This is a genomic window from Polaromonas sp. P3_A5 (assembly GCF_056403055.1).
In genome coordinates this window covers 1-113,494 of record NZ_JBFUGF010000003.1, presented here as the reverse complement: position 1 = coordinate 113,494, position 113,494 = coordinate 1, and the positions used below count along the sequence as shown (strand labels likewise).

At 63.0% G+C, this 113,494-nt stretch carries 101 protein-coding genes, 1 pseudogene and 1 riboswitch (1 of these 103 cut by a window edge); of the genes and pseudogenes, 69 read left to right on the top strand and 33 right to left on the bottom strand.

The features are described 5' to 3' along the window. On the top strand, nt 1-202 hold the 3' portion of the coding sequence (locus tag AC1DU8_RS20015) for a glycosyltransferase family 2 protein (protein WP_457281763.1). It extends 833 nt beyond the left edge of the window; the window shows 202 of its 1,035 coding nt (coding positions 834-1,035); its start codon lies off the left edge, out of view; the stop codon is at nt 200-202. A gap of 50 nt (nt 203-252) precedes the next feature. Here AC1DU8_RS20015 and recQ read toward each other — a convergent pair whose 3' ends face one another. Both recQ and AC1DU8_RS20005 read right to left on the bottom strand, forming a co-directional pair. After that, a complete protein-coding gene (gene recQ / locus AC1DU8_RS20010; protein WP_477666991.1) occupies nt 253-2,145 on the bottom strand; it encodes a DNA helicase RecQ in 1,893 nt (630 codons plus the stop codon). Between the two features lie 117 nt (nt 2,146-2,262). Next, the gene (locus AC1DU8_RS20005; RefSeq protein ID WP_477727178.1) at nt 2,263-2,655 is read right to left on the bottom strand and encodes a rhodanese-like domain-containing protein; all 393 of its coding nucleotides are present in this window, start codon (nt 2,653-2,655) and stop codon (nt 2,263-2,265) included. A gap of 205 nt (nt 2,656-2,860) precedes the next feature. On the opposite strand from AC1DU8_RS20005, the gene AC1DU8_RS20000 reads away from it, so the two are divergent. Both AC1DU8_RS20000 and AC1DU8_RS19995 read left to right on the top strand, forming a co-directional pair. Beyond that, complete coding sequence (locus tag AC1DU8_RS20000) at nt 2,861-3,907, top strand: homocysteine S-methyltransferase family protein (protein WP_457281760.1); 1,047 nt, start codon at nt 2,861-2,863, stop codon at nt 3,905-3,907. A 245-nt stretch (nt 3,908-4,152) separates the two neighbouring features. After that, on the top strand, nt 4,153-5,136 hold the full coding sequence (locus AC1DU8_RS19995) for a Bug family tripartite tricarboxylate transporter substrate binding protein (protein ID WP_457281759.1): 984 nt from the start codon (nt 4,153-4,155) through the stop codon (nt 5,134-5,136). 61 nt (nt 5,137-5,197) lie between these two features. On the opposite strand, the gene AC1DU8_RS19990 is transcribed toward AC1DU8_RS19995, so the two are convergent. Next, a complete protein-coding gene (locus AC1DU8_RS19990; protein ID WP_457281758.1) occupies nt 5,198-5,806 on the bottom strand; it encodes a Crp/Fnr family transcriptional regulator in 609 nt (202 codons plus the stop codon). 93 nt (nt 5,807-5,899) lie between these two features. Next, nucleotides 5,900-5,996: riboswitch (S-adenosyl-L-homocysteine riboswitch) on the top strand. Between the two features lie 15 nt (nt 5,997-6,011). Here AC1DU8_RS19990 and metH point away from each other — a divergent pair. The 6 genes from metH to AC1DU8_RS19960 all read left to right on the top strand — a co-directional run bounded on the left by metH (nt 6,012) and on the right by AC1DU8_RS19960 (nt 25,093). Next, nucleotides 6,012-8,831, top strand: coding sequence for a methionine synthase (metH, locus tag AC1DU8_RS19985; RefSeq protein ID WP_477689679.1), 2,820 nt, complete (start codon nt 6,012-6,014; stop codon nt 8,829-8,831). Between the two features lie 213 nt (nt 8,832-9,044). Beyond that, on the top strand, nt 9,045-9,845 hold the full coding sequence (locus AC1DU8_RS19980; protein ID WP_457281755.1) for a glycine zipper 2TM domain-containing protein: 801 nt from the start codon (nt 9,045-9,047) through the stop codon (nt 9,843-9,845). 175 nt (nt 9,846-10,020) lie between these two features. Next, nucleotides 10,021-11,232, top strand: coding sequence for a M23 family metallopeptidase (locus tag AC1DU8_RS19975; RefSeq protein ID WP_477689678.1), 1,212 nt, complete (start codon nt 10,021-10,023; stop codon nt 11,230-11,232). A 67-nt stretch (nt 11,233-11,299) separates the two neighbouring features. Beyond that, entirely contained in the window at nt 11,300-12,625 is a 1,326-nt protein-coding gene (locus AC1DU8_RS19970; protein WP_477689677.1) for a DUF308 domain-containing protein, read from the top strand. A gap of 628 nt (nt 12,626-13,253) precedes the next feature. Further along, the gene (locus tag AC1DU8_RS19965; RefSeq protein WP_477701551.1) at nt 13,254-20,957 is read left to right on the top strand and encodes a beta strand repeat-containing protein; all 7,704 of its coding nucleotides are present in this window, start codon (nt 13,254-13,256) and stop codon (nt 20,955-20,957) included. Beyond that, on the top strand, nt 20,954-25,093 hold the full coding sequence (locus tag AC1DU8_RS19960; protein WP_477727177.1) for an OmpA family protein: 4,140 nt from the start codon (nt 20,954-20,956) through the stop codon (nt 25,091-25,093). Before AC1DU8_RS19965 ends, AC1DU8_RS19960 begins: the two co-directional genes overlap by 4 nt. A gap of 43 nt (nt 25,094-25,136) precedes the next feature. Here AC1DU8_RS19960 and AC1DU8_RS19955 read toward each other — a convergent pair whose 3' ends face one another. Then, the gene (locus tag AC1DU8_RS19955; protein WP_477689674.1) at nt 25,137-26,681 is read right to left on the bottom strand and encodes a YifB family Mg chelatase-like AAA ATPase; all 1,545 of its coding nucleotides are present in this window, start codon (nt 26,679-26,681) and stop codon (nt 25,137-25,139) included. A gap of 581 nt (nt 26,682-27,262) precedes the next feature. Here AC1DU8_RS19955 and glnK point away from each other — a divergent pair. The 8 genes from glnK to AC1DU8_RS19915 all read left to right on the top strand — a co-directional run bounded on the left by glnK (nt 27,263) and on the right by AC1DU8_RS19915 (nt 34,634). Then, nucleotides 27,263-27,601 carry a P-II family nitrogen regulator gene (gene glnK, locus AC1DU8_RS19950; protein ID WP_077591625.1) on the top strand — a complete coding sequence of 113 codons (339 nt, stop codon included), beginning with the start codon at nt 27,263-27,265 and terminating at the stop codon, nt 27,599-27,601. Nucleotides 27,602-27,633: 32 nt separating this feature from the next. Then, complete coding sequence (locus AC1DU8_RS19945; RefSeq protein WP_457281749.1) at nt 27,634-29,172, top strand: ammonium transporter; 1,539 nt, start codon at nt 27,634-27,636, stop codon at nt 29,170-29,172. Between the two features lie 225 nt (nt 29,173-29,397). Further along, nucleotides 29,398-30,324 (top strand): SMP-30/gluconolactonase/LRE family protein, encoded by a 927-nt coding sequence (locus tag AC1DU8_RS19940; protein WP_457281748.1) that lies wholly within the window; start codon nt 29,398-29,400, stop codon nt 30,322-30,324. Between the two features lie 81 nt (nt 30,325-30,405). Further along, nucleotides 30,406-31,527, top strand: coding sequence for a glycolate oxidase subunit GlcE (glcE, locus tag AC1DU8_RS19935; RefSeq protein WP_457281747.1), 1,122 nt, complete (start codon nt 30,406-30,408; stop codon nt 31,525-31,527). A 3-nt stretch (nt 31,528-31,530) separates the two neighbouring features. Beyond that, nucleotides 31,531-32,307, top strand: a complete 777-nt coding sequence (locus AC1DU8_RS19930) for a YoaK family protein (RefSeq protein ID WP_457281746.1) — start codon at nt 31,531-31,533, stop codon at nt 32,305-32,307. An 18-nt stretch (nt 32,308-32,325) separates the two neighbouring features. Beyond that, on the top strand, nt 32,326-33,552 hold the full coding sequence (gene glcF, locus AC1DU8_RS19925; protein ID WP_477667568.1) for a glycolate oxidase subunit GlcF: 1,227 nt from the start codon (nt 32,326-32,328) through the stop codon (nt 33,550-33,552). A 195-nt stretch (nt 33,553-33,747) separates the two neighbouring features. Further along, on the top strand, nt 33,748-34,122 hold the full coding sequence (locus AC1DU8_RS19920) for a VOC family protein (RefSeq protein ID WP_477667567.1): 375 nt from the start codon (nt 33,748-33,750) through the stop codon (nt 34,120-34,122). A 5-nt stretch (nt 34,123-34,127) separates the two neighbouring features. Beyond that, nucleotides 34,128-34,634, top strand: a complete 507-nt coding sequence (locus AC1DU8_RS19915; protein WP_457281743.1) for an EVE domain-containing protein — start codon at nt 34,128-34,130, stop codon at nt 34,632-34,634. Here the strand turns inward: AC1DU8_RS19915 and AC1DU8_RS19910 are convergent, their stop codons facing one another. The 4 genes from AC1DU8_RS19910 to AC1DU8_RS19895 form a co-directional block, all read right to left on the bottom strand. After that, a complete protein-coding gene (locus AC1DU8_RS19910) occupies nt 34,635-35,168 on the bottom strand; it encodes an N-acetyltransferase family protein (RefSeq protein WP_477727176.1) in 534 nt (177 codons plus the stop codon). It abuts the gene before it with no gap. A 5-nt stretch (nt 35,169-35,173) separates the two neighbouring features. Next, nucleotides 35,174-35,758 (bottom strand): helix-turn-helix domain-containing protein, encoded by a 585-nt coding sequence (locus AC1DU8_RS19905; protein WP_477667566.1) that lies wholly within the window; start codon nt 35,756-35,758, stop codon nt 35,174-35,176. A gap of 80 nt (nt 35,759-35,838) precedes the next feature. Then, nucleotides 35,839-36,531 (bottom strand): penicillin-insensitive murein endopeptidase, encoded by a 693-nt coding sequence (locus tag AC1DU8_RS19900; protein WP_477667565.1) that lies wholly within the window; start codon nt 36,529-36,531, stop codon nt 35,839-35,841. A gap of 10 nt (nt 36,532-36,541) precedes the next feature. Next, nucleotides 36,542-37,018, bottom strand: a complete 477-nt coding sequence (locus AC1DU8_RS19895; protein WP_477667564.1) for a hypothetical protein — start codon at nt 37,016-37,018, stop codon at nt 36,542-36,544. Nucleotides 37,019-37,073: 55 nt separating this feature from the next. On the opposite strand from AC1DU8_RS19895, the gene AC1DU8_RS19890 reads away from it, so the two are divergent. After that, a complete protein-coding gene (locus AC1DU8_RS19890; protein ID WP_457281738.1) occupies nt 37,074-37,766 on the top strand; it encodes a helix-turn-helix transcriptional regulator in 693 nt (230 codons plus the stop codon). Between the two features lie 17 nt (nt 37,767-37,783). Here the strand turns inward: AC1DU8_RS19890 and AC1DU8_RS19885 are convergent, their stop codons facing one another. From AC1DU8_RS19885 to lplT, 3 genes are read right to left on the bottom strand one after another with little or no spacing between them, the layout of a single operon-like run. Beyond that, nucleotides 37,784-38,278: a glutathione peroxidase gene (locus AC1DU8_RS19885; protein ID WP_457281737.1), complete on the bottom strand. Its 495-nt coding sequence runs from the start codon at nt 38,276-38,278 to the stop codon at nt 37,784-37,786. A 47-nt stretch (nt 38,279-38,325) separates the two neighbouring features. Then, on the bottom strand, nt 38,326-39,246 hold the full coding sequence (locus AC1DU8_RS19880) for a DMT family transporter (RefSeq protein ID WP_477667563.1): 921 nt from the start codon (nt 39,244-39,246) through the stop codon (nt 38,326-38,328). A gap of 14 nt (nt 39,247-39,260) precedes the next feature. Then, nucleotides 39,261-40,541 (bottom strand): lysophospholipid transporter LplT, encoded by a 1,281-nt coding sequence (gene lplT / locus AC1DU8_RS19875; protein WP_457281735.1) that lies wholly within the window; start codon nt 40,539-40,541, stop codon nt 39,261-39,263. Nucleotides 40,542-40,730: 189 nt separating this feature from the next. Between lplT and alr the strand changes: the two genes are divergently transcribed. From alr to AC1DU8_RS19860, 3 genes are read left to right on the top strand one after another with little or no spacing between them, the layout of a single operon-like run. Continuing rightward, the gene (gene alr, locus AC1DU8_RS19870; protein ID WP_457281734.1) at nt 40,731-41,825 is read left to right on the top strand and encodes an alanine racemase; all 1,095 of its coding nucleotides are present in this window, start codon (nt 40,731-40,733) and stop codon (nt 41,823-41,825) included. Nucleotides 41,826-41,864: 39 nt separating this feature from the next. Then, nucleotides 41,865-42,326, top strand: a complete 462-nt coding sequence (locus AC1DU8_RS19865) for an RDD family protein (protein ID WP_457281733.1) — start codon at nt 41,865-41,867, stop codon at nt 42,324-42,326. A 50-nt stretch (nt 42,327-42,376) separates the two neighbouring features. Next, the gene (locus AC1DU8_RS19860; protein ID WP_477667562.1) at nt 42,377-42,844 is read left to right on the top strand and encodes an N-acetyltransferase family protein; all 468 of its coding nucleotides are present in this window, start codon (nt 42,377-42,379) and stop codon (nt 42,842-42,844) included. 18 nt (nt 42,845-42,862) lie between these two features. On the opposite strand, the gene AC1DU8_RS19855 is transcribed toward AC1DU8_RS19860, so the two are convergent. From AC1DU8_RS19855 to AC1DU8_RS19840, 4 genes are all read right to left on the bottom strand, one after another. Next, complete coding sequence (locus AC1DU8_RS19855; protein ID WP_457281731.1) at nt 42,863-43,756, bottom strand: NAD(P)-dependent oxidoreductase; 894 nt, start codon at nt 43,754-43,756, stop codon at nt 42,863-42,865. Between the two features lie 46 nt (nt 43,757-43,802). Continuing rightward, the gene (locus AC1DU8_RS19850) at nt 43,803-44,777 is read right to left on the bottom strand and encodes a 2-dehydropantoate 2-reductase (RefSeq protein ID WP_457281730.1); all 975 of its coding nucleotides are present in this window, start codon (nt 44,775-44,777) and stop codon (nt 43,803-43,805) included. A 122-nt stretch (nt 44,778-44,899) separates the two neighbouring features. Beyond that, on the bottom strand, nt 44,900-45,886 hold the full coding sequence (locus tag AC1DU8_RS19845; protein WP_457281729.1) for a Bug family tripartite tricarboxylate transporter substrate binding protein: 987 nt from the start codon (nt 45,884-45,886) through the stop codon (nt 44,900-44,902). 92 nt (nt 45,887-45,978) lie between these two features. Beyond that, nucleotides 45,979-46,386 (bottom strand): 5-carboxymethyl-2-hydroxymuconate isomerase, encoded by a 408-nt coding sequence (locus AC1DU8_RS19840; protein WP_457281728.1) that lies wholly within the window; start codon nt 46,384-46,386, stop codon nt 45,979-45,981. Between the two features lie 108 nt (nt 46,387-46,494). Between AC1DU8_RS19840 and radA the strand changes: the two genes are divergently transcribed. From radA to waaF, 7 genes are all read left to right on the top strand, one after another. Beyond that, nucleotides 46,495-47,874 (top strand): DNA repair protein RadA, encoded by a 1,380-nt coding sequence (radA, locus tag AC1DU8_RS19835; protein ID WP_457281727.1) that lies wholly within the window; start codon nt 46,495-46,497, stop codon nt 47,872-47,874. Nucleotides 47,875-47,894: 20 nt separating this feature from the next. Beyond that, on the top strand, nt 47,895-48,683 hold the full coding sequence (locus AC1DU8_RS19830) for a metallophosphoesterase family protein (protein ID WP_477667560.1): 789 nt from the start codon (nt 47,895-47,897) through the stop codon (nt 48,681-48,683). A gap of 169 nt (nt 48,684-48,852) precedes the next feature. Further along, a complete protein-coding gene (locus tag AC1DU8_RS19825) occupies nt 48,853-49,287 on the top strand; it encodes a glycerate kinase (RefSeq protein WP_477667559.1) in 435 nt (144 codons plus the stop codon). Nucleotides 49,288-49,398: 111 nt separating this feature from the next. Then, nucleotides 49,399-50,337: a branched-chain amino acid transaminase gene (locus tag AC1DU8_RS19820; RefSeq protein ID WP_477667558.1), complete on the top strand. Its 939-nt coding sequence runs from the start codon at nt 49,399-49,401 to the stop codon at nt 50,335-50,337. A 22-nt stretch (nt 50,338-50,359) separates the two neighbouring features. Beyond that, nucleotides 50,360-50,587 carry a zinc-finger domain-containing protein gene (locus AC1DU8_RS19815; RefSeq protein WP_477667557.1) on the top strand — a complete coding sequence of 76 codons (228 nt, stop codon included), beginning with the start codon at nt 50,360-50,362 and terminating at the stop codon, nt 50,585-50,587. 21 nt (nt 50,588-50,608) lie between these two features. Then, a complete protein-coding gene (locus AC1DU8_RS19810) occupies nt 50,609-50,995 on the top strand; it encodes a hypothetical protein (RefSeq protein WP_457281722.1) in 387 nt (128 codons plus the stop codon). Continuing rightward, complete coding sequence (waaF, locus tag AC1DU8_RS19805) at nt 50,985-52,043, top strand: lipopolysaccharide heptosyltransferase II (protein ID WP_457281721.1); 1,059 nt, start codon at nt 50,985-50,987, stop codon at nt 52,041-52,043. Before AC1DU8_RS19810 ends, waaF begins: the two co-directional genes overlap by 11 nt. Before the next feature lie 5 nt (nt 52,044-52,048). Here waaF and AC1DU8_RS19800 read toward each other — a convergent pair whose 3' ends face one another. The 4 genes from AC1DU8_RS19800 to AC1DU8_RS19785 all read right to left on the bottom strand — a co-directional run bounded on the left by AC1DU8_RS19800 (nt 52,049) and on the right by AC1DU8_RS19785 (nt 56,681). Further along, on the bottom strand, nt 52,049-52,672 hold the full coding sequence (locus AC1DU8_RS19800) for a carboxymuconolactone decarboxylase family protein (RefSeq protein ID WP_457281720.1): 624 nt from the start codon (nt 52,670-52,672) through the stop codon (nt 52,049-52,051). Nucleotides 52,673-52,983: 311 nt separating this feature from the next. Further along, a complete protein-coding gene (locus AC1DU8_RS19795; protein ID WP_457281719.1) occupies nt 52,984-54,207 on the bottom strand; it encodes an ATP-binding protein in 1,224 nt (407 codons plus the stop codon). 158 nt (nt 54,208-54,365) lie between these two features. After that, complete coding sequence (locus AC1DU8_RS19790; protein WP_457281718.1) at nt 54,366-55,082, bottom strand: response regulator; 717 nt, start codon at nt 55,080-55,082, stop codon at nt 54,366-54,368. Nucleotides 55,083-55,274: 192 nt separating this feature from the next. Next, nucleotides 55,275-56,681 (bottom strand): AmpG family muropeptide MFS transporter, encoded by a 1,407-nt coding sequence (locus AC1DU8_RS19785; RefSeq protein WP_477667556.1) that lies wholly within the window; start codon nt 56,679-56,681, stop codon nt 55,275-55,277. Between the two features lie 31 nt (nt 56,682-56,712). Between AC1DU8_RS19785 and AC1DU8_RS19780 the strand changes: the two genes are divergently transcribed. From AC1DU8_RS19780 to AC1DU8_RS19760, 5 genes and pseudogenes are all read left to right on the top strand, one after another. Further along, the gene (locus AC1DU8_RS19780; RefSeq protein ID WP_457281716.1) at nt 56,713-57,555 is read left to right on the top strand and encodes a M48 family metallopeptidase; all 843 of its coding nucleotides are present in this window, start codon (nt 56,713-56,715) and stop codon (nt 57,553-57,555) included. 20 nt (nt 57,556-57,575) lie between these two features. Next, nucleotides 57,576-58,734 (top strand): annotated as a pseudogene (locus AC1DU8_RS19775) (HPP family protein). Nucleotides 58,735-59,054: 320 nt separating this feature from the next. Next, complete coding sequence (locus AC1DU8_RS19770) at nt 59,055-59,423, top strand: Hpt domain-containing protein (protein WP_477667555.1); 369 nt, start codon at nt 59,055-59,057, stop codon at nt 59,421-59,423. 30 nt (nt 59,424-59,453) lie between these two features. Further along, the gene (locus AC1DU8_RS19765) at nt 59,454-62,354 is read left to right on the top strand and encodes a PAS domain S-box protein (protein WP_457281713.1); all 2,901 of its coding nucleotides are present in this window, start codon (nt 59,454-59,456) and stop codon (nt 62,352-62,354) included. A 2-nt stretch (nt 62,355-62,356) separates the two neighbouring features. Continuing rightward, nucleotides 62,357-62,740, top strand: a complete 384-nt coding sequence (locus AC1DU8_RS19760) for a response regulator (RefSeq protein WP_457281712.1) — start codon at nt 62,357-62,359, stop codon at nt 62,738-62,740. A gap of 324 nt (nt 62,741-63,064) precedes the next feature. Here AC1DU8_RS19760 and AC1DU8_RS19755 read toward each other — a convergent pair whose 3' ends face one another. Then, entirely contained in the window at nt 63,065-63,931 is an 867-nt protein-coding gene (locus AC1DU8_RS19755) for an exodeoxyribonuclease III (RefSeq protein WP_457281711.1), read from the bottom strand. Between the two features lie 11 nt (nt 63,932-63,942). On the opposite strand from AC1DU8_RS19755, the gene pyrE reads away from it, so the two are divergent. Next, nucleotides 63,943-64,692 carry an orotate phosphoribosyltransferase gene (gene pyrE / locus AC1DU8_RS19750; RefSeq protein WP_477689668.1) on the top strand — a complete coding sequence of 250 codons (750 nt, stop codon included), beginning with the start codon at nt 63,943-63,945 and terminating at the stop codon, nt 64,690-64,692. A gap of 9 nt (nt 64,693-64,701) precedes the next feature. After that, a complete protein-coding gene (locus AC1DU8_RS19745; RefSeq protein WP_457281709.1) occupies nt 64,702-65,370 on the top strand; it encodes a DUF4124 domain-containing protein in 669 nt (222 codons plus the stop codon). Nucleotides 65,371-65,409: 39 nt separating this feature from the next. On the opposite strand, the gene gatB is transcribed toward AC1DU8_RS19745, so the two are convergent. Genes gatB through gatC form a run of 3 tightly spaced genes read right to left on the bottom strand, consistent with a single transcriptional unit; the run spans nt 65,410 to nt 68,733 of the window. Beyond that, complete coding sequence (gatB, locus tag AC1DU8_RS19740) at nt 65,410-66,909, bottom strand: Asp-tRNA(Asn)/Glu-tRNA(Gln) amidotransferase subunit GatB (RefSeq protein WP_477727175.1); 1,500 nt, start codon at nt 66,907-66,909, stop codon at nt 65,410-65,412. A 1-nt stretch (nt 66,910) separates the two neighbouring features. Then, on the bottom strand, nt 66,911-68,425 hold the full coding sequence (gene gatA, locus AC1DU8_RS19735; RefSeq protein ID WP_457281708.1) for an Asp-tRNA(Asn)/Glu-tRNA(Gln) amidotransferase subunit GatA: 1,515 nt from the start codon (nt 68,423-68,425) through the stop codon (nt 66,911-66,913). Between the two features lie 8 nt (nt 68,426-68,433). Continuing rightward, complete coding sequence (gene gatC, locus AC1DU8_RS19730; protein ID WP_457281707.1) at nt 68,434-68,733, bottom strand: Asp-tRNA(Asn)/Glu-tRNA(Gln) amidotransferase subunit GatC; 300 nt, start codon at nt 68,731-68,733, stop codon at nt 68,434-68,436. A gap of 282 nt (nt 68,734-69,015) precedes the next feature. On the opposite strand from gatC, the gene AC1DU8_RS19725 reads away from it, so the two are divergent. From AC1DU8_RS19725 to mrdA, 4 genes are all read left to right on the top strand, one after another. Continuing rightward, the gene (locus AC1DU8_RS19725; protein ID WP_457281706.1) at nt 69,016-70,059 is read left to right on the top strand and encodes a rod shape-determining protein; all 1,044 of its coding nucleotides are present in this window, start codon (nt 69,016-69,018) and stop codon (nt 70,057-70,059) included. A 58-nt stretch (nt 70,060-70,117) separates the two neighbouring features. Then, entirely contained in the window at nt 70,118-71,038 is a 921-nt protein-coding gene (gene mreC / locus AC1DU8_RS19720; RefSeq protein WP_457281705.1) for a rod shape-determining protein MreC, read from the top strand. Continuing rightward, nucleotides 71,035-71,553: a rod shape-determining protein MreD gene (mreD, locus tag AC1DU8_RS19715; protein WP_457281704.1), complete on the top strand. Its 519-nt coding sequence runs from the start codon at nt 71,035-71,037 to the stop codon at nt 71,551-71,553. The genes mreC and mreD overlap by 4 nt, the downstream gene beginning before the upstream one ends. Nucleotides 71,554-71,805: 252 nt before the next feature. Further along, a complete protein-coding gene (mrdA, locus tag AC1DU8_RS19710; RefSeq protein WP_457281703.1) occupies nt 71,806-73,884 on the top strand; it encodes a penicillin-binding protein 2 in 2,079 nt (692 codons plus the stop codon). A 168-nt stretch (nt 73,885-74,052) separates the two neighbouring features. Here mrdA and AC1DU8_RS19705 read toward each other — a convergent pair whose 3' ends face one another. Continuing rightward, nucleotides 74,053-74,811: a sulfite exporter TauE/SafE family protein gene (locus AC1DU8_RS19705; protein WP_457281702.1), complete on the bottom strand. Its 759-nt coding sequence runs from the start codon at nt 74,809-74,811 to the stop codon at nt 74,053-74,055. A gap of 515 nt (nt 74,812-75,326) precedes the next feature. Here AC1DU8_RS19705 and AC1DU8_RS19700 point away from each other — a divergent pair. Both AC1DU8_RS19700 and AC1DU8_RS19695 read left to right on the top strand, forming a co-directional pair. Continuing rightward, nucleotides 75,327-76,781 carry an ammonium transporter gene (locus AC1DU8_RS19700; RefSeq protein WP_477727174.1) on the top strand — a complete coding sequence of 485 codons (1,455 nt, stop codon included), beginning with the start codon at nt 75,327-75,329 and terminating at the stop codon, nt 76,779-76,781. A gap of 39 nt (nt 76,782-76,820) precedes the next feature. Next, complete coding sequence (locus AC1DU8_RS19695; protein ID WP_457281700.1) at nt 76,821-77,282, top strand: hypothetical protein; 462 nt, start codon at nt 76,821-76,823, stop codon at nt 77,280-77,282. 160 nt (nt 77,283-77,442) lie between these two features. On the opposite strand, the gene AC1DU8_RS19690 is transcribed toward AC1DU8_RS19695, so the two are convergent. Beyond that, a complete protein-coding gene (locus AC1DU8_RS19690) occupies nt 77,443-77,835 on the bottom strand; it encodes a hypothetical protein (protein ID WP_477667553.1) in 393 nt (130 codons plus the stop codon). A gap of 232 nt (nt 77,836-78,067) precedes the next feature. On the opposite strand from AC1DU8_RS19690, the gene AC1DU8_RS19685 reads away from it, so the two are divergent. From AC1DU8_RS19685 to AC1DU8_RS19650, 8 genes are all read left to right on the top strand, one after another. Further along, nucleotides 78,068-78,853 carry a phosphate/phosphite/phosphonate ABC transporter substrate-binding protein gene (locus AC1DU8_RS19685; RefSeq protein ID WP_477667552.1) on the top strand — a complete coding sequence of 262 codons (786 nt, stop codon included), beginning with the start codon at nt 78,068-78,070 and terminating at the stop codon, nt 78,851-78,853. Nucleotides 78,854-79,173: 320 nt separating this feature from the next. Further along, nucleotides 79,174-79,947, top strand: a complete 774-nt coding sequence (locus AC1DU8_RS19680) for a crotonase/enoyl-CoA hydratase family protein (protein ID WP_477689667.1) — start codon at nt 79,174-79,176, stop codon at nt 79,945-79,947. 103 nt (nt 79,948-80,050) lie between these two features. Continuing rightward, the gene (locus AC1DU8_RS19675; protein ID WP_477727173.1) at nt 80,051-81,907 is read left to right on the top strand and encodes a feruloyl-CoA synthase; all 1,857 of its coding nucleotides are present in this window, start codon (nt 80,051-80,053) and stop codon (nt 81,905-81,907) included. A gap of 19 nt (nt 81,908-81,926) precedes the next feature. Then, on the top strand, nt 81,927-83,186 hold the full coding sequence (locus AC1DU8_RS19670) for a thiolase family protein (RefSeq protein WP_457281695.1): 1,260 nt from the start codon (nt 81,927-81,929) through the stop codon (nt 83,184-83,186). A 77-nt stretch (nt 83,187-83,263) separates the two neighbouring features. Further along, nucleotides 83,264-84,049 (top strand): SDR family NAD(P)-dependent oxidoreductase, encoded by a 786-nt coding sequence (locus AC1DU8_RS19665; protein ID WP_477727172.1) that lies wholly within the window; start codon nt 83,264-83,266, stop codon nt 84,047-84,049. Between the two features lie 5 nt (nt 84,050-84,054). After that, nucleotides 84,055-84,474 carry an acyl-CoA thioesterase gene (locus AC1DU8_RS19660; protein WP_457281693.1) on the top strand — a complete coding sequence of 140 codons (420 nt, stop codon included), beginning with the start codon at nt 84,055-84,057 and terminating at the stop codon, nt 84,472-84,474. Nucleotides 84,475-84,567: 93 nt separating this feature from the next. Next, nucleotides 84,568-85,560 carry a Bug family tripartite tricarboxylate transporter substrate binding protein gene (locus AC1DU8_RS19655; RefSeq protein WP_477667551.1) on the top strand — a complete coding sequence of 331 codons (993 nt, stop codon included), beginning with the start codon at nt 84,568-84,570 and terminating at the stop codon, nt 85,558-85,560. Between the two features lie 142 nt (nt 85,561-85,702). Next, nucleotides 85,703-86,161 (top strand): MarR family winged helix-turn-helix transcriptional regulator, encoded by a 459-nt coding sequence (locus AC1DU8_RS19650; RefSeq protein ID WP_457281691.1) that lies wholly within the window; start codon nt 85,703-85,705, stop codon nt 86,159-86,161. A 60-nt stretch (nt 86,162-86,221) separates the two neighbouring features. Here AC1DU8_RS19650 and AC1DU8_RS19645 read toward each other — a convergent pair whose 3' ends face one another. Then, on the bottom strand, nt 86,222-87,955 hold the full coding sequence (locus AC1DU8_RS19645) for a GMC family oxidoreductase (RefSeq protein WP_477727171.1): 1,734 nt from the start codon (nt 87,953-87,955) through the stop codon (nt 86,222-86,224). A 361-nt stretch (nt 87,956-88,316) separates the two neighbouring features. Here AC1DU8_RS19645 and AC1DU8_RS19640 point away from each other — a divergent pair, with 361 nt between their 5' ends. From AC1DU8_RS19640 to creD, 6 genes are all read left to right on the top strand, one after another. Further along, complete coding sequence (locus AC1DU8_RS19640; RefSeq protein WP_457281689.1) at nt 88,317-89,447, top strand: MlaE family ABC transporter permease; 1,131 nt, start codon at nt 88,317-88,319, stop codon at nt 89,445-89,447. Nucleotides 89,448-89,610: 163 nt separating this feature from the next. Continuing rightward, on the top strand, nt 89,611-90,399 hold the full coding sequence (locus AC1DU8_RS19635; protein ID WP_457281688.1) for an ABC transporter ATP-binding protein: 789 nt from the start codon (nt 89,611-89,613) through the stop codon (nt 90,397-90,399). A 12-nt stretch (nt 90,400-90,411) separates the two neighbouring features. Further along, nucleotides 90,412-91,344: an MlaD family protein gene (locus AC1DU8_RS19630; RefSeq protein ID WP_457281687.1), complete on the top strand. Its 933-nt coding sequence runs from the start codon at nt 90,412-90,414 to the stop codon at nt 91,342-91,344. After that, nucleotides 91,341-92,054 (top strand): ABC-type transport auxiliary lipoprotein family protein, encoded by a 714-nt coding sequence (locus AC1DU8_RS19625; RefSeq protein ID WP_477689663.1) that lies wholly within the window; start codon nt 91,341-91,343, stop codon nt 92,052-92,054. The genes AC1DU8_RS19630 and AC1DU8_RS19625 overlap by 4 nt, the downstream gene beginning before the upstream one ends. Before the next feature lie 13 nt (nt 92,055-92,067). Next, the gene (locus AC1DU8_RS19620) at nt 92,068-92,628 is read left to right on the top strand and encodes a Crp/Fnr family transcriptional regulator (protein WP_477689662.1); all 561 of its coding nucleotides are present in this window, start codon (nt 92,068-92,070) and stop codon (nt 92,626-92,628) included. A gap of 397 nt (nt 92,629-93,025) precedes the next feature. Continuing rightward, on the top strand, nt 93,026-94,402 hold the full coding sequence (creD, locus tag AC1DU8_RS19615) for a cell envelope integrity protein CreD (RefSeq protein ID WP_477667550.1): 1,377 nt from the start codon (nt 93,026-93,028) through the stop codon (nt 94,400-94,402). Between the two features lie 14 nt (nt 94,403-94,416). On the opposite strand, the gene creC is transcribed toward creD, so the two are convergent. From creC to AC1DU8_RS19595, 4 genes are all read right to left on the bottom strand, one after another. Further along, nucleotides 94,417-95,814 carry a two-component system sensor histidine kinase CreC gene (gene creC / locus AC1DU8_RS19610; protein ID WP_477689793.1) on the bottom strand — a complete coding sequence of 466 codons (1,398 nt, stop codon included), beginning with the start codon at nt 95,812-95,814 and terminating at the stop codon, nt 94,417-94,419. 1 nt (nt 95,815) lies between these two features. Further along, nucleotides 95,816-96,517 carry a two-component system response regulator CreB gene (gene creB / locus AC1DU8_RS19605; RefSeq protein ID WP_477687780.1) on the bottom strand — a complete coding sequence of 234 codons (702 nt, stop codon included), beginning with the start codon at nt 96,515-96,517 and terminating at the stop codon, nt 95,816-95,818. Nucleotides 96,518-96,534: 17 nt separating this feature from the next. Beyond that, nucleotides 96,535-97,167: a MarC family protein gene (locus tag AC1DU8_RS19600; RefSeq protein ID WP_457281681.1), complete on the bottom strand. Its 633-nt coding sequence runs from the start codon at nt 97,165-97,167 to the stop codon at nt 96,535-96,537. A 152-nt stretch (nt 97,168-97,319) separates the two neighbouring features. Continuing rightward, nucleotides 97,320-98,066, bottom strand: coding sequence for an SDR family oxidoreductase (locus tag AC1DU8_RS19595; protein ID WP_457281680.1), 747 nt, complete (start codon nt 98,064-98,066; stop codon nt 97,320-97,322). A 94-nt stretch (nt 98,067-98,160) separates the two neighbouring features. Between AC1DU8_RS19595 and AC1DU8_RS19590 the strand changes: the two genes are divergently transcribed. The 4 genes from AC1DU8_RS19590 to AC1DU8_RS19575 all read left to right on the top strand — a co-directional run bounded on the left by AC1DU8_RS19590 (nt 98,161) and on the right by AC1DU8_RS19575 (nt 101,330). After that, nucleotides 98,161-98,769 (top strand): DsbA family protein, encoded by a 609-nt coding sequence (locus AC1DU8_RS19590; protein ID WP_477727170.1) that lies wholly within the window; start codon nt 98,161-98,163, stop codon nt 98,767-98,769. Nucleotides 98,770-98,841: 72 nt separating this feature from the next. Further along, nucleotides 98,842-99,531, top strand: a complete 690-nt coding sequence (locus AC1DU8_RS19585) for a dienelactone hydrolase family protein (RefSeq protein ID WP_457281678.1) — start codon at nt 98,842-98,844, stop codon at nt 99,529-99,531. A gap of 68 nt (nt 99,532-99,599) precedes the next feature. Continuing rightward, a complete protein-coding gene (locus AC1DU8_RS19580; protein WP_477727218.1) occupies nt 99,600-100,532 on the top strand; it encodes an amidohydrolase family protein in 933 nt (310 codons plus the stop codon). A gap of 135 nt (nt 100,533-100,667) precedes the next feature. After that, a complete protein-coding gene (locus AC1DU8_RS19575) occupies nt 100,668-101,330 on the top strand; it encodes a glutathione S-transferase family protein (protein WP_477667548.1) in 663 nt (220 codons plus the stop codon). A gap of 4 nt (nt 101,331-101,334) precedes the next feature. On the opposite strand, the gene AC1DU8_RS19570 is transcribed toward AC1DU8_RS19575, so the two are convergent. The 3 genes from AC1DU8_RS19570 to hemB all read right to left on the bottom strand — a co-directional run bounded on the left by AC1DU8_RS19570 (nt 101,335) and on the right by hemB (nt 104,311). Continuing rightward, a complete protein-coding gene (locus tag AC1DU8_RS19570; protein WP_457281676.1) occupies nt 101,335-101,895 on the bottom strand; it encodes a DUF1003 domain-containing protein in 561 nt (186 codons plus the stop codon). Between the two features lie 169 nt (nt 101,896-102,064). Continuing rightward, nucleotides 102,065-103,180 carry a magnesium transporter CorA family protein gene (locus AC1DU8_RS19565; protein ID WP_457281675.1) on the bottom strand — a complete coding sequence of 372 codons (1,116 nt, stop codon included), beginning with the start codon at nt 103,178-103,180 and terminating at the stop codon, nt 102,065-102,067. Between the two features lie 114 nt (nt 103,181-103,294). Next, complete coding sequence (hemB, locus tag AC1DU8_RS19560; RefSeq protein WP_457281674.1) at nt 103,295-104,311, bottom strand: porphobilinogen synthase; 1,017 nt, start codon at nt 104,309-104,311, stop codon at nt 103,295-103,297. A gap of 454 nt (nt 104,312-104,765) precedes the next feature. Between hemB and AC1DU8_RS19555 the strand changes: the two genes are divergently transcribed. From AC1DU8_RS19555 to AC1DU8_RS19510, 10 genes are all read left to right on the top strand, one after another. Continuing rightward, on the top strand, nt 104,766-105,194 hold the full coding sequence (locus AC1DU8_RS19555; RefSeq protein WP_457281673.1) for a CopD family protein: 429 nt from the start codon (nt 104,766-104,768) through the stop codon (nt 105,192-105,194). Between the two features lie 137 nt (nt 105,195-105,331). Continuing rightward, the gene (locus tag AC1DU8_RS19550) at nt 105,332-106,459 is read left to right on the top strand and encodes a VanZ family protein (RefSeq protein ID WP_477689661.1); all 1,128 of its coding nucleotides are present in this window, start codon (nt 105,332-105,334) and stop codon (nt 106,457-106,459) included. A 161-nt stretch (nt 106,460-106,620) separates the two neighbouring features. Further along, nucleotides 106,621-106,893 (top strand): DUF2798 domain-containing protein, encoded by a 273-nt coding sequence (locus AC1DU8_RS19545; RefSeq protein ID WP_477689660.1) that lies wholly within the window; start codon nt 106,621-106,623, stop codon nt 106,891-106,893. Nucleotides 106,894-106,946: 53 nt separating this feature from the next. Then, a complete protein-coding gene (locus AC1DU8_RS19540) occupies nt 106,947-107,285 on the top strand; it encodes a (2Fe-2S) ferredoxin domain-containing protein (RefSeq protein ID WP_457281670.1) in 339 nt (112 codons plus the stop codon). A gap of 114 nt (nt 107,286-107,399) precedes the next feature. Then, nucleotides 107,400-108,041, top strand: a complete 642-nt coding sequence (locus AC1DU8_RS19535; RefSeq protein WP_477689659.1) for an alpha/beta hydrolase — start codon at nt 107,400-107,402, stop codon at nt 108,039-108,041. 62 nt (nt 108,042-108,103) lie between these two features. Next, nucleotides 108,104-109,321: a D-alanyl-D-alanine carboxypeptidase family protein gene (locus AC1DU8_RS19530; protein ID WP_477667544.1), complete on the top strand. Its 1,218-nt coding sequence runs from the start codon at nt 108,104-108,106 to the stop codon at nt 109,319-109,321. Between the two features lie 379 nt (nt 109,322-109,700). Further along, the gene (rpsL, locus tag AC1DU8_RS19525) at nt 109,701-110,078 is read left to right on the top strand and encodes a 30S ribosomal protein S12 (RefSeq protein WP_092130055.1); all 378 of its coding nucleotides are present in this window, start codon (nt 109,701-109,703) and stop codon (nt 110,076-110,078) included. Between the two features lie 226 nt (nt 110,079-110,304). Next, nucleotides 110,305-110,778, top strand: a complete 474-nt coding sequence (rpsG, locus tag AC1DU8_RS19520) for a 30S ribosomal protein S7 (RefSeq protein ID WP_011481226.1) — start codon at nt 110,305-110,307, stop codon at nt 110,776-110,778. 222 nt (nt 110,779-111,000) lie between these two features. Continuing rightward, nucleotides 111,001-113,103 (top strand): elongation factor G, encoded by a 2,103-nt coding sequence (fusA, locus tag AC1DU8_RS19515; RefSeq protein ID WP_457281667.1) that lies wholly within the window; start codon nt 111,001-111,003, stop codon nt 113,101-113,103. Nucleotides 113,104-113,249: 146 nt separating this feature from the next. After that, the coding region (locus AC1DU8_RS19510) for a GTP-binding protein (RefSeq protein ID WP_477650650.1) at nt 113,250-113,494 on the top strand (245 nt) is incomplete at its 3' end.

The window sequence follows — 113,494 nt, the reverse complement described above, 5'->3', positions numbered from 1 at the left end:
CATCGGAGCCTTCTCCGGCATTGCAGCAGCACCCGTCCTGTTGATGGCATGGCGAAAACGCAGCGCCACCAAAGCCGTGTTCTCGGTCGTGTCGTGGTGCTTTAACGCCGCTGGCCTGGTACGCGGGTTGTTGACACCGCAGCGCCCTGCGCGGGCTGCCATAGACAGCGTCGAAATCCGCAATACGTCTGGCGCAACTTAAGCGGCCGGGCTGCCGGCGCCGCACGGGAATCGGCCATCGGAAGCGAGGGCCTAATCCGCCCCGGCGCAGACGCGCAGCACTTCGGCCCCGTAGGCCTCGAGTTTTTTGACGCCGATACCACTGATGCCTTCGAGATCGGCAATGCCTTGCGGCGCGCGTTCCGCAATGGCACGCAAGGTTGCATCATGAAAGATCACGAAGGCCGGCAGGTTGTGTTCGCGGGCGACTTCGGCGCGCCAGGCTTTCAGGCGGGCCAGGCGCTCCAGTGCACCGGCATTGAGCGAGGCTTCGGCCATGCCTTTGGCGGAGGTTTTGGTGCCTTTTTTGGAACTGCCTTTGCGCCGTTCACCGGCGCCGGCCGACTGCTCGCGCAGCATCACGCTGACTTCGCCTTTGAGCACCTGGCGTGCATCAGGCAACAGCTGCAACGTGTTGAACGCATCGGGGTCGACCCGCACCATGCCCTTGGCGATCAATTGGCGTAACACGCCACGCCACTGCACTTCGGACAGGTCGGCGCCAATGCCGAAGGTGCTGAGCTTGTCGTGGCCGTACTGCAATACTTTTTCGGTCGCCTTGCCGCGCAGGATGTCCATCAGGTGGCCTGCACCAAAGCTGATGCCGCTGGCCTGCTGCACGCGGTAAATGCAACTGAGCATCTTGCGTGCGGCTTCGGTCGCGTCCCATACCACCGGCGGCTGCAGGCAGTTGTCGCAGTTACCGCAAGGCTGACTGTCTTCGCCGAAGTAATGCAGCAGGCTGACACGCCGGCAACGCGTGTCTTCAGCCAGCGTCAACAAGGCATCGAGCTTGCCGCGCATGACCTGCTTGAACTCTTCGCTGGCGGCTTCGCTGGTGTCTATCATGCGGCGCTGGTTCACCACGTCCTGCAGGCCGTACGTCATCCAGGCGTTGGCGGGGAGGCCGTCGCGGCCGGCACGGCCTGTTTCCTGGTAATAGCCTTCGATGTTTTTCGGCATGTCCAGGTGCGCGACAAAACGCACGTCAGGTTTGTCGATGCCCATGCCGAAGGCAATCGTTGCGACCATCACTGTGCCTTCCTCGCGCAGGAAGCGGTCTTGCCGCTGCTGGCGCAGGGCACTGTCCAGGCCCGCGTGGTAGGCCATGGCCTTGAGGCCGGCATCCTGCAGGGCTTCGGCAATTTCCTCCACGCGTTTGCGTGACTGGCAATACACAATGCCGGCTTCTCCGGCGTGTTCGCTTTCAATGAATCGCAGCAGCTGGCGTGTGGCGTCGGTTTTTTCGACGATGGTGTAGCGGATGTTCGGCCGGTCAAAGCTGCTGACGAATGCGCGTGCGTCTTCCAGCTTGAGCCGCTCGATCATGTCCTGCCGTGTCAGCGCATCCGCGGTCGCCGTCAGCGCGATACGCGGCACGTTCGGGAAGGTTTCGTGCAGCAGGCTCAAGGACCGGTATTCGGGCCGGAAGTCGTGGCCCCACTGGCTCACGCAATGCGCTTCGTCAATCGCAAACAGGCTGAGCAGGCCGCGTTCATGCAGCGAGCCGAGCAGTCCCTTCATGCGCGGGGTGTTGATGCGCTCGGGTGCGGCATAAAGCAGCGTCAGCTCGTTGCGCAGCAATTGCTTTTCAAGCTGGCTGCTTTCTTCAAAGCTTTGTGTCGAGTTTAAAAATGCGGCGGACACGCCGGCCTCATGCAGGGCGCCCACCTGGTCATGCATCAGCGCAATCAGCGGCGAGATCACCACCGTGACCCCGTGGCCGGCGTTTTGCCGCACGATGGCCGGGATCTGGTAGCACAGTGATTTGCCTCCGCCGGTGGGCATCAGTACCAGGGCATCGCCGCCGCGAACTACATGGTCCACGATGGCCTCCTGCGGGCCGCGGAAGCTGTCGTAGCCAAAAACCCGGCTGAGCACGTCCAGGGGTGTCGGCAAAGGCGCAGAAATGGGCAGTGAAGACAAGGTGTTAAGCCGGAAAGTCGGTGTGGTGAAAATGAGTGCTATGAAAATAGGAGCTGCTTGCGCAAGATCCATAAGGGCTGGAGGCCTGTTTGATACATAAATAGCGGGGAAAACCGGCTACATCTGCTCCCAGGGCAGGCCGTCAAAGCGCCAGCCGGAAAGGGTGGAGCGCTGGAACTGTTCGTCGAGCTCACCTTCAAAGCCGTGCACCACATGCTGCACATCAGAAAAGCCGGCTGCTTCCAGGGCCTTGCCGGCGTCCAGCGTGCGCTTGCCGGAGCGGCAGATCAGCAGCACCGGCTGCGCCTTGCCGGCAGCTTCGCGCGTCACGGCGTCGGCGAACTTTTGCGGGTCTGGCTGCAGGTCGGGGTATTCGTACCACGGCACGTTGACCACGCCTGGGGGGCGGCCGACGTACAGCGACTCGATCTCCATGCGCACGTCCACAAACAGCGCGTCAGGGTGTGCCTGCAGCCAGGTCCAGGCTTCTTTGGGTTGAAAGTTTTTCATAGTCGGGGCTGATAGTCTAAGCCCCCACGGTCGCTCACTTCGTGTGGCTCCCTGCCCCCGAGGGGGCCGCCCGCCTGTGGCCCGGCAAAGCCGGTTCCACGGCTTATGCTGGCTTGGAGCCTTATCGAACGCAGAATGCCCGGCTGAAAACAGGGGCGCTATCCGCGGGTCCGCTGGAAATGACGCAGCGCCTTAAAATCGGGGCATGAAGCCAATCATCTATACCCGCGGCCAACAACTGCCGGCCATCCTGGAACAGCGTATCGCCATCCTCGACGGTGCGATGGGCACCATGATCCAGCGCTTCAAGCTCAACGAGGCCCAGTACCGCGGCGAACGCTTCAAGGACTTCCACAAGGACGTGAAGGGCAACAACGAGTTGTTGAGCCTGACGCGCCCCGACGTGATCCAGGACATCCATGAGGGCTACCTGGCTGCGGGCGCCGACATGATTGAAACCAATACCTTCGGCGCGACTACCGTGGCGCAGGCCGACTACGACATGGCCGACCTGGCCGTCGAGATGAATTACGAGTCGGCCCGCATCGCCCGTGCCGCGTGCGACAAGTTTTCAACACCCGACAAGCCGCGTTTTGTCGTCGGCGCCCTCGGCCCCACGCCCAAGACGGCCAGCATCAGCCCCGACGTGAACGACCCGGGCGCGCGCAACACCAGTTTCGAGGAGCTGCGCAAGGCGTATTACGAACAGACGGAGGCGCTGGTCAAGGGCGGCAGCGACGTGCTGCTGGTCGAGACCATCTTCGACACGCTCAATGCCAAGGCGGCGCTGTTTGCCATTGACGAATACTTCGACAACTCCGGCGAGCGCCTGCCCCTGATCATCAGCGGCACCGTGACCGACGCTTCGGGCCGCATCCTGAGCGGGCAAACCGTGACGGCCTTCTGGCACAGTGTGCGCCATGCCGCACCACTGGCAGTCGGCCTCAACTGCGCACTGGGCGCCACCCTGATGCGCCCCTACATCCAGGAGCTGGCCCGCGTGGCCGGCGACACCTTCATCAGCTGCTACCCCAATGCCGGCCTGCCCAACCCCATGAGCGATACCGGCTTTGACGAAACGCCCGACGTGACGTCCCGCCTGCTGCGCGAGTTTGCCGAGGAAGGCCTTGTCAACATCGTGGGCGGCTGCTGCGGCACCACGCCGGATCACATAGGTGCCATCGCCCATGCGGTTGCGCCGGTTGCCAGCCGCTCCTTGCAGCGCGGTGCCTTCTACAAAGAGGCCGCCTGAGGCCAGCGCTGCCCCGCATCACTTCCGGGTGATGCCCGTCGGGTGGCCGAAAAAGCCGGTTCTCTGATGCGTGTGTACTTAATAAGTATACATATGAGATGACGTGCCCGGCGATGTCCCGAAAAGTCATATTTCGCGGCTATAGTCAGGCCCCTTTGCCGAACCCTGTTTTCATTCTCCGGCGCTGCGCCCTGCAGCGTTGATGGTTCGGCAAAACAACGCAACACAACACAACCAAGGAAATCATGAAGGTGGGTTTATTCATCAAGGCCGCAGCGGCATTCACGTTGGCGATGACGGCTTTCGCAGGCCATGCACAACTGTCGCCCCAAAAACCGGTGACGATCGTCGTGCCCTATCCAGCCGGCGGCCCGCTGGACAACGCTGCGCGCATCCTGGCCGAGAAGCTGCGTCCCCTGCTCAAAACCGAAGTCACGGTTGACAACCGGCCGGGGTCCGGCGGAAACGTGGGTGCGGCCCTCGTCGCCAAGGCACCTGCAGACGGCCATACGCTGGTGATGGGGGCGGTGGCCACCCATGCCATCAACCCATGGCTCTACCCAAACATGCCCTACGACGCATTGAAGGACTTCACGCCCATCACGTTGGTGGCGCGGGTGCCGAACGTGCTGGTCATGAATGCCGAGACGGCCAGGCGGCTGAAAATCAAGGACACCAAGGACCTGATTGCCTACGCACGCAAGAATCCCGGCCGGCTGAACTATGCCTCCGGCGGCAATGGAAGCGCCGGCCACCTCGCGGGCGAGCTGTTTAAAAGCCTGGCCAAGATCAGCGTGGTGCACCTGCCTTCCAGCGGCTCGGCCCAGGCGCAGGCTGGCCTGCTGTCCGGCCAGACCGACCTGATGTTCGACAACCTGGCCTCTGCCAGCGCCAACATCAAGTCGGGCAAGCTGGTCGCTTTTGGCGTGACCACCATCAACCGCTCCAGCAGCTTCACGGAAATTCCGACCATCAATGACGTGTTGCCCGGCTTTCACATCAGCACCTGGTTCGGCATCTTTGGCCCGGCCAACCTCCCCAAAGCCACGGCAGACCAGCTGCAGAGGGCATTCGCCGACGCGCTCAACACGCCCGATACCGCAGAAAAGTTTGCACGCATGAGCGCGACCCCCAGCCCCATGAGCTCTGCCGACTTTGCCTACATGGTGATGAAAGAGCACGCCGATTATGGACGCCTGATCAAGGTCGCCAAAATCAAGCTCGACTAAATCGAAAGGGCGGAAAGGGCGGCTAGCCTGGCGCCTTCCCCGCTTTTCTGCCAGACGGAAATCAGCCCGGCATCAGCCGGTCGATTTCCTGCTGCATGGCTTGTACCAGCTGGCTGTACATCTTGAGTTTTTCGCTGGTGTCGCGCAGCCGTTCGGCGATGCGCAGCGAAACGGCAAACATCAGTTTGGCCGCAGTCACCGGTTGCTCTTCCCCCATTTTTTCAAGCGCTGCGCGCGACAGCACGGCGCAGCTCACGTCGCTGCTGGCAGTGCATGACGCCAGCCGCGCCTGGCCGTCGACCAGGCCCATTTCGCCGATCAGGCTGCCGGGGCCCAGCACCGTGATGGTGACCGGCGTGCGGCGGCTGACCACAATGCTTTCGACAGTGACTTCGCCTTCGAGCAGCAGCACCATATAACCGGTATCGCTCTTGTCGCCTTCGCGGATGAAGGTCGTTCCCTCGGAAATCCTGCGCGGCGTCATGTAGCTGACGACAGTGAAAGCCTCTTCGGGCGTGAGCTGCATCAGGGCGGTTGGTGCAATCAGCAGCCTGGCGGCAAGCTCGGCCGTGCTGGAGCCCTCAATGGCCCGCATGCGGTCTTTGGGACGCATGGACTCGGGCGCATCGGGCGTTCCCCGCTGTTTTCTGCCGAACAGGTTTTCAAACATGGTGGCTCCGGCTATCCCCTGGACTTTTGTTGGTATCTCTTGCCATTGGTGCAAGGATATGGCGCGGGCGGCGTTCAGCCCTTAAAATGATGGTAACCCAAGGAGCGTTGCAGCGAACACAAGCGTTCGTCAGGCTTGGGTTACAGGCGGCGGCTTCCGGCGGCCCCTGCGGCAACGACGCTCACCTTTGCCTCAAGGTGAGTCCGTGTCTGAAACTGAATCTTTGCCCAATGTTCCCCCCATGAAGCTGTCCGGCCTGGAGCCGGTCGCCATCGGCGCGGGCACGCTGTTTGTCAATATTGGCGAACGCACCAACGTCACCGGCTCCAAGGCCTTCGCCCGCATGATCCTCAACGGTGAATACGAGCAGGCGCTGGCCGTGGCCCGCCAGCAGGTCGAAAACGGCGCCCAGATCATCGATATCAACATGGACGAGGCCATGCTGGACAGCCAGGCCGCCATGGTGCGCTTCCTGAACCTGATCGCCAGTGAGCCCGACATCGCGCGTGTGCCCATCATGATCGACAGCTCCAAGTGGAGCGTCATCGAAGCCGGCCTGCGCTGCATCCAGGGCAAGGGAATCGTCAACTCGATCTCGATGAAAGAGGGTCTGGAGCCCTTCAGGCAGCAGGCCAAGCTGCTCAAGCGCTACGGCGCGGCAGCGGTGGTGATGGCTTTTGATGAAAAAGGCCAGGCCGACACCTATGAGCGCAAAGTCGAAATCTGCGAGCGCGCCTACCGCGTGCTGGTCGACGAGCTGGACTTTCCGCCCGAAGACATCATCTTCGACCCGAACATTTTCGCGATCGCCACCGGCATCGAAGAGCACAACAACTACGCGGTCGATTTCATCAACGCCACGCGCTGGATCAAGCAGAACCTGCCGGGCGCCAAGGTCTCTGGCGGCGTGTCCAACGTGTCCTTCAGCTTTCGCGGCAACGACCCGGTGCGTGAAGCCATCCACACCGTGTTCCTGTACCACGCGATCCAGGCGGGCATGGACATGGGCATCGTCAACGCCGGCATGGTCGGCGTGTACGACGACCTGGACCCTGTGCTGCGCGAGCGCGTCGAAGACGTGGTGCTCAACCGCACACCGGTCTACAAGCCGGGCGAGCCTGAGCTCACGCCCAGCGAACGCCTGATTGAAGTGGCCGAGACTGCCAGGAGCGGCGCCAAGGACGACAGCAAGAAGAATGAATGGCGTGCCCTGCCGGTGCGCCAGCGCCTGTCGCATGCGCTGGTCCACGGCATGAACGAGCACATCGTGACTGACACCGAAGAGGTCTACCAGGAGATCCTTGCGGAGGGCGGCCGGCCGCTGCACGTCATCGAAGGCCCGCTGATGGACGGCATGAACATCGTCGGTGACCTGTTCGGCCAGGGCAAGATGTTTTTGCCCCAGGTCGTCAAAAGCGCCCGTGTGATGAAGCAGGCCGTGGCGCACCTGCTGCCCTACATCGAAGCCGAAAAGCTGCTGCTCGAAGCCGCCGGCGGTGACGTCAAGACCAAAGGCAAGATCATCATCGCCACGGTCAAGGGTGATGTGCACGACATTGGCAAGAACATCGTGACGGTGGTCTTGCAGTGCAACAACTTTGAAGTCGTCAACATGGGCGTGATGGTGCCCTGCCATGAAATATTGGCGCGCGCCAAGGTTGAAGGCGCCGACATCGTCGGGCTGTCGGGTCTCATCACCCCCAGCCTGGAAGAAATGCAGTATGTGGCCGCCGAGATGCAAAAGGACGATCATTTCCGCATCAAGAAGATTCCGCTGCTGATAGGCGGCGCCACCACCAGCCGCGTGCACACGGCCGTCAAGATCTCCCCGCACTACGAAGGCCCGGTGGTGTATGTGCCCGATGCGTCACGAAGCGTGAGCGTGGCGCAAAGCCTGCTGTCCGACCAGGCCGCCAGATACATCGAAGAGCTGTATACCGACTACGACAAGGTGCGCACCCAGCACGCCAACAAAAAGCAGGTACCGATGTGGCCGCTGGCCAAGGCCCGCGCCAATCCCACGTCAATGGACTGGGCCCACTACACACCGCCCGTGCCCAAGTTCATTGGCCGCCGCGTGTTCAAGAACTTCGACCTGTCGGAGCTGGCCCAGTACATCGACTGGGGTCCTTTCTTCCAGACCTGGGACCTGGCCGGAGCCTTCCCGGCCATTTTGAAAGACGAGGTGGTGGGCACCGAGGCTGTGCGCGTGTACGCCGACGCGCAGCGCATGCTCAAGCGCCTGATCGAAGGCCGCTGGCTCACCGCCAACGGCGTGATGGCGCTGTACCCCGCCAACAGCGTGGGCGACGACATCGAGATCTACACCGACGAGTCGCGCAGCGAAGTGGCCATGACCTGGTACGGCCTGCGCCAGCAAACCGAAAAAACCGCAATTGACGGCGTGATGCGCCCCAGCCGTTGCCTGGCTGATTTTGTCGCACCCAAGGTACTTGCTCCTGAATTGATAGCTGCTCGCGCTGAATATGCGGGCGCTGCGGGCAAAAACATCTCAAAAATTCCGGACTACATCGGTCTTTTTGCCGTCACGGCAGGCATTGGCGCCGAGAAAAAGGAAAAGTACTTCCTGGATGACCACGACGATTATTCGTCCATCATGCTCAAGGCGCTGGCTGACCGCCTGGCCGAAGCGTTTGCCGAAAGCCTGCACCAGCGCGTACGCAAGGATTTGTGGGGCTATGTGCCGGCCGAGTCACTGGACAGCGAAGCCTTGATCGCCGAAAAATACCAGGGCATACGCCCGGCGCCAGGTTATCCGGCCTGCCCGGACCACAGCGTCAAGAAAGAAATGTTCGAGTTGCTCAAGGCCGAAGAGGTCGGCATGGCGCTGACCGAAAGCCTGGCCATGACACCGGCGGCCAGTGTGAGCGGCTTTTATCTGAGCCACCCGCAAAGCGCCTACTTCAACGTCGGCAAGATCGGCGACGACCAGCTGCAGGACCTGGCCAAGCGGCGCGGCCTGAAGGCCGGCGAGTTGCAGCGCCTGCTGGCACCGAATCTCTGAAAAGCCGTTCACGGTGCGGTGCAAACCGTGAACAGTTTTCAGGGCTGCCGTTGCAATTCGCGTTTACGGCGACTTTGCCGGAAAATAACCTGCGTTTACATAAATACACAGCCGCCTGCCAAAGCGTGTTTACCTTCGCGGCATGGGAAACGTTGAACAACCATAGATGAACTCCCGCCACGGGACCGATTGATTTCACCAGAGGGAATTGCCATGAACACATCCACCGAAACTCTTCAGCCGGGCCAGCAGGCCCCGTCGGCCAGCAAGCCCTTGTGGGCCGCCGTCGGCATACTGGGAGTGGCCGTTCTGGCCATGGGCGGCACCATGATTTACCAGATGCGCAACCCGGTCACGGCGACGCCGGTGGCACTCGCAGCACCGCAAGCCGCGCCGCTAGTGGCGCCGCCCATGGCCGCGGCCAGCAATGCGGCGGACGACATGGCTGAAAAGCCGGTTGCCGCACCCGCCAAGCCCGCGCCCGTGCCGACCAAGAAAGTGGTCAAGCCGACACCAAAACCGGCACCCGCCCCGAGTTATGCGGGCATTTCGCCCGCGCCGGCCCCTTACCCTGCACCGGTCGCCGTAGCGCCGGCGCCTGTGTGCCATGTGTGCGGCGCGGTGGAATCGGTGACGCCGGTTGAGCGCTCCACCAAGCCGGCCGGCCCTGGCGTAGGTGCTGTGGCGGGTGGCGTGCTGGGCGCCGTGCTCGGTAACCAGGTCGGCCATGGCGGTGGGCGTACGGCAGCCACCATCCTGGGTGCGGTGGGTGGCGGTTTCGCCGGCAACGCCATCGAAGGGCATGTTCGCAAGGAAACGGTTTACCAGGTCGGCGTGCGCATGGAAGACGGTTCTCACCGCCTGGTAGAAGTTGCCCAAGCTCCCAGTGTTGGCAGCCGCGTGACGGTGGAAGGGGCGACCTTGCGGACCCAGGACGGCGCCAGTTACGGCCCCAAACCGCCGCCGGCCCCCGTGGTCACGCAGCAGCAGTCTCCCGGCTACAGCAACCGCTGATCTAGTCAGAGACCGGAAGGCGCAAGCTTTAGTGCGCCTGCTTGTGTGGGCGCTTGCCCCGTTGAGTCTCCCTTCTGATGCCGCGCGGGATTCCTTCGCGCGGCACGCTCCCTTTTATGCTTCGACGGTGCGATGCTTGGCGCTATGATGGCCCCGCCATCACAAGGAGGATCGCATGCGTCGTTTTTTTGTGGCCGTGCTGGTACTTGCCGGAAGTCTGCACGCCTTTGCGGCAGGACCCAAACCCGGACTGAACAACCTGGAATTTGCCGGTGCGCACGACCAGAACACGCCCGTACTGCTGAGCGCTGCCTCACGCCCCGTGCCTTTTCGCGGCGCTGATGGGCGTGTGCACATCGACTACGAGCTGCAGGTCACCAATGCGCGGGCCGCGCCGGTCAAGCTGGTATCGCTGGAGGTATTGGATGCCGCTTCCGGCAAGGTGTTGACCACCGTCGCCGGGGCGGATGTTGCGGGCAGTTTTTCGTTGCTGGACGGCGCGGGCGGTGACAGCATCGGCGCGGCACAGGCCGGTTTGTTCTGGATTGACGTAGTGCTGGAGGCCGGCCAGGCTCTCCCCAAAGCCCTGTCGCATCGCGTGGTGACCTCCGCACCTGAAGTCAGGCTCACGGCCGCCGTCAAACCTGCGAGTGAAGGCCTTGTCCAGACGTCGCAAACCGGTGGCACCGTGTCTGTCAGCACTCGGCCCGCGCCGTTGATCGGCCCTCCGCTTGAGGGCTCCGGCTGGGTTGCGTTCAATGGCTGCTGCAGGGAGGTTCCGCACCGGCGTGCCGGCATCCCGGTGAACGGCGTTCTCTACGTCAGCCAGCGGTTTGCAATCGACTGGATCAAGATAGACGCGAACTCGCAGCAAAGCAACGGCGACAGCAACAAGAACGAAAACTGGCCGACCTATGGGCAAAAAGCGATTGCCGTAGCGGATGCCAAAGTGGTTTCCGTGCTCGACGGGCTGCCTGAGCGGGTGCCTAACGCCTTGCCGCCCGACACGACCATGCAAAACGTGACGGGCAACCATGTGATCCTGGACCTGGGACGTGGCTACTACGCGTTTTATGCACATCTGCAGCCGGGCTCGCTGAAGGTGGGTGTCGGCGACCGCGTCAAGCGCGGCCAGGTGCTGGCGCTGCTGGGAAATTCCGGCAACACCACTGCACCGCACCTGCATTTCCATGTGTCGGACGGCATCGGCCCCTTGTCATCGCAAGGGGTGCCCTACGTGATCGACGCGTTTACGGCCAGGGGGGTTGCTACGGACGTGACCGATCAGGGCAAAGTGGTGTGGACGGCATTGCCGCAGCAGCAGGCCATTCAGCGCGCCACCCTGCCCATGAATGGCTACGTGGTTGATTTCCCCTCTTTGAAGTGAAGCTTGGGCGCTGCGAGCTACGCATTCCCTTGACGCGTGGCACGGCCCCGGCGGCCACCGTACCAACATGTTCAGACTTGCACTAACCCTTTTTGGCGGCGATGCGCTCGTGAAGCGCTGGAAGATCTTTCTGGTGGCGGGCCTGCTCGCGGTGTTGCTGGGTGTCGTGGTGCTGATAGACCTGGTCGATGGTGTGACCGACATGGCCGGCTGGGTGTTCGGCGCCGTGTTGCTGTTGCAAGGGCTGGTGGAACTGGTGATAGGCACCACACACACACGTGCGCGGCGGCGCTTTGAAATGTTGCGCGGCGCGGCCATGGTGGTGTTTGCCTGTCTGCTGCTGGACTTCCCCTGGGACAATTCGATTGCTGCAGCCGTTCTTTTCGCCGCCGCATTTACCTTCAATGGACTGGTCCGCATTGCGTCAAGTCTTTTGATCCGGTATCCGAACTGGCGCATCTCCAACATCATCGGTTGGGGTTATCTGGTCATGGCGATATTGCTGGTGACCGACTGGCCCCTGCCTTCCGCGATGAACGTGTCTTTTTGCACCGGCCTTGCACTGATGGCGGGCGGCTACGTCGTGATGCGCGGCGCCTGGCGCCTGCAACGCTTGCCGCCGGGGTCACGGCTTGCGGCCATCGAGCTCTATAAAAGGAAAAGGGAGATGGGTGCCAGTACGCCGCTATCCCCCCCGCACGCAGGTGCCAGCATGTCCGGCGAACAGATGGTGATTCACATCTGGACCGCCGTGGATCAAAGCGAAGAACGCATCCGGCTTCCGCTGGTCGACCGGTACATCGCGGCCCTCTCCCGCAAGGGCAGCGTTACTACCGGCCATGTCGCGCTGGAGTGCGGGCCGCAGCTGTATATCAGCCACCATCCACGCGTGCGCCTGACCATCACGCAGCGCAACATTGTCGACCAGGTGCGCGCCACACAAAGCAACGACCATCCAGGCATGTGGCTTCCTTCTTATGAGCAGGAAGCCGGTGCGACGCGCCCTTCAACCTTTCGCATCCGCTTTCGCCTGTTTAACCGCGGCCACCTGCAGTCATTCTGGGAAGCGTACCGTCAGGACGACACCTATAACCTGACGCATCGCAACTGCTCGGTGGTCGTGACCGAGGCTATCGACGCCGCGATGGAAGGTGTATTTGCCGACAAACCTTTCTGGCGAACCCTGCTGCGCCTGGCCTTTCACCCAGACATGTGGCTGGCCGGAAGCGTTCGGGTGCGTGCCGAATCGATCGCGTGGACACCCGGGTTGGCGCTGGATTATGCCGGCGCGATCCGGCGCATCACCCACCCGCATCAGGACTTGAGGGTGCACCTTGCGCGCTGGTGGAAGACGCGCCGGCCCCAACGTCAGCGCGCAAAAAAAATCCCTTGAAAGCTCAGCGAGAAGGTTGACCTGCGCTGTGTGAAGGTCGGACTCCCGAAGTCCGGATTTAGTGGCCGTTCCAGGGTCCGGCGACACCCATCCAAAAGGAAAAAGCATCAGGGCTGACGAACCTCAAAGGCGCAGCCCTTGCTGCAGGCAACCTGTCTGCGTTCGACAGCCGGTGCATGTACGGCGCGTGTCGCACTGGTGCTATTGGCCATTCCCGCTTGCGGGAGCTGCATGGGCCGTAGATACCGCCCTCTGTCCGTTGTGAGGGATTCCGTTCACAAAGCCGCAGTCATGCCTGGCTCAACAGCGGTTTCTTCGGGTATTTCCGCCTGCTGCCAAAAATGTCCACTTGGTTTGCATCGGCACAACGAAAAATTACATAAGGAAACATATACAACTAATAGGGTTGTTAAAAAGTTCCACTTCTGTCACATCAGACTAACAAAGTAGTAAATTTAGTATTAGAAAAATCGCAACATAGTTAATCTTCGTACTGTTTGTTACCAGTATGTTGTCTGACATGAGACATGCCGAGTGAACGCTGTACGTCCTCTGCCAGCGTTGACTCGGTGCTCCTGCGGACTGCCTACCGGCACGGTTCCCAAGCATTCAAAGAGTCGAACTGCCTATGTTGTCCTCGAAATTTCTGGCGAAAGCCTCTGCCGGCTCCTTGCTTCGTGCTGCGGCTCTCGGATTGGCCATTGGATTGATGCCCGTTGCGGCCCAAGCCTTGACGGCTTCGGTGACCGCGATCATTCCGGCGCAAGGGATGTATCCCGGCGAGACGGCAACCTTGCGGATTACCTTGTCCAACAGCGATCCGGTGCCCGCCACCAACGTGGACTTCAGCAACAGCCTGCCTGGCCTTCTGCCCAACGGCCTCAGCGTTGCGTCTGCGGCCATAAATGGTTGCGGTGGGGCTTTGACCGCCAACCCGGGAACTCAGGCGCTTGCCCTGGCTGGCGGCACCATACCTGCCGCCGCCGGCGGGATTGACGGCCAGTGTGTCATCGATATTCCGGTGACGGTCGGCACCTCGACCGGCAACGCAACCTCCTATGCGTATCAAATCCTCAATGGCGCGGTCACCAGTACCGGCGGAAGCAACGTTGGAGACGTGTCGCAGACCTTTACGGTGCGGGCGCTGCAGCAACCGCAAATTTCGAAGGCATTCACCAGCTCGACGCTGGTACTGGGAGGCGCTTCGACACCTCTGACCATCACGCTGGTCAACCCGAACCCGGTGGCAATTTCCGGGTTCAGCATCACCGATAACTTTCCCCAGCTCGGTGGCAGCGCCATCATGAAGGTCGCGGCAACGCCCGGCGCGAATGCAACCTGCACCAGCGGTCCGGTACCGGCCTTCAATCCCGCACCGGCAGCGGGCGCAACCAGTGTGACCGGCACCGGAGATCTGCCGGCAAACGGGAGTTGCACCTTCGTTGTGAATGTGGAGGCGAACCAGACCAACGGCCAGTTCTCGACCGGTGCCCAGAACAACATCATCAACCGGAGCACCGACTTCACCAATGTGCTTGGACTGCCCGCCCAGGCCAATGCGCAGGCCAGCGTGACGGTCCGGTCTCCGCTCGGTGTGTCCAAGGGCTTTACGCCCAGCACCTCCCTTTCAAGCGGTGCCACGGGCTTTCTTACCCTCACCTTGAGCAATAGCGGCAATACGCCACTGACTGTCACCACCTTTGATGACACGCCGATCGACGGGATTGGTGGCGTCGACCCGACAAAAGGGTTAAACGTCACATCGGCGGTGACCAGCTGTGCGGGCGGCGCCGCTGCCGCGATCAACAGCAACAAAGGCGTCAGGCTGACCGGCGGGACCATTCCCGCCAATGGCAGCTGCACGGTGACAGTGAACTTCACCGCAGCTGTTCAGGTGAACGGCGTGCCGGTGACCTACACCAACAGCATCCCCCAAGGCGCCGTGGATGTGGGCGATCCCGCCATCAAGAGCCAGGCGGTATCGGCCACCATCCTGGTTGCCGACGACCTCCGTGTTCTCAAATCGGTACAACCCACGACACCTGTGGCGCCGGGCAACCCGATCCAGTACCAGATCACCGTGCAAAACTTCGGCGCTGGTGCGATCAATACCGTATCGGTGACGGACAACTTCACCAACGGCCAGACATTCCTCACCGGCACGATCAACGGCTTGAATTACACGCCGACTGTCAGCGCGGGCTGCGGCAACGTCAACTCTGCGAGCGCACTGGGCAGCAATGCGCCGGTCTTTACCATTGACACCGTCCCGGCCCGCACCAGTGTCAGCGTACCGGGTGCCTGCACCATCACCATGTGGGCCATGGCGTCCACTGTTGCGGTGGCCACCTCGAACAACGTCATCGCTGCCGGTGGGGTTTGCTACAACGGCGGCGCCACTTGCAACGGGGGTGCTTCCAACTCCACCAGCGTAGGCACCAACCCGCCCGTGCTCGCTGCAACGAAGGCGTTTGCCCAGTCCTCTCCCGGCGCCAGCACGTTTGCCGAGGGAACCATTGTCCGCATGACCATCACGCTGACGAACAAGTCGGCGAACCCACTGACCAACGTTGCGGTCTCGGATACTCTGCAATTGGCAACCAGCGGTGGGGGGCAGCTTCGCATCGCCAATCCGGCCAACGCGGCAAGCACCTGCGGCGCCCCCGCCATCACGGCGGTTGCCGGTTCCACTTCGATCGGCATCACTGGCGGCACCGTTCCGGCTCGCGCCAACAACGGCACGGGTGCGGACGGCAGCTGTAACTTGCAGGTGGATGTCGTAGGGCCGGCCGGCGTTTATAACAACACCGCGACGGTCGACGGCACCGAAACCTACGGGAACGGCACGACACACACACTGGGTACGGTATCAACCAACACCCCCCAGCTGACCTACACCTCCGCGCTGACCGCGAACAAGAGCTTCAATCCACCCAGCGTGTCCTCGGGCGGCAAATCAACGGTCACGGTTCAGCTCCTGAATTCGAGCGCGCTTGCACTGACAAACGTCAGTGTGACCGACCCACTCCCGGCGGGCATGGTGCTGGCCACCCCGCCCAATGCGCAGACGACCTGCGCGGGAAGCACATCCATCACGGCTGTTGCAGGGGCAGGCAGCGCAACCCTGACCGGTGCCAATGTGGCGGGCGGCGGAAATTGCGCCTTCCTGTTTGATGTGGTGGCAACAGGTGCCGCGAACTGGGTCAACAGCATCCCTCCCAACGGCATCCTCGCGGACGGCGGCGTGCGTAATGTCACCGCCGTTGTCGGCACGCTGCTTTTCAATGCCCCCACCGGCCTGGCCGTCAGCAAAACGACTTCCATCAGTTCCCTGGCCTTCCCCGGCCAGGTGAGCCGGCTGACGATCAACCTATCCAACGGGTCCCAGGCGGTTACCAACCTGGACATCACCGACTACTTCACGGTCGGCGGTGTTGCAGGCGGCACCAACAATGGGTGGGTGGTGACACCTACCCCGGCAACCGCAACGACGTGCCCGGGCGGGGTTGTGACCGCTGCGGCGGGCGCGCGATCGGTCCGTCTGTCAGGGGCAAACCTGGCGGTAAACGCGACCTGCCAGATATCGGTCAACGTGACGTCTGCCGTAACCGGTGGCAACACGAACACCATTCCGCCCGGTGCCATCATCACCGACCAGAACCTGACCAATGCCAACCCGGCAACGACCAGCCTGGCGATCAGCACGAACATTGGCATCGTCAAGCAGTTCACGCCCAACGTGGTGGCGCCGGGTACCCGGTCCCGCTTGCGCATCACTTTCTATAACCCGCTTTCACAGCCCGTCAGCGACCTGGCGGTCACCGACACCTTGCCGGCCGGCGTGACTGTTCCCAGTGGCGCGAATCCGACGACGACATGTCAGGGTGCGACGGTCTCTTCGACGGCCAACACGGTGCAACTTTCGGGCGGCATCATCGTCGCCGCGGCCGGAAATGTGCCAGCAACCTGCCAGGTGGAAATCGACGTCTTTGTGGCGGCGCAAGGCGACTATGTCAACACCATTCCAGCCAACGCACTGACGGCAAGCGCGGGCGGCAATGCCCTGGCGAACACCCAGCCTACGAGCGATACGCTGCGCGCGAAGTCACCGGTAGTGGTGCACAAGGCCTTCAGCGCCCGCACACTGGATGCAGGCAATCCTGTCGGGTTCACAACCGGGTCCGACACCAAGGCGCCTGGCGCGGTGTCGGTGATGACGATTCGTTTCGACAATCCCAACAACACACAGCTCAACGGCATGACCTTGACGGACGCATTGCCCGCCGGACTTGTCGTCGCGCCTACGCCAGCTGCGGCCACGACCTGTGCAGGCGGCACTGTTGTTGCCGCAGCGTCCGCCACCAGCGTTCGCCTGACCGGGGCCACACTCGCAGCCAATGGGTTCTGTACCGTCACGGTGAATGTTCTGAGCAACATTTCGGGCGTGTACACCAACACCATCCCGACCGGGAGCATTACTACCACCGAGGGCGTCACCAACCAGGAGCCCACCAGCGCACAGCTCATTACCTCCACCCCGCCGACCGTCGGCAAGCAGTTCACCCCTGCGGTGATCCCACCGAGCGGCGTATCGCGCCTGAGCATCGTCATCGGCAACACGAACGCCGCAGCAATGACCTTGAGCGCGGATTTTGACGACGTCCTGCCGACGGCACCCGGCCAGATCCGTTTGACGGCAGCTCCGGGCATGACGACCTCCTGCGGTGGAACTGTCGTGGCTGCCGCCAACGCCACCAGCGTGAGGCTCAATAGCGGCGGCACGGTCCCCGCAGGTGGCTGTACGATTGATGTCAATGTGACGGGGCTGACGGCTGGCGTACACACCAACAACATTCCCGCCGGTGCCCTGCAAACGAATCTGGGCAACAACCAGGCGCCTGCCAATGCGACGTTGACGATCAGCACCCTTGGCTACATCTCCGGCAAGGTTTTCAGAGACAACAACGTCACGCCCAACGGCACCTTTCAGAACGGCACCGACACGGGGATCGCCGGGGTCGGCATTGAACTGCGCAGCGGCGCAAACTGCAGTGGCGCACTGCTGACGACAGGAACCACCGATGCGCTCGGCAACTACCTGTTCTCCTCACTGGCAGCCGGCAGCTACTCCGTTTGCCAGCCAGCGCAGCCCGCGGCAACCACCAACGGCATCACGACCGCCGGCCCCATCAGTGGCATCAATGGCAGCACGGGTTCAGCCGGTGCGGCATCCAACCCCACGGCTACCACCAGCCAGATCACCAACGTGGTTCTCAATGGTGACGGCGCAGCCGCCGAAATTTCGGGCTCCGCCAACAACAACTTTGCCGAAGTCGTTCCTTCGACCATTTCAGGCAAAGTGTTCAAGGACCTGAACAACAACGGCGCACAGGACGGCGCAGACGATCCGCTCGCAGGCGTCACCATCGAGCTCAGGGACGCAGGCAATGCACTGATCGCGACCACGGTCACCGACGCGACGGGCAACTATTCGTTCGGCAATCTTTTGCCTGGAACTTACAGCGTGGTGGAGCCCGCACAACCCGCCGGCACCTCCAACGGCATTACCACCGCGGGTGCTGTTCCGAATGGCGGAACACCCGGAACGGCGACCACACCGGCCGTCACACCGAGCCGGATCAGCAGCATCGTGCTGCCGCCCAATACGGTTTCGAGCGGCAACAACTTCGCCGAGGTGTCCAATGGCGGCACGATTTCCGGCAAGGTCTTCCTGGACTATGACAACAGCGGCCTGATGAATGGAAGCGATCACGGCATCGGCGGACAGACGATCAATCTGACGGGCACCGACATCAATGGGCTCGCTGTCTCCAGGTCAACAGTCACGCTGGCCGACGGAACCTATAGCTTCACCGGGTTGGCCCAGGGTACCTATACCGTGACACAGCCGTTGCCCCAGGCGACGGGCACGACCAATGGCCAGACCATTGCCGGTAGCACGGGTGGAACGGCGACCTTGCCAGCCAATCCGGTGTCCTCGATCTCGAACATTCCGCTCGCCACCGCTAACGCCGTGTCGGCTGACAACAATTTCGCTGAAATCCCGGGCAATGCGCCTGATCTTGCGATCGCCAAAACGCACGCGCCGGTCAGCTTCGCCCAGGGATCCAGCACGGGCTTCTACACCATCACCGTCTCCAACGTCGGTGCAGCGGCGACGTCCGCCACCGTGACGGTGGTCGACACCTTGCCCGTGGGTATGACTGTAGCTGCCGTCAATGGCGGCGCAACGTGGTCTTGCTCCAACACCGCCACAACCGTCACCTGCAACACCAACAGCGTGATCGCATCCGGGGCGACGGCGCCCGTTATCACGGTGCGTGTTGCGGTGGCTGCCGGTTTGTCCGGACAGGTCCTGGTGAACACGGCGGTGGTTTCCGGCGGCAATGAGCCCAGCGGCTTTTCCGGCAACAACACGGCAACCGACCCCACGGCGATCTCCGATGTGGCGGCGGTACAGGGCAGCGTGTGGCGCGACCTCAACCATGACCGCATCAAGGACCCAGGTGAACCATTGGTCCCGGGCTGGATCGTCGAGCTGACACTCGGCGGCGTGGTGGTGGGTACCACCACCTCCGACGCAAACGGCGCTTACAGCTTTCCCAGCGTGGCGCCGGGCTCGGGTTACCAGATCCGCTTTCGGGAGCCCACAAGCGGGCGCATCTATGGACGCCCAGTGCCCAATGAGACCGGATTGCCCTATACGAATGGACAGGTGAATTCGACCTCCAACCCGGCCGGTGCGAACAATACCGACGGAACGTTAAGAGGCCTTACGCTAACCGCTGGCACCACGACCTTGGCCCAGAGCCTGCCGCTGGATCCGAGCGGGGTGATTTATGACGCGGTCAGCCGTCAGCCTGTACCCAACGCCATCGTCACACTCTCGGCCCCAGGCCTCACCGCAGCCGACGTGATTGGCGGCAGCCTGACGCAGACCACCGGTGCTGATGGTTCTTACCAGTTCCTGTTGCTGGGCGGCGCTCCGGCAGGCGCGACCTTGTACACGCTGACGGTGACGTCGCCACCGGGCTACCTGCCCGGTCCGTCGGCGATTATTCCGGCCTGTACCGCGACCCTGGGCGTGGGCCTGGCGCCTCCGAGCCCAGACCCGGCATTGGTGCAGAACAGCAACTTCGCACCCACAGCGGGCGTGCCGCTGCACAACCCCGCAGCTTGCCCCAACAACACCCTGGCCCTTGCGGGCGGTGCGGCCACGACCCAGTACTTCTACACGTTCACCTTCGCCGCAGTTCCAGGCTCTGCCAACGTGTTGAACAACCATATCCCGCTGGACCCGGTGTTGGGTGGCGCGATTGTGATGACAAAGAGCACACCGCTGGTCAACGTGGTCCGTGGCGACCTGGTGCCGTACAACATCACGGCGACCAACACGCTGAATGCGGTGCTCGGCAACATCAACATCGTGGATGTGATTCCGGCGGGCTTCAGGTATCGCACCGGCTCGGCATCGCTCAATGGCGTGGCACTTGAGCCCACGGTGAGCGGACGCAACCTCACCTGGGCCGGCCAGACGTTTACCGCAGGTGAGCGCAAAACACTGCGCATGCTGCTGGTGGTCGGCAGCGGTGTGTCGGAAGGTACTTACGTTAATCAGGTCGCAGCCCGCAATGCGCTGGTCAACGCCCAGGTGTCCAACACGGCCACAGCGACGGTGCGTGTGGTCCCCGATCCCACCTTCGATTGCTCCGACATCATCGGCAAGGTCTTTGACGACAAGAACGCCAATGGTTACCAGGACGAGGGGGAGCCGGGCATCGCGAATGTCCGCATTGCAACTGCGCGCGGGTTGCTGGTTACCAGCGACCATGATGGACGCTTCCACGTGGCTTGCGCGGCAATCCCGAACGCTGATCGCGGTTCCAACTTCGTGATGAAGGTGGACGAAAGAACCCTGCCTTCGGGCTATCGGTTGACAACCGAAAACCCGCGTGATGTCCGGGTGACACGCGGCAAGATGGTGAAGCTCAATTTCGGCGCGACGGTCCATCGTGTGGTCCGGCTCGAACTCTCCGGCGCTGCATTCCTGAACGACGGCACGGAGTTGCAGCCTGCGTATCTCGCGGTGCTGGAAAAGCTGCCTTCGCAACTGGCGACACGTCCATCCATCCTGCGCATTGCCTATCACCGAGGCGCCGAGGCGGCAGGGCTTGCGGAAAAACGCGTGTCGGCGATCAGTGACCGGATACAGACCTTGTGGAAGGAAAGGCGAAAGAAGGAGCGCGCGGAAACAGACAGTGAACCCCTCCATCCCTTGATGATTGAAACCGAGCTGGAGTCGGCGAAATGAATTTCCGTACACACACCATTGCAGTAGCCGTCAGCGTCCTTTGTGCAGGGTCTTCTGTATGGGCCGCTACCGAAGTCAGCGGCAAGCGAATTGACAATGGCCGCATCGACCTGTTCTCGGCGCCTCCGCCTTCGGAGGTGCAGCCGGCCATCAGCTACCCGTTGCCTTCGGGCGTTACGCGGGAAGAGGCGGCAGGCATGCGCAGCCGCGCCGCACAGGTGCCGCAGAGCGTCGCCTCCGTCAACAAGGCGCTGGAAGAAGCCAGCGGCCTGAGCCTTTTTGTATCGGGCAAGGCCGAGTTGCTGCCCGCCGCCAAAGCGTCCATCGAAGCGCTGGCCGCCGAGATACGCGCCAGGGGGGCATCGTCTCCAGGCATGCGCATTGCTGTTGTCGGGCACACGGACAACCAGCGTCTGGCGCCTGAAACCAGGCGGATCTTCAGGGATAACCAGGGGCTCTCTGAGGCCCGTGCTCTGGCGGTTGCAGCCTATCTCAAGCAGCAGCTGAACAATCCCGCCATCACTTATTCGATCGAAGGTGCAGGCGAGAACAAACCGTTGGCATCGAACGCAACGTCTGAAGGGATGGCCCGCAATCGCCGCGTCGAACTGCGCGTGTGGTTCGATGCCGCAGCGCCGGCGGGCGTTCCTGTTCCGCTGGCGGCCGCCAAGCCCTGCACGCCACAGGCCGTGGGGCAGTCCACCGTGCCGTTTCGCATCACGATTGATGGCGAGCCGATCAATGCCTCCGAGATTCCCAATGAGGCAGATGGCCAGCGGTGCGCCGACGTCGCGCTCGAGAAGGCTGACATCCAGGTGCGTTATGACAGCCTGGCCATTGCGCCGGTGATGAATGCCTGGGCCACACCCAACGCAGCGGTCAAGGGCGAGGTGGCGGAGTTTCGGGCCTGGTCAAACTACATTCCCTGGATCAAAAAGGCCGAACTGCGGCTTTTCCGTGCAGGGCAGAAGACACAGGAGCATCCTTTTGAGGTCGTGCCCATCACATGGTCAGGCGCGCTCAACTGGACCGTTCCGGCCAACACAGCCGGCGACCAGGTGTTCTACCTCCTGCGTGTTTATGACGCCCAGGGGCGTTTCGACGAGACCAGTCTGAAATCCCTGAACCTTCTGGCGCGCGCCATGCCGGTCAATGAAGATGCGGAGAAGCTCGAGCGCGAGCGGCTGACGGGGTATGGCGAAAACAGCCTGGCTTTGCGCAATATTCCGGTCACCGGGGGCACGGTCACGGTCAACGGTACCAATCTCAAGCCGGGCCAACGTATCGAAGCGCTGGGGCTGGAGCTGCCGATCGATGCGCAGGGCAAGTTCGCCATGAAACAAATCATGCCGGCAGGTCCGCAGTCTGTAGAGGTGACGCTGAAAGAGTCGGACGGGCGCGCAAGCACCTTTCGCCGCAACCTCAACATCGCCGCGGATGACTGGTTTTACCTGGCACTAGGGGATTTGACGGTCGGGAAAAACAATGTCTCCGGGCCTGCGAAACTGGTGACAGGTGACATGAGTCACTACGAAGACAAGGTGTATGTCGATGGCCGCGCCGCTTTTTACCTCAAGGGGAAAATCAAGGGCGAATGGCTGCTGACGGCTTCGGCCGATACCCGGGAAGGTCCTGTCGAGGACCTGTTTTCCAACTTCTCCAGCAAGGATCCCAAATACCTTCTGCGCAGTATTGACCCCAACCTCTATTACCCCGTCTACGGCGATGACAGCACAACGGTGGATGATGCGCCGACGCAGGGCAAGTTTTTTGTCAAACTGCAAAAAGGCGACTCGCACGTCATGTGGGGTAACTTCCAGACTTCGTGGAGCGGAACGGAGCTGATGCAATACTCACGCGGCCTATATGGCGCACAGGTACGCTACCGCTCTGAAGATGCCACGGCCTATGGCGAAAAACAGACCCAGATTGATGCTTTTGCCGCCGATCCGGGAACGCTGGCTTCGCGCGAGGAGTTTCGCGGCACGGGAGGCTCGCTGTACTACCTGCGCCACCTCGACATCACACAGGGCTCGGAGCGCGTCTGGATCGAGGTCCGCGACAAGGACTCCGGCATGGTGATCGAGCGCCGCGAGCTCGCACCTACGCAGGATTACGAGATCAACTACCTTCAAGGCCGTATTCTGTTGCAGTCGCCCTTGTCCGCGACTGGCGCCGGCGCCGGCCTGATCATGGCGTCTGCGGTAGGCGGCCAGCCGGTCTACCTCGTGACGACATACGAGTTTGCGCCCGGCGTCACGGCCATCAACAACCTGTCGACCGGCATTCGCGCGAGCCAATGGCTGAACGACCATGTGCAGCTGGGCGCCAGCAGCTACCACCAGGGCGAAACAGGATCCAGCCAGACGCTCAAGGGAATCGACGGGACGCTGCGCTACAAGCCTGGCACCTGGCTGAAGTTTGAGGCGGCACGCTCAAAGGGGCCGGGCAATGGGGCCCAAACCTCTCTTGATGGCGGCTTTGGATTTAACACGCTGAGCAACGGCGGCATCCAGTCGGCCGGCGCAGAACGTCTGGAAGGCTCGGTGGATCTCGCCGAAGTCACCGACAGCATGAAGGGGAAGATCACCTCTTATGTCCAGAACCGTGACCGCGGTTATTCGGCCCCAGGGCAGATTGGCATAGGCGGCGAGGCGGTCCGGCAGGCCGGTGCCGCTGCCGATGTGGAGCTTTCTCCGGGCACGCGCGTGCTGGTCAAGGCAGACAAGCGCGACGGCGATCTGCAGAATAATCAGAACGCCGAGCTTGCGGTGCGGCAGACGCTGAACAGCGAATGGGAAGTCGCTGTCGGGGTCCGTGCGGACGATCGTTCCAATGTCACGCCGAATGCCAGTCCGTTGCTTTCCCAGACCGGATCGCGCACGGATGCGCAGGTGAGGGCGGATTACCGGCCTGATCGTGCGGGTGGAAAACCCGGCGAAAAAGAAAACTGGGAAGCTTACGGTTACGTTCAGGGGACGCTGGAGCGTGACGATACGCGCGACCCCAACAACCGCGTCGGCCTGGGTGGCGCACTGCAAGTCAGCGAACGCGTGAAGCTCAGCGGCGAAGCATCCGGCGGCAGCATGGGCGCCGGCGGCAAGCTGGGCGCCGACTACCGCATCTCCGACCGGAGCAATGCCTATCTGGCGTACACGATGGAAACAGAAAGCCCGGATGTCGCGTGGCGCGGCCGCCAAGGGACGCTGGTCTCTGGTGCAAGCACCCGCGTGTCCGATCAATTGCGGGTGTTCGGCGAGGGCCGTGCAGTCAATGGGGCCGGCCCGCAAAGCTTGACGCAAGCCTTTGGCATGGACTGGTCGCCCAATGACCGCTGGAACTGGGGCGCCAAGGTCGAGTTCGGAACCGTGTCCGACCCATTGGCTGGTGACCTCAGGCGCCGTGCGCTCGGTGGCTCTGTCGGCTACAAAAAGGACAGCCTGAAATACGGCGGTAATCTTGAGTGGCGCAACGACCGGAGCAATGTGTCCGGCGAACGTACCACCTGGCTGATGCGCAACACAGTGGGCATGCAGGTGGACCCTGCCTGGCGCGTGCTGGGCAAGCTCAATGTCTCGCGTTCAAGCAACAGCCAGGGGGCCTTTGTCGACGGTAACTACCATGAGTTTGTGCTGGGCAGCGCCTACCGGCCGGTTGACAACGACCGCTGGAACACCCTGTTCAAGTACACCAACCTGCACAACGTGCCGACCGCGGGCCAGCTGACCCCTTCGGGCCAGGCGGCCGACTACGCGCAGCGCAGCCAGGTGTTTTCCGTCGACACGATTTACGACGTGAAGCCGTGGCTTTCCGTCGGCGCCAAATACGCGTTCCGCATCGGCGAGCTGAAAATGCCGGTTGCCGGCGGGGAGTGGTTCTCCAGCCGTGCTGATCTTCTGATCTTCCGGGCGGATCTTCACTTGGTCAAGGAGTGGGACGCCCTGATTGAATGGCGCAACCTGCGCGCCACGGAGGCGCAGGATGCAAAAGCCGGCATGCTCCTCGGTGTCTATCGCCACCTTGGCAAGGGGGTGAAGGTTGGGGTGGGATACAACTTCACCAAGTATTCCGATGACCTGACCGACCTGTCTTACCGCAGCCGGGGCTGGTTCCTGAATGTGCTTGCCACCTATTGAACGTTTGAAATTAACAGGCCTTCGCGCGGTTGTGCGGCGGCGGTCAATGGGCTGCCTTGAGCGCCCGGCGGTACTGCACGGCTTCCGCGACGTGGACGACCTGGACGGCCTGTGCGCCTGCGAGGTCGGCAATCGTCCTGGCCACTTTCAGGCAGCGATGAATGCTGCGGCCTGACCACCCTAACCGCGCTGCTGCTGTGTTCAGGAATTTCGCGGCCGCGTCATCGAGCTGGCATTGCGCATCAATGGCCTGGCCTTCCAGTGCCTGGTTGGTGGTGCCCTGCCGGGCAATAGCACGATCACGTGCCGTGGCAACCCGGGCCCTGATAACGGCGGTGGCCTCGCCCGGCGCCGCGTTGACCAGTTCATCGGCTGCGAGCGCACCCACCTCAACATGCAGGTCGATGCGGTCCAGCAGCGGGCCGCTGAGCTTGCCCTGGTAACGCGACACCTGTTCGGGCGAACAACGGCAAGCCCGCAAGCTCGAGCCGAGGTAACCGCAGGGGCAAGGGTTCATCGCTGCAACCAGCTGAAAGCGCGCCGGGAACTCGGCGCGCTGGGCGGCTCGCGAAATGGTGATGGTGCCGGACTCCAGCGGTTCACGCAGGGCTTCCAGGGCTGCCCGCGGAAACTCCGGAAGCTCATCCAGAAACAGGATGCCGCGGTGCGCCAGGGAAATTTCACCAGGCCGCGGCGGGGAACCACCACCGACAAGCGCAACGGCGCTGGCCGTGTGGTGAGGCGCGCAGGTGGGGCGTATCGCCCATTTGTCCAGCGTGAACCGGCCGCCCAATGACGCCACCGCTGCGCTTTCCAGCGCTTCTTCGGTGGTCATGGCCGGCAGAAGGCCCGCAAAGCGCTGTGCCAGCATGGATTTTCCGGAGCCTGGGGCGCCCATCATCAGTACGCTGTGCCCGCCGGTCGCGGCAATTTCCAGGGCGCGTCGGGCCGCCGCCTGGCCTTTGACGTCGGCCAGATCAGGATACGGGGACTGCCCCGAAGGCACGATCGGCTTGACGCGAGACCAGCCTTCCCCTGCTTCGATCGGGGTGTCGCCCGGCAAAAATTGCCTCACCACATCGAGTAAATGGTGCGCCTGAAAGATTTCGGCGCCGGGGACCAACGCTGCTTCCTGGGCGCTGGCCTCCGGTAGCACCAGCTTCGGCAGCTTCTCGGCGGCCAGCCGTTCCGGGCGCGCCAGGGCGAGGCTCATGGCAAGCGCTCCCCGAATGGGCCGCAAGTCGCCGCCCAGCGACAACTCGCCGGCGAACTCATAGCCTTCCAGTTTGCGGGCGTCGATCTGGCCGCTGGCCGCCAGGATGCCGAGCGCGATGGGCAGGTCGAACCGGCCGGAATCCTTGGGAAGGTCGGCGGGTGCCAGATTGACCGTAATGCGTTTATTGGCGGGAAATTCCAGTCCGGCGTTCTGGATGGCCGAGCGCACGCGTTCACGCGCTTCCTTGACTTCCGTTTCCGCAAGCCCGACCAGCGTAAAGCTGGGCAAACCGTTGGCAAGATGCACCTCCACCTGCACCGGCCTTGCTTCCAGGCCCAACAAGGCGCGGCTATGCACTAAAGACAAGCTCATTCGAAACTCCCTCCCTCAGAGGCGGCATCACAACTGAACCCGAGGCCATCCCGGGTTGCAGGCGCACCAGACCTTCACGTAAGACGAGTATCGCCTAGCGAGGGAAGCCACCCGCCGGTTCACCAGAAAGGTGTGCCCCACTGCATCCGATAGCGGCACTCACTTTTGTCCCGCGCACTTGCCTGGTTGTGTCAGTGCCGGGATCCGCCGTGGCATTCCTGCCGCCGATCTCCTGGTGCTGACCGTCCCAGAAACGAACGTTGCAGAAGACCGCCGTGCACTAAAGACAGGCTTGGTGATGCCTTTTTGGTTTTATGCTCCAAAATTGTGCGCTTGACTGCCCTTTATTGGTGCATCATATCCGGCGCAATTCGCGGAGGTTCGCTCGAAGTTCAAGGGCAGGCCGGTCATCCATGCAAAGCGTCTTTGGCACGTTACCTGCTAAGAAGTCCACGCAAGTTGCCAACCTTTGGAGCTTCTACGGAGACTCCATCAGCAATGACTCGTACAAAAGCCTTAATCCGGCTGAGGTGGTGCTTGACGATGCTGCTTCCCTATTCATCCCTGGAGGAAACCTGAAAATGAAACTCGTAACGGCCATCATTAAACCGTTCAAGCTGGACGAAGTGCGTGAAGCGCTTTCCGGCATTGGCGTGCAAGGCATTACTGTGACTGAAGTCAAAGGCTTCGGCCGCCAGAAAGGCCATACCGAGCTGTACCGCGGCGCCGAGTATGTCGTCGATTTTCTGCCCAAGGTCAAGATCGAAGCAGCAGTCTCCGACGAGCTGGTGGATCGCGTGATTGAAGCGGTTGAGGGCGCCGCCCGCACCGGCAAGATCGGCGACGGCAAGGTTTTTGTTTACAACCTCGAGCAGGTCGTGCGCATCCGTACCGGTGAAACCGGCAAGGAAGCGCTGTAAGGCTTACCCCAAAAAACGAAGAGAACATAGACATGAAAAAACTACTTGCCTCCCTTGTACTGGGACTGAGCCTGCTGACGACCGGCGCCGTGATGGCGCAGGCCCCGGCAGCTGCACCCGCCGCTTCCGCCGCAGAAGCCAAGCCGGCTGAAGCTGCTGCTTCCGCCGCCGCGCCTGCCGCAGCGACAGCACCCGCCGCTGCAGCAGCAGCCTCTGCACCGGCTGCCGCTGCGCCCGTTCCCAACAAAGGCGACACCGCCTGGATGATGGTTTCCACGCTGCTGGTCATCATGATGACCGTGCCCGGCCTGGCGCTGTTCTACGGCGGTCTGGTCCGCAGCAAGAACATGCTGTCGGTCCTGATGCAGGTCATGGTGACGTTCTCGATGATCGTCGTGCTGTGGTTTATCTATGGCTACAGTCTGGCCTTCACCGAAGGCAACGCCTTCTTCGGCGGCTTCGACCGGCTCTTCATGAAGGGCATCTGGGACAACGTTGCGGGCACCTTTGCCAATGGCGCCACCTTCAGCAAGGGTGTCGTGATCCCCGAGATCGTGTTCGCCGCCTTCCAGGCTACATTTGCCGGCATCACCTGCGCGCTGATCGTCGGCGCCTTTGCCGAACGCATCAAGTTCTCCGCAGTGCTGCTGTTCATGGCAATCTGGTTCACCTTCAGCTACGCACCTATCGCCCACATGGTCTGGTTCTGGATGGGCCCTGACGCCTACACCGGCAAGGAAGTCGCCGACGCCATGAGCGCCAAGGGCGGTTATATCTGGCAAATGGGCGCCCTGGATTTTGCGGGCGGTACTGTGGTGCACATCAACGCCGCTGTCGCCGGCCTGGTCGGCGCCTTCTGCATCGGCAAGCGTATCGGCTACGGCAAGGAAGCCATGGCCCCTCACAGCCTCACGCTAACCATGGTCGGTGCCGCATTGCTGTGGGTGGGCTGGTTCGGCTTCAACGCCGGCTCCGCCCTGGAAGCCAACGGCTTCGCCGCCCTGGCCTTCATCAATACGCTGGGTGCTACCGCTGCCGCTGTGCTGGCATGGTGCGTCGGTGAGGCGCTGATGCGCGGCAAGGCCTCGATGCTGGGCGCAGCGTCCGGCGCCGTCGCCGGCCTGGTGGCCATCACGCCCGCAGCCGGCAACGTCGGCATCGGCGGCGGCCTGATCATCGGCCTGATCGCCGGCTTCGCCTGCCTCTGGGGTGTGAACGGCCTGAAGAAACTGCTGGGCGCCGATGATTCGCTCGACGTGTTCGGCGTGCATGGCGTGGGCGGTATTCTGGGCGCGCTGCTCACCGGCGTTTTCAACTCGCCAGCCCTGGGTGGCCCAAGCTTCGTGGGTGACTGGGTGACCGCCACGGCCGTGACGCCTGACGCTTACACCATCGCCGGCCAGGTCTGGATCCAGGCCAAGGCCGTGCTGATCACCATCGTCTGGTCCGGTGTGGTTTCCTTCATCGCCTTCAAGGTGGTTGACCTCACGATCGGCCTGCGCGTCAGCGAAGAAGACGAACGCGAAGGCCTGGACATCACCTCGCATGGTGAGACCGCCTACAACCGTTAATTCATAGTCAGACGAATTCGGGCTGCCCCAGGGCAGCCCCCTGATTGAGTATCTCCTTTGGATGTTCAGCCCGCTGGCGCAAGCCGGTGGGCTGTTTTTTTTGGCGCGTGCCTTGTGGGCGTTGCATGATCGCCGGGATTGGGTTGCGGGGGCGTTTCCGGCTGTGGCCCTGCCGGTGCTAACCTTGGGTGCCTATCCACTTTTCAGCCTTTCAAGGAACGCCGCATGACATGGCAAACCGTTGTTGCACAACCCAGTGAACTGGGTGAATCGCCGTTCTGGCATCCCGACGAGCAAATGCTGTATTGGGTTGACATTCCAGGCCGGCAGATTCACCGCTGCAACGTCTTTATGGGGACGGTACAAAGCTGGCCCATGCCGTCGGAGCCCGGCAGCATTGCGCCGGCCCGTACACAGGGGCAAGGCAGTGGCCTGGTGATCGCATTGCGCGACGGCATTTACCGCGCCCGCGAGTGGGGCGCCGAACTCCAGCAACTCATGCGGGCCGGCCATGACACTGCCACGACGCGGTTCAACGACGGCAAGGCCGATCCGCGCGGCCGCTTCTGGGCCGGCACGATGTACGAACCACGGGACAAGTCCGTGGCCGAGCTTTTTTCCATCGACTGCCGCAACAGCCTTGTGCCTGCGGTAGAACGCAAGGCAGGCGGCGCCATCATCGCCAATGGCCTGGCGTGGTCGCCGGACGCCGCAACCGTGTACTGGACGGACACCCCCACGCACACCACACATGCCTGGGACTGGGATGCCGACAGCAACGCCATGGCAAACCGCCGCGTTTTCCACCAATGGCCCGGCAAACCCGCCGGCTGGCAGTTCGGCATGCCCGGTTACGGCGGGCGGCCCGACGGCGCTGCGGTGGATATCCAGGGCAACTACTGGGTGGCCATGTTTGAAGGTGCGCGCCTTCTCAAGCTGTCGCCGGCAGGAGAGTTGCTGGCTGAAATTCCCGTGCCGGCGCAATGCCCGACCATGCCGTGCTTTGGCGGCGACGACCTGCAAACGCTTTACATCACCACGGCACGCTACAACCGGCCGGCTGCCGAGCTGCAGGCCTATCCCGAGTCGGGCTGCGTGTTTTCGATGCGGGTGGATGTGCCCGGCTTGCCGGTGAATTTTTTCGAGGATTGAGCTTCGCCTCTGAAAAAACCGAACAGGCGGCATGCAAAAAGATCAACTCCCCAGGCGCGATACCCACGTACCATCCCAGCCATGCCTTCAGATACCGATGATGTGATGGAGTCCCTGCGCGGGCGAATACGCACTGCCGCTGCCGCCGGTACGCCGCTGCGTATTCGGGGTGGCGGCACCAAGGACTTCTACGGCCAATCCCTGGAAGGTGACATCCTCGACATGACGCCATACGCGGGTGTGATCAGCTACGAACCCAGTGAACTGGTCGTGACTGCGCGCGCCGGCACGCCGCTGGCTGAACTCGAAACCTTGCTGGCGGCCCAGGGCCAGTGCCTGCCCTTCGAGCCGCCGCGTTTTGACGATTCTGGGGCAAAAGCCACCGTGGGCGGCATGGTCGCCAGCGGCCTGAGCGGGCCGGCACGCGCCAGCGTGGGCGCGGTGCGTGATTACATGCTGGGCCTCAAGCTCATCAACGGGCGTGGCGAACTGCTCACGTTTGGCGGGCAGGTCATGAAAAATGTGGCGGGTTATGACGTCTCACGGCTCATGGCGGGTGCCCTGGGTACCTTGGGCGTGCTCACTGAAGTGAGCCTCAAGGTGCTGCCGGTGGCGCCTGCCGAGGCCACCCTGCGTTTTGAATGCAGCCAGGCGCAGGCGCTTGACTGGCTGAACGCCTGGGGCGGCCGGCCCTTACCGCTCAACGCGAGCTGCTGGTCGGAAGAAGCCGACATCGGTACGCTCTATCTGCGATTGCGCGGCGCTGTCGCCGCCGTCGAAGCCGCCTGCAAGGTGCTGGGCGGCGAGAAACAAGGCAGCGCCGAAGCTGCCGGCTATTGGCAGGACTGTCGCAACCAGCAGCACCCGTGGTTCCGGGCACGCCAGGCCGACCAGGACTTGTGGCGGCTGTCCTTGCCGCAAACGGCCCATGTTCCGGATTTGCCCGACTCGCCGCTGGTGGAATGGCATGGCGCCCAGCGATGGGTACGGGCAGGCGCCGGGCAGGCAGAGGCACTGCGCGCGGCCGCTGCTCAGGCCGGCGGGCATGCTACTCTTTTTATAGCTGTCAGCGCAATGCCAGCGGGAGCTACAGCCCGATTTGATGCATTAAAGCCGCCGCTGGACCGGATCCACCGGGACCTCAAGCGCGAGTTCGATCCCGCCGGAATCCTTAACCGCGGCCGCATGGCGGCGGGCTGGTAGTTCATGCGTCGCCTGCGCCATCTCACCGGGCAGCACCGCACGCCCACCATCAACCGCCTGCTCGGCGGCGTGCTTGCGTTCAATGCCGGAGCTGTCAACGCGGGGGGCTTCCTGCTGGTCAGCATGTACACCTCGCACATGACGGGGTTTGTCTCCATCGTGGCCGACAACCTCATCCTCGGGAACCTGACGCTGGTGCTCGGTGCGGTGGGCGCCTTGCTGGCCTTCACCCTGGGTGCGGCCGTGACGGCCGTGCTGGTCAATTGGGCGCGCCACCGGCACCTTCGCAGTGAGTTCGCCCTGCCGCTGTTGCTCGAGTCAGTTCTTTTGCTGGTCTTCGGCCTGCTTGGCGCAACGCTGAACCGGCAGACGCCGTTCGCCGTGCCCCTGACCGTGCTGGTGCTGGCCTTCACCATGGGCCTGCAAAACGCGCTGGTCAGCAAAATCTCGTCCTCCCAGATCCGCACCACGCATATGACCGGTGTCATCACTGACCTCGGCATCGAGCTCGGCAAGATGTTTTACTGGAACCGTACCGCCAGCTCCATGGAGTCCCGTGTGCGCGCCAACCGTATCAAGGTGCGGCTCTTCGGCACCTTGCTGGCCATGTTCATTGCCGGCGGCCTGGTCGGTGCGGCCGGCTTCAAATACGTCGGTTTCATCTGGGTCGTGCCCCTGGCCCTCATGCTGTTGACCTTGTCCTTGCCGCCGCTGTATGCGGATTTCCGGCGCGCTGCCCGGCGCAAGGCCCTCGCTCTGGCCCTGAAAGAAGGGTCCTGAAAGAAGGGTCCTGACGCCATGCAAACCCACCTCGCCCCTGAATTCAAAAACACCGCTGACGGCCTGGAGGCTGAAGCCATCTTGCGCAAATGTGTGCATTGCGGTTTTTGCACGGCCACCTGCCCCACCTACCAATTACTGGGCGACGAGCTTGACGGCCCGCGTGGACGCATCTACCTCATCAAGCAAGTGCTGGAGGGTGAAGCGCCCACGCGCAAGACCCAGCTGCACCTGGACCGGTGCCTCACCTGCCGCAACTGCGAAAGCACCTGCCCCAGCGGGGTGGAATACGGCCACCTCGTGGATATCGGCCGCAAGCTGGTTGACGAGCGCGTGCCGCGCCCGGCCGGTGAGCGTGTCGTGCGCTGGGCTCTCAAGGAAGGCCTTCCGTCGCCGCTTTTTGCGCCCGCCATGAAGGCCGGGCAAGCCGTCCGCGGCCTCTTGCCCGCATCGCTCAAAAACAAGGTGCCGGCCAGGCAGGCCGCCGGCCCATGGCCCGCGCGCCAGCACGCCCGCAAGATGCTCATGCTCGAAGGCTGCGTGCAGCCCGCCATGATGCCCAACATCAATGCCGCCACGGCGCGCGTGCTCGACGCGGCCGGCATACAAACGGTGGTGGCGCAAAAAGCCGGATGCTGCGGCGCCGTCAAATTCCACCTGAACGACCAGGAGGGCGGCAAGGAAGAAATGCGGCGCAACATCGACGCCTGGTGGCCGCATGTGGAAGGCACAGGGGTAGAGGCCATCGTCATGAACGCTTCGGGCTGCGGCGTCACCGTCAAGGAATACGGCCACCTCCTCAGGGACGATCCCGCCTACGCGGCCAAAGCCGCACGCATCAGCGGGCTGACACGCGACCTCAGCGAGCTCATGCCGGAGCTGGTTGGTGAGCTGCAGGGCAAGGTCAGGGCGCAAGCCGGCACGCTGGCGTTTCATCCGCCCTGCACGCTGCAGCACGGCCAGCAGCTGCGCGGCGGTGTCGAGACGCTAATGGGCGCACTCGGCTTTAACGTCAAGCTGGCGGCCGGTGAGTCGCACCTGTGCTGCGGTTCGGCTGGCACCTACTCCGTGCTGCAGCCCGACATCGCGTATCAACTGCGCGATCGCAAGCTCGGCAACCTGCAAGCCACTGCACCCGAAACCATCATCTCAGCCAATATCGGCTGTATTACGCACCTGCAAAGCGGCACGGCAACGCCGGTGCGGCACTGGGTCGAAGTGCTCGACGCTGCGCTGAAGTCCTGAAGGGGAGCGAACACCAGCCAGCCGGGGCCGCGGAACCGGCTTCGCCGGGCCGCAGGCGCAGCGCCCCCTCGGGGGGCAGCGCATTACACGCAGCCGAAGGCGAAGTGAAAAGCGTGGGGGCCAACACCCTCCTGACACCACGTTGTCAGTAGCCCCTCGGCACCATCAAGGCTTCTTCAACACAAGGAGCCTCCCATGAAAAACGCCATCACCTGGTTTGAAATCCCCAGCACCCAACTCGACAAAGCCCAGGCCTTTTACGAAGCCGTGCTCGAGTGCAAGATGCGCCGCGAGCCCATGGGCCCGTCCGAAGGCGCGGTGTTTCCCTATGAGGCGGAGGAGGGCGTGGGTGGCGCGATCCTGACCGGCCCCACAGCGCCTGCTCCGGCGTCCGGCGGCACCTTGATTTACCTCGATGCTTCGCCTTCGCTGGATGCCGCACTGGCGCGCGCCGTCAAGGCCGGCGGCAAGGTCGCCTTGCCGCGCCAGGCGCTGCCGCCCGGTCTGGGGTTTTTTGCGCACATCACCGACCTGGACGGCAACCGCGTCGGCCTGCACGCCGCGGCTTGAGCGTGATGGGCCGCAAGAACTGGATAGCCGTCGCCGGTGCCGAACATGCGCGGCGCGGCTGCGCGGATCCGCACAACGGCTACATGCAGGTGTGCCATGGCAAATGCGCTCCGCTTAAACGGGTGCTGGCTGGGGATCGCGTGGCTTATTACTCGCCCGCACTGACCATGGGCGGCAAAGACAAATTCCAGCGCTTTGTTTCCATCGGCGTGGTGCGGGCCGGCGAGCCGTATGCCTTCGACATGGGCGGCGGCTTTGTACCCTTCCGCCGCGACGTGACCTATGCGGCCGCGCGGGAGGTGTCCATATTGCCCTGGCTGGACGAGTTCGAGTTTGTGGAAAGCCGCCAGCACTGGGGCTACAAGTTTCGCTTCGGCCTGTTCGAGGTCAGCGACCACGACATGCGGCTGGTCGCGCGGGCCATGCGCGCGGACCTCGCGGCGCTGGACTTTGAGGCGGCTGGTACAGCAGCTGCGCCTATGCGCCCCATGGCACTGTTCCCGGACCTGTAGTTACCAGGTCAGCTCGCGATAGAACACCGTGGTGCCCACCAGGCCGCCGCGCGGCAACAGCGCATAGCCGGGAATCACGCCCGCGCGCTGCCAGCCCAGGCGTTGGTACAGGCGCTCGCCGTTATCGCCGGTCACGGTGTCCAGCACCAGCAAGGTCTTGCCGCAGTCGCGCGCCATGCTTTCGGCGGCGCGCATCAAGGCCTCGCCGAGGCCCTGGCGCCGGCAGCGGCGGTGCACCAGCATCTTGGCCAGGTCGGCGCGGTGCGGCTGGTTCTCGGGCTGGGCCAGCACCAGCTGCACCGTGCCGCAGATACCCTGTGCATCCTCGGCGACCAGCAGCGCACGTTCGCCCGCGGCAACGCCTTGCGCTACATCGCGCCAGAAGCCCGCGGCACGTTCGCGCGACAGCGGGTGCATAAAACTCACCGAGGCATCGCCTTCGACGCAGTCGATCAGCACATCGACCAGTCCGGCAATCTGTTCGTCATTGACGGCAGGCAGGCGCCGCAGCGACCAGGGTGTAGTGTTCATCATGGTGTTCAAGCCGCTTCGGTGGCGATCACCACCGCATAGCGCGCGGGCTTTCGCGTGGGATTGTGGAACATGGTGGGCCGGTCCAGCTGCATGGCCAGGCAGTCGCCCTCGCGCAGCGCGTGGCGCTCGTCGCCTATGGTGATGTCGATGGCACCTTCGAGCACCCATACCTGCTGGTGCACACGCGCATCGCGTACGCCGGTTTCAAACGCCACGCGCCCGCCCGGCGGGAAATGCACTTCGACGATCTGCATGGGCTGCGGCACGCCGGGCGGCGAGATGTTGCGCCGCAGGTAGCCCGAAGCCGGGTCCTGCCACTGCAGTTGCTCAGCGTGGCGCGCCACCGGGCTGGCGGGCGCCTGGGCGGCGGGCGCATCGAACAGTGAGGCCAGCATCACGCCCAGACCGGTGGCCAGACGCTCCAGCACCACGGCGGTAGGGCTGCTTTCGCCGCGCTCTATCAGCGAAATCATGGAGCGGCTCACACCGCTTTTGGCTGCCAGCGCGTCAAGCGACAGGCTTTTGGCGGCGCGCAGCTCGCGTACGCGCTCGGCGATGCGCTGGTTCAGGCCGGAGGGGACTTCTGTCATGATGGAATTTATTTTCCATCATATTGGAGGTCATGTCCAGTGCCTATGACGCTTGCCGCTCTGCGCCAGCTGCCGTTTTGCTAGCCCGCGCCGGATTTGCACGGAATGGCGAAGTCCACGTGGTAATGCTCGTCGTGGCGAACCCAGGGTTTGCCTTTCATGAAGTTCAGGTTCTGCTTCAGGTAGAGGCCGCGCGGCGTGGCGAACAGCCGGGGCAAAAACGGTGCGTCAAAGATGACCAGGGCAATGCCGACGCCGTGCGCCTTCGAGGCCAGGTGCAACTGGTACAGGTGCTCGGCGGTCGCGGGGAAGTCGATGACGTACTCGCCGTACCGGGCGTCGGCATTGAACTCAAGGTCATAGCCGAAGCGGTTGCCGATGCTGCTTGGTAGCGGCACGGACTTTCCCTGCGCGTCGCGGACCGGCACAAAGAAGTCCACGGACAGGCCGTTCTGATGCGTACGGTGCGGCCGGAAACGCCCGCCGGAAGGCCAGCCCGTTTCGCCATAGACATAGGTGGCCGATGGGCTGGTGGCGTGGAGCGCCGCGTAGGACGCGGTGATGACGTCCGCGACCTTGGCATGCACATGCGTGCGGCCTGCCGTGGCGGCCATCGCGCTGTACACCGAGAAGTTGGGGCCGCTGGTCGGCAGCTTGACGCTGCCTTCGATGCGGCCCTTGCTGACCGTGCCGAAGCATTGGCTGTCGGCGGCAAGGGCTCGGACGGACAGGGTCGCCAGCATTGCGGCGATCAGGCAAGTGAGCTTATGCATGGAAGATCGGTTACCAGGCCCCGCGACCATACGAAACAGCAAGCGCTCCAAGAGTAAGTGAGCCGGCCACAAGGCCTCCCAGCGCCAGCCACTCAGCGGTGTTGAAATCCTTGAACGGAGGATCGAATGGGTTCAGGGCCTGCCACCATTTCTTCCCGAGCCGCCTGCGGTTCAGATAGAGCAGTAAATTTCCGCCGCCGACCCAGAGCACCGCTATGAGCGAGAGCAGGATCAGTTGACCGGGTGGCATGCTTGCCAGGACATCCTCAGCCGTCGGGATCGCGGATGGCGGTGCTGAGGCTTCCGGTATGAGACCGGAAGCCTTGGCCAGGAGGAAGGTCAACAGCATAGGCGCCACAAAGAGCGCCATGTTCTTCCAATAGACCGACTGCGTCTGGGCTCGCACCATGCGGAACCATGCGATGGGCGCTATCACCAGGGTCGCCACGATTGCGACGCAAGCGAGAATTAGAAGAAGCAGTGGCATGGTGATCACGGTTTGCACTATAGCCGGGTGGGCGCTCCCCTATCATCTGCAAACCATGCGCCGCGCCGATCGCCTTTTCCATCTCGTCCAGCTGATTCGCGGCCGCCGCCTGAGCACCGCGGAATTCCTCGCCAAGCGGCTCGAGGTTTCCGAGCGCACGATTTACCGCGACGTGGCGGACCTGCAGCACCAGGGTGTGCCGATCGAGGGCGAGGCCGGAGTGGGTTACCGGCTGGGCGCGGGTTTTGATTTGCCGCCGCTGATGTTCACGCAAAAGGAAGCCAATGCGCTGGCCGCGTCGGTGCGCCTGGCGCAGGCCTGGCTGGACCCGGCCATGGCGGGTGATGCGGAGGCCGCCTGGGGCAAGATTTTTTCGGTGCTGCCGCCCGCGGCGCGCACGGCGGCCGAAGGCGTGCCGCTGTATGCGGTGGTGATCAATCCCGATGAGGCCACGCAGCGCCGCCTGCAGCTTTTGCGTGAGGCGATTCATGCGCACTGCAAGGTGGGCCTGCGCTACCTCGATGCGGCCGGGCGTGAAAGCCGGCGCGTGCTCTGGCCGCTGGGCTGTTTTTACTGGGGCAGCGTTTGGACGCTGGGCGCCTGGTGCGAAGCGCGGCAGGACTTCCGCAACTTTCGCGTGGACCGCATGGCCGCGATCGACGTGCTGGACGAGCGCATGGGCCATGAGGCCGGCCGTACGCTGGCGGATTATTTGCGCGCTGTCAAAGCCGGCCCCAAACCCCCTTGATGTGGGGCGCTGGCGGCTCAGGCCGCTAGCGCAGCCTCGATGTCCTTGGCCAGGTCTGCCGGCTTGTCGCTGGGCGCATAACGCCGTATGACTTTGCCGTCCTTGCCGACCAGGAACTTGGTGAAGTTCCATTTGATGGACTTGATGCCCATCAGGCCGGGCGCCTCGGCCGACAGCCACTGGTACAGCGGGTGGGCGGCGGGGCCATTGACGTCGATCTTGGACATCATGGGGAAACTCACGCCGTAGTTGACCTGGCAGAACTCGGCGATCTGGTCGTCGCTGCCGGGGTCTTGGGAGAGAAACTGGTTACTGGGAAAGCCCAGCACCGCCAGGCCTTTGCCTGCATATTGTTTGTACAGCTCTTCCAGACCCGCGAACTGCGGAGTAAAACCGCATTTGCTGGCCGTGTTGACGATCAGCATGACTTTGCCTTTGAAGGCGCCCAGTGCAACATCCTTGCCCGTGATGTCTTTGGCCTGGAAGTCGTAAACCGTTTTTTCTGCGCCCATGGTGTGTCTCCTTGTGAATCGCTATCGGAAAGCGTGAGGCTTGTTCCTTAGTGCGATTTTGCGTCATTCGAAGACGACGGTGCTGTCGCCGCCAGTACAGCAGCCAGCACGATCAGGCTGCCACCCAGCAGCACGCGAGGAGTCAGTTCGGCAGCGCCCATCGCAGCCGACGAGAGGCTCGCAAAGAGGATCTCGGTCAACATCACGATGGCGGTGGTGCCTGCCGCCAGCCGCGCCGCGCCGTACTGCAGGCCGGCGTTGCTGGCCATGAAGGCCAGCGCCAGCCCCAGCACCACCGGGACGCCGGCCAGCGCCAGCGCCGGTGCGGGCACCAGGGCCTGCGACATACCCATCAGCGCCGCTGCCGCCGCCATCAGGCCGCTGCCGCCAAACATGGCCAGCATGCGCGATTCGCTGGGGGTGTGGTTGTATTTGCGCAGCACGGCGTTGGTCACTGCAAAACTGAAGCCGCCCATGATGGCCAGCCAGTCGGCGCCACCTTGGGGTACGGGCCAGGGCGAGTCGGGCGATTTGAGCACGATCAGCACGCCCGTCATGGCCAGCAAGAGGCGCAGCAGCGAGGCGGCCGAGGGCTTTTCACCTAGCATGACCCAGGCCACCAGCACCGACCACGCGGGCATCAGGTAAAACAGCAGCACCACGCGCACCACATCGCCCACGGTCACGGCCCAGTTGAAGCCGACGTTGGTCAGGCCCGAAGCCGCCGCCAGGAACCACAGCTGCGGGTGGGCCACAAAGCCGCGCCAGGCGGCGGGGCGCAGGGTGAGCAGGCCGGTAACCACCACTGCATAGACGAGCGCCGTGGTCCACAGCGGGTGCAGGCCATGGCCCTGCAGCTCGCGCAGCGGCCACCAGGACACGCCCCAGACGAGGGCGTTCAGTGTGAGGGCGAGAACGGCTTTGGAGGTGCCCTTCGCAGCGGCACCGTGTGTCGCATCAGACTGCACAGTGTTAACAGTTCCTAGTGCGAGTTATCGCTGCGGGCGATGTTCAGCAGGTGGTCGACCTGCTCTTTGTGCTTGATGCAGTTGTTTTTGTGCCACCGCTGGATCACCCACATGAAGCCGGCCACCACCACACCAAAGGCGGTAATGGCACCAAAGGCCGACAGGCCCAAGCCGGTAGAGAGGCTGTAGAAAGCCCCCAGGCTCAGGATGCAGGCCTGTTCGTTGAAGTTCTGCACGGCGATCGAGCGGCCCGCGCCCATCAGGTTGTGGCCGCGGTGCTGCAGCAGCGCGTTCATGGGCACGACCAGGAAGCCGCCCAGGCCACCCAGCAGGATCAGGAAAGGCGCGGCCACCCAGACATTGCCGATGAAGTTCATCAAGATGACCAGAAGGCCCATGGCAATACCCAGCGGCATCACGCTGGTGGCCTGGTCCAGCCGCATGCGCATGGAGGCCAGTACGGCACCGACGGCGGTGCCGATGGCGACCACGCCGACCAGGGAAGAGGCTTGTGTCGTGCTGTAGCCCAGGGCGGCCGCGCTCCAGGCCAGCACGATGTAGCGCAAATTACCCGACACCCCCCAAAACAGGGTGGTGGTGGCCAGGGAAATCTGCCCAAGCTTGTCGCGCCACAAGGCTGAGTTGCAGTTCCAGAAATCGGGCAGCAGCTCAAGCTTGTTGCGCGGCATGGGCCGCATCTCCACGCCGGTGTCGGGGATACGGGTGTTGAACCAGGCCGCGATGATGTAGAGCAGGATCAGCACGGCAATCGCGGCTTCAGGGGCGGTGTCGATGCCGGTAGTAAAAATGGGAAAGTCAAACGAAAGCAATAGCGACGACACCGAATGACCCACCAGCTGGCCGCCCAGCAAAACACCCAGGATGATGGACGAAATCGTCAAGCCTTCAATCCAGCCGTTGGCCTTGACCAGCTGCGAAGCCGGCAGGAGTTCGGTGAGGATGCCGTATTTGGCGGGCGAATAAGCCGCCGCCCCGAGTCCGACGATGGCATAGGCCAGCAGCGGGTGGGAGCCAAACAGCATCATCAGGCAGCCGATCACCTTGATGGCGTTGCTGACGAACATGACGTTGCCCTTGGGGCGCGCATCGGCAAAAGCGCCTACAAAAGGCGCCAACACCACGTAAAAGAGCGCAAACATGGGCACCAGCGCCGCCGGCTGCCATTTGGGCGCGCCGCTGGTTTTCAGCAGCTCCACGGCGGCCACAAACAGCGCGTTATCAGCCAGCGAGCTGAAAAACTGGGCCGCCATGATGGTGTAGAAACCGCGCTTCATTAAACTGTTGTGGTCACTGCATCAATGCATCAGCGGATCTGATGCGGCAAGATATGGGTGAATGTCTCCAGACGATTCCGGTTTATAGCATGGGGGGCGGTGTCAGAATGCAAAAGACCTCATCCAGAGGCCTTTCGTCCCGACGGGCCCGCCAGCCTGCCACGCTCCCGGAAAACAATTTACTGCGCCATGCCACGTCCCATTCTTGCCACCATTCACACCGCCGGGCTTGCCCACAACCTTGCCCGCGCGCGCGCTGCCGCGCCCGATGCGCGGGTCTGGGCCGTCGTCAAGGCCAATGCCTATGGTCACGGCATCGAACGTGTTTTTGATGCGCTGCGCAGTGCCGACGGATTTGCGCTGCTGGACCTGGCTGAAGCGCAGCGCCTGCGCGCGCTGGACTGGCGCGGCCCCATCCTGTTGCTGGAAGGCTGCTTCGAGGCGCGGGATCTCGAGTTGTGCTCCCGCCTGGGCTTGTGGCATGCCATTCACTGCAACGAGCAGATCGACATGCTGGCTGCCCACAAGACGCAGCTGCCGCACCGTGTCTTCCTCAAGATGAATTCGGGCATGAATCGGCTGGGTTTCGCGCCCGAACGCTACCGTGCGGCGTGGACGCGCCTGAATGCATTGCCCCAGGTCGAAGAGATCACGCTGATGACGCATTTTTCCGATGCGGACGGCCCTAAAGGCATCGCCGCGGCGCTGAAGGCCTTTGACGCCGTCACGCATGACCTGCCGGGTGAACGCACTCTCAGCAACAGCGCCGCCACCTTGCGGCACGGCGATGTGCTGGCCGGGCGCTCCGACTGGGTGCGGCCCGGTATCCTGGTTTACGGCAGCGCGCCCGACTTCCCTGAGCACAGCGCGGCCGACTGGGATTTGCAGCCCACCATCACGCTGTCATCGAAAATCATCGGCATCCAGGAGCTCAAAGCCGGCGATACCGTGGGTTACGGCTCCTGTTTCACGGCCGACGGCCCGCTGCGCATCGGCGTGGTGGCCTGCGGTTACGCAGACGGCTACCCGCGCCACTGCAGCACAGGTACGCCGATGCTGGTGAATGGCGTGCGCACCCGCATGGTGGGGCGCGTCAGCATGGACATGATCACGGTGGACCTCACTCCCGTGCCCGGCGCGGGCATCGGCACCGAGGTGACGCTGTGGGGCCGCGCCTCCAGCGGCGCGGTGCTGCCGATCGACGAAGTGGCGCACGCCGGCGGCACCGTCGGTTATGAGCTCATGTGCGCGGTGGCACAGCGTGTGCCGGCGGTGGCGGACTGAATCCGCTGTGACTGCAAACTTGTTCAGGAAAAAAGAACCATGGAAACATCAGAACTTGAATATGCCGGCTTCTGGATACGCGTCTGGGCATCGCTGATTGATACCGTATTGTTCTGTGTGCTGATCTTCCCGCTACTGACGGTCATTTACGGCACCGCTTACTGGAACAGCACAAAGCTGGTTCAGGGACCGGCGGATTTCCTGATCTCATGGGTTATTCCGGCTGTAGTGGTCGTGGGCTTCTGGATCGTTCGGCAGGCGACACCCGGGAAAATGGCGATTGCTGCCCGCATCGTGGACGCCAGGACCGGCCTCAAGGCCACGCCAGGCCAGTTCGTCATCCGCTACATCGGTTACGTGCTGTCCACCATTCCCTTTTGCCTGGGTTTTTTCTGGGTGGCTTTCGACGCCCGCAAGCAGGGCTGGCACGACAAGCTCGCCGGCACGGTTGTCGTGCGCAACAAGGCCGGCACTACCCAGCCTGTCGCGTTCAACGACTGATACCCGCTCTCTCCGGCATCAACCCTGCCTGCCATCATCAAGAGGTGTCCATGCCAGTGGCTTCATCCATCACCGTTCGTCCCATAGCGCCGCAGGATTTCGAGGCCTGGTTGCCCCTTTGGCTGGGCTACAACAAGTTCTACGGCCGATCCGGTGAGACGGCGCTGGCTGACGACATCACCGCCATGACCTGGTCGCGCTTTTTTGATGCGTATGAGCCTGTCCACGCCCTGGTGGCGGAGTCTGACGGCGAACTTGTGGGCCTCACGCATTACCTGTATCACCGCAGCACTACCCGCATTGCGCCGGTCTGTTATTTGCAGGATCTGTTCACCGCCGAAGCCGTGCGCGGCCAAGGCGTTGGCAAGGCGCTGATTGAAGCCGTGTACGAGAAGGCCCAAGCCGCCGGTTCTACCCGCGTTTATTGGCAAACCCACAAAACCAACACCACGGCCATGAGGCTGTATGACCAGGTGGCGGAAAACTCCGGCTTTGTCGTATACGCCAAGGCGCTTTAGGCGCCGTCGAACCGCGGCTCACTGCGGCGTGATTTTGGCGCCTGTGAGTTTTTCCTGCGCCGTCACAAGGGCGGTGACAAATTTCTTGCCCTGGCCCAGCGCGCTGGCGGTGGCCAGGCTTTGGTGCACGGCCTCGCCCACGAGAGAAGGAACATTCACCATCTCGGCCAGGTGGGTGTAGTAGCGCAGGTCCTTGCGGGCGTTGTCCAGCTCAAACTTCAGGCCGTTGAAGTCACCGTTCAGTGTCTTGGCCATGGCCTGGAAGAGGCCCGAGTTCACCGCGCCGGCCGAAATCACTTCCACCAGCTTTTGCGGCTGAATACCCGCCAGCGCGCCCACGGCAAAGGCCTCGGCGGTAGCCGTGCAAATCGCCTGGCCGATGAAGTTGTTGAGCAGCTTGATGATGTGGCCGGCACTGGGGCCGCCCACGTGAAAAATGTTTTCGCAATAGGCCGCCAGCACCGGTTGAATTTTGTCGAACACGGCCTGCTCGGCGCCCACCATGGTGTTGAGCTTGCCGAGCTCGGCTTCGACTGGTGTGCGCGCCAGCGGTGCGTCTACCAGCGTCGCGCCACGTTCGGCGCAGAGGGCGGCCAGGCGGCGTGTGGATTCGGGTTCGCTGGTGGAGGTATCGATCACGATCAACCCTGCGCGCGCCTTTGACAGTACGCCATGGGCCCCGAGCAGGGTCTCCTCGACCTGCGGCGATCCCGTCACGCAAATGATCACCGCGTCGCACGCGCCCAGCTCGGCGGGGCTTGCGGCCTGCTTCGCGCCGGCGGCCAGCAGGTCGGCCACGCGTTCCGTATTGCGGTGCACGGTCAGGCTGACGTTGAATCCCTTGGCCTGCAGGTTGCGTGCAATACCGTGTCCCATGAGGCCCGATGCGCCGATAACGCCGATGTGTTTCATGCTGTCTCCTGAAAAGTGGTTGAGAAAAATCCGGAAAATCTTTGGGTCAATAAAGACCCTTGACGCGCGCCTGCAACCGGGCCAGCCCGAGCAAAGCGTCGGTATAGGGTGTGGGCACCGCCGTCAGTTGCCCCAGTTCGCGCACGGCCGTCACCAGTGCGTCCAGCTCGACCGGTTTGCCGGCTTCCACATCCTGCAGCATGGATGTCTTGAAGGCACCCAGCTTGCGCGTGACGACATGGCGCTCCGCAGGGGTCTGGTTGATCGGGATGCCGATGCGCGCGCCGATTTCCTTGGCCTCAAGCATCACGCTGTGGGTAAAACCGGTCACCAGTTCGTCGTCAAGAACAAGGTCCATGGTTGCACCGGTCAGCGCGCTGATTGGGTTGGCGGTCATGTTGCCCCAGAGCTTGAACCAGATGTCTTTCTGGATCTGCTCCGACACCGGCGCTTCAAAGCCGGCTTTTTCAAGCAGGGCCGCAAGCTGCTGCACCCGGGCGGTTTTCTCGCCGGAGGGCTCGCCGATGATGAGCTTGTTGCCGAAGTGGTGGTGCACCTGTCCGGGCTCATCCAGCGAGCAGCTGGCATGCACCACGCAGCCGACGATGTGCTTTGCCGGAATGGCCTGCGCCAGTTCGCCGCCGGGGTCCACTGAAGTCAACTGGGTGCCTTCAAGCGTCCCGCCGAAGCCTTGCAAGAACCACCAGGGCACGCCATTCATGGCGGTCAGGACCATCGTTTCCGGGCCAATCAGCGGCGCGATCCGGCGCACCACCTCGGGCAGAGAAGGCGCTTTGACGGCCAGCACCACCAGGTCCTGCACGCCGAGGTCGGCCGGCGCGGCGCTGGAGGACACAGCTTGCGACGTGATCTTGCCGCCCTGGTTCAGCCGCAGACCGTGCAGCTGCAGGGCATCGAGCGTGGCGCCGCGCGCCACCACGCTGACGCGGCAACCTGCGTGAGCGAGCCCGTGGCCTATCCAGCCGCCAATGGCGCCAGCGCCATAAATACATACCTTCATCGTTTCATGTCTCCATTTCCTAATCCCAAAAGCGAAAGGCCAGCAGGGGCCGCAGGCGCAGCGCCCCCCTCGGGGGGCAGCGCATTACACGCAGCCGAAGGCGAAGTGAAAAGCGTGGGGGCTCAACCCTCTGGTGTGAAACCCACCGCCTTGACCAGCGGGCCCCACAACTCGGTATCGGCCTTGAGCATGGCGGCCAGCTGTGCGGGCGAGGTCGGGGCCGCTTCCAGGTACGACACCGCGAGGCCGTCGATCACGTCCTGCGAGGCCAGCGCGGAGCGGATGCCGGCATTCAGCCGCTGCACCACATCCTGCGGCGCTTTGGCGGGCAGGAAGAAGCCGAACCATTCGGTGAACGCCATGTCCTTGAAGCCTTGCTCCAGCAGCGTCGGCGTGTTGGGGGTAAAGCGGCTGCGTTTGGGGCCGCTGGTCGACAGCAGGCGGCACTTGCCCGACGCGACATGCTGGGTGAACTCGCCGGTCGGCCCCGACACGGCGGCAATCTGGCCGCCCACCATGTCCAGCACGGCGGGCTGGGTGCCGCGAAAAGCCACGTGGCGCAAGTCCACGTTGCCGGCACGGCCCAGCAGCGCGCCGATGAAGTGCGGCGATGAGCCGGCGGCCGGTGAGCCGAAGTTGGCCTGGCCTGGGTTGGCCTTGCACCAGGCAAGAAAATCCGGCACGTTTTTGACGCTGGCCGGCACCATGGGGCCGACGGCGAAGCCGTAGTCGAAGATCGCGCCGGCAGATACCGGGGTCAGGTCGGCTACCGGGTCGTACGGTAGCTTCTTGTAGGTGTGCGGGTAGATGCCCAGCATGGACATGGGCGTCAGCAAAACGGTGGCGCCGTCGGGCGCGGCAGATTTGACGAACTGCACGGCGATTTGCCCGCCCGCGCCGGTCTTGTTCTCCACCACGGCGCTTTTGGCATAACCGGGGTGCAGCTTGTCGGCGACGCGCCGCGACACGATGTCGGCGGTGCCGCCGGGCGCAAAGCCGACGATGACTTTGGTGCTGTCAATGGCCTGGGCCCAGGCGCGCTGGCCGATGCTTGTGAGCAGTGCTGCAGCGCTGGATGACTGGATGAGCTGGCGGCGCGAAATGTTCATGGTGTGACCTCGTGGAATGGGTGGGGGCTGCTGTGGCGCCGCTGGCGGGCGCGAAAAAGCCATTGTTGTGCAAGATGCGATTTTGTGCAGGATCAGGCGGTATCCAGATGCGCGGCGAGGTTGTTGCGCTTGCCTTCATACACGGGGGCGCCTTCGTCGATTTGCAATGTCATGCCCACGGCGTGCTGCGCGAACACCCCATCCAGGTGTGCGCTGGCGCTGGCCAGCAGGGCGTCGCCGGCCCGCTTTTTCATGGCTTCGCTGCGGCCGGGGGTGATCAGGAGGTTCAGGTAGATAAAGGCGCGGTCGGGCTGGCCGTCCGCCACCGCAAAGTGCGGCGCCGGCCAGGCCATGACCCGCGTACCGGCCACCGGGAAAAGCGGCGCCACGCCGTCTTCGCCGCGCAGGGCCACCAGTGTGGCGGCCAGCGTGTGGCACATGGCGTTCATGTCGGTGAGGTTATCCAGGTTGGCGGTGTATTGAATGTTCAGGTGAGGCATGGCGGAGGTTGGTGGGGGTTGGTGGGGGTTGGCAGGTTGCGCGGATGAACAGGACCCGCCATCATTACCAAAACGCAAAGGCTGGTTATTTATACAGTAATATCGTGCATGGCCAAAGACAAAACGATTTACACCTGCACCGAATGCGGTGGCACCAGCCCCAAATGGCTGGGCAAATGCCCGCACTGCAACGCCTGGAACACGCTGATCGAGTCGGCCGCGGAAAACAGTGCGCCGGTCAAGAACCGCTACAGCAGCCAGTTCCAGTCACTGGCCAAGGCCTCCGACGTGACCGCCCTGGCCGACATCGAAGCCACCGACATGGAGCGCACGCCCACCGGGCACGAAGAGCTGGACCGCGTGCTGGGCGGCGGCATCGTCGAGGGCGGCGTGGTGCTGATTGGCGGCGACCCTGGCATCGGCAAGTCCACCTTGCTGCTGCAGGCGCTGGATTCGCTGCAACGCGCCGGGCTCAACACACTTTACGTGACCGGCGAGGAAAGCGGCGCGCAGGTCGCGCTGCGTTCACGCCGGCTGGGGCTGGACGGCTCGCAGGTCAAGGTGCTGGCGGAAATCCAGCTAGAAAAAATCCTCGCCACGCTGGAGGCCACGCAGCCGGCCATTGCCGTGATCGACTCCATCCAGACGGTGTATTCCGACCAGCTCACGTCGGCGCCGGGTTCGGTGGCGCAGGTGCGTGAATGCGCGGCGCACCTGACGCGTGCCGCCAAGTCCAGCGGCGTGTGCATCGTGCTGGTTGGCCATGTGACCAAAGAGGGCGCACTCGCCGGCCCGCGTGTGCTCGAGCACATGGTGGACACCGTGCTGTACTTTGAAGGCGACACGCATTCAAGCTTTCGCCTCGTGCGCGCCATCAAGAACCGTTTCGGTGCGGTCAACGAGATCGGTGTGTTCGCCATGACGGAAAAAGGCCTCAAGGGTGTGGCCAATCCGAGCGCGATCTTTTTGAGCCAGCACAGCGAGCCCGTGCCCGGCAGCTGCGTGCTGGTCACACTGGAAGGCACGCGCCCCATGCTGGTTGAAATCCAGGCGCTGGTCGACAACGGCGGGCCCAGCCCGCGGCGCCTTTCGGTGGGTCTGGACCGCGACCGCCTGGCCATGCTGCTGGCGGTGCTGCATCGCCATGCCGGTGTTGCCTGCATGGACCAGGACGTGTTCGTCAACGCCGTGGGCGGCGTGCGCATCAGCGAGCCGGCGGCCGACCTGGCCGTGATGCTGGCCATCACCTCCAGTTTGCGCGGTAAACCGTTGCCCAAGGGTTTCATTGCCTTTGGTGAGGTCGGGCTGGCCGGAGAAGTGCGCCCGGCCCCGCGCGGCCAGGAGCGCCTGAAGGAAGCGGCCAAGCTGGGCTTTAGCGTTGCCGTGGTGCCCAAGGCCAATGCGCCCAAGAAACCGATTGAAGGCCTCACCATCCACGCCGTCGAGCGCGTGGAAGAGGCCATGGAAGTGGTGCGCAGCCTGAGCTGAGGCATTGCACAATCAGGGCCATGAAACTCGCCGTCATCTCCGACATTCACGGTAACCTGCTGGCGCTTGAGGCCGTGCTGGCGGACATTGCCGGGCAGGGTGTTGACCAGACCGTGAACCTGGGCGACATCCTGAGCGGCCCGTTGCAACCCGCGGAAACGGCCGACCTGCTGATGGCCCGCAACTTCACCACCATTCGCGGCAACCACGAGCGGCAGGTGCTGGAATTGCTGGACCAGGGCCAGCATCTCGACCCACTCGGCACCGACGGCTATACCGCGGGCCAGCTGACGTCGGCGCAGGTGGCGTGGATCAGGTCGCTGCCCGCGCGCCTGGAGCTGGCGGGCGGTGACGTGCTGCTGTGCCACGGAACGCCCGGCAGCGATTTGATCTACTGGATGGAAACCACGGTGTCCGGTTTTCCTGACGCGCATCCGACGGGTATCCGGCCTGCCACTGCCGAAGAAGTTTTCCTGCGGCTTGGCGACGAGAGCCCCCAGACGCATTCGCTGGTCCTTTGCGGTCACACCCATGTGCCGCGCATGGTCCAGTGTGGCAACCTGCTTGTCGTCAATCCCGGCAGCGTCGGCCTGCAGGCCTATGACGACGACCATCCTCACCCGCATGTGGTGGAAAACGGTGCGCCGCACGCGCGCTACGCGCTCGTGGAAAAAACCGCCCAGGGCTGGCGGGCGGACCTCCGCGCAGTGCCCTATGACCACATGGCGGCATCCAAAGCGGCATTTAGCCGAGGCCGTCCTGACTGGGCGTATGCGCTGGCGACCGGTTGGGCACAACGCGGCAGTTAACAAGCGCTATTAAAAACATAGCTGCTGGCGCAATATCTGATTGGGTAGCAGCCGCTTTTGGCTTAAAAAGAGCTCTCCACGCTGTCTGGAGGCCGCTTTCGGCGGTTTTTTCATGCCGCTACGCACTCCCCGCAGCGTTGGCGTCCCCGGTGGCTGCGAAAATACGGCCATGAACTTCCAGAAAATCATTGTTCCCGTGGCCGGCATCGCCGGGGTCTTGCTGGCGTACCGCTTTTACGGCTGGGCCGGTGTAGCCGCCGCTGCCAGCGCCCTCGTGATGTGGGTGCTGCTGCATTTCACCCGCATGATGCAGGTTTTGAAGCGTGCAGCCAACCGGCCCATCGGTTATGTCGACAGCGCGGTCATGCTCAACGCCAAGCTCCGGCCCGGCATGACATTGCTACATGTGGTAGCGATGACGCGGGCGCTGGGCCTGCTGCAGTCGGCCAAGGACGAACAGCCCGAAATCTTCCGCTGGACAGACGGTTCCGAGTCGCATGTCACCTGCACCTTTGTGGGCGGCAAACTGTCGCACCATGAACTCTTCCGCCCCGTGCCCGCGGATTCGCCTGAGGCCGGGGGCACAGCGCCGCCCGCACCGTAAAATCAGACTTTCGGGTTTTGCCCGGCCTGGCACCGCATTCCCGGCTGCTGCTGCCGGCGGCGCGCCGATACAGCACAACCATTCCACGACATTCACCACAGGATCAGCACCATGTCCCCAGTTATTCCTTCCATGGCAGACCGCGACGGCAAAATCTGGATGGACGGCCAGATGGTCGACTGGCGCGACGCCAAGATCCACGTGCTGAGCCACACCCTGCATTACGGCTGCGGCGCGTTTGAAGGCGTGCGGGCCTACAACGCCCAGGGTGGCACGGCGATTTTCCGGCTCGAAGAGCACACCGAGCGCCTCTTCAACAGCGCCAAGATCTTGCGTATGAAGATTCCCTTTACCCAGGCCGAAGTCAACGAAGCCACGAAAGCCGTCGTGCGCGAGAACAAGCTGGAGTCCTGCTACATCCGCCCGCTGACCTGGATCGGCTCGCAAAAACTCGGCGTCAGCCCCAAGGGCAACCAGATTCACCTGATGGTCGCGGCCTGGGCCTGGGGCGCCTACCTTGGCGAAGAAGGCATGAAGCGCGGCATCCGTGTGAAGACCTCCAGCTACACCCGCCACCATGTCAACATCACCATGACGCAGGCCAAGGCGGTGAGCAACTACACCAACTCCATCCTCGCCAACATGGAAGCGCTGGATGACGGCTACGACGAAGCGCTGCTGCTCGACGCCTCAGGTTTTGTCAGCGAAGGCGCGGGTGAAAACATTTTTGTGATCAAGGGCGGCGTGGTCTACACGCCCGACCTGTCTGCAGGCGCGCTCAACGGCATCACACGCAACACCATCCTGCACATCTGCAAGGACCTGGGCCTGGAGCTCGTGCAAAAACGCATCACGCGCGACGAGGTGTATATCTCCGACGAGGCCTTCTTCACCGGCACGGCCGCCGAAGTCACGCCGATTCGCGAACTCGACCGCATTGAAATCGGCGCCGGCTCGCGCGGCCCCATCACCGAAAAAATCCAGAGCGCGTTCTTTGACATCGTCAACGGCCGCAATCCGAAATACGCCCACTGGTTGGCCAAAGTCTGAAGCGCTTACTGAAAGTCCCGCGATGAGCACCCCCACAACGACCCACGCCTCCTCCTCTGTCGAACTGCTGGCTTCGGACCTGAACGCCCAGGGCGGCGTCTACTGCCCCAGCCCCAAGGCCGACATGAAAATCTGGAATAGCCACCCGAAGGTTTACCTGGACGTGGCCCGAACCGGCCAGGCCAAGTGCCCGTATTGCGGCACGGTTTACGCGCTGAAAGCCGGCGAGCACTTCGGCGGACATCACTAATCGCGGTCGCCTTTCATTCTGATGGGCAGCTTCAAACATCACAGCTATTTTGTAAAAGAGAAACACGTTCAAGGTGTTCTCTTTCCGCACGCCTGCCTGGACTGCCGAAAGACATTCAAAAAACCGCGGAGTGTGACCGCCCGCTTATGCCCAGAATGTGGCGGCCAGCTCGTCGTTTTGAGCCGCAAATTCTCGGCACCTAAATCCCGCGATACCCGGCAGTGGGAAAAAGTAAGATTCCTGGTAATCAACGGATTTCTTTTTCAGCCCGTTCGGGAAGGCAACGAAACTGTCCGTTATCCAAAGACATTGGACGAGGCGAGAGAATTTGTCGCCAAGTATCGCAAGCAGGCCATCCCGTGCGCTCGCAAAGATTTTGATGTTGCCATCCTTCGCAATGAGCCATAAATCCGACGACAGATCTGGCTCACAGGGTGCAATTCACTCGCTTGTGATCGCACCTCAGTGGATTGGTGACGCCGTCATGACCGAGCCGCTCATGCGCCGCTTGCATGCGCGCGGCGAACGTCTCACGGTAGGTGCCTTGTCCTGGGTGGCGCCGGTTTACCGGGCGATGCCGCAGGTGGCCGATGTCATTGAATTTCCCTTTGCACACGGCGGCTTGCAGTTCCGCGAACGTCGCGCGCTTGCCAGGCGCATCGAGGGACGTTTCGACAAAGCTTATGTCCTGCCCAATTCGCTGAAAAGCGCACTGCTGCCTTTTCTGGCCAGCATCCCGGAACGCATCGGTTATTTCGGTGAAGCGCGAGTGGGCCTGCTCACGCACCGGCTCAAGAATCCGAAGAACAAGCCGCCCATGGTGGCGTTTTATTCAGCGTTGAGCGGTGGGGCGGACCTCGACAAAGACCGGCCGCAACTGCAGATGGCACCCGCTGAAATTGAGCAGGCGCTGGCTGAACTGGGCCTGCAACGCGGCGGCTATTACGTGTTTGCGCCCGGCGCCGAATACGGTCCTGCCAAGCGCTGGCCCGCCCGTCACTTTTCAGAACTCGCCGCGCGGCTGGCTTTGCCGGTAGTGTTGCTGGGCTCCGGCAAGGAGGCGGCGCTCTGCGAAGAAATCGCCGCGCCCGTGAACGCGGCGCAGCCCGGCAAATGCCTGAACTTCGCGGGCAAGACCTCATTGGTGCAGGCGCTGTGCCTGATCGCCGCAAGCCAGAGCACGATCAGCAATGACTCGGGACTGATGCACGTGGCTGCGGCCTTCGGTGTGCCGCAAGTGGCGATTTTCGGCTCGTCCAGCCCCCTGCATACGCCGCCGCTAAGCGACAAGGCCACCGTGCTGTGGCTCAAAGCTGATGCCGCCTACCAGCCGCCGCTGGACTGCGCACCCTGCTTCGAGCGCGAATGCCCGCTGGGCCATACGCGCTGCCTGAACGATATGGGCGCCGAGCGGGTGCTGGCGGCGCTGCCACCGGTTCCCCGGGTGGGAAATTAGGCCGGTCAGGCGGGGAAGGCCGCCAGCGGCGAAAAACCCGGTTTGCCCTGGGTCGGCGTACGCGCCACGTTCATCACCCAGCACACCATCACAAAATAGCCGGCGAGGCTGACCAGCTCGACCACACCCTGTTCGCCGAAAGTTTTCACTGCCGCGGCGTAGGTGGCGTCGCAGCAGCCGTGCTGGCGCAGCACTTCGAACGTGAGGTCCAGCGCGACGGCCTCATCGGCGGCCAGTTCGCGCGGCTGCCTGCCTTCGGCGATCGCGTCCACAGTGGCCTGGCTCACGCCCGCAGCCACCGCCAGCGGCGCATGCATCAGCCATTCAAACTGGTTGGCGGTATGGCGGGCCGCCACGCAGGTAACGAGTTCGCGGATGCGCGCGTCCAGCGCGCTTTCAAAGCGCAGGTAAGCCCCCACGTCGCCGATGCGGCCCATGAGCTGCGGGCTGCGCAGCAGGGGAATGAACGGGCCAAACACGGCCTTGCGCGGGCCGGCGATCAGTGTGTCTGCAGCGGCCTGCTGCGCGGGTGACATGGCCTCCCGCGGCATCAGCGGCATCCGGTCTTCGGCAAGCTGGAAGAAGCCCTGGGGGACGGCGGGAGCTGGGGGTGTGGTGGCAAGGCTCATGGGGTTCCTGTGGGTGGCTGAATCCCTGAGCGTATCAAAGGGCGCGCCGCCATGTCTTCAGGCAAAAAAAAGCCACCGCGAGGTGGCTTTTGCAAACTTCTTCCGTGAGGAAGATGTCGTTGGGAATCATTGAAATGTTTCACCGACGTTTTGGTTTTTAGTCCCTTTTAGTTCCCCTTTTCCCCTATCCATTGTTGTGACAGCAACGGGAAGAAATGTCGGCGATTACACGCTGTCTGACCATTCTCCAAATAGAGGAGACCGCGCGGTTTAGTGTTGCTGGAGGCCGTACTTCGTGATTTATTTCACGTTTATGGGTGGGCGACCGGCAATTCAACAACAAAAGTCGCGCCGCCGCCAGGCCGGGCTTCGCAACGAACGCTGCCGCCATGGCGCTGGCTGATCGACTTCACCAGGGCCAGGCCGAGCCCCACGCCGCCTTCGCGTTCACTGGCGCCGGGCAACCGGTAAAAAGGTTCGAAAATGCGCTCCCGCTGCTCGGCGGGCACGCCCGGGCCGCGGTCATGCACCTTGATCACGGCCCGCTGTTTTGCGCCGGCCCGGGCCTGTGCCAGCTCGAGGTTAATCTCGCCGGTGCTATAGCGCCGCGCGTTTTCCAGCAGGTTGCGAATCAGCCGGCGCAAGAGGCGTGGAGAGCCCTGTACTGTCAGGCTGTGGCTATCGGCATCAATGCCAAGGCCGGCGCCGCTGGAATCCTGGCTCAGCTCTGCGCTCAACTCCGCATTGACGCGCGAGCATTCTTCGGCCGCCAGGCCCGTGAGGTCCAGGGTTTCAAAAGGCTCCGCGTCGGCCTGCTTGGCGTCGAGGCGGCTGGCCAGCAATATCTCGTCGATCAGCTGGTCGAGTTCGGAGATGCTGCGGGAAATTTCCTTGCGCTGCGGTGATGCGGCGTCGGTGCCCATGAGTTCCAGCCCCATGCGGATACGCGCCAGTGGTGAGCGCAATTCGTGTGACGCGTTGGCCAGCAGCGATTTGTGCGACTCCATCAGGGTTTCGATGCGCTCGGCCGCGTGGTTGAAGCGCCTGGCCAGGAAGGCCACCTCGTCCTTGCCGTCTGCGTTAACGCGGGCCGACAAATCACCGGCGCCCCAGCGCTCTACGCCGCGCTGCAGGGCTTCCAGCCGCAGCGTCAGCCTTCGCATCACGGGGTAGGCGCCCAGCGCCACGGCCAGGCCGACCACGACCAGCATCCAGCCAAAACCAAACGGAGGGCGGTTCCACGGGTTGTTGCCGGGTGGGCGTTTGGGCCGCGGCAACACCAGGTTCAGGGTCTGGCCGTCTTTGGTCAGCACGTCAAATTCCAGGCCGTCACCGGGTTTGCGGTCGGGCTTGGTTTGCGCTGTGCCGATGACTTCGCCCTTGTCGTTGTGCACCAGCACTTCGCGTATCGGCAGCTGCGGCGGGTCGGCGCTCAGGCGCCACGCCGCGCCCACCAGAAAAGTGAGGACCAGCACTGTAGCGACAACAGCCAGCCAGATTCGCACATACAGGTGCGAGGTAAAACGTCCCCACATATGGAGCTCCTATAAGTCCAATTTTCGGGCGGATGGCATCGTTGCGCGGTGCTCGGAATCCTCATGTACCCAAGTGCATTCCGGTGTCCTGCGCTCCGGGCGCCTCGCCCTGCATCCCGACAATTGCATTTCTAGGAGCTCCATAGCCATTTCCCTCCTTAGTCCTGCTGTTTGGCAAAAACGTAGCCGACGCCCCGCACCGTCAGAATGCGTTTCGGGTCTTTTGCGTCGGCCTCGATGGCGCTGCGGATGCGGCCCATGTGCACGTCGATGGAGCGGTCAAAGGCCTCGAGTTCGCGGCCGCGTACGGCTTCCATGATCTGGTCGCGGCTTAGCACGCGGCCGGCACGTTCGGCCAGCGCCACCAGCAGGTCGAACTGGTAAGACGTCAGCTCGCAGGGGTTGCCGGACACCGATACGGTGCGTGCATCGCGGTCGATCTCCAGCGAACCGAAGCGCATGACCTTGTGGCCGCCGCTGGAGGCTGCCGCACCCGTTTCGCCGCCGCGGCGCAGCACGGCCCGGATGCGCGCCAGCAACTCGCGCGGCTCGAAAGGTTTGGGCAGGTAGTCGTCAGCGCCAATTTCCAGGCCGACGATACGGTCCATCGGGTCGCCCTTGGCCGTCAGCATCAGCACGGCGGTATTGGCGTTTTCGCTGCCCTGGCCCTTGATGCGCCGGCACACTTCCAGTCCATCCATGTCGGGCAGCATCAGGTCCAGGATGACCAGGTCGGGCGTTGCGGCTTCCAGTGCTGCCAGACCTGCCGCGCCGTCGGCTGCGTGGGTAAAACCGTAGCCCGACTGGCGCAGGTATTCGCCCACCATATTGGCCAGGCGGGTATCGTCTTCAATCATCAAAAGCTGTTGGGTCATGGCTGGTCCTCGTGTGCAGGTGTTCCCCTTGGGGTGGGATCACAATGAAATTCATGGTGCGCCGGGCGCAACAATCCCGCTTGAAGCCACCGTAAAGTTACGGTAAACCGGGGCAGCGAGCCTCCAGCATACTCCGTGCACGGCACGTCCGCCATGGTGCGGAATTGCTATTGAATTAATAGCTGATTGCGCTTATTCCTTCTGGGTTTGCGGCGTTTTAAGTCTTGAGGCAAAACCCACCAGAACCAGCACCGGCAGGCCCAGCAGGGCCGTTGCGGTGAAGAAGTTGCTGTACCCGAAAGAGTCCACATACTTGCCCGAATAGCCGGCCAGAAACTTCGGCAGCAACAGCATCATGGAGCTGAAAAGGGCGTATTGGGTGGCCGAATAATTGATGTTGGTGAGGCTCGACAGGTAGGCGATGAAAGCGGCTGAAGCAATGCCGCTGGAGAGGTTGTCGGCCGAGATCACGAAGATCAGCGCGTTGACGTCGTGGCCCCGCGTGCCCAGCCAGGCAAACAGCAGGTTGCTGGCGGCACTCAGCACGGCGCCCAGCATCAGCACGCGCATGACGCCGAAGCGCATGGCCAGCGCGCCGCCCACGAAGGCACCGACCAGTGTCATCACCACGCCGTAAATTTTGGTCACTGCAGCTACTTCGTCTTTGGTGTAGCCCATGTCGACATAGAACGGGTTGGCCATGATGCCCATGACAACGTCGCTGATGCGGTAGACCGCGATCAGGGCCAGGATCAGCAGCGCCTGCTTGCCGTAGCGGCGCAGGAAATCGGCGAACGGGTCGACCAGCGCGGTTTTAAGCCACTCTGCAGCGTTGCGCGACGGCGCCAGCGGGCGCGGCGCTGGTTCAGGCGACAGCAGCACCGTCGCCATGCCCAGCAGCATGGACGCCGCCATGACCAGGTAGGCCACTTGCCATGCGCCGTGCTGGTAAGTGACGGCGTCGCCTGCGACTTCGGCACGCGCTGCAATCCACAACGCCCCGGCGCCGGCCCAGATCATCGCGATGCGGTAACCCGTTTGGTAGGCGGCAGCCAGTGCGGCCTGGCGCTGGATGTCGGCCGACTCGATGCGGTAGGCGTCCAGCGCGATGTCTTGTGTAGCCGACCCGAATGCCACGGCCAGTGCACACCACACGACGGGTTGCAGTGCCAGCTTGGGGTCCGTCAGTGCCATGCCGACAAGCGCCGCCACGATGACCAGCTGCGACAGCAGCAGCCAGCTGCGCCGGCGCCCAAGCAGACGCGTGAGCAGCGGAATGGGCATGCGGTCCACCAGCGGCGCCCACACCCACTTGAAGCCGTAAGCCAGCCCGACCCAGCTCAGGTAGCCGATGGTGGTGCGGTCTATGCCGGCTTCGCGCAGCCAGAAGCTCAGCGTGCCAAACACCAGAAGCAGGGGCAGGCCGGCGGAAAAACCCAAAAACAGCATGCGCAGCGTGGCGGCTTCGGCATACACGCGCCAGACATCGCGCCAGGCGGGTTTGGGTGCGGCTTTAACAGTGGGGGCTGTAGATGCCGCGCTGTGCGCAGCGACAGGGGCGGATGATGGCAGTTCGGAGGAGGGGGTTTTGTCTGACATGGGCATTTTGATTTGTGACTATTATTCACCCATGTGCTTTTTATGCGAGGCCAAACACTCTGCCTGGGCTGGCCGCCGGGCGTTCCTGCTGGCTGCCGGCGGCGCCGCAGCGACGGCCGTCACCACCCCGCTGCTTGCGCAGGTTGATGTCGGGCCGTCATCGGGGCTGCGCAAGCTGATCCCTGCCGAGGAACTGGAAAACGCCGCCACGCAGGAATATGCCAAGCTGCTGGCGGAGGCAAAGTCCAAAGGGGCGCTGGCGTCGCCGGGCAATCCCCAGCTGCAGCGCATACGCGGCATCGCTACCCGGCTGGTGCCGCAGGCCGCACAGTGGAACGACCGTGCCAACCAGTGGCGCTGGGAGGTCAACCTGCTCGGCAGCAAGCAGATCAACGCCTTCTGCATGCCCGGAGGCAAGATTGCGTTCTACACGGGCATCATCGATCAGCTCAAGCTCACCGACGATGAAATTGGAATGATCATGGGCCACGAAATGGCCCATGCGCTGCGCGAGCATGCACGTTCCCGCATCGCCAAGAGCGCGGGAACCGGGCAGCTGCTCTCGCTGGGTGCGCAATTGCTCGGCCTGGGCCAGCTCGGCGACGTGGCTGCCAACATCGGCACCCAGCTGCTGACGCTGCGCTTCAGCCGCGAAGACGAGACGGACGCCGACCTCGTGGGTCTGGAGCTGGCCGCGCGCGGCGGCTATAACCCGCAGGCATCCGTCAGCCTCTGGGAAAAAATGGCGCAGGCTGGTGGCGGTGCCGGCGGTCCGAGCTTTCTTTCTACCCATCCCTCCGGTCCTGAGCGCATCCAGCAACTGCAGGCCAATGTGCCCAAGGTGCAGGGTCTTTATCAACGCGCGCGCGGCTGATCTGGCCCCTGGTGACCGGTTTGACGCAGCGCGCCGCATTCTTCACGCGCGCCTGGTGGCGGGGCTTCCGGCCGGGACGCACCCGCATCAACTCTCGCGAGCGACTGCGCATTGTCGTTGGGTCGCTGCTGGGTATTTTCGTGACGGGGCTGCTGTGCCACCTGGCTGACCGGATGATGCCGGGCCTGCCCTGGCTGGTGGCGCCGCTGGGCGCCAGCGCCGTGCTGGTGTATGCCGTGCCGGCCAGTCCTATGGCGCAGCCCTGGAATGTGGTGGGCGGTAATACCCTGTCGGCGCTTGCCGGCATTGCGGGCGTGCATGGCATGCATCTGCTGGGCTCGCCGGCGCTTGCGGCCGCAGTGGGCGTGGCCACGGCCATCGCGCTCATGCTGGCGTTGCGCTGCCTGCACCCGCCGGGCGGCGCCACTGCCTTGATGGTGGTGCTGGGCGGAGTTTCCGACCCGCTGTTTGCCTTCTATCCCGTGATGCTCAATCTCCGTGCTGCTGGTGGCGGTCGGCGTCGCCTACAACAACGCCACGCGCAGGGCCTATCCCCACACCCAATTGGCCCCGCCGGGCCCCGCGCCGTCCGTAGAAGACCAGTTGCTTGATGCGGATCTGGACGCCGTACTGGCGCGCTACAACCAGGTGCTGGACGTCAGCCGCGACGACCTCAAGACCTTGCTGGCCGAAACCCGGCTGCGCGCGTACGACCGCAAACTGGCGGAAGTCCGCTGCGCCGACGTCATGTCGCGCGATCTCGTCACGGTGGAATTCGGCACTCCGCTGGAAGAGGCCTGGGCCCTGCTGAGGGAGCGCCGCATCAAGGCCTTGCCGGTGGTGGACCGCAGCTTCCGCATCGCGGGCATCATCACGCAGGCCGACTTCATGCGGGCGGCTGAACTCGATTTGTACGAAGGCTTTGACGCCAAGTTGAGGCAGCTGGTGCGCACCACGCGCAGCGTTTACTCCGACAAACCCGAAGTCGTGGGCCAGATCATGACCCGCAACGTGCGCGTAGCGGGCATGCACCGGCGGCTGGTGGAGCTGGTGCCGCTGTTCGGCAGCACCGGTCACCACCACATTCCCATCATCGGGGAGGGAGAGCGGCTGGTGGGAATTATTACCCAGTCTGATGTGATCGCTGCGCTGGGGCGGGCTGCCGATCCATCGGCTTGATGCGCGCGGCGGCCCCAATGATTGAATGCTAATGTATTTAGTTTCCGCGTAGATTCAGGGGTTTTTGCGATAAAGCAGGCTATAAGAATTAATTATTCATCGGTACAGATGATTCGCTTCTGACATCCCGCCGCAAGCGGTGCACCCCAAGGCGAAACCTCGTACTTGTCCTACGCTGCGTTTTGGCACCTGCGCCGTAAGATAAGCCGCATGTGCTTTCTTCTTCATCAAGTGCAACATGCGTGCCCGCGCGGCTTGCATGCCAAGGCGACTTCGGGGCTGGTCACCAGCTTCTCCCGCGGAACCGCATCAAATAGCGCATGGCTGGCGCCAGCTTTCCGGATGCCATGACGCAACCCAACCCGGCCCTGCTCGCATTTCTGGAGGAGCAGCGCGCCGATTACACCCGCTCGTTGCCGCGTCGTCTTGAGCAGGTGGAGGCCTTATGGCAACAAATTCTCAACGGCGACGATCTGGCGCAGGCTCTGCCAACCCTGGAACGCCATGCGCACAGCCTGGCCGGATCTGCGGCAACCTTCGGATGGGCCGACCTCGGTCTTGCGGCCCAGGCGCTGGAACTGGCCATAGAACCTCATGTCGGTGCCGGCCGGCCGCTTTCGCCGCAGGTGCAGGCCGAAGTCGGACGGGCAGTTAAGGCACTGCAGCAGCGCTTTCCCGGTACTGCGTGAACGCCTACGATCAGATCGCACAAAATGTCCATGTTTTCCTCCAACGCTTTTCTGGTCAAGATCAAAATCGCATTGGCTGCAGGCCTTGTGCTGATGATGGTTGTGGGTGCGGCCTCGTACATCGGCATCGACCGCCTGATTGAAACGGCGCAATCCCGGGTGCGCACGGAAGACACGCTGGTGATGCTCGAGCGTGCGGACTCCGGCCTCCGCACGGCCGAGTCCACATTGCGACAGTATCTTCTGAGCGGCAGCCCCCAGGAGCTGGAGGAGTTCCAGCGGGCTCGGGTCGAGTTGCGCGCGATCAGGGCACGCATGCGCAGCGCCAACGTGCTGCAGGAGGCCGTAGAGTTTGACGAACTGATCAACCAGCGCGCCCAGATCGCGAACCAGTCCATCGCGGCGCGCAAGGCGTCCGGCCCCGAAGCCGCTGCGACCGTTCTCGGCAGTGATGCCAGCCGGCAATTGAGGCTGCGCACCGACGGGTTGCTGGAAAACGCGCGTAATCGCGAGGTCCATAAGTGGCGTGACGCGCAGGCCGCGGCGGAGCATAGCGCCCAGTGGGCTCAGGGCTTCATCATCGCGGGAAACCTGCTGTTTGCCTGCATGCTGGCCTGGATGGTCTATGTGGTCAAGCACTATGAGCACGTGCGAAAACGCGGCGAGGAGCAATTGCGAGACACAGAAGTGATGAGCCGCAGCATTACCGAGGGTATGGTCGAAACGGTGATCACCACCACGTCCGACGATATCGTTCTGGAGGCCAACGCGGCGGCTTTGCAACTCTTTGGGTACGAGAAAAGCGATCTGATCGGCCGTGACGTGTCGGAATTGGTGCCGCCGCGGTTTCGCCAGCAATACAAGGATTTCACTTCCATGATGCGGGAGCAGCCGGAAACGTTCCGGATATCCGGGCAGGAAGTGCGCGCCATGCGCAAAGATGGCAGCGAGTTCATGGTCAGTGTGTCTTTTAGTGATGTGCAGGTCGGCGGCCGCCGCCTTTTCACCGCGTTGATGCATGACATTACCGAGAGCAAGCGCATCAGCAAGGCCTTGCGGGCGAGCGAGTCCCAGCTGCGCCAGGTCACCGATACGGTGCCGGCCCTGATTGCTTACCTCGATACGGAGCAGCGCTTTCGCTTTCACAACCGCGCTTACGAAGCTGCTTTCGGCCTGAGCTTCGAGCAGATCGACGGGCACCCCCTGGCTGAAGTGCTGGGTCCGCAGATTTACGAAACCGTCCGGGAGAAAGTGGAAGAAGTGCTGAGCGGCAAGCCGGTCCGCTACGAACGCACCCAGGTGACGCCGCAAGGCGAGCGCAGGCACTTCGCGATGCAGTATTTCCCCCGCTACGGCGAAGGCGCCGCCAAAGACAAGGTCATCGGGTTCTTCTCAATGGGCACGGACATCACCGAGCTCAGGCGTATCGACCGCATGAAGACCGAATTCGTATCCACCGTCAGCCACGAGCTGCGCACGCCGCTGACGTCCATACGCGGCTCTCTGGGGCTGATTTCCGGCGGCGTGGCCGGTGAGCTGCCTGCGGCGGTGAAGAACCTGGTGGGCATTGCCCAAAGCAACTGCGAGCGCCTGATCCGGCTGATCAACGACATCCTGGACAGTGAAAAAATCGAGTCCGGCAAATTGCGCCTGGACCTGCAGGTGGTGGACCTTCGGCAACTGGTGCAGCAGGCGCTGGTCGCCAACGAGGGCTTTGCCGGCCAGCACCGGGTGGACCTCGTGTTGCGGGCGCCTGACGTCGCCCTGCAGGTGCGGATCGACGCCGATCGCATGACCCAGGTTTTGACCAATCTTCTGTCCAACGCGGTCAAGTTTTCGCCGCCGGGCAGCCCGGTGGAGGTCAGGCTGTCAAGGTCGGCGCAGCGCGTTCGCGTCGAGGTGGTTGATGTCGGCCCCGGCATTCCCGAGGAGTTCCACGGTCGCATTTTCCAGAAATTCTCGCAGGCAGACTCTTCCGACACCCGGCAAAAAGGCGGAACCGGCCTCGGCCTGAATATTTCTCGCGCGCTGGTGGAAAAGATGGACGGCACGATCGGCTTCAGCAGCGCGGAAGGCGTGGGAACCACCTTCTTTTTTGAGGTGCCGGAATGGACCAACCCGGTGCCACTGCTGCAACCCGTGCGGATACAGCCGGCTGTTTCAACCCGGCCTCGCATCCTGATCTGCGAAGGCGATCCCGACGTGGCCAGGCTGATCAGCATGATGCTAAGCAAGGCCGGGTTCGACTCCGATATGACACACAGCGCGGAGCAGGCGCTGGCTTGCCTGGCAGCCAACAGCTACGACGCGGTGACGGTAGACCTGAAACTGCCGGGGCAGAACGGCGTGGCCTTTATCGGCCAGCTGCGGGAGGATGAAAGAACCCGCCACCTGCCTGTTGTGGTGATCTCGGCCATGGCCGAGCAGGGGCAGTTGCAGTTCAACCGCAAGCCGCACACGGTGTCGGACTGGCTCAAGAAACCCATTGACGAGCGGTTGCTTATTCACAGCTTGCGACGGGCCGTTGTCAGCGTGGATGAAGGCAAACCGCGCGTTCTGCATGTCGAAGACGACCAGGATATCCAGCAAATCACGGCCGCCATTGCACAGGATTTTGCGACCTTCGAATTTGCCACAACGCTGGACGAGGCTCGCGCCCTACTGCGCCAGCATTCATTCGACCTGATCCTGCTGGACCTGTCGCTCGGCAGCCATTCGGGCTGGGACCTGTTCGAGGATATCGACGCCCTGGATCCGCGTCCGCCGGTGATCGTGTTCTCGGCCGGCGACGTAAACCCGGCAGATGGCAAGCAGGCCGATGCGGTGCTGGTCAAGGCCCATACTTCCAATACCGAACTGCTCAATACAATCCAGCGTGTGCTCCAGATTCCCGCCGACTACCGCCCCACCCAATCCCAACCCCTGATCTGATCATGACCAAACCACTGACCCGTATCCTGTATGTCGAAGACGAACCCGACATTCGTATGGTTGCGCAGATGGCGCTGGAAGCCGTAGGCGGCTTCACCGTTATCGCCTGCGCTTCGGGCCAGGAGGCGCTGGATGCCGCACCGGGCGCCGGCGCCGACCTGCTGCTGCTGGACGTGATGATGCCCGGCATGGACGGGCCCAGCACGCTCAAAGGTCTTCGGGCATTGCCGGCCACGGCCGACACGCCGGTGATTTTCATGACCGCGAAGGTGCAGGCTGCAGAGGTCGCGGTGTACAAGGGCCTGGGCGCCATGGAGGTGATCCCCAAGCCGTTTGACCCGATGGAGCTGTCTAGCCAGATCCAGCGCATCTGGGCAGCACAGTAGAGCCCCCACGGTGGAGTAGAGCCCCCACAGTCGTTCACTGCGTGTAACTCCTTGCCCCCCCGAGGGGGCCGCCCGCCTGCGGTCTGGCAAAGCCGAGAAATTGGCACACCCCTATCGGGCTCACTGCGTGTAGCCCTTTTCCCCTTGCAGGGGACTGCGCCTGCGGCCCGGCAAAGCCGGATCCGCGGCCCCGGCTGGGTTGAAAATTCAGGGACTAACCAGCGGGGTATTCACCAGCAGGGGCCGCGGGACTGGCTTTGCCAGACCGCAGGCGCCGCCCCCTGGAAGGGGGGACAGGCTACACGCAGTGAGCCTGGGCGGGGGTCAAAGTCCAAACTCATAGTCCACGCTCATGGGCGCGTGGTCGGAAAACCGCTGTTCCTTGTAGATATGTTCGCTGCGGGCCAGCGCGGCAAATGACGGCGTGGCCAGGTGGTAGTCCAGCCGCCATCCCACATTCTTGGCATAGGCCTGGCCGCGGTTGCTCCACCAGGTGTAGGCCGCGTCCGTGGCTGTGGGTTGCAGCTTTCGGTAGACATCGACCATACCGCCGCCCTTGACCGAGGGGCCTGTGCGCTCTGTCAGCTCCTGTGCGGCTTCGTTGGCCAGCTCGGCATCGCGCAGCAGCTCGGTCATCCAGGCGCGCTCTTCGGGCAGGAAGCCGCTGTTCTTTTTGTTGCCCTTGAAGTTTTTCAGGTCGATTTCCTGGTGCGCGATATTGATGTCGCCGCACAGCACGAAGTCGCGCGTTTCCTTCAGGGCCAGCAGGCGCGGATAAAACTCGGCCAGGAAGCGGAACTTGGCGGCCTGGCGTTCCTCGCCCGAAGAGCCGCTCGGGAAATAGCAGCTGATGATGGACAGCTTGGGGCTTTGTTTGCGCCCGGGTCTGTCAAAGCGCAGTTCCACATAACGCCCTTCGGCGTCGAATTCGGTGGAGCCGTAGCCCACGATGACATCGCTGGGTTCGTGCCGCGTGTACACGCCGACGCCGGAGTAGCCCTTTTTCTCGGCGAAGTGAAAATGGCCTTTCATGCCGGCGATTTCCTCGAACCGGCCGCTCATGTCGGCGGCTTGGGCCTTGAGCTCCTGCACACAAATACAATCCGGCATGGATTGTGCAACCCAGTCCAGCAACCCCTTGCTGGCTGCGGAGCGGATACCGTTGAGGTTGAGGCTGGTTAATTTAAACATGGGACTTTCAAATGAGCACGGCAGGGAAACGGGACAACAAGGGCAAAGCGCATTCTGCGGACGATGCGCTGGCACTGGAATTCGTGCAGTTTGCCGTCGAATCAGGCGTACTGCGCTTCGGGCAATTCAAGACCAAGGCCGGGCGCATGAGCCCCTATTTTTTCAATGCCGGCCTGTTTGACGACGGAGCCAAGCTGGGCCGGCTGGCGCAATTCTATGCGCGCCACCTGCTGGCCGAAGAAGAGCGCAGCGGTCTTGAATTCGACATGATTTTCGGGCCCGCCTACAAGGGCATTCCGCTGGCTGCCGCGGTGGCCATCGAGCTGGCGCGGCTGGGGCGCAATTTTCCGTTTGCCTACAACCGCAAGGAGGCCAAGGATCACGGCGAAGGCGGCACGCTGGTCGGCGCCCCGGTCAAGGGCCGCGTACTGATCATTGACGACGTCATGTCCGCCGGCACCGCTGCCCGCGAATCCATTGCCATCATCCGGGCAGCCGGGGCCATTCCCCACGCCGTGGCGCTGGCGCTGGACCGGCAGGAGAAGGCCACCGAAAACGGTGTGGATGTGAACCACAGTGCTGTGCAATATGTTACGAATCAGTTGGGGTTGCAGGTTTGTGCGATTGCGCGCCTGACCGACTTGCTGCAGTATCTCTCCAGGCAGGGCGGCACGTCGGCTACAAGCGCTCCTGAAACGTTATCTTTGCAAGCGCACTACCAGTCGGTGCTGGCCTATCGCGAACGATACGGCGTCAATTAAGGATTCGAATTGCTCCTGCGAACCCCGCTCACGGTCACCTGTATTTCACTCATGTGCCTGGCCGGCCCTGTTGCAGCGCAGAACATCTACACCTGTGTAGACGGCAAAGGCCGCAAGATCACGGCAGACCGCCCGATCATTGAATGCATAGACCGCACACAGCAGGAGCTGAGCCCGTCCGGCGCGGTCAAGCGCCAGGTGGGCCCGTCGCTGACCGTGCAGGAGCGCGCCGCCCTTGAGGAAAAAGAGAAGGTCGCCGCCGAAGTGCGCGCACGCGAAGCCGAGGAAAAACGGCGTGACCGCGCCCTGTTGCTGCGCTATCCGCGCCGGGAAGTGCACGACCAGGAACGCGTCACCGCGCTAGCCCAGATCGACGAGGTCATCAAGGCTGCGAGCAAAAGAACGGTGGAACTGGCCGCGCAGCGCAAGAGCATCAACAGCGAGCTCGAGTTCTACGCGAAAGACCCCGCCAAGGCGCCCCTCGCGCTGAAACGCAAGATCGAGGAAAACGACAGCAGCGCCCTGGTACAGAAGAAGTTCATCCAGGACCAGGAGCAGGAAAAAAAACGCGTCAACCAGCGGTTTGACGAAGAGCTGGCCAAGCTCAAGCAGCTGTGGACCATTGCCGGCGTGCCTGCCATTGCGGCCAGTGGTGTTGCTGGCGCCGCAAAAAATTAGCGGCTCGCCCCTGGGCCGCTGCTAACGCCGTCAGAACGGTCAGCCCAGTTTCTTTTTGAGCAACTCGTTCACCTGGGCCGGATTGGCCTTGCCTTTGGTGGCTTTCATGGCCTGGCCGACCAGTGCGTTGAAGGCTTTGGTATTGCCCGATCGAACTTCCTCGACGTTTTTGGCGTTGGCGGCAAGAACATCGTCGATGATTTTCTCGAGCTCGCCGGTGTCGCTCATCTGTTTGAGGCCCTTGGCCTCAATGATGACGTCTACGTCCTGCCCCTCGCCGGTCCACAACGCATCAAACACCTGCCTGGCAGCATTGTTGGAAATCGTGCCATCCGCAATCCGGCCAATCAGGGCGGCAAGTTGCGCTGCGCTGACGGTGGAAGTTTCAATCGATTTTTCTTCACTGTTCAGCCGCCGCGACAACTCGCCCATGACCCAGTTGCTGGCCAGCTTGGGCTGCTTGCTCAGTGTTGCTACTGCTTCAAAATAAGCTGCCGTGGCCTTGCTTTGCGTGAGCTGGCCGGCATCGTATTCGGGCAGGGCGTAATCAGCCACAAAGCGTGCTGCCATCACGCGCGGCAGTTCTGACATGTCGGCGCGGGTCTTCTCCACCCAGTCGCGGCCTATCACCAGCGGCGGCAAATCCGGATCAGGAAAGTAGCGGTAGTCCGCGGCGTCTTCCTTGGTTCGCATCGAACGCGTCTCGCCCGTGTCCGGGTCGAACAACACGGTGGCCTGCTGAATCGTGTGGCCGTCTTCAATCTGCTCGATCTGCCAACGCACTTCATAGTCGATGGCCTGTTGCATGAACTTGAAGCTGTTCAGGTTCTTGATCTCGCGGCGCGTGCCCAGCTCGGCACCAGGCTTGCGCACCGACACGTTGGCATCGCAGCGGAAGCTGCCTTCCTGCATGTTGCCGTCGCAGATGCCGATCCAGGTAACGATCTTGTGCAACTCTTTGGCGTACGCCACTGCTTCGGCGGACGAACGCATGTCGGGCTCGGTCACGATTTCGAGCAGCGGCGTTCCCGCGCGGTTCAGGTCGATGCCACTCATGCCGATGAAGTCTTCGTGCAGCGACTTGCCGGCGTCTTCTTCGAGGTGGGCGCGCACCAGGCGCACCGAGCGCTTCTCGCCGTCCAGGAAAAATTCAACGCTGCCGCCTTGTACCACCGGGATCTCAAACTGGCTGATCTGGTAGCCCTTGGGCAGGTCGGGGTAGAAGTAATTCTTGCGTGCGAACACGCTTTGCTCGGCTATGTGCGCGTTCACGGCCAGGCCGAACTCGATGGCGCGTTGTACTGCGCCTTTGTTCATCACAGGCAGCGCACCGGGCAAGGCGAAGTCCACGGCGGAGGCCTGCGTGTTCGGCTCTGCGCCGAACGCGGTGGAAGCGCGGCTGAAGATTTTCGATTGCGTCGTGAGCTGCGTGTGGGTTTCAAAGCCGATGATGACTTCGTAGCCTTGCACCAGCGGCCCGGTGGGGCGACCGGCCTGCATTTCGGCGAAGGGGTTGACGGTGGGTTGGGTCTGGCTCATGTCAAATCACTTGGAGGCTTGGGGGCTGGCGCAGGTGCCAGTCGGTGGCCAGCTGGAACTGGTGCGCGGCGCCCAGCAGCTGCGCTTCCTTGAAATAGTTGCCGATCAGCTGCAGGCCGACGGGCATGCCGCCCGCGCCAAAGCCCGCCGGCACACTCATGCCGGGCAGGCCGGCGAGGCTCGATGAGAGCGTGTAGATATCGGCCAGGTAGCTGGCCACCGGGTCGTCCGACTTTTCACCGATCTTCCAGGCCACGGTGGGTGAAACGGGGCCCGCAATGATGTCGCACTGCGTGAAGGCGGTCTGGAAATCCTGCGCGATCAGGCGGCGGATTTTCTGCGCCTTGAGGTAGTAGGCGTCGTAGTAGCCGTGCGACAGCACATAGGTGCCGATCATGATGCGGCGCGTGGCCTCGTCGCCAAAGCCTTCCGAACGCGACTTCTTGTACATGTCGTTGAGGTCGGTGTAGTTGGCGGCGCGATGGCCGTAGCGCACGCCGTCAAAGCGGCTCAGGTTGCTGCTGGCTTCGGCCGGCGCGATCACGTAGTACACGGGGATGGAGAGCTCGGTCAGCGGCAGGCTCACGTCCACCAATGTGGCGCCCAGCTTTTCGTATTCGGCCAGCGCGGCGCGCACGGCGGCCAGCACGTCAGGTGCGCAACCCGCACCGAAGAATTGCGTGGGCAGCCCGATTCTCAAGCCATTTAACGGCTTTGCACCCGCAGATTGTGCGCCGGCAGCTATCAAATCAGTAGCATAGTCAGTGACAGGCAAGTCCAGCGACGTGGAGTCGCGGTCGGGGTCGGGCCCGGCCATGGCTGACAGCAGCAGGGCGCAGTCGAGCGCACTGCGCGCCATCGGGCCGGCCTGATCCAGGCTGGAGGCAAAGGCCACCATGCCGTAGCGTGAGCAGCGGCCGTAGGTGGGCTTGATGCCGGTGATGCCGGTGAGCGACGCAGGCTGGCGGATCGAGCCGCCGGTGTCGGTGCCTGTCGCGGCGGGCACCAGACGGGCCGCCACGGCGGCCGCCGAGCCGCCCGAGGAGCCGCCCGGAATGCGTTGCAGGTCCCAGGGGTTCTTCACCGGCTTGTAGGCGCTGTTGTCGTTGCCCGAGCCCATGGCGAACTCGTCGCAGTTGAGCTTGCCCAGTGTGACCATGCCGGCTGCGCCGAGCTTGCCCACCACGGTCGCATCAAAGGGGCTGCGGTAGTTTTCCAGGATTTTTGAGCCGGCTGTCGTGGGGAAGTCGCGCGTGACGAAAACGTCCTTGTGCGCCAGCGGTACGCCCAGCAGGGGTGTGCGTTCACCGGCGGCCCGTCGCGCGTCGGCGGCTTTGGCTTGCGCCAGCGACACGTCGGCATTGGTGGACAGGAAGGCGCCCAGCTTTTCCTGCTGGATCCGGGCCAGGAAATGTTGCGTGACCTCAACACTGGAGACTTCGCGGGCGGCCAATCTGGCGGCCAGCTGGGCAACACCCAGGTCGTGGAGGTCAGAAGAAGCGGAAGAAGATTTCATGGCGCCGCTCATTCGATCACCTTGGGCACGAGGAACAGGCCGCGTTCTACGGCGGGCGCACTCACCTGGCTGGCCTCGCGCTGGTTGGGCTCGCTGGCGACGTCTTCGCGCAGGCGCAGGGCCACTTCACCGATCACCGCGGCCGGATGGGCCAAAGGTTCCACCCCGTCGGTATTGACGGCTTCCATCTGCTCGACCAGGGCAAAAAAGCCGTTGAGCTGGGCCAGGGTGTGCTCGGTTTCGTCGGGGCGCAATTCCAGCCGCGCCAGATTGGCGACGCGGGCGATGTCTTGGGGTGTCAATGCCATGGGGTAGGGATGAAGGAAATACGGGAAAAATAAACCAGAAAACAGGGGCTGAAACGAGGTGTAAAGCTGAAAAAACAGGCAGGCTAAAGCTATTGATCTATAGGGGATGCGTTATTATCCCGCCTTTGGTGTGAAATCAGGGTTGGATGCGGGCTTTAGGCGTTTTTTAGGTGCCAGAAGCAGATTTCAGAGCGCCTCTGGCTCAACTTCCCCATAATTGCTTGATCAATAAAAAGGCGATGGAGCAACGAAGTTTGCTCATGCTCAACCGGACTCCTGCATATGTTTGAATCATTCCGTCGGTACTTCTCCACCGACCTGGCCATTGACCTTGGCACCGCCAACACCCTGATTTTTGTACGCGACCGCGGTATTGTGCTGGATGAGCCCTCTGTGGTTGCCATCCGCCACGAAGGCGGCCCCCAGGGCAAAAAAACCATCCAGGCCGTCGGCCACGAAGCCAAGGCCATGCTGGGCAAGGTCCCCGGCAACATTGAGGCCATCCGCCCGATGAAAGACGGCGTGATCGCCGACTTCACCGTGACCGAGCAGATGCTCAAGCAGTTCATCAAGATGGTGCACCCGCGCAGCCTGTTCAAGCCCAGCCCGCGCATCATCATCTGTGTGCCTTGCGGCTCCACCCAGGTTGAGCGCCGCGCCATCCGCGAAAGCGCGCTCGGCGCCGGTGCCAGCGATGTGTACCTGATTGAAGAACCGATGGCTGCCGCGATTGGCGCGGGCCTGCCCGTGTCGGAAGCCAGCGGCTCCATGGTGGTCGACATCGGCGGCGGCACGACCGAAGTCGGCGTGATTTCGCTGGGCGGCATGGTCTACAAGGGCAGCGTGCGTGTCGGCGGCGACCGCTTCGACGAAGCCATCATCAATTACATCCGCCGCAACTACGGCATGCTGATCGGCGAGCCCACCGCCGAGGCCATCAAGAAGAGCATCGGCTCGGCCTTCCCGGGCTCCGAAGTCAAGGAAATGGAAGTCAAGGGCCGCAACCTGTCCGAAGGCGTGCCGCGCAGCTTTACGATCTCCAGCAACGAAATCCTCGAAGCCCTGACCGACCCGCTCAACAACATCGTCAGCGCCGTGAAGAACGCGCTGGAGCAAACGCCGCCCGAGCTGGGCGCCGACATCGCCGAGCGCGGCATGATGCTGACCGGCGGTGGCGCCTTGCTGCGCGACCTGGACCGCCTGCTGGCCGAAGAAACCGGCCTGCCGGTGCTGGTGGCCGAAGACCCGCTGACCTGCGTGGTGCGCGGCTGTGGCATTGCGCTGGAGCGCATGGACCGCCTGGGTTCCATCTTCACCTCGGAATAAGCGTCTTCACTTCATGCTGCACGCCGGGCATGAAGCGGGGCCAGCCTGACAGCGAACCATGCCTTTAGGAACCCTCGACAGATCCCCGCCGCCCTTTTTCAAACAGGGGCCTTCGGCGCTGTCCAAGCTGGTGTTTTTCAGCGCGCTGTCGCTGTTCCTGATGGTGGCCGACACGCGTTTTCGCATTACCCAACCGGTGCGCGCCGCGCTGGCTACGGCCTTGTATCCGGTGCAATGGCTGGCGCTGCAACCGGTGCGCGCTGTCAAAAGCAGCGGTGAATATTTCACCACCCTCAATCAGGCCAAAACCAGCAGCGAAGAAGCCGGCCGCAAGCTCGCGCTCCAGTCGCTGCGCGCCGGCCAGGTCGAGCAGCTCACGCAGGAGAACAACCGCCTGCGCAAGCTCATGGGCCTGCGTGAACAGCTCGGCACGCCGGTGATGGCTGCCGAGGTGCTGTATGACGCAGCGGACCCTTACACCCGCAAGGTGATCATCGACAAAGGCATGGCGCAGGGCGTTGACCTGGGCTCGCCGGTGCTGGACGAGTCTGGCGTGCTGGGTCAAGTCACCCGCGTGCATCCGCTGGTCAGCGAAGTGACCTTGCTGGTCGACCGCGACCTGGCGATTCCGGTGCTCAATGTGCGCACCGGCGCGCGCAGCGTGGCCTATGGCGACCCGACCGTTTCGGGCAGCGGCCTGGAGCTGCGCTTCATGGGCAGCAACTCCGATGTGCAGCAAGGCGACCTGCTGACCACCAGCGGCGTCGACGGCGTCTACCCGGCCGGCCTGCCGGTGGCCAAAATCAGCCGCATCGAGCGGCGCGCGGAATCGGCGTTCGCAAAAATTTTCTGCACACCGCAGGCGCTCGTGACGGGTGCGCGGCACGTTATCGTGGTCAAGCCCGGCACCGGCCAGATCCCGCCACGGCCCGACGACACGCCCGAACCTGCACCCAAAAAGAAGGGGGCTTCGAAATGATCATGCGATCGGGCCAGCAGCTGCTGCTGCCGGCCAATCCCGTCTTCATCTGGTGCAGCCTGATCGCGGCGCTGCTGCTGGACATGCTGCCCCTGGGCCGCGTGCCGTGGATGCCCGATTTCCTGGCCCTGGTGCTGGTGTTCTGGAACGTGCACCAGCCGCTGCGTGTCGGCATCGGCGTGGCTTTCATGTTCGGTCTGGGCATGGACGTGCACCAGTCCTCACTGCTGGGCCAGCATGCGCTGTCCTATACGGCGCTGAGCTTTTTTGCCACGATGATCCATCGCCGCCTGCTCTGGTTCACGGTACCGTCGCAGGCCTTGCAGGTACTGCCGCTGTTTGCGGTGGCGCATGGTGTGGAGCTGGTGATCCGCATGATCGGCGGCGGCATTTTCCCGGGCTGGATCATGCTGCTGGCGCCGCTGATTGAGGCCGTTTTGTGGCCGGTGGTAAGCGTGCTGCTGCTGGTGCCGCAGCGCCGTGCACCCGATCCCGACCAGAACCGGCCACTCTAGATATGGCCCCCACGGTCACTCACTTCGTGTGTTCCCGAGGCCTTGCAGGCCGCGGCTCGCGAGACGCTTCGCCTCTATCGCCCGTCCAAGCCTGCGCAGGCAGGCTTGGAGCCGCGGGCTCCAGCCCCTCGGGGGCCGCCCCGCCTGCGGCCTGGCAAAGCCAGTTCCGCGGCTCGGACTGGCCTTTTTCGGCTCGCTTCGCATCGCCTCTTTGTTGTGGGCACTTTCTGGCGGTTGCAGGGTCAGAGTGTCATGACTGAACTTCGCAACGTTGAAGCGGATTTGTCGCGCTTTCGTGCGCGGGTGCTGGTGGCCAGCTTTGCGGTGCTGTGTGCTTTTTCTCTGCTGGCGGCGCGGCTGGTGTATTTGCAGGTGTACCGCCATGCCGACCTGAACGAGCAGGCCGAAAGCAACCGGACGGCCATCGTGCCCATCGTGCCCAACCGGGGGTTGATCCTGGACCGCAATGGCGTTGTGCTGGCCACCAACTATTCGGCCTACACGCTGGAGATCACTCCTTCCAAGGTCGACAACCTGGAAGAAACCATTGCCGCGCTGGAAAAGGTGGTCGACATCCAGGTGCGCGACAAGCGGCGTTTCAAGCGTTTGCGCGAAGAGTCCAAAAGTTTTGAATCGCTGCCCATACGCACGCGCCTGACCGACGAGGAAGTCGCCCGGTTTGCGGCGCAGCGTTTCCGTTTTCCGGGTGTTGACATCAAGGCCAGGCTGTTTCGCAGCTACCCCTATGGGGAGCTGGGCAGCCACGTGGTGGGCTACATCGGCCGCATCAACCAGGCGGAAAAAGAAATCATTGAAGGCAGCGAAGACGAAGGCAACTACCGCGGCACCGACTACATCGGCAAGCTCGGCGTCGAGCAGAGTTTTGAGCAGCAGCTGCACGGCACCACCGGCGTCGAGCAGGTCGAGACCTCGGCGGGCGGCCGCGCCATGCGCAAACTCGCCAGCAACCCGGCCACGCCCGGCAACACCGTCATGCTGTCGCTGGACATCCGCCTGCAGAAGCTGGTGGAAGACATGTTCGGCGACCGGCGCGGCGCGCTGGTGGCCATGGACCCGAAGACCGGCGACGTGCTGGCGTTTGTCAGCAAGCCGACTTTCGATCCCAACCTGTTCGTGGACGGCATCGACACGGAGAGCTGGCAATACCTGCGGGATTCGCTGGACAAGCCCCTGCTCAACCGCGCGCTGCGCGGCACCTACCCGCCGGGCTCCACCTACAAGCCCTTCATGGCCATGGCGGCGCTGGAAACCGGAAAGCGCTCCGCCAGCTTCATCGTCAACGACAACGCCTCCTGGAGTTTCGGCGGCCACGTCTTCCGCAGCCACGGCGACATTGCGCTGGGGGCGGTGGACATGTACCGCGCCATCGTGAAGTCGAGCAACGTGTACTTCTATTCGCTGGCCAACGAACTCGGCGTGGACGCCATGCACGACTTCATGCAGCCGCTGGGCTTTGGGCAGATCACCGGCATCGATATCAGCGGTGAAGTCACGGGCGTGCTGCCCAGCCAGGCCTGGAAACGCAAAGCCTATAAAAGGCCGGAGCACCAGAAGTGGTACCCCGGCGAAACCATCTCACTGGGTATCGGGCAGGGCTACAACACCTTCACCATGCTGCAGCTGGCGCAGGCCACGGCCGTGCTGGCCAACAACGGCGTCAAGCACCGGCCGCGGCTGGTGATCGGCACGCAGGACCCGGTGACGCGCGTGATGCACCCGCTGCCGGCCGATGCGCCGGAAAACCTGGGCTACAAGGCTGAAAACATCGCGATCGTGCGCAAGGCCCTGGTTGGCGTCACCCAGGAAGGCACCTCGGCACGCGTGTTTGCCGGCGCGGGTTATCTGAGCGGCGGCAAAACCGGCACGGCGCAGGCGGTCACCATCGGCCAGAAAGACAAGTACAACAGCAGCAAGATGGAAGAGTACCAGCGCGACCACGCTGTTTACATGGCGTTTGCGCCGGCGGAAGACCCCAAGATCGCGCTGGCAGTGATCGTGGAAAACGCCGGCTGGGGCGCCGGGGTGGCGGCGCCGATTGCACGGCGTGTTTTTGACTATGTGCTGCTGGGCCAGTACCCGAGCGAGGAAGACATGGTGGCGGTGCAGAAGGGGCTGGCGGCAGCGCCCATCGGCAAGCCGCGCCAGGCCGCCGACGTGGCCGGCCAGCTGTCGGCCGGCGCAGCAGGCGCTTCCCCCGGCCCCACGAACGCCGCGGCTGCCGCTGCCGCCAAAGCCAGGACGGCGGCGATTGCGGAGGCGCTCAGCAAGCTGCCGCCGCCCATGGCGGCAGCGGGCATCAACCCCGATTAAGCCGGCCGTCGCTATCGATTTGATAGCTGCTTGCGCATGCCCCTATTGGGCCGGACGCCAATTTTGTCATTAAACGGTGATGGCCGGATTTCAAGCCAAATTTGCCGGAAACCCATACAGGACCTGCGCAAGCAGCTATTAAATCAATAGCAAACGGCCTGCGCACAGTCAGCGCGCAAATGCGTCAAAACCGGTTTTCAGGATCAGCGAGCTGACCACGGCGATAAACACCCCGCGCACAAACCCGGCCCCATGTTTGAGGGCCAGGCGGGTGCCCAGCAGGCTGCCCGCCACGTTGGCCACGGCCATCGTGAGGGCGAAATGCCACCAGACATGGCCCTTCCAGGCAAAGAGCGCCAGCGCTGCGAGGTTGGTGGCGGTGTTGAGCAGCTTGGCCGAAGCCGACGCGTTCAAAAAGTCATAACCCAGCCAGCGCACAAATAAAAATACAAAAAAGCTGCCGGTGCCCGGACCGAAGAAGCCGTCGTAAAACCCCAGCACCAGCCCGATGCAGCAGGCCGCCGCGGTTTCGGCATGCCCGGTAAAGCGGGGCGTATGGTGGCGGCCCAGCTCCTTCCTGGCCAGCGTATAGAGCAACACCGCCAGCAGCACAAAGGGCAGGGTCTTGCGCAAAAAGCCCGGCGAGATGACGGTGACCAGCCAGGCGCCCGCCAGCGAGCCGGTGAACCCGGCGGCCGCCGCCGGCAACAGTGCCGCCCAGCGAAGCTCCACCCGACGGGCATATTGGGCCGTGGCAACCGCGGTGCCCCAGACCGAGGCCCCCTTGTTCACCCCAAACAGGGTGGCAGGATGGGTGGTGGGGAAAACCGCAAACAGGGCCGGCACCAGGATCAGCCCGCCGCCCCCGACGATAGAGTCCACAAAACCGGCGAGCAGGGAGGCCAACGAGACGATGAATAATTCCATGGCCCGGATTGTCCCATCGCATTGAACAGACTCATTGCTATCAAATAGATAGCTGCTTGCGCCCGACAGTCAATGGCTGCGAGGGTTTTTGAGGGTTGGGCCCCGTCAGGGCGGAGGCATAAAAAAAGCGCTGGGGTTGCCAGCGCTTTTTGCAAATCTGCATCTCTTGTGGAATGCCGCTTTGCTTGTGTACTTCTTAATGACTCTCTCGTGTCTCCTCGGCTCCTCGCGTTGCGAGCAGCAAGGCTCGTCAGCAAGTCATCCAATATAGCGGGCGCACTGTCCCAGTGCATTGGGGGTTTCCCGGCCCCGGGCTTTGGGCGGCCGCTGGTTCTGTGGATGTTTTTGGGGCACCACGCCAATCGTTTGCGCACTTTTGCAGTACATATTTTCCGTTGCAGTCCCATCACACGAGCTACTGCGGTATTGGCACGACTTATGCCTGTTGTTACCAATTGTTGGTTGATTGAACAGGCGGGCACCGTATGCATATGAACAGATTTCTGGCCTTGGGTATGTCTTTATGCTTGGGCCTGGCATGCCAGCAAGCCCTGGCACAGACCACGGCTCCCCCGGCGGTGGCGCCGCCAGCAGTCACTGCCAGCGCTCCGGAAGTCGCACCGTCCCCCGCACCGGCCGCTGTTCCTGCTCCTCCCGCCGCACCGGTGGCTGCGGCCTCTGCGCCGCTTCCTGCAGCGGCCGCCCCGGCGCCGCTGACCCAACCGGGACTGGTCGGCGTGGAGACCCTCAATGGTGCCGACACCGCCTGGATGATGACCTCCACCGCACTGGTATTGCTCATGACCCTGCCCGGCATCGCCCTTTTCTACGGCGGCATGGTGCGCAGGAAAAGCGTGCTCAATGTCATGGCCTGCGTTGTCGCCATCTGTGCCGTTGTCAGCCTGCTCTGGTTTGCGGTGGGCTACTCCATCGCCTTCACGCCCGGCAAAGGTGCGCTTGGGCACTATCTGGGTGGTCCCGAGCGGCTCTGGTTCACCGGGCTGGACTACGTGAAGGACGCGCAGAAGGTGGCCGTGAGCCATATTGCGCCCAACATTCCCGAGTCGGTCTACGCCATGTTCCAGCTGACCTTCGCCATCATCACGGCCGCGCTGGTGGTCGGCTCGTTTGTGGAACGCATGCGGTTCTCCGCGATGCTGGTGTTCATGTCGCTGTGGACCGTCGTCGTCTACGCACCCATTGCCCACTGGGTCTGGGAGCCCAATGGCTGGCTGGCGCGCATGGGCGCGCTGGACTTTGCCGGCGGCTCGGTCGTGCACATCAATGCCGGCATTGCCGGGCTGGTCTGTGCCTACGCGCTCGGGCCGCGCCACGGCTATGGCCGTGAACCGTTTACGCCTTTCAACCTGGGTCTGACCATGGCCGGTGCCGGCATGCTGTGGGTCGGCTGGTTTGGCTTTAACGCCGGCTCCGCCGTGGCCTCCGACGGCCGGGCCGGCCTCGCGATGGCCGTCACGCACATCGCGGCGGCCGCGGGCGCTCTCTCGTGGATGGCGGCCGAATGGATTGTTCGCGGGCGTCCTTCCCTGCTGGGACTGTGCTCGGGCCTGGTCGCCGGGCTGGTCGCCATCACGCCGGCGGCGGGCTTTGTCTCGCCGCGCGCGGCCCTGGTGTTTGGCCTGGTGGCCGGCGTGGCCTGCTACTGGGGCGCCACGGGCCTCAAGCGCCTGCTCAACGCCGACGATTCGCTGGACGTGTTCGGCGTGCACGGCGTGGGCGGCATTGTGGGTTCGCTGCTGACCGGCATTTTTGCCAGCAAGGCCATCTCCGGTGTCGAGGGCAGCCTGATGACCCAGGCGATAGGCGCAGGCGCCGTCATGCTCTACAGCCTGTTCATGACGGCGCTGGCCTTGTGGGTCACCTCGCTGATCGTCAGCCTGCGCGTCAGCGAAGCCGCCGAGAGCGACGGCCTGGACATCACCCAGCACGCCGAGCGGTTGGGCACGTAACTGACAAACAACGGACTCCACTTTCAAGGATTGCGCACCATGCCCTCCAGTGAAAAAATTGCCGTTGCGGCCCACCTGCATGTGCTGTTGCGCCGCAAAACCGGCCGCGTGACCGACACCGAGTGGATGGCCGGTAACCAGGAATACGCCGCCGAAATAGCGCGTTTTGCGCGGGAAAAAGCCGCCGAGGATGGCCACGTGGACCTGGCGGTGTGGGCCGACCGGCTGGAAGAAATCATGGCCACCCCCGAGCCCAAGGCACGCGTGCCGCTGGTGCAGTTGGTGTCCGAGGTGGTGAAGGAGCGCAGCCAGCCGGTGCTTGCCCCGGCGCCAGTGCCCGACCGCCAGAGCGCCCGGTCCATCGATACCGAGGAAGAGGTCTATCCTGAATCAGGTTTTATCGAGTCGACATTCGGTGCCATCTTCGGCGAGGGCGAGTCGCCGCGGGAGCGCCGCCAGCGCGACCCGAACGCGCCGCGCTATGTGAAGGGCCTGCGATAACTTGTAGACCCCTGTCTCGGCTCACTGCGTGTAGCCGGAACCCCCCTTCAGGGTGGCAACACCTGCAGCCCGGCAAAGCCGGTTCTGCGGTGTTCTTGCCCCGAACGCGCCGCGCTTCGTGAAGAGCTTGCGATAGGCCGGCGCAGGGCCGGCGGCCGGTTTATTTCGCCGGTTGTGGTTGCGCTTCCCGCGCACGGTTCAGGCTGTGCGCCAGCATGTTGCGGGTGCGAATGCGGATGTTGGCGCTGGCATCTTCAGCAAACGCGGCCACATACGGGTGGCCTGCGTTGTCCGCCAGGATGCTGCGCCGCACCTGATCCAGGCCGGCATCGCAGGCCGCCAGTGCGGCATCGGCGAGCACAAACACGGATTGCTCCGGGTTGTCTTTCAGCGGCTGCAAGGCGCTTTGGGCGCAACGCTGGTAGTCGTTGATGGCCGCGGCCACCGGAGCGCGGGCAATCGACAGCGGGTCCTGGCTGGCGCGCGGCGCCGGGCTACAGGCAGACAGCACGCCCAGCAGGAGGGCGATCGAAAGGGTGGTCAGGTGTTTCATGATGTCAATGCGACACCGGCTGTTTCCGGCGTGGTCCGCATTGTGTCATCGGTGTGCGAACGCAGGATGCTCCCCCGGGGCATAAAGACTGCCGGAAAACGGACCGGGGGTAAATTGCGCTAGCCAGCGCAGGACGCACGCAGTAGCATGCGTGAGCTTTATATATAAGGAGGGACTTATGCGGTGGAATTGCATGTCAGGGGCCTTGGTGTTGGGGTTCGGCGCGTTTTGTATGGGCACTGCCAATGCCCAGGCGCAGGCGCAGGCCCAGCAACTAATACTGGGCATCAGCGAAGGAAGCTCGGGCGGGCTGGACCACGCCCAGGTGATTGCCAAATACCAGGGGCTGGCCGAGGTGATCGGCAAGGCCATGAAGGCCAAGGTCAGCGTGGTGTTTGCGCGCGAGTTCAAGCAGCTGGAAGAAGGCATGCAGACCGGCCGCTTCGACCTGGTGATGGCGCGCCCGAGCGACTACCCGGCGCGCGGCATGCGCGACTACGGCTACAGCTATATCGCCAGCACCAAGCCCGACGGGCAGTGCTTCATCATTGCGCCCAAGGGCTCGGCCCTCAAGACCATCGACGACGTCAAGGGCAAGCGGATTGCCTTGCCCGAGCAGATTGCCTATATGTCCCGCTTCTGTGCCGCAGAGCTCAGGGACAAAGGCATCCTGGTGGACAAGGAAAACGTGCAGTTCGTGCGCGAACAGGCGGCTGTCGGCTTTTACCTCGACAACAAATTCGCCGATGTGGGTGGTGTCGCCTCTTACTCAGGCATTGCCAAGAAATGGGAAAAAGAGGGCGGCCGTATTTTGCACAAGAGCGTGGCGCAGCCCTACTTCCCGCTGGTAGCCCATAAACGCGTCAAGCCCGAACAGCTCAAGGCGATCCAGGAGGAATTGCTGGCGCTGCCCGCCAGCGATGCCGGCAAGGACGTGCTCAAGCGTATCGGCATCGAGCAGTTCGACATCACGTCGGAAGCCCGCATGCGCGAGCTGCTGAAGTGGCTCAATATTTGAACCAGGCCTTTGCCGGCTGTTGCCGGCCCCAGGCTGTGCCGCAGCGTAACTGACTGACCACAAGCGCACCAGCGTCAGCAGTGGCACACCCCCGGTGTGCCGAATCGCCGTCTGCCGGGCGACCCATTTTTCTCCATCCCCTGCGGGGAAGGTCATCCTTCACCCAGTGTTTCCTCCTGCGGATTGCCTTGCGGGCCGGTGGGTCCGCCGCGCAAACATGCCTTGGCACGCCCTAGGGTTTTCACTAGAAAAAAAAGGCTTAATCACGTTGTAATAGTTATTATTCATAACCATAATTGGCTTCCGGAAACACACTTCACATGACCCCAAAATACCTTCATCTCGAAATGCACGGCAATGTCGCCGTGGTCCGCCTGGCGCGTCCTGCCAAACGCAACGCCCTGGGTGATGCCCTGATCCTGGCACTGCGGAACCTGTTCGAAAGCCTTCCTCCCGAAGCAAAAGCCGCCGTGCTTTGCGGCGAGGGTGACCACTTCTGCGCGGGCCTTGACCTGAGCGAACTCAAGGAGCGTGACGCCAGCCAGGGCCTGCACCATTCGCGCATGTGGCACGCAGCGCTGGAGCGGGTGCAGTACGGCCCGGTGCCCGTGATCGCGGCCCTGCACGGTGCCGTGGTCGGTGGTGGCCTGGAGCTGGCAAGTGCCTGCCATATCCGGGTTGCCGACGAAAGCGCCTTCTACGCGCTGCCCGAAGGCTCGCGCGGCATCTTTGTCGGTGGTGGCGGTGCGGTGCGCATCCCGCGGCTGATCGGCGCCGCACGGATGACCGACATGATGCTGACCGGCCGTGTCTACAACGCGGTGGACGGTGAGCGCATAGGCATCGCGCAATACCTGGTTCCCGAGGGCCAGGCTTTCACCAAAGCCCTTGAACTGGCCACTCGCGTGGCAGAAAACGCACCGCTGACCAACTACGCCCTCATGCATGCGTTGCCGCGCATTGCCGAGCAACCGGCAGACCAGGGGTTCTTCACCGAGGCCCTGATGGCCGCAGTGGCGCAAAGCGCACCCGAAGCCAAGAGCCGCGTGAAAGACTTCCTGGACGGCAAGGCCCGCAAGGTCCAGAAGGGCTGACCAGGCCGGGCGGGCAGGCAAGAGAGACATCCAGAAAAGAGACAGCAGACAGCAGACAGCAGACAGAAGACAGAAGACAGAAGACAGAACAGAAGAGACAACCATGAGCGCCCCGAAATTTCGTCCCATGGCCTTTGGCGTGACCCGTGTGGTCCTGCGCGACGGCGTACCCGGCGTGCGCTATCTGCGCGCAGACCAGGACCTGCAAGCCTTCCCGACCCGTATCACCGACCGCCTGCAGCATTGGGCGCTGACGGTCCCAGGCCGCAGCTTCATGGCGCGGCGCGAAAAACTGGAAGGCGGTAAAACCGGCGACTGGCGGCACATAACTTATGCCGAAGCTTGGGTCTCGGCCCGCAACATCGCGCAGGGGCTGATTGACCGGGGCCTGAGTGCCGAACGCCCGGTGGTCATCCTGTCGGAAAACGATCTGGAGCATGCGCTGCTGGCGCTGGGTTGCATGCTGGCCGGCGTGCCTTTTGTGCCGACGTCTCCGCCCTACAGTCTGGTCAGCCAGGACTACGACAAGCTGCGCCACGTGCTCAAGACTGTGACGCCGGGCCTGGTGTTTGCCGCCGACGGCGCGCGCTACGCCAGGGCCATCAACGCAGCCATCGGCGACGACGTCGAGGTGGTGTTGGCCACCGGGCAGGTCGAAGGGCGCGCCACCACGGCGTTTGCCGAACTGGCTGCAACGCCGGCCTCGGATGCCGTAGACCGCGCCATGCAGGCCACGGGGCCGGACACGATCGTGAAATTCCTGTTCACCAGCGGCTCCACCAAGATGCCCAAGGCGGTGATCAATACCCAGCGCATGTGGTGTGCCAACCAGCAGCAAATGGCGCAATCCATGCCGGTGCTGCAGGACGAGCCACCGGTGCTGGTCGACTGGCTCCCCTGGAACCACACCTTCGGCGGCAACCACAACTTCGGCATGGTGGTGTTCCATGGCGGAACGCTCTACATCGACGACGGCAAACCGACCCCGGCGCTGATGCACGAAACCCTGCGCAACCTGCGCGAGATTGCCCCCACGGTGTACTTCAACGTGCCTACCGGCTTTGAGGCCATCGCCAGCGCCATGAAAACGGACGCAGAGCTGCGGCGCAACCTGCTGTCGCGCGTGAAGATGTTTTTTTATGCCGGCGCCGCACTGGCCCAACCCGTGTGGGACAGCCTGTACGAGTCCGAGGAAAAGGAAGTGGGCGAGCGCATTGTCATGGCGACCGGCCTGGGCATGACCGAGTCCGCGCCGTTTGCCATCTTCGTGACCAACCCCAACGTGAAAGCCGGCGACCTCGGCGTACCCGCGCCCGGCATTGAGCTCAAGCTGGTGGACACCGACGGCAAAACCGAGGTGCGCTACAAGGGCCCCAACATCACGCCCGGCTACTGGCGCGCACCGCAGGAGACGGCAGCAGCCTTTGACGAAGAAGGCTTCTTTTGTACCGGCGACGCCGTCAAATGGATTGATGAGGGCAACATTCACCTCGGGCTCAAGTTCGATGGGCGCATCGCCGAGGACTTCAAGCTGGCCACGGGCACCTTTGTCAGCGTGGGCCCGCTGCGTGCAAAGATCGTCGCTGCGGGAGCGCCTTACGTGCAGGACGTGGTACTCACGGGCATCAACCTCAAGGAAGTGGGCGCGCTGGTGTTTCCGACACCCGCCGTGCGCGCACTGGCCGGACTGCCGCCCGATGCGCCGCTGCGCCAGGCCGTTGAAAGCCCGCAGGTAGTGGCGCACTTTCAGGAGATGATGAACAAGCTCGCAGAGGGCGCGACCGGCAGCGCCAGCTGCATCCGGCGCCTGCACCTGATGCATGAGCCGCCCTCATTCGACAAGGGTGAAGTCACCGACAAAGGCTCCATCAACCAGCGCGCCGTGCTGACGCACCGTGAAGCTTTGGTGGTGGCCCTGCACGATGACACGGCGCACCCCATTGTCAAACCCGCACCATAAAACCCGACGCACAAACACCATGCAACCCAAAGGATTTTTCTCCGCTTTCCAAGACGTCTGGATGCTCGACGGCATCCGCACGCCCATGGTCGACTACTGCGGCGCCATTGGCCATATATCGCCCACCGACCTCGGCATCAAGGCGGCACGCGCCGTGCTCCAGCGCTCGGGTGTCAGTGGCGGCGATGTCGATTCGGTGCTTGCCGGCAACATGGCTCCCGGTGATTTTGAGCAGTTCATGCTGCCACGTCATATCGGCCTTTACGCCGGCGTTCCCGTGGAGGTGCCGGCCATCATGGTGCAGCGCATCTGCGGTACCGGCTTTGAATTGTTCCGCCAGGCCGGCGAGCAGATCCAGAGCGGTGCCGCCAGCGTGGCGCTGGTCGTCGGCGCCGAGAGCATGACGCGCAACCCGATCGCCGCCTTCGAACACCGCACCGGTTTCAAGCTGGGCGCGCCCGTCGGCTTCAAGGACTTCATGTGGGAGGCCCTGAAGGACTCCGCCGCCGGCATCGACATGATCCAGACCGCGGAAAACCTCGCGAAGAAATACGGCATCACGCGGGAAGCCGTCGATGAATTTGCCTCCAGCTCGTTTGCCAAAGCCGTGGCGGCCCGCGAGGCAGGTTTTCACGCCGGTGAAATTGTGCCGGTGGTCACGGAAGAATTTGAACTCGCCGGCTACGCCAAGCGCGGCATACGCCTGCAGGGCAAAGTCACGGAAGTCGCACAGGACACCCACGCACGCTTGTCTCCTGTCGAGGTGCTGGCCAAACTCCGGGTGGTTCACGCCGGCGGGGTGCAGACCGGCGGCAACAGTGCAGCGCTGGTGGATGCGGCAGCTGCTGCCGTGGTGGCTTCGGGCGAGTACGTGAAGGCGCATGGAAAAAAACCGCTGGCACGTGTCGTGGCTGCCGCGGTGGTGGGGGTGCCACCCGAAATCATGGGCATAGGCCCCGCGCCGGCGATTCGCCTGCTGCTGGAGCGCTGCGGCCTGAAGCTGGACCAGATCGGCCGCTTCGAGATCAACGAAGCCCAGGGCGCGCAAACGCTGGCAGTGGCGCGTGAACTGAACCTCGATCTGCGCAAGCTCAATGTCAATGGCGGCGCCATCGCGATGGGTCACCCGCTGGCGGTCACCGGTGTCCGCCTGACGGTCACCGTCGCGCGTGAAATGCAGCGCGCGGGCCTGCGTTACGGCATTGCATCCGCATGCGTGGGCGGCGGGCAGGGCATTGCCCTGTTGCTTGAAAACCCCGAAGGGGCCGAAATTTCTTGAGCAAATAGTCGCTGCAGCGCACAACGGACGAGCGCAAGCAGCTATAAAAACAATAGCAACCGATCTGGAGAGAAGGCATGAAGATTGAAGGACTTGCGGCACTGGTGACGGGAGGCGGCTCCGGGCTGGGCGAAGCCACTGCCCGTGAGCTGGCACGCCTGGGCGCCAAGGTTGCCGTGCTGGACGTGAATCTCGCCGGTGCGGAAAAAGTCGCGGCCGACATTTGCGCCACGCACGGAAGCGGTGCCGCAGTGGCGTGCCAGTGCGACATCACCGACAGCGCCAGCCTGGCGGCCGCGCTGGAAAAAGCCGCAGCTGCGCATGGCCCGGCCCGCATCCTGATGAACGTTGCCGGCATCGGCTCGGCCAAACGCGTGGTGGCCAAAGACGGCAGCCCTGCGCCGCTCGAAGAGTTTGCCAAAGTCGTCACCATCAACCTGGTGGGCACCTACAACGCCAGCCGCCTGTTTGCGGCCGCCTGTGCCAAACTGCCCGCGCTGGAAGACGGCCAGCGCGGCGTCATGATGTTCACGGCCTCGGTGGCAGCCTTTGACGGCCAGGTGGGCCAGCAGGCTTACAGCGCCTCCAAGGGCGGCCTGGTCGGCATGACACTGCCGATGGCGCGCGACCTGGCGCAGCACGGTATCCGCGTCTGCACAGTGGCGCCGGGCCTGTTCGCGACGCCGCTGATGCAGCAATTGCCCGAAGCGGTGCAGGCTTCGCTGGCCGCCAGTATTCCTTTTCCGCAGCGCCTGGGCAAGCCCGAGGAGTTTGCCCAGCTGGCCGCGCACATCGTGGCCAACGACCATCTCAACGGCGAAGTCATCCGGCTGGATGGCGCATTGCGCATGGCGCCAAGGTGAACAGCATGAGCAAGACCGTTGTTTACGAAGTTTCCGTTGCGTTTGGCGACTGCGATCCAGCGGGGATCGTGTTTTTCCCCAATTTCTCGCGGTGGATGGACGCCTCGTCGCTGAACTTTTTTGTCAAGTGCGGCGTGCCAACATGGCGTGAGCTTGTGAAGACCACCGGCATCATCGGCACGCCGCTGCTCGAGATCAATACCCGGTTCAGCCAGCCTGCCGTCTATGGTGAGACGCTGCAGATTCACACCAGCATTGAGGAATGGCGCGACAAGGTCTTCATCCAGAAGCATGTGATCAAACGCGGTGACGACCTGATCTGCGAAGGCCGTGAAACCCGGGCCTTCTGCATCCGCCGTCCGGAGAATCCTGAGCGCATCAAGGCCATTGCCGTGCCGCAAGACATTCGGGCCCTGTGCAGCTGACGCTTCGCGTTCCGCTTTTGTTTCCGTCTTTCAGTTTTTGATTTCGGTTTTGTTTTTCGACCCGTTGGACATCATTAAAAAAGGAGACATTTCATGCAAACACGCCGTCATTTTGTGCAGGCCGCCGCAACGCTCACCGCAGCCGCCGGCTTCGCCCCGTTCTCTGCCCATGCGAGTCCGCTGGAGCAGGTCAAGATCATTTACGGATTCCCCGCCGGCAGTGCGGGCGACATCTGCGCGCGCCGCGTCGGCGACAAGATGGGCGGCACCGCCTATTCCAAAAACAACGCCATCGTGGACACCAAGGCCGGCGCCGGTGGCCGCATCGCGCTGGAGACGCTGAAGATGGCACCCACGGACGGCTCCGTCATTGCCATGACGCCGTTTTCCTGCATGTCGCTGTATCCGCACATCTACAAAAAACTGGCCTATGACCCGTTCGCCGATTTTGTATCCGTGGGCACCGCGTCCATGATTCACCATGGGCTGGCTGTGGGGCCGCTGGTGCCCGCTTCCGTGAAGACCGTTCAGGACTTCCTGCTATGGGCCAGGGCCAATCCGAAGGATGCGAGTTATGGCTCGCCCGCTGCGGGATCAACACCCCACTTTCTGGGCGCCTTGCTGGGCCTGAACAACCAGGTGGAACTCAAACATGTGCCTTACCGCGGTTCCGTGCCCGGCGTGACCGATGTGGTGGGCGGCCAGCTGGCCGCCATGTTCACGCCGCACGGCGACTTCATCCCCAATCACAAGGCCGGCAAGCTGCGCATCCTGGCAACGTCCGGAAAGCAGCGCTCGCCCTTTGTGCCGGAAGTACCGACCTTCGCCGAGCAGGGCTTTGCCGACCTGACCGTGGAGGAGTGGTTCGGCTTTTGTGCCCCCGCCAAAACGCCGGCCAGTGTGGTCGCCGCCGCCAACGCCGCCATCAACGCCGCCATCAAGGACAAATCCGTCATCGACTCGCTGACGGTGGTGGGCCTGATTCCCTACGGCGGCACGGCAGAGGACATGGCGACCAGCCAGAAGCGCGAACTCGACCGCTGGGGGCCGCTGATCAAGAAAATCGGCTTTACCGCCGAGTCCTGATCAGAACGCGGTGCCGACGGCTGATGCCGGGCGCCCTGAGGCCCCGTCATGGATCGGCACCGCTTGGCATAATCGGGGCTGGACTGGCCGCATGCCGTGCGGCGGTCCGTATTGCCCGATGACGAAAGCTTCCTGACCACCTATGCCAGCGTCCCTCAAACCAGCGCCCGCTGTCGAAGAAGTCGATACCTCCTACCTTGAAACCCTGATTGGCTACAACGCCACGCGTGCGTCGCTCAAGGTCATTGAACTGTTCATGAAACGCATGGCGGTGTATGACCTGCGTCACGTGGACTTTTCCATCCTGTCGCTGATCACGCACAACCCGGGCATCACCTCGCGCCAGCTGTGCAGTGCGCTGAGCATCCTGCCGCCCAACCTGGTCGGGAAAATCGGCACGCTGGAAAAGCGAGAGCTCGTTCACCGCAAGCCGCACCCGCAGGACGGCCGCGCTGTGGGCCTGTACCTCACCGAGGCAGGCGAGGCGCTGATGCGGGAGGCCGAGCGCACCGCCACCAGCCTCGAATCAGATGCCACCGAGCGGCTGAGCGCGGCGGAAAAAAAGACGCTGGTGCGTCTTCTGCAAAAAATCTATCTTTGATCTGTTTCGAAGGGGCGGTGCTGCCTGAGGCTTGCGGGCAGCTTCGACACGGCGCTGCCTTCAAATGCCGGCCTGAATCCACCCGGCGGCCTTTTCCGCAATCATGAGCGTGGGCGAATTGGTGTTGCCGCTGGTGATCAGTGGCATCACGCCGGCGTCCACCACGCGCAGGCCGCGAATGCCGCGGACCCGAAGGTGCGAATCCACCACCGCCATGGGGTCGTCTTCCTTGCCCATTTTGGTCGTGCCCACCGGGTGGAAGATGGTGGTGGCAATGTCGCCCGCCAGCCGTGTGAGTTCTTCGTCCGTCTGGAACTGCACGCCGGGCTTGAATTCCTCGGGCTTGTATTTGGCCAGCGCGCCCTGGCTGACGATCTTTCGGGTCACGCGCAGGGAGTCGGCTGCTACCTGCCGGTCTTCGGCCGTGCTCAGATAGTTGGGCGAAATCGCCGGTGCATCCTCAAAGCGGTTGCTCTTGATGTGCACGGTGCCGCGGCTGGTCGGGTTGAGGTTGCATACGCTGGCGGTGAAAGCGTTGAAGCTGTGCAGCGGCTCGCCGAAAGCGTCCAGCGACAGCGGCTGCACGTGGTATTCGATGTTGGGGTAGGGCTGGTCGGGTGATGAGCGCGTGAAGGCGCCCAGCTGCGACGGTGCCATGCTCATCGGGCCGGTCTGCCGCAATGCGTACTCCAGGCCGATGCGGGCCTTGCCCCACAGCGTGTTGGCCATGGTGTTGAGCGACAGCCCCCAGCGCTGGTCACCGTGCACCTTGTAGACCGAACGGATCTGCAAATGGTCCTGCAGGTTGGCGCCCACGCCGGGCAGGTCTTGCAGCACAGGGATGCCGTGCTGTTGCAGCAGGGTGGCCGGGCCAATGCCTGAAAGCTGCAGGATTTGCGGCGAGCCGATGCTGCCTGCACACAGAATGACTTCGCCCATGTGCCCCGAGTCGCGTGTCGAGTGCGCCGTCACCCGCTCGTCGCCGGCCCACACTTCCACGCCGGTGCAGCGCTGGCTGCCGTCGGCCTGCGGCTCAATCACCAGCTTGCACACCTGGGCGTTGTTCCACAATTCGAAATTGGGCCGGGCATAGCAGGCCGGCCGCAAAAAGGCCTTGGCGGTATTCCAGCGCCAGCCTTTTTTCTGGTTGACCTCGAAGTAACCCACGCCTTCGTTGTCGCCGCGGTTGAAGTCGGAAGTTGCCGGGATGCCGGCCTGTTGCGCCGCTTCGGCAAACGCATCGAGGATGTCCCAGCGCAGGCGCTGTTTCTCGACACGCCATTCGCCGCCTGAATTGTGGTGGCGCAGCAGCTTCTGGTAGGGCTGGCTTTTGTCCTGCATCAGCTCGGGTGCCACGCCGCGCGCGCCGTGCATCGCGTCAGCGCCCTTGTGGTGGTCTTCGTGCAGTTTGAAATGCGGCAGCGCGTTGTCCCATCGCCAGGCCATGTCGCCCGTCAGCTGGGCCCACTGGTCGTAGTCGCGTGCCTGGCCGCGCATGTAGATCATGCCGTTGATGCTGGAGCAACCGCCCAGCGTCTTGCCGCGTGGATAGCGCAGCGCCCGTCCGTTGAGGCCGGCGTCCGGCTCGGTGTTGTAGAGCCAGTCGGTGCGCGGGTTGCCGATGCAGTGCAGGTAGCCTACCGGGATGTGGATCCAGTGGTAGTCGTCCTTGCGGCCGGCCTCAATGAGCAGCACGCGTTTGGATGCGTCGGCGCTCAGGCGGTTGGCAATCAGGCAACCTGCCGTGCCTGCGCCGACGATGATGTAGTCAAAAACCTGGCTGTCGTCTTGCATGGATGTTTTGTCTCTTGGCTTTCAGCCGTGTGTTTTGATGGGACGGGTGGCCGTGTTGTTTTGGCCGTGCTCCTGCGCCGCAGGTTCACATCCTGCCATTCCAGCCTAACGCGAGGCTGACCGCGCGGCAGTGGCTCGATTGTGGCAAAAATGGCGCTATCCCTGCGGCGGGGATTACCCGCTGGCCTTTCCTTCCGGCACAGGGTCCCGGCGGGTTGTAGGACCAAGGCGATAGCGCGTTTTTGGGCTGTGTATTTGTGTTTCCTGCAGTTACCATGACTGTTTTGCAAATCGGGCGCCGCCCGTCATTGCAGACTGCCGGCAAGCGCCGGGCACCACCGGACGCCTTTACCGAATGCACATGGAAGAATCCACGCCCCGCATCGAACAGCAGGACACGCCGCAAGGCCGGCTGTTTGTCGTTCGCGGTGCCTGGACGGCGGCCGGCCTCACGGCCCAGGAGGTCTGGCAAGGTTTGACTGCGCAACTGCAAGCCCTGCAGGGCGGCGCAGTCCAATCCGCCGGCTGGAATCTGGAGCCGCTCGAAAAACTCGACCACCTGGGTGCGCAGGTGCTGTGGAACCATTGGGGGCGCGACTGGCCTGCGCAACTGCAAGTGCATGCGAGCCAGCGCGCGGTGCTGGAAACCGTCGCCAAGTTCAGTGCGGATCCGCCCAAACCCCGCAAGTCTGACTGGACCGGGCCCTTCATCCTGCTCGGCACAAGGGTGCTGCGCCTGGTCGACCACCTCAAAGGCCTGGTGCGCCTGATCGGCCAGCTGCTGCTCGACATCATCCGGCTTTTCAGGCACCCGCAGGAAGGCCCGTGGCGCGACCTGTCGGGCCACCTGTTTCATATTGGCGCCACCGCCTTGCCCATCACGGCGCTGGTGGGATTTTTGATTGGGGTGGTGCTGGCCTACCTGATTTCGCAGCAGCTGCGCCAGTTCGGCGCCGACGCCTTCATCGTGAACATCCTGGGCATCTCGCTGATCCGCGAACTCGGGCCGGTGCTGGCCGCCATCCTGATCGCCGGGCGCAGCGGTTCGGCCATCACTGCGCAGATCGGTGTCATGCGGGTCACCGAAGAGCTCGACGCCATGCGCGTCATGGGCATCGCGCGGGGCTTTCGCCTGGTCATGCCGCGCGCGCTGGCGCTCGCCGTGGTGATGCCGCTCATCAGCGTCTGGACCACCATCGCGGCGTTACTGGGTGGCATGCTGGCCGCCGACATTTCCATGGACGTCACGCCGTCCTATTTCATCAACTCGCTGCCGGCCGCGGTCGACGTGGCCAACCTCACGCTGGCCACGGCCAAATCCGTCGTGTTCGGGGTATTGATCGCGCTGGTCGGCTGTCACTACGGCCTGCGTGTCAAACCCAACACCGAAAGCCTGGGGCAGGGCACGACCGCTTCAGTGGTCACGTCCATCACGGTAGTTATTCTGGTGGATGCATTGTTTGCCGTTCTGTTTAAAAGCGTTGGAATATGACCCCCACGCTTGTCACTTCGTGTACTGCGCTGCCCCCCGAGGGGGCCGCTGCTCCTGCGGCCCGGCAAAGCCGGTTCCGCGGCCCCTGCTGGAAAGAGAGTGTGCCTGCGCGGTCGCTTGTTGCGTCGTTCTTCCGGAAGAGGAAAGAAGCGGGAAATCAGCCATGACCGAAGCCATCGTCGATATCAAAAAACTCTGGACCGTGTTCCAGAACGGCGACAAGAAGGCCGTGGTGCACAAGGACCTGGACCTGACGGTGGAGCGGGGCGAGGTGTTGTCGCTGGTGGGCGGCTCGGGTACCGGTAAAACGGTGCTGCTGCGCCAGATACTGGGGCTGGAAAAACCCACCCAGGGCGAGATCACCGTGCTCGGCCGGCCGGCAGCCGAACTGGGCAAACGGGGCGCGGCCAGCCGCGTCGGCATGCTGTTCCAGCAGGGTGCGCTGTTTTCGGCCTTCACCGTGCTCGAGAACATCGCCTTCCCGTTGCGTGAGCTCAAGACCTTGCCGCGCGCACTGGTCTATGAGGCGGCCATGGTCAAGCTGCAAATGGTGGGCCTGAGTCCCGACGCAGCCGACAAGATGCCGAGCGACCTCTCGGGCGGCATGGTCAAGCGTGTGGCATTGGCGCGCGCCCTCATCATGGACCCGCCGCTGCTGCTGCTTGACGAGCCCACGGCGGGCCTGGACCCGGAAAGCTCCGACAGTTTCGTCTCGCTGCTGCGCTCGCTGCACCGCGACATGGAGCTCACGGTGGTGATGGTGACGCACGACCTGGACACGCTCTTTGAGCTCAGCACGCGCATCGCCGTGCTGGCCGAACAAAAAGTCATCGTTAACGATGTGCCCAAGGAAGTGGTGGCGTTTCCGCACCCCTTCATTCACGAATTTTTCCTTGGCGAAAGGGGTCAGCGCGCGATGGAATTGCTGCGCGAATACCCCTTTACTGTTTAGAAAGGCTTCGATATGGAAAACAAAGCCCATGCCATGGCCGCCGGCGCATTTGTACTGGTGGTGACCGCCCTGCTGGCCCTGCTGGCGATCTGGCTGACGCGCGACAACACTCAGCGCGACCTTTACGACATGAGCACCAGCGAAACTGTTTCGGGCCTGCAGCCGCAGGCCACGGTGCGGTTTCGCGGCGTGCCGGTCGGCAAGGTCGAGGTGATCGGGTTTGACACCAAGGTCAAGGGCAATGTGCTGATCCGTGTCTCGATCGACCGCACCGCGCCGGTCACCAAATCCACTTTTGCCACAGTGGCATCGCAAGGTGTCACGGGGCTGGGTTTCATCCAGCTCGACGATGACGGAAAGTCCGCCGAGCGGCTGGTGGTGAACGACGACGACCCGCCGCGCATTCCGCTCAAACCAGGTGGGCTGGACAAGCTGCTCAAGCAAAGCGAGGTGATCTTCAACCAGGTCGAAGAAGCCAGCACGCGTTTGAACAAACTGCTGTCCGACGAGAACCAGGCGGCAGTGACTTCCGCCATCACGCAACTCGGCGAAGCGGCCAGCGGCATCAACCGTGTGGCCAAAGGCCTTGAGCCTACGGTGGCGAGCCTGCCGGGCCTGTCGCGCGATGCCACGGCTACGCTGAAATCCGTCAGGACGGCTGCCGACGACGTCAGCGCTACCGCCACGCGCCTGAGTGAAAAGGGCGGGCCGCTCGACAAACTGTCCGAGGGCGGCGCCGCGCTGGCCTCGGGGGTGGAGACCTTCAGCGCCGGCACCTTGCCCAAGCTGGGCGAAGTGGCTGACGAAACCGCCCGCGCGATGCGCCAGTTGCGCCGCACCGTCAGCGCGGTGGATGACAACCCGCAGTCACTGATTTTCGGCAACGGTCCACCGGTGCCCGGTCCGGGCGAGCCCGGTTTTTCTGCCAACGGAGAGAAAAAATGACATTCGATTTTCTCGCAATCTGCCCATCCGCTATGAATTTAATAGCTGCTCGCGCTTATCTGGAAAGGGCTGCCGGCATTTTTTCATTGATATTCATGGCGCTGGCGGTCGGCGGCTGCTCGGGCCTGCCCGACAAGCCCACGCGCGCCACCATGTATGACTTCGGCCCCGGCCTCCTGGCTGTTCAGCCCAGCACGCGGCAGGCGCCGTTGCCGCCGCTGGCGCTTGACGACATCTCCACCTCTGGCGGCGCGCTCGACAATATGGCGGTGCTGTACCGCCTGGCGTATACCGACGCGCAGCAGCTGCGGCCGTACTCGCAGGCGCGCTGGAGCATGCCGCCTGCGCAGCTGGTGCGCCAGCGCCTGCGCGAACAGCTTGGCCAGCGCCGCGCCGTGTTCAGCGCCGGTTCCAGTGTGGCCCTCAACCGCAGCCAGAACGCGGTATTGCCGCTGCTGCTGCGCCTGGACCTGGAAGAATTCAGCCACTTCTTCAGCGCGCCCAACACGAGCGTCGGCCTGATCCGCCTGCGCGCCACGCTGGTCGAGGTGACGCCCGCGGGCGAAAAGCTGGTCGGCCAGCGCAATGTCATCGTGCAGCGTCCTGCGCCCAGCAACGACGCTCCCGGCGGCGTCCGTGCCCTCACGGCAGCCACCGACGCCGCCATCGAGGAACTGGACCAATGGCTGCAGCAAACCCCCGCGCGCTGAAACGCCTTGTGCCATGAAAACGCTGGAAGAACAACTGGATGCCGCCGGGCTGCATGTGTTCGGCTGCTGCGAGCAGCTGAGCGCTTACGGCCCCGACCTGCTGCAGAATTCGCAACTGCTACAGGACTTCACGCCTGCTGAAGCCGACATCCTGGGAGCGTCCATGTTGCTGGTTCGCGCCGACCCGGGGCAGGTGATGATCCGCGAAGGCGAAGCCGGCGACTGGATGATGCTGATCCTCAAGGGTACGGTCGATGTCACCAAACGACTGGAATCAGCCGCCGAAGCGGCGCAGGCCGAAGCCGGCGCGGAACCGATCGTCTCGCGCGTGGCCGTGGTGCGCAGCGGCGCGGCAATAGGCGACATGTCCATGCTCGACAGCGAGCCGCGCTATGCCACCTGCACTGCCATCGAACCCGTCGAGGCCGGCGTCTGGGGGCGCCATGAAATTGCCTTGCTGATTCGCGACCACCCCGGCGTAGGCGCCAAGCTGCTGGTCAAGATCACGCAGATGATGGCGCAGCGCCTGCGCAACACCAGCAACCAGCTAGTAAAGTTGCTTCGCAAGAAGTAGACCCCCCGTCCAGGCTCACTGCGTGTAGCCTGTTCCCCCCCGAGGGGCGACGCCTGGGGCCGGCGAAGCCGGAAAATCGGTACACCCCTATCGAGCTCACTCCGTGTAACCCTTTTCCCCTTGCAGGGGACGGCGCCTGCGGCCCGGCAAAGCCGGTTCCGCGGCTGCCCGCTGGTAAATACCCCGTTGGTTACGCCACTGAATTCTTCGAGCCAGCATGAGCCCCGGAACCGGCTTTGCCGGGCCGTAGGGCGGGCGGCCCCCTCGGGGGGCAGCGCATTACACGAAGTGAAAAGCGTGGGGGCTTCACATTGACTTCACACACGCGGCCCGCAGCTCATCCTGCCCTCACACAGGATTTGCACACTTCCCTTCGTTGTTCAAACGAAAGGAAGTCATGAAACAAAAATTCTTCGCGCTGGCCCTGGTGGTGGTTTTGCTGGTCCTCGCGCTGTTCCAGATCAGCGGCGTGGTGCACGACCGCCAGACCTACCGGCAGATTGCCATCCAGAGCGTGGCGCAGAGCCTGGCCGGCCCGCAGACGCTGACCGGCCCGCTGATCCACCGGGCCTGCACCGAGGAGTGGGACGTCAAGTATGAGGACAAGAAAGTGCAAACCGAGCGGCGCGAGTTCACCCTGGTGGCCGCGCCGGCTTCGTTGATCGTCAAGGGCGGCAGCAAACTCGAGGCGCGCGCCCGCGGCCTGCATGCGACGCAGGCCTTTAATCTCAAGGCCGACATCGTGGCCGAATGGACCGACACCGCAGCGCTGAAGCCCTTGGCCGAACATGCCGGCTCACGCATGAACTGCGGCCAGCCGCTCTTGATGATGGCGGTGTCCGATTCGCGCGGCATACGCCATGCCAGCGTCAAGATCGGCGAGCAGGTGCTGGCGCTCAAGCCCGGCACCTTCTACGGCAGCTACCCGCGCGGCGTGCATGCGCCGCTGTCCATGGCCATGATGGGCATGGCGCCGCTGCAGGCGCAGCTGGCACTGGAACTGGTCGGCACCGAAAGCATTTCAGTCGTGCCGCTGGGCGGCGACACCCGGGTGCAGCTCACGTCCAACTGGCCGCACCCGAGTTTTGGCGGGCAGTTTCTCCCGGTGGACCGCAAAGTGACGGACCAGGGTTTTGAAGCCAGCTGGCGTGTCAGCTCGCTGGCCAGCACGGCGCAGCAGGAGGTGACGCAACAGGACCCCGGCAAGCGCAGGGGCGTTTGCCCGAACTATGCCGATGGGTCGGCCAACGCCTCTTGCGTCGAAGCCTTCAGCGTGACCTTTGTCGACCCTTCCAATACCTACGCGCTCAGCGACCGGGCTACCAAGTACGGTCTGCTGTTCATCGGCCTGACTTTTTTGGCCGTGGGGCTGTTCGAGTTCATGAAGTCACTGCGCGTGCACCCGATCCAGTACCTGCTGGTGGGTGCGGCCATGAGCATGTTTTTCCTGTTGCTTGTGAGCCTTTCGGAGCACATGCCCTTTGAAACTGCTTATGCGATTGCCGCCGCCGCCTGTGTGCTGCTGCTGACCTATTACGCCAGCCACATGCTGGGCCGCTGGTCGCGCGGCCTGCCGTTTGGCCTGGGCATCGCCACGCTGTACGGCATGCTGTTTGTGCTGCTGCGGATGGAGCAAACAGCCTTGCTGCTGGGTGCAGTGGCCTTGTTCGCCGTGCTCGCGGCCATCATGATGCTGACGCGGCAGGTGGATTGGTACGCACGGTTCAAACAGGCTGAACCGGTCAAACCTGAACCGGCAAAGGTGGCCGCGTGATGAGCGCGCCGCGGTTAGAAATGCAGCTCGACCCGCAGCCCGGGCTGCGTGTTGCGCACCACCATGCGCCCGCCGTGCAGCAGCATGATCTGCCGCACGATGGCCAGCCCCAGGCCCGAGCCTTTGGTGTGTCCGTCGGGCCGCACGGTCGAGAAAAAGCGCTCGCCCAGGCGGGGCAGGGCGTAGTCCGCCACGCCGGGTCCGGTGTCTTGCACGGCGATGAAGTCTGGCCCCGCTTCCAGGGTGATCGCAGAGCCCTCGGGTGCGAACGAGCGCGCGTTTTCCAGCAGGTTGCTCAGCGCCAGGCCCAGGAGGCCGGGCTCCGCATGCACGCCGGCATGTTCCGGACGGATTACGACTTTGATCGCATGCTGGGTCCGGCCGGCGCCGGTCTCCAGCTCAAAAGACTGGAGGAAGCCGGCCCACGCAAGGCGCTCGCGCTCTACCTGTGCATGGCGCTGCTCCAGCTTCGTCAGCTCGAGCATGCGGTCCACCAGCGCCTGCATGCGGCCGGACTGGGCCAGTACCTGCCCGGAAAACTCGCGGCGCGCGTGTTCGGGAAGCTCGTCCTGCAAGAGCTCGCCTGCGCTGCGGATCGCGGCGAGCGGGCTCTTGAGCTCATGGGTCAGGGCGCGCACGTAATCTTCTATGTACTCGTGGCCCTCCAGCTTCAGGCGCATGGCATCGACTGCCATGGCCAGATCGCCAAGCTCGCCCGGTATCTGCGGAACCGCGGGTTTCTCGCCCTGGCCGACGGCGTTGGCATAGCGGCGCAGCTTGCGAATGCTCCACACTACCCACAGCGTCACGGCCACACCGATGGCCAGCGACAACACCAGCAACAGCAGGCCGCTTAGGAAAATCTTCCGTTCGGCCCGGTCGATGAAGGCCTGGATGGTGGACATCGGTTTGGCGACGGTCAGTACGCCGATGATTTTGCCGTCCTGCTGCACCGGCGCGGCAACGTACATCACGGAGCTTCGATCGTCCTGCTGCACTTCACGGGTGGCGCGCGCACCGTACTCGCCGCGCAGCGTGCGGGCCACATCGCGCCAGCGCGAATAGTCCTGGCCGGTCGCCACGTTCTCCGAGTCAAACACCACCTTGCCGGCGGCGTCGGTCACGTACACCCGGAAGTCCAGCGACTGCTTGGACAGGCCCCAGATCTGCGCGTCAATCGGCCGCTGCGCATAGTTGCGCACGTGGCTTGCAAAGCGCCCGTTGGCGATGGCGCCGGCCGACAGATCGTCGCTGGCCAGTTCGGCCAGGATGTTGGCGGTGTCCACCATCATGTCTTCCATAACCTCGCGCACGCTGGGCTTGACTTCGGCCATGAAGACGCGCAGCACAAAAAAAGCCGCAAGGCCCGTGACCAGAAAAAAACCGAACAGCAGCCGTATGCCCAGGCGCATGTCAGCTGCCTTTGGTGCGGTTGATATCCAGGGAGTAACCCATGCCGCGGTGTGTGACGATGTAGTCATGCTCCGGCGCTGCTTCCTGCAGCTTGGCGCGCAGGGTTTTGATGTGAGTGTCTACGGTGCGGTCTGTGCTGTCCGAATCCGTGCCCCAAACCGCAGTGAGCAACTCATCACGCGAACGGATGCGTTCGCGATGACGCAGCAGCTCGGCCAACAGGCCGAATTCGCGGCGCGTCAGGTTGAGTGGGAGGCCGTGCAGGTTTGCGCGTTGGCCCGCGGTGTCAATCACGAAAGGACTGGCGCCAGCCGGCGCCGCTGCGGGGGCAGGCATGCGCGCGCGCCTGAGCAGGCTGCGCACGCGCGCCAGCAACTCGCGCGGACTGAAGGGTTTGCTCACATAGTCGTCGGCGCCCAGTTCCAACCCGAGCACACGGTCGATCTCCTCGCCCTGCGCGCTCAGCATCAGCACCGGCAGGCTGCCAGCAGCGCGCAGTTCGCGGCACAGATCGAAACCGCTGCCGTCGGGCAAGCCGACATCCAGGATCACGGCGTCGGGCAGTTGGAGCGCAAGCTGGCGGCGCGCATCGCCCAGCAGCAGGCTGTGTGTCACGCTGAGGCCGTCGCGCTCCAGCGTGTAGATGATGGACCGGGCAATCGCCGGGTCGTCTTCGACAAGAAGAATGCGCGCGCCGGCCATCTGAGTGGGATTCGCGTTCAGGAGCGCAGAATGGGGAACAACTTGCCGAGGCCGCCGGCCATCACCTCAACGGCCAATGCAGCGAGGATCAGACCCATCAGCCGCGTCATCACGTTGATACCGGTCTTGCCCAGCACGCGGGCAATCGGCTCGGCCAGCGAAAAGCTGATGGCAGTCACCAGCGCAATCACCACACCGTAGCCGACCAGCGCGGCAACCTGCAGGGCCGTCTGTGCCTTTTCGGCGTAAATCACTACCGTCGACATGGTGGCCGGGCCGGTCAACAGCGGAATGGTGAGCGGCACCACCGCGATGCTGGCGCCGCGCGCGGCCTTCTCTGCACCGTCTTCCATTTCATTGGTCAGGGGTTTGGCTTCGGCCGGTTGCGCATTCAGCATGTTCATCGAGCTGATCAGCAGCAGCATGCCGCCGCCGACCTGGAAGCTCGCCAGCGAGATACTGAAGAAGTCGAGGATCTGCAGGCCCAACAGCGCGCTGATGGCGATAACGACAAAAGCCGAAAAGGCTGCCACCAGGATGGTGCGGCGGCGCTGCTCGTCGGAGAAGCCCTGCGTGTAGTGGATAAAAAACGGCACGATGGCCAGCGGGTTGACGATGGCCAGCAGCGTGACAAGCGGTTTGAAATCCATCGTTTTTCCTTAGAGGCAATTCAAGTGGCAAGCCCAAAAGCGGTCTGCCCAACAAATTCCAGCAGGAGCTGCGGAACCGGCTTCACCGGGCCGCAGGCGCAGCGCCCCCTCGGGGGGCAGAGAGCTACACGCAGTGAGCGAACGTGGGGGCACTACCTCCCTCCGGCGACATCAAGCAGTGCACCTGTTGTATAGCTCGCATTGTCGCCGAGCAGCCAGACGATCGACTCCGCCACTTCGCCGGCGGTACCCGGCCGCTGCATCGGCACCAGCGGCGCCAGTTCACGGGCCCGGTCGGGCAAGCCGCCCGAAGCGTGAATGTCGGTGTCGATGATGCCCGGGCGCACGCCGTTCACACGAATGCCTTCGGTGGCCACTTCCTTGGCCAGCCCGACCGTGAAGGTGTCGATGGCGCCCTTGGCGGCTGCGTAGTCCACGTACTGGCCAGGCCCGCCCAGCCGCGCTGCGGCGCTGGAGACGTTGACGATGGCGCCGCCCGTACCGCCGTAGCGCGTGCTCATGCGTTTGACGGCTTCGCGTGCGCAGAGGAACGAGCCGAACACATTGATCTCGAACATGCGCCGCACCCTGTCCAGCGTCATGGCGTCAACGCGGCTGGTGCGGTCGACCACGCCGGCATTGTTGACGAGGCCGTCCAGCCGGCCGAGCTTGGCATCCACTTTTTCAAACATGGCAAGCACCTGCGCCTCGTCGGCCACGTCGGCCTGAACCGTGATGGCCTGGCCGCCGCCCTGGCGGATTTGCCGCACCACTTCGTCGGCTGCCAGCGAGTTGCTGGTGTAGTTGACGGCCACCACCCAACCCTGGCGCGCCGCGAGCAGGGCGCTTGCGGCGCCTATGCCGCGCGAGCCGCCTGTGATCAAAACAACTTTTGACAAACCGGACCTCCTGCAGAAAATGGCAATCCCGGGTAAAAACGGGGATTGCATCGGGTCAATGTACTTGAACAGGCCCCAAAAACCGGAGACGATCATGAGCACCGTTGTGGATTATTACTTTACGCCGCAAAGCCCATGGACTTATCTGGGCCACGAACGCTTTGCGCAGATCGCCCGTGCGGCGGGCGCTACCGTGAATGTGTTGCCTATCGATCTGGGCGGCAAGGTGTTTCCCATCTCGGGCGGGCTGCCGCTGGCCCAGCGCGCGCCACAGCGCCAGGCTTACCGCCTGCTGGAATTGCAGCGCTATTCAGACTACCTGCATGCGCCGCTGAACCTCAAGCCCAAGTATTTCCCGGTGTCCGGCGATGAGGCCTCGCGCCTCATCATCGCGGTGAACCTGCACGACGGCACTGAAGCCGCGATGAAAATCGGCGGCGCCATCTTCAGCGCCGTGTGGGTGCGAGAGCGCCACATCGCCGACGAAAAAGTGCTGGCCGAACTGCTCGCCGAATGCGGCTTGCCGGCCGGGCGGCTGGAGCAATCCTTCAGCCAGGCCGTGCAGGAGCGCTATGAAGCCAATACCCAGCAGGCGATCGACGCCGGCGTGTTCGGCGCGCCCAGTTATGTCATCGACGGCGAACTGTTCTGGGGCCAGGACCGGCTCGATTTCGTGGAGCGCAAGCTTAAGGCCGGGGCATAAACCGCTGGCCGTTTCCCCTCCAGTTCGCCCTTCATTCATACCGATCAACCAATTCAAAGGAGCATCCATCTCATGGGCCAATTCACCAATCTCACCGCCGCCGACGGCTTCGTCGTGCCGGCTTATGTGGCGCAACCGGAAGGCAAGCCGCGCGGCGGCATCGTCGTCGTCCAGGAAATTTTCGGCGTCAACTCGCACATCCGCGGTGTGGCGGACCGCTTTGCGGCGGAAGGCTACCTGGCAGTGGCACCCGCCACGTTCGAGCGCGTCAAGCCCGGCGTCGACATGGGTTACAGCGAGGCGGACATGAAGATCGGCTTCGAGCTGAAAACCGCTGTCAGCGCGCTGCCGGGCGCCGGTGTGCTGCAAGACATCCAGGCGGCGATTGACCACGCGGCCAAGGCCGGTGGCGGCAAGGTCGGCATCATCGGGTTTTGCTGGGGCGGCCTCTTGACCTGGCGTGCGGCCAGCCTGCTCAAGGGCTTATCGGCGGCCGTTCCCTACTACGGCGGCGGCATCACGGCCGAGGAAGAAATCGAGCGCCAGCCCCAGTGCCCGGTCATGGCCCATTTCGGCGACCAGGACCACTGGATTCCGATGGAAGGCGTTGAAGCCTTCCGCAAGGCGCACCCGGAAGTCGAGGTGCATGTGTACCAGGCCAACCACGGTTTCAACTGCGACCAGCGCGGCTCCTACAACGAAGCGGCGGCGAAGCTGGCACGCGAACGTTCGCTGGCGTTCCTTGCCGCCAAACTGGCCTGACCGTGCGCCCTGCCCCCGGATTCAAGCCTTTTTGGGTTGTAGCCCTTTGCGGATGTGCGCAAGCAGCTATCGTTTTGATAGCGTTTTCGACGGTTGCCCGAGCGGCCGACTACGCCGGCCCGTTGTTTGACACGCACCTGCATTACAACGAAGAGGCCTGGAACTGCAAGGAACGCAGCGCCGGGCCGCCCCAAGCAAGTTCAGCCCCCTCGGGGGGCAGCGTATTACACGAAGTGAAAAGCGTGGGGGCTTGTGTAGGTCCACACGCGCCAGCTGATGTTCTTGCGCGCATGAAGCGCAATGGCGTCAAAGCCATCGTCGCCAACTCCCGGCCCAACGACGGCACGAAGTCGCTGGCTGCCATGCCGGAAACGCGCAAGGCCGGCGTTACCGTGGTCCCGTTTATCCGCCTGTACCGTAACCGCGCCGACTATGACAACTGGTTTCGCGACGAGTCCATCTACGAGATGGTGCAGGCCGAGTTTGCCCGCGGCGTCACGGGTGACCAGGCCGGCCCGTACAAGGGCATCGGCGAATTTCATTTGTACGACAGCGCCAATGCCAACGGCCCGGTGGCCAAAAAGCTCATGCAGTTCGCTGCGAAGAACAAGCTGGCAGTGCTCTCACACGTAGACGACACGGCGATCGACTTGTTGATGGCCCACGCACCAGATGCGCGGCTCATCTGGGCGCACACCGGCATAGGCGGCGCACCTGTGGCACGCGTTGATGCGCTGCTGGGCAAATACCCGCAGTTGATGGGTGAGCTGTCCTATCGCCCCGGCCTGACCTGCGAAGGCGGAAAGCTGTGTGCGGAGTGGCGCACGCTGCTGCTCAAGTACCCAGGCCGCTTCATGATCGGTTCCGACACCTGGGTCAACCAGCGCTGGCTGTATTACGACGAGCTCATGAAGGGTTACCGCAGCTGGTTGGGTGATTTGCCAGCCGACGTGGCCCGCAAGATCGCTTGGGGCAATGCGGCCGGTATCTACGGTCTGTAGAAAAACCACCCCCGTCCAGGCTCACTGCGTGTAGCCTGTTCCCCCCTCGAGGGGGCGGCGCCTGCGGTCTGGCAAAGCCAGTCCCGCGGCACCTCGCTTGCAGATCGGGGAGGAGCGTGCGGCAAAATACGCCAGATGTACCAGCTTCATTTCTCTCCCAGCTCTGCCGCCATGGCGCCTCACATCCTGCTCCAGGAACTGGGCGTGCCGTTTGAAAAAGTCCTCGTCGACACCAGCACCGGCGCGCACCGGTCGGAGGCTTACCGCAAGCTCAACCCCAACGGCCTGATCCCGACGCTGGTCGACGGTGACCTGGTGTTGTATGAAACCGCCGCGATCTGCCTGCACCTGTGCGATGCGCATCCCGAGGCCGGTCTGGCCCCATCCGTCGGCACCACCGAACGCGCGCATTTCTACAAATGGTTGATCTGGCTGACCAACACCATGCAGTCGGCGCTGATCATTTATTTCTACACCGACCGCTGGATGAACCCCGGCAACGACGCCGGCGTAGCCGAGTTGAAGTCGCATGCCGAAGCCAAAGTCGGCCTGATGCTGGACCAGTTGGACGCGGAGCTGGCAAGGCTGGAGAAAATCCATGACCAACCCTGGCTGTTGGGTGCGACGTATTCGGCGGTAGATATTTATGCGCTGACGCTGTGCCGCTGGACTCGCAACTTTGCGTCGTCGCCGGCACGCAACCGGCCCCACCTCGGCCCTTACCTGCAGCGTGCGCTGGCGCGGCCTGCCGTGATCAAGGCCTTCCACGCCGAAGGGCTGGCCCAGCCTTGGGTCTGAGTCTCTAACCTTTCGCCGCAGGCGGGTTGTCGCGCTGCGCCTGCTCGATCTGGGCGACCAGCTTTTCGGGGTCGGTGTTTTCCTTGAGGATGGGAATGTCCGGGTCGCCCTCGATGTTGGCGCCTACCTTTTTGGCGATGCGCTCCAGGATCTGGATCATCTTGGTGTTTTCCTGCTCGGTCAGCAGGTTGATCTGAAGGTCCAGCTGGTTGCGCCTGTCGCTGATGCGCAATTCATAGTTCTGGCTGATCAGGATGAAGGAGGACAGGAAGATGGCTTCCAGTGACACCATCAAGGTCAGGAAGGTAAAGGGGTAGGGGTCGAAATGCGCCAGCCCCGGCCATGAATTGAAGCTGATCCATAACGCAAACGCAGCCACGTGCATCCAGACAAAAGGCATGGAGCCGCAAAAACCGGCGACAAAGGCGGCGATGCGGTCGGCCCGGCTCCGGTTGGCCAGTGCCGTTTCTTCCACGCGCCGCATGGCTTCGACATTTTCGCGCGTCAGGTCATCGGCGCAGGTTGTATTGCCGTTCAGCGCCTTCTTGCCTGCTTGATTGCTCATGGGACATCCTTTTCGGGGGTGCCGGATCAGCGCCGTGCCAACTCCCGGCTGAGACGCAGCGCATCAGGCACTGCGGCGCCATTGGCCGTATTGTCAAAGATGCACCAGACAGAAGCGTCAGACGCCGCCGCAAGCTTGAGCCGGACGGCAAGCGCACCCGGGCGCCGTGTCAGCGGCGCGTCCTGGCCAGGTACTGCTTGCGCCAGAACACCGTGGCGACCACCACGACGATCAGGACCATGAACCCGAAGGTCCACCAGAAACCGGTGGACGCGTGAAGAAAGGGCATGAACTCGAAGTTCATGCCGAAGAACCCGGTGATCAGGTTCAGCGGCAGGAAGATGGCGGTGAGCGCCGTCAGCGTGCGCATGATGTCGTTGGTGCGGTTGCTTTGCGCCGAGAAATGCATCTGTACCGCGGTTTCGGCGCTTTGCTCCATGCGGCGCACATGGTGCACCACACGCTCGATGTGCTCGAGCACGTCGCGTGAGCGGATCTTGAGCAGCTCGCGCTCGCGCACTGCGGCGGGTGTGCCGCCTTCGGGCCAGGTTTCAATCGAATCAATCCAGTCCTGCAGCGCAGCCCGCTGGTCTTCGCAAATCTCATCGAGGTGGTGCATGGCCAGCCGCGCATCGAGCACCGAGCTCCAGTTGGTAAAGCGCGTGCCGGGCCGCAGCAGTTCGGACTGCCAGTGGTCGAGCTGGCGCGTGAGCTCGCGCCGCAGCTCGAGGTAGCCGTCCACCATCTGGTTGACGATGCGCAGCATCAGGTCGGCGGGGCTGGCCGGCAGCTTGACGCCGCTGGAGCGCGACTCGGCCGTGGTCGCATTGAGCAGGCGGGTCGCATAGGCATCGCGCACCGCGCAGTCGGCGGGGTGCACCGTCAGCACCACCTTGTCAAACACGGCAAAGCCGACCGGGCTGGTATCGATGCGCTTGAGGACCGGCGGGCCGCTGCGTTTCATGCGCTCATGCAGCGGTTCGCCGGGCTGGCTGAGGTCGGTTTCGCTTTGCCCGGCCGCCAGGCGGCGGAACACCAGGATGTCGTACTGCGAGGTGTAGTCGTAGTGCGAGGGGAGCTGGTTGTTCAGCAGGTCGGCCACATGCAGGTCGACCAGCTGGGTGCCGCACAGCGTTTGCAGCGCAGCCTGGATCTGCGCCTGCATCACCTCGAACTCGCGGCGGGCACAGGCAATCCAGACAAATCCCTGCGCCGGCAACTGGGCCGGCAGGGTGTCTGTCTCGATGATGCCCTGGGTGCCGGAAGCGATGGTGAAAACGCGCATGAAAGCCCTGTTTAGCCTTGTTTTGAGGTGTTAAATCGGCATTTCGAGCAAGCAGGACGGGCGCAAGCAGCTATGATTTTGATAGCAGTTAGTGCGCAACACCTGCCGCCCGGTTCAGCCTTGCCGCAGCTTGCGGGCAGCGTCGATGGCGAAATACGTCAGCACGCCATCTGCGCCCGCACGCTTGAAGGCCAGCAGGCTTTCCATCATCACGGCGTCGTGGTCCAGCCAGCCGTTTTGCGCGGCTGCTTTGATCATCGCGTATTCGCCGCTGACCTGGTAGGCGAAGGTGGGCACGCCGAATTCGTCTTTCACGCGGCGCACCACGTCCAGGTAGGGCATGCCGGGTTTGACCATCACCATGTCGGCGCCTTCGGCGATGTCCATGGCCACTTCGCGCAGCGCTTCGTCGCTGTTGCCCGGGTCCATCTGGTAGGCCTTTTTGTCGGCCTTGCCCAGGTTGTTGGCCGAACCGACCGCATCGCGGAACGGGCCGTAAAACGCGCTCGCGTATTTGGCGCTGTAGGCCATGATGCGGGTGTGGATCAGCTTTTTGGCCTCCAGTGCCTGGCGGATGGCGCCAATGCGGCCATCCATCATGTCGCTGGGCGCGACCATGTCCACGCCGGCTTCGGCCTGGCAAAGCGCCTGCCGCACCAGCATGGCCACCGTCTCTTCGTTGAGGATGTAACCGTTTTCATCCGGCAGCCCGTCCTGCCCATGCGTGGTGAAGGGGTCCAGCGCCACGTCGGTCATTACGCCCAGGTCGGGAAAGTGCTTTTTCAGTGCCCGCACCACCCGCGGGATCAGGCCATCGGGATTGGTGGCCTCGACGCCGTCGTAGGTTTTGAGCGAGGCGTCCACCACGGGGAACAAGGCCATCACCGGGATGCCCAGCTTCACGCACTCTTCCGCCACCGGCAGCAGCAGGTCAAGGCTCAGCCTTTCGACGCCGGGCATGGAGGCCACCGCCTGGCGCTGCTGCTGGCCGTCCACCACAAAGACGGGATAAATGAGGTCGTGCGGGGTAAGTGCGTGTTCACGTACCAGGTTGCGGGTGAAGGCATCACGGCGCAGGCGCCGTGGGCGCCCGGCGGGGAAGGGCGCGAAGTTGGAGGCGTGCTGTGTCATGCGCAAATTGTGCCAAAGGTTGATCAAGGCCTGAAAGTATTTGGCCGGGCGTCATCTGCTATCTATATATATATGGAGACATGCTTGGTGCCGCGCCATTTCGGAGGTGGCAGGCTTTACATGGAATTACTTAGTTAACTTATGAAATCATTGCCAATGCGCAGCCAGCGTGGTTAGAATTGCTACGTGTGGTTACCAATTTGGCAACTGCATCCCGCTTTTCCTCCCTGAGCGGGGCCTTTGCGTGTGACAGCAAAAAGGCTTACCAGCCCGGTGGCTTATGCCCCGGGCATTTTTTTGCCCGCTAAAGGTGACGCTTGGGGCATTAGCGGATGGATAGGTCTTAGACCAGCCGGGGCCGCGGAACCGGCTTTGCCGGGCCGCAGGCGCAGCGCCCCCTCGGGGGGGCAGCGACCCACACGAAGTGGGGGAGCGTGGGGGCTACACTTCCTTGATGCTCTGGGTCAAATCACTCCACATCGTTTTCATCGCCAGCTGGTTTGCCGGGCTGTTTTACCTGCCGCGCATTTTTGTGAACCTGGCCATGGTGCCGCCGGAAAGCGTGGCTGAGCGCGAGCGGCTCATATTGATGGCACGCAAACTCATGCGTTTCACCACCATCCTGGCCGTGCCTGCGTTGGGCTTTGGCCTGTGGCTGTACCTGGGTTACGGCATAGGCCGCGGGCCCGGCAACGGCTGGATGCACGCCAAGCTTGCCGTTGTGGTGCTGGTGATCGGCTACCACCACGCCTGCGGCCGCCTGCTGGCCAGGTTCGTCGCCAACCGCAACGCCCGCAGCCACAAATGGTTTCGCTGGTTCAATGAAGTGCCGGTGCTGTTGTTGTTAGCGGCCGTCATCCTGGTCGTGGTCAAGCCCTTCTAACAATCAAAGGGAACGCAGTGCCTTCCCCGAATTCACCAGCAGACGCGGGCGAACCGGCTTCGCCGGGCGCCTCGCGTCGCCCCCTGCAAGGGGGGGAGGAACTACACGAAGCGAAGCGTAGTGAGAACGGCGGGGGTGTGCAACATTCCAATAGGGGTGTTCACAAGACAACCGCGTGGCCGCTGGCGGTGGCCACCATCTGCCTGATTGTTTACGCCAGCCTCTATCCCTTTGCCGACTGGCGCGACCAGGGCATTTCGCCCTTCAGATTTCTGGCGGCGCCTCTGCCGCAGTACTGGACCGGTTTTGACGTGGGCGCCAACCTGTTGGGCTACGCGCCGCTGGGTTTCCTGCTGGCGCTGTCGGCACTGCGCAGCCGGCGCGTTTCCTGGGCTGTGACGGTGGCGGTGCTGGTCAGCGCGCTGCTGTCGCTGGCAATGGAAACGCTGCAAAGTTACCTGCCTTCGCGCATTCCCTCCAATGTCGATCTGGCGCTCAACACCACCGGCGCATGGCTGGGCGCGTGCTGTGCGTGGGCGCTGGAAAAAACCGGCATCGTCGATCGCTGGAGCCGCTTTCGGGCGCGCTGGTTCGCGCAGGATGCGCGGGGTGCGTTGGTGTTGCTGATGCTCTGGCCGCCCGCGTTGCTGTTTCCTGCCTCCGTGCCCCTGGGGCTGGGGCAGGTGTTCGAGCGTCTGGAGTCGGCGCTTGCCGAGGTGCTGACCGACACGCCTTTCCTCGAATGGATGCCGGTGCGCGACATGGAGCTGCAGCCACTGGTGCCGATTGCCGAATTGCTATGCGTGGCGCTGGGTGCGCTGATTCCCTGCCTGCTCGGCTATTGCGTGATCCGCACACTCTGGCAGCGTGCGGCGTTTTCGGCGGCCATCATCGCGGTCGGCATTGCCGCATCGGCGCTGTCGGCCGCGCTGAGCTACGGCCCGGACCACGCCTGGGCCTGGCTGGACCTGCCGGTGCAAGTGGGTGTCGGGTTTGCCGTTGTGGTGGCGGCGCTCTTGCTGCCTGTGCCGCGCCGGGGCGCAGCGGCGCTGGCACTGTTGGCGCTCACGGTTCACCTGGGGCTGCTCAACCAGGCGCCCGCCGACCCGTATTTCGCACAGACCCTGCAAACCTGGGAGCAGGGCCGCTTTATCCGCTTTCACGGCCTGGTGCAGTGGCTGGGCTGGCTGTGGCCGTACGCAGCCCTGCTGTATGTGCTGGTGCGGCTTTCAGGCCGCGAGCCGCGCGTTGATGCGCGCCAGTGATTCGCGTCTGCTAATATTCGCCTGCGATCTCCCTCAAGAGTTGCCGTAAGCGTTTACGTCAATCAACGCGCCTACTACCGCCGGCCATGCCGGGGTTGTGTTTCCGGCATGCCATTGGCTGCCGGAAAGGCGCCTTGACTGGACGGCTTATGGAACCCTGTATGAACTCTTCGAAATCTTCATCGCGCACCCTTTTCAGTTTCACAAAACTCCCCGCCCGCAGCGCGCGCTGGGTCACACCCTTGCTGCTTTCCGTGTTGATGACCTGCATCGTGTCGATCATCAGCACGCTCAAGGGCGTCGGTATCGCGCCCGGGGTGCTGCGCATCTGGCTGGGCGCATGGGCGCTTTCCTGGGTCGTTGCATTCCCGGTGCTGCTGCTGGTGCTTCCACTGGTGAAAAAAACCACGGCGCTGGTCGTTGAGGCACCTTGATCCCCGGGGCAATGCGGGAACCTTCTCCGGTACACATCCACTAAAGTCACACCATGCCTGAACAAAATTCCTATTACGAACGCCATGTCTTCTTTTGCCTGAACCAGCGCGCCAATGGCGAAGACTGCTGCGCTGATCACCGGGCGCAGGAGGGCTTTGACCGCTGCAAATCGCAGGTGAAAGCCGCGGGGCTGGCCGGGCCGGGCAAGGTCAGGGTCAACAAGGCCGGCTGCCTGGACCGCTGCGCAGCCGGCCCTGTGGCCGTGGTCTACCCCGAAGCGGTCTGGTACACCTATGTCGACGCCAGCGACATTGATGAAATTGTCGAGTCGCACCTGAAAAACGGCAAAGTCGTCGAGCGCCTGCTGGTGCCCGCGCACGTCGGGCGCTAGGCCGGGGGGCGGTCGCAGCATCCGGAATTTGCATATTTTTGCCTTCCAACCCAATAGGGACGTGCGCGAGTAGCTCCTTATTTGATAGCAACCTGTTTGAATGGATCCGTCACCGTGAATTCGCAGACCCGCAAATCGATCATCCAGGGCCCAGCCGGCGCGCTTGAAATTGCCGTAGACCTTCCCGCTGGCGACCCGCGCGGCGTGGCGGTCATTGCGCACCCGCACCCGCTGTTTGCGGGCACCATGGACAACAAGGTGGTGCAGACGCTGGCCCGGGCCTTTGTGCAATGCGGATGGACGGCCGTCCGGTTCAACTTCCGTGGTGTGGGTGGCAGCGCCGGCAGCCATGACGAAGGCCGGGGCGAGCTCGAAGACCTGCTGGCCGTGGTGGAACATTCGGCGCCGGCCAGCAGCGGCCAGGTGCTGGCATTAGCCGGGTTTTCGTTCGGCGCCTGTGTCACCACCCACGCCTTTGAGCGCCTCAGCGCCGCCCGCACCATTGAAAAGCTGGTGCTGGTCGGCACCAGCGTGAGCCGCGCGCCTGCTGCGCCGATTGACGAAGCCGCCCACCTGAAAACCCTGGTCGTGCATGGTGAGCAGGACGATACGGTGCTGTTGTCTGCCGTGCTGGACTGGGCCCGGCCGCAGGCACTGCCTGTTACCGTTGTGCCGGGGGGAAGCCATTTCTTTCATGGACAATTGCCCCTGCTGAAAAACCTCGTGGTTCGCCACCTGTCTTCGCCCTCCGCCTGATGCTGTTTGCCAGGCGCTCCCTGACCCTTACTCCTTCACCGAATTTCACTGAACCCCTACTGATGCAAGCTTCACTCAAGGCCCTCCGCGCCGCCCCCAGCCTGCGCGCTTTTGCCGCCACCGTGTTCCTGGCTTTCTCCGCGGCGTTGCCCGTGGCGCATGCCCAGGTCCCGCAAGCGCCCGAAATCGCCGCACGCTCCTATTTGCTGCTGGATATCACCGCCAACCAGATCCTGGCCGCCAAGGACATCGATTCCCCGGTGGAGCCGGCATCCCTGACCAAGCTGATGACCGAATACCTGGTGTTCGATGCACTCAAATCCAAAAAAATCGACCTGAAGCAGACCTTCCCCGTCAGCCAGCGGGCCTGGAAGATGCCGGGTTCGCGCATGTTCATCGACCCGAAGATGCAGGTGCCCGTGGAAGACCTGATCAAGGGCATGGTAGTGCAGTCCGGCAATGACGCCACCATGGCGCTAGCCGAAGGCGTGGGCGGCTCGGCCGAAAACTTTGTCCGCCTCATGAACGAGCAGGCCAAGGCGCTGGGCATGAAGTCCACGTCCTATAAAAACCCGGAAGGCCTGACCGAGCCCGGCCACACGACCACCGCCCGTGACCTGAGCATCCTGTCCACCCGGTTGATGCAGGACTTCCCTGATTACATCGGCTATTCGGCGATCAAGAAATACCGCTATCCCGGCACACCGGCGGCCAACGACACCAACCGCAATACCCTGCTGTTCCGCGACCCGACGGTGGACGGCCTGAAAACCGGCCATACCGACGCCGCCGGCTATTGCATGATCGCCACGGCAAAGCGCGACTTTCCCAATTTGGGTGCTGCCGGTGCGCCGGGCGGGCGCCGGTTGCTGGCCATCGTGCTGGGCACCGTCAGCGACAGCGCACGCGCCAATGAATCACAAAAACTGCTGAACTGGGGCTACACGGCCTATGAAGCCGTGAAGCTGTTCGACGCTGGCCAGGCCGTGGTCACTCCGTCGGTCTGGAAAGGGACCTCCTCGACCGTGAAGCTGGGCCGTCCGCAGGCCATCGTGGTGGCCATCGCTGCCGGTAGTGCTGCCAAAGTCAAAACCCAGGTGGCGCGGCCCGACCCGTTGGTGGCGCCGTTTGCCAAGGGCCAGGCTGTTGGCACGCTGAAGGTCACCTTGGGCGACAACCCCGCCCCGGTGGCCGAAGTGCCGCTCGTGGCGCTGGAAGCGGTGGGCGAGGCCGGCATCCTGGGCCGTGCTTGGGACGCCATCCGGCTGTGGATTAAATAAGACGAACACGCGGTGGGTGGCGTGGCTAAGGCCGCGCTCCCCGCCGCTACGGCCGGCCGTCGCTTGCACAGCCCTTGCCGTGACCTTTTTTCTCCCCGCGCTTTGGCCGGGAATGCAGAAGCCTGCCCCCCAAAGCGGCTCTTCGCGAATCAAACGCCTCCTGGGTGCCATCAAATTCGGTGGGAGTGGGTACTAACATCCCCACTTTGGGCGCCGGATTACCTGTTGTCAGCTCCTTCATGCGTCCTGGCCGCGCGTTCTGCTTGAGGGATTCCCCTATCCGGTTTATACTAGAAGGCTTTTCCGCTTTCGTGGCGGGAAATATTTGTGGCCGTATCAACACGGTAAATTAGTTTTCAGACGTTTAGGGACGTTTTCAATGCCAACCATCAATCAGTTAGTCCGTCAGGGGCGCGAGGTCGAAAAGATCAAGTCCAAGAGCCCTGCGATGGAGAATTCTCCGCAGCGCCGCGGTGTGTGCACCCGTGTGTACACCACGACGCCTAAAAAGCCCAATTCCGCTCTGCGTAAGGTTGCCAAAGTGCGCCTGACCAACGGTTTTGAAATCATTTCCTACATCGGCGGCGAAGGCCACAACCTGCAGGAACACAGCGTGGTGCTGGTTCGCGGCGGTCGTGTCAAGGACTTGCCCGGTGTGCGTTACCACATCGTCCGTGGTTCGCTCGACTTGCAGGGCGTGAAAGACCGCAAGCAGTCGCGCTCCAAGTACGGTGCGAAGAAGCCAAAGGCCAAATAAGCCGAACCGGCTCGGGTGTTTCTCTTCACTGAGAGCTCGCGCCAGAAGAAGTTGTCACACAAGCCTGTGATAGTTCCTTCAAAACAAGGTGTTTCATTCGCCCTGGCAGGTGTCTGAAACGAAGTGACCCAAGTGCAAATAGTTGCACCGGTCGAGTAAGTGAGGGTTTTGATAACTCTCGCGGTGTTGCCAAAAGCAATGCCAACTGAAGCAAAGAGGTGAAAAAATGCCACGTCGTCGCGAAGTCCCTAAACGTGAAATTCTTCCTGATCCAAAATTTGGCGATGTTGATCTCGCCAAGTTCATGAACGTGATCATGCAAGGCGGCAAGAAGGCCGTCGCAGAGCGCATCATTTATGGCGCGCTCGACTTTATCGAGAAAAAGAACCCCGGCAAAGATCCGCTTGAGGCTTTCCACATGGCCATCGGCAACATCAAGCCCATGGTTGAAGTGAAATCGCGCCGCGTCGGCGGCGCCAACTACCAGGTGCCGGTTGAAGTGCGTCCTGTCCGCCGTATGGCTCTGGCCATGCGCTGGCTCAAAGAGGCCGCCAAGAAGCGTGGCGAGAAGTCCATGTCTTTGCGTCTGGCCAATGAGCTGATGGAAGCGACCGAAGGCCGCGGCGGCGCCATGAAAAAGCGTGACGAAGTTCACCGCATGGCAGAAGCCAACAAGGCGTTCAGCCACTTCCGCTTCTAATTTTCGATTGCAGTAATTGCTGCGCTGAATTGACGGGTTGCTGGTTGGTTTCAAGGTGCTGGGTGCCTTGATTGCCGGCCGTTCAACCCCAATTTCTGCCAGCCGGGTGTGGTGCACAACACCCTTCCCGGCCAGCAGACGCGTAGAAGAAATGAAGGATGCCCGGACTGCGGGCAGTCCTTCAACGAGTCTTTGTTCGTAACCCCGAACTGAAAGTAATTTATGTCCCGCGCTACCCCCATTTCACAATACCGCAACATCGGCATTTCCGCGCACATTGATGCCGGCAAGACCACCACCACCGAGCGGATCCTTTTTTACACCGGCGTGAACCACAAGATTGGTGAAGTTCACGACGGCGCTGCCACCATGGACTGGATGGAGCAAGAGCAGGAGCGCGGCATCACGATTACTTCGGCTGCCACCACCTGCTTCTGGAAGGGCATGGACACGTCCCTGCCTGAGCACCGCATCAACATCATCGACACCCCGGGCCACGTGGACTTCACGATTGAAGTCGAGCGCTCCATGCGCGTGCTTGACGGCGCCTGCATGGTGTACTGCGCCGTGGGTGGCGTTCAGCCCCAGTCTGAAACCGTCTGGCGCCAGGCCAACAAGTACAAAGTTCCCCGCCTTGCGTTCGTCAACAAGATGGACCGCACCGGCGCGAACTTCTTCAAGGTCGTCGAGCAGATGAAGCTGCGCCTGAAGGCCAGTCCTGTGCCCATGGTGATCCCCATCGGCGCTGAAGAAAGCTTCACCGGCGTGGTCGACCTGCTGAAAATGAAGGCCATCATCTGGGATGAGGCCTCGCAAGGCATGAAGTTCACCTACAGCGATATCCCCGCCGAGCTCGTCGAGCTGGCCAAGGAATGGCGCGAGAAGATGGTCGAAGCTGCCGCCGAGTCGTCTGAAGAGCTAATGAACAAATACCTTGAAGAAGGTGACTTGACCGAAGCTGAAATCAAGCTGGGCATCCGCACGCGTACCATCGCCAGCGAAATCCAGCCGATGTACTGCGGCTCTGCCTTCAAGAACAAGGGCGTGCAGCGCATGCTGGACGCCGTGATTGAATTCATGCCGTCGCCGATCGACATTCCGCCCGTCAAGGGCATGGACGAAGATGAAGCGCCTGTCACCCGCAAGGCTGACGACGAAGAGAAATTCTCTGCGCTGGCATTCAAGCTGATGACTGACCCGTTTGTGGGCCAGCTCACCTTCGTGCGCGTTTACTCTGGCGTCCTGAAAAAGGGCGACAGCGTTTACAACCCGATCAAGGGCAAGAAAGAGCGTATCGGCCGTATCGTGCAGATGCACGCGAACAACCGCGAAGAAGTCAGCGAAATCCGCGCCGGCGACATCGCCGCCTGCGTGGGCCTCAAAGACGTGACCACGGGCGAAACCCTGTGCGATCCCGATGCCATCGTCATGCTCGAGCGCATGGTGTTCCCTGAGCCTGTGATTACGCAGGCTGTGGAACCCAAGACCAAGGCCGACCAGGAAAAAATGGGTATCGCGTTGCAACGTCTGGCTCAGGAAGATCCTTCTTTCCGCGTCAAGACCGACGAAGAGTCCGGCCAGACCCTGATCGCCGGTATGGGCGAGCTGCATCTGGAAATTATTGTTGACCGCATGAAGCGCGAATTCGGCGTGGAAGCCAACGTCGGCAAGCCGCAGGTGGCTTACCGCGAAACCATCCGTAAAACGGTGGAAGACGCTGAAGGCAAGTTCGTGCGCCAGTCCGGCGGTAAAGGCCAATACGGTCACGTTGTGCTCAAGATTGAGCCGAACGAAGCCGGCAAGGGCATCGAATTCGTTGACGCCATCAAGGGCGGTGTGGTTCCTCGCGAATACATCCCCGCAGTGGAAAAGGGCATCAACGAAGCCGTCACGTCCGGCGTGCTGGCAGGTTATCCGGTGGTTGACGTCAAAGTCACGCTGCACTTCGGTTCGTACCACGATGTGGACTCGAACGAACTGGCCTTCAAGATGGCTGCCATCTTCGGTTTCAAGGAAGGCTGCCGCAAGGCCAGCCCCGTGATCCTGGAGCCCATGATGGCCGTGGAAGTGGAAACGCCTGAAGACTACGCCGGCAACGTGATGGGCGATCTGTCCTCACGCCGCGGCATGGTGCAGGGCATGGAAGACATGGTTGGTGGCGGCAAGGCCATCAAGGCAGAAGTGCCGCTGTCTGAAATGTTCGGTTATTCGACCACGCTGCGTTCGATGTCGCAGGGCCGTGCAACGTACTCCATGGAGTTCAAGCACTACTCTGAAGCTCCGCGCAATGTGTCGGAAGCCATCATGGCTTCGCGCGCCAAGTAAGTAACGTTCGCTGCCGGCTCCTGTGGAGCCGGCAGCATTTTTCCTTGTCTGCGATTGTGTGCCACTTCGTGCCCGTGCGAAGTGAATCAGCAATACAGTGCAGACGTTAAACCGTACACGGGCAAGTTCTTTATCTGGAGAGAAAAATGGCAAAAGGCAAATTTGAGCGGACCAAGCCGCACGTCAACGTAGGCACGATTGGCCACGTGGACCATGGCAAGACGACGCTGACGGCGGCGATCACGACCGTTCTGGCATCCAAGTTCGGCGGCGAAGCCAAGGGCTACGACCAAATTGACGCGGCGCCCGAAGAAAAAGCGCGCGGCATCACGATCAACACCGCCCACGTCGAGTACGAAACGGCCAACCGCCACTACGCCCACGTCGACTG

What these genes read in the sequence shown, in the direction of transcription:
- AC1DU8_RS19975 (WP_477689678.1), top strand. Translation starts at nt 10,021, where the DNA reads ATGCGTCGTTTTTTTGTGGCCGTGCTGGTACTTGCCGGAAGTCTGCAC.
- AC1DU8_RS19670 (WP_457281695.1), top strand. Translation starts at nt 81,927, where the DNA reads ATGCAACCCAAAGGATTTTTCTCCGCTTTCCAAGACGTCTGGATGCTC.
- AC1DU8_RS20000 (WP_457281760.1), top strand. Translation starts at nt 2,861, where the DNA reads ATGAAGCCAATCATCTATACCCGCGGCCAACAACTGCCGGCCATCCTG.
- AC1DU8_RS19675 (WP_477727173.1), top strand. Translation starts at nt 80,051, where the DNA reads ATGAGCGCCCCGAAATTTCGTCCCATGGCCTTTGGCGTGACCCGTGTG.
- AC1DU8_RS19955 (WP_477689674.1), bottom strand. Translation starts at nt 26,681, where the DNA reads ATGAGCTTGTCTTTAGTGCATAGCCGCGCCTTGTTGGGCCTGGAAGCA.
- AC1DU8_RS19795 (WP_457281719.1), bottom strand. Translation starts at nt 54,207, where the DNA reads ATGTGGGGACGTTTTACCTCGCACCTGTATGTGCGAATCTGGCTGGCT.
- AC1DU8_RS19690 (WP_477667553.1), bottom strand. Translation starts at nt 77,835, where the DNA reads ATGAAACACCTGACCACCCTTTCGATCGCCCTCCTGCTGGGCGTGCTG.
- AC1DU8_RS19640 (WP_457281689.1), top strand. Translation starts at nt 88,317, where the DNA reads ATGGAAGAATCCACGCCCCGCATCGAACAGCAGGACACGCCGCAAGGC.
- AC1DU8_RS19645 (WP_477727171.1), bottom strand. Translation starts at nt 87,955, where the DNA reads ATGCAAGACGACAGCCAGGTTTTTGACTACATCATCGTCGGCGCAGGC.
- mrdA (WP_457281703.1), top strand. Translation starts at nt 71,806, where the DNA reads ATGACTGAACTTCGCAACGTTGAAGCGGATTTGTCGCGCTTTCGTGCG.
- AC1DU8_RS19590 (WP_477727170.1), top strand. Translation starts at nt 98,161, where the DNA reads ATGAGCACCGTTGTGGATTATTACTTTACGCCGCAAAGCCCATGGACT.
- AC1DU8_RS19565 (WP_457281675.1), bottom strand. Translation starts at nt 103,180, where the DNA reads ATGCGCGTTTTCACCATCGCTTCCGGCACCCAGGGCATCATCGAGACA.
- AC1DU8_RS19940 (WP_457281748.1), top strand. Translation starts at nt 29,398, where the DNA reads ATGACATGGCAAACCGTTGTTGCACAACCCAGTGAACTGGGTGAATCG.
- AC1DU8_RS19705 (WP_457281702.1), bottom strand. Translation starts at nt 74,811, where the DNA reads ATGGAATTATTCATCGTCTCGTTGGCCTCCCTGCTCGCCGGTTTTGTG.
- gatC (WP_457281707.1), bottom strand. Translation starts at nt 68,733, where the DNA reads ATGGCATTGACACCCCAAGACATCGCCCGCGTCGCCAATCTGGCGCGG.
- AC1DU8_RS19850 (WP_457281730.1), bottom strand. Translation starts at nt 44,777, where the DNA reads ATGAAGGTATGTATTTATGGCGCTGGCGCCATTGGCGGCTGGATAGGC.
- fusA (WP_457281667.1), top strand. Translation starts at nt 111,001, where the DNA reads ATGTCCCGCGCTACCCCCATTTCACAATACCGCAACATCGGCATTTCC.
- AC1DU8_RS19990 (WP_457281758.1), bottom strand. Translation starts at nt 5,806, where the DNA reads ATGTTTGAAAACCTGTTCGGCAGAAAACAGCGGGGAACGCCCGATGCG.
- AC1DU8_RS19770 (WP_477667555.1), top strand. Translation starts at nt 59,055, where the DNA reads ATGGCTGGCGCCAGCTTTCCGGATGCCATGACGCAACCCAACCCGGCC.
- glnK (WP_077591625.1), top strand. Translation starts at nt 27,263, where the DNA reads ATGAAACTCGTAACGGCCATCATTAAACCGTTCAAGCTGGACGAAGTG.
- AC1DU8_RS19625 (WP_477689663.1), top strand. Translation starts at nt 91,341, where the DNA reads ATGACATTCGATTTTCTCGCAATCTGCCCATCCGCTATGAATTTAATA.
- AC1DU8_RS19760 (WP_457281712.1), top strand. Translation starts at nt 62,357, where the DNA reads ATGACCAAACCACTGACCCGTATCCTGTATGTCGAAGACGAACCCGAC.
- AC1DU8_RS19685 (WP_477667552.1), top strand. Translation starts at nt 78,068, where the DNA reads ATGGGCACTGCCAATGCCCAGGCGCAGGCGCAGGCCCAGCAACTAATA.
- rpsL (WP_092130055.1), top strand. Translation starts at nt 109,701, where the DNA reads ATGCCAACCATCAATCAGTTAGTCCGTCAGGGGCGCGAGGTCGAAAAG.
- AC1DU8_RS19680 (WP_477689667.1), top strand. Translation starts at nt 79,174, where the DNA reads ATGACCCCAAAATACCTTCATCTCGAAATGCACGGCAATGTCGCCGTG.
- AC1DU8_RS19655 (WP_477667551.1), top strand. Translation starts at nt 84,568, where the DNA reads ATGCAAACACGCCGTCATTTTGTGCAGGCCGCCGCAACGCTCACCGCA.
- AC1DU8_RS19815 (WP_477667557.1), top strand. Translation starts at nt 50,360, where the DNA reads ATGAGCACCCCCACAACGACCCACGCCTCCTCCTCTGTCGAACTGCTG.
- AC1DU8_RS19930 (WP_457281746.1), top strand. Translation starts at nt 31,531, where the DNA reads ATGCGTCGCCTGCGCCATCTCACCGGGCAGCACCGCACGCCCACCATC.
- AC1DU8_RS19830 (WP_477667560.1), top strand. Translation starts at nt 47,895, where the DNA reads ATGAAACTCGCCGTCATCTCCGACATTCACGGTAACCTGCTGGCGCTT.
- AC1DU8_RS19885 (WP_457281737.1), bottom strand. Translation starts at nt 38,278, where the DNA reads ATGGGCGCAGAAAAAACGGTTTACGACTTCCAGGCCAAAGACATCACG.
- glcF (WP_477667568.1), top strand. Translation starts at nt 32,326, where the DNA reads ATGCAAACCCACCTCGCCCCTGAATTCAAAAACACCGCTGACGGCCTG.
- rpsG (WP_011481226.1), top strand. Translation starts at nt 110,305, where the DNA reads ATGCCACGTCGTCGCGAAGTCCCTAAACGTGAAATTCTTCCTGATCCA.
- AC1DU8_RS19995 (WP_457281759.1), top strand. Translation starts at nt 4,153, where the DNA reads ATGAAGGTGGGTTTATTCATCAAGGCCGCAGCGGCATTCACGTTGGCG.
- AC1DU8_RS19980 (WP_457281755.1), top strand. Translation starts at nt 9,045, where the DNA reads ATGAACACATCCACCGAAACTCTTCAGCCGGGCCAGCAGGCCCCGTCG.
- AC1DU8_RS19810 (WP_457281722.1), top strand. Translation starts at nt 50,609, where the DNA reads ATGGGCAGCTTCAAACATCACAGCTATTTTGTAAAAGAGAAACACGTT.
- AC1DU8_RS19800 (WP_457281720.1), bottom strand. Translation starts at nt 52,672, where the DNA reads ATGAGCCTTGCCACCACACCCCCAGCTCCCGCCGTCCCCCAGGGCTTC.
- AC1DU8_RS19915 (WP_457281743.1), top strand. Translation starts at nt 34,128, where the DNA reads ATGGGCCGCAAGAACTGGATAGCCGTCGCCGGTGCCGAACATGCGCGG.
- AC1DU8_RS19545 (WP_477689660.1), top strand. Translation starts at nt 106,621, where the DNA reads ATGAACTCTTCGAAATCTTCATCGCGCACCCTTTTCAGTTTCACAAAA.
- AC1DU8_RS19630 (WP_457281687.1), top strand. Translation starts at nt 90,412, where the DNA reads ATGGAAAACAAAGCCCATGCCATGGCCGCCGGCGCATTTGTACTGGTG.
- AC1DU8_RS19600 (WP_457281681.1), bottom strand. Translation starts at nt 97,167, where the DNA reads ATGGATTTCAAACCGCTTGTCACGCTGCTGGCCATCGTCAACCCGCTG.
- lplT (WP_457281735.1), bottom strand. Translation starts at nt 40,541, where the DNA reads ATGAAGCGCGGTTTCTACACCATCATGGCGGCCCAGTTTTTCAGCTCG.
- AC1DU8_RS19530 (WP_477667544.1), top strand. Translation starts at nt 108,104, where the DNA reads ATGCAAGCTTCACTCAAGGCCCTCCGCGCCGCCCCCAGCCTGCGCGCT.
- AC1DU8_RS19840 (WP_457281728.1), bottom strand. Translation starts at nt 46,386, where the DNA reads ATGCCTCACCTGAACATTCAATACACCGCCAACCTGGATAACCTCACC.
- waaF (WP_457281721.1), top strand. Translation starts at nt 50,985, where the DNA reads ATGAGCCATAAATCCGACGACAGATCTGGCTCACAGGGTGCAATTCAC.
- AC1DU8_RS19970 (WP_477689677.1), top strand. Translation starts at nt 11,300, where the DNA reads ATGTTCAGACTTGCACTAACCCTTTTTGGCGGCGATGCGCTCGTGAAG.
- AC1DU8_RS19860 (WP_477667562.1), top strand. Translation starts at nt 42,377, where the DNA reads ATGCCAGTGGCTTCATCCATCACCGTTCGTCCCATAGCGCCGCAGGAT.
- hemB (WP_457281674.1), bottom strand. Translation starts at nt 104,311, where the DNA reads ATGACACAGCACGCCTCCAACTTCGCGCCCTTCCCCGCCGGGCGCCCA.
- AC1DU8_RS19585 (WP_457281678.1), top strand. Translation starts at nt 98,842, where the DNA reads ATGGGCCAATTCACCAATCTCACCGCCGCCGACGGCTTCGTCGTGCCG.
- AC1DU8_RS19845 (WP_457281729.1), bottom strand. Translation starts at nt 45,886, where the DNA reads ATGAACATTTCGCGCCGCCAGCTCATCCAGTCATCCAGCGCTGCAGCA.
- AC1DU8_RS19575 (WP_477667548.1), top strand. Translation starts at nt 100,668, where the DNA reads ATGTACCAGCTTCATTTCTCTCCCAGCTCTGCCGCCATGGCGCCTCAC.
- glcE (WP_457281747.1), top strand. Translation starts at nt 30,406, where the DNA reads ATGCCTTCAGATACCGATGATGTGATGGAGTCCCTGCGCGGGCGAATA.
- AC1DU8_RS19755 (WP_457281711.1), bottom strand. Translation starts at nt 63,931, where the DNA reads ATGTTTAAATTAACCAGCCTCAACCTCAACGGTATCCGCTCCGCAGCC.
- creB (WP_477687780.1), bottom strand. Translation starts at nt 96,517, where the DNA reads ATGGCCGGCGCGCGCATTCTTCTTGTCGAAGACGACCCGGCGATTGCC.
- creD (WP_477667550.1), top strand. Translation starts at nt 93,026, where the DNA reads ATGAAACAAAAATTCTTCGCGCTGGCCCTGGTGGTGGTTTTGCTGGTC.
- gatA (WP_457281708.1), bottom strand. Translation starts at nt 68,425, where the DNA reads ATGAAATCTTCTTCCGCTTCTTCTGACCTCCACGACCTGGGTGTTGCC.
- AC1DU8_RS19725 (WP_457281706.1), top strand. Translation starts at nt 69,016, where the DNA reads ATGTTTGAATCATTCCGTCGGTACTTCTCCACCGACCTGGCCATTGAC.
- alr (WP_457281734.1), top strand. Translation starts at nt 40,731, where the DNA reads ATGCCACGTCCCATTCTTGCCACCATTCACACCGCCGGGCTTGCCCAC.
- pyrE (WP_477689668.1), top strand. Translation starts at nt 63,943, where the DNA reads ATGAGCACGGCAGGGAAACGGGACAACAAGGGCAAAGCGCATTCTGCG.
- AC1DU8_RS19700 (WP_477727174.1), top strand. Translation starts at nt 75,327, where the DNA reads ATGTCTTTATGCTTGGGCCTGGCATGCCAGCAAGCCCTGGCACAGACC.
- AC1DU8_RS19825 (WP_477667559.1), top strand. Translation starts at nt 48,853, where the DNA reads ATGAACTTCCAGAAAATCATTGTTCCCGTGGCCGGCATCGCCGGGGTC.
- AC1DU8_RS19965 (WP_477701551.1), top strand. Translation starts at nt 13,254, where the DNA reads ATGTTGTCCTCGAAATTTCTGGCGAAAGCCTCTGCCGGCTCCTTGCTT.
- AC1DU8_RS19820 (WP_477667558.1), top strand. Translation starts at nt 49,399, where the DNA reads ATGTCCCCAGTTATTCCTTCCATGGCAGACCGCGACGGCAAAATCTGG.
- AC1DU8_RS19890 (WP_457281738.1), top strand. Translation starts at nt 37,074, where the DNA reads ATGCGCCGCGCCGATCGCCTTTTCCATCTCGTCCAGCTGATTCGCGGC.
- gatB (WP_477727175.1), bottom strand. Translation starts at nt 66,909, where the DNA reads ATGAGCCAGACCCAACCCACCGTCAACCCCTTCGCCGAAATGCAGGCC.
- AC1DU8_RS19650 (WP_457281691.1), top strand. Translation starts at nt 85,703, where the DNA reads ATGCCAGCGTCCCTCAAACCAGCGCCCGCTGTCGAAGAAGTCGATACC.
- AC1DU8_RS19905 (WP_477667566.1), bottom strand. Translation starts at nt 35,758, where the DNA reads ATGACAGAAGTCCCCTCCGGCCTGAACCAGCGCATCGCCGAGCGCGTA.
- AC1DU8_RS19960 (WP_477727177.1), top strand. Translation starts at nt 20,954, where the DNA reads ATGAATTTCCGTACACACACCATTGCAGTAGCCGTCAGCGTCCTTTGT.
- AC1DU8_RS19635 (WP_457281688.1), top strand. Translation starts at nt 89,611, where the DNA reads ATGACCGAAGCCATCGTCGATATCAAAAAACTCTGGACCGTGTTCCAG.
- AC1DU8_RS19910 (WP_477727176.1), bottom strand. Translation starts at nt 35,168, where the DNA reads ATGATGAACACTACACCCTGGTCGCTGCGGCGCCTGCCTGCCGTCAAT.
- AC1DU8_RS19695 (WP_457281700.1), top strand. Translation starts at nt 76,821, where the DNA reads ATGCCCTCCAGTGAAAAAATTGCCGTTGCGGCCCACCTGCATGTGCTG.
- creC (WP_477689793.1), bottom strand. Translation starts at nt 95,814, where the DNA reads ATGCGCCTGGGCATACGGCTGCTGTTCGGTTTTTTTCTGGTCACGGGC.
- AC1DU8_RS19660 (WP_457281693.1), top strand. Translation starts at nt 84,055, where the DNA reads ATGAGCAAGACCGTTGTTTACGAAGTTTCCGTTGCGTTTGGCGACTGC.
- mreC (WP_457281705.1), top strand. Translation starts at nt 70,118, where the DNA reads ATGCCTTTAGGAACCCTCGACAGATCCCCGCCGCCCTTTTTCAAACAG.
- radA (WP_457281727.1), top strand. Translation starts at nt 46,495, where the DNA reads ATGGCCAAAGACAAAACGATTTACACCTGCACCGAATGCGGTGGCACC.
- AC1DU8_RS19920 (WP_477667567.1), top strand. Translation starts at nt 33,748, where the DNA reads ATGAAAAACGCCATCACCTGGTTTGAAATCCCCAGCACCCAACTCGAC.
- AC1DU8_RS19895 (WP_477667564.1), bottom strand. Translation starts at nt 37,018, where the DNA reads ATGCCACTGCTTCTTCTAATTCTCGCTTGCGTCGCAATCGTGGCGACC.
- AC1DU8_RS19540 (WP_457281670.1), top strand. Translation starts at nt 106,947, where the DNA reads ATGCCTGAACAAAATTCCTATTACGAACGCCATGTCTTCTTTTGCCTG.
- AC1DU8_RS19945 (WP_457281749.1), top strand. Translation starts at nt 27,634, where the DNA reads ATGAAAAAACTACTTGCCTCCCTTGTACTGGGACTGAGCCTGCTGACG.
- AC1DU8_RS19780 (WP_457281716.1), top strand. Translation starts at nt 56,713, where the DNA reads ATGTGCTTTTTATGCGAGGCCAAACACTCTGCCTGGGCTGGCCGCCGG.
- AC1DU8_RS19785 (WP_477667556.1), bottom strand. Translation starts at nt 56,681, where the DNA reads ATGTCAGACAAAACCCCCTCCTCCGAACTGCCATCATCCGCCCCTGTC.
- AC1DU8_RS19765 (WP_457281713.1), top strand. Translation starts at nt 59,454, where the DNA reads ATGTTTTCCTCCAACGCTTTTCTGGTCAAGATCAAAATCGCATTGGCT.
- AC1DU8_RS19665 (WP_477727172.1), top strand. Translation starts at nt 83,264, where the DNA reads ATGAAGATTGAAGGACTTGCGGCACTGGTGACGGGAGGCGGCTCCGGG.
- AC1DU8_RS19865 (WP_457281733.1), top strand. Translation starts at nt 41,865, where the DNA reads ATGGAAACATCAGAACTTGAATATGCCGGCTTCTGGATACGCGTCTGG.
- AC1DU8_RS19855 (WP_457281731.1), bottom strand. Translation starts at nt 43,756, where the DNA reads ATGAAACACATCGGCGTTATCGGCGCATCGGGCCTCATGGGACACGGT.
- mreD (WP_457281704.1), top strand. Translation starts at nt 71,035, where the DNA reads ATGATCATGCGATCGGGCCAGCAGCTGCTGCTGCCGGCCAATCCCGTC.
- AC1DU8_RS19790 (WP_457281718.1), bottom strand. Translation starts at nt 55,082, where the DNA reads ATGACCCAACAGCTTTTGATGATTGAAGACGATACCCGCCTGGCCAAT.
- AC1DU8_RS19570 (WP_457281676.1), bottom strand. Translation starts at nt 101,895, where the DNA reads ATGAGCAATCAAGCAGGCAAGAAGGCGCTGAACGGCAATACAACCTGC.
- AC1DU8_RS19620 (WP_477689662.1), top strand. Translation starts at nt 92,068, where the DNA reads ATGAAAACGCTGGAAGAACAACTGGATGCCGCCGGGCTGCATGTGTTC.
- AC1DU8_RS20005 (WP_477727178.1), bottom strand. Translation starts at nt 2,655, where the DNA reads ATGAAAAACTTTCAACCCAAAGAAGCCTGGACCTGGCTGCAGGCACAC.
- AC1DU8_RS19900 (WP_477667565.1), bottom strand. Translation starts at nt 36,531, where the DNA reads ATGCATAAGCTCACTTGCCTGATCGCCGCAATGCTGGCGACCCTGTCC.
- AC1DU8_RS19555 (WP_457281673.1), top strand. Translation starts at nt 104,766, where the DNA reads ATGCTCTGGGTCAAATCACTCCACATCGTTTTCATCGCCAGCTGGTTT.